Below are 115,343 nucleotides of genomic sequence, written 5' to 3'. Positions count from 1 at the left end.
GCAAAATCTGGAGCAACTTAATCTGGGACACACAGAGATTACGGATCGTGGCACCCAAGCACTGAAATCGCTGGTGAATTTGAAAGTGCTCTCTCTGAACGGCAATCAGATTACGAATGAGGGAACCCGCTTTTTGAATTCCCTCACTCGTCTCGAGTCATTACATCTCCATAAAACAAAAATTGGAGACGCCGCGTTAAATAACCTGAATCATTTAACAGAACTGAAGTGGCTCGACCTGAGTGAAACCAGGATTACCGGTACCGGGCTGATCCATCTCAAACAGCTCCCTCACCTGGCTCACCTTGATCTCTCTAAATCTAAAATCACCGACTCCGGTCTCTCCTCTCTGAGTCAATTAAAACATCTGACTTACCTGAATCTCAATCATACCGCAATCACTGATGCAAGCCTGAAACCAATTGGTGAACTGGTCAATCTCAAATTCCTGTATCTTGATTTTACCAATATTGATGGAACTGGTTTCCAATACCTCAGCCGTTTGAAGAACCTGATCTCACTCCATGTAATGCGTACTGAAGTCAAAGATGCCAGCTTAGAACATCTACTTTCACTCCCAAGGTTACTCTCGCTATCCCTCGCCGGAAGTCCGGTGACCGACGCTGGATTAAAGGTCATCGGTCAAATCGATTCCCTGCAGGGAATTTCGCTGGGATATACTGAAATCACCGATCAGGGCTTACAACATCTGAGTCAGCTACCGGATTTACGCAGACTCAGGTTAGATTATTCAGATTTAGAGGGAACAGGACTGGACGCACTCAAAGTCCATCGCAAACTGGAATTTCTGGGACTGTTAAAAACCAAAGTCCCCCAGTCCGCGGTCGATCGTTTCCGTGAGCAGCACCCCGATTGCAAAATTGTATATATCCCCCCTCGAGAATGACGACTTGATCCAGGACAGGAATCAAAGATGAGTGTGCTGCAGGTGTCCGTTGAATCGGTAATCTTGTGAGAGAAAGATGAATAGTTGTTATGCGTCATACAAGAAACTGCTGCAACAGTTTGTCGACGCCTTTGGACGTCTCGACGACCTTCTCGCCCCGGATGAAACACCAGCAGAAATGCTCGTCGAACAATCCTCAGAAACCTGGGACAGCTGTAGTGAACCCCGCACGTGGAAACCCATTGTGAGAGAGACGGACGCTTCTGCCCTGGTGCCACTCTATCAGAAACTGCCGGGGCGATTACCAGTGTTGTACGAACAGTTGGTGTTGCACTGGCGATGGCTGGAAGTTGATCTGGGAAGCCTGATCCTGTTTGCCAATCCACCAGGGCCGGGTCTGGCAGGCTTGGAAGCGACTCTGTTTCGAGATGCAGCTCTGACAGAGACATTGCTCCCGGCCGGCTATGTCCCTTTCGGGCGTTCCACCATCAATTACGATCCCATCTGTTTCGATTTGAATAGGACGAACGCGGACTCGGATTGTCCGATTCTGCAGTTCGAACACGAAGCCCTGCTCTGTCATGCGAAAATTGGTGACCATCAACAACGCTGGTCCTCTTTTCGAGAGTTAATGACAGACGTGATCCGGAGCGCGGGCGTCTGACAGTCCAGTAAACTCCGATTTTTTCCTGATCTTGGTTTGCAATCCCCCTCAGTCCGTCTATACTCGATCGCGTATACCCCTGTCACGTAGTGCCGTACATCCTGTCTCATTGGAGAATTTCATGCAGTGCTCACTGAGATCTCCGGGAAGCCGTTCCCGTTTGCTTTCTATAATTCTGTCTGTGGGAGCCCTGGTGTGCCTGTTGCTGACCGGTTCGGCGCAGTTGCAGGCGCAGGACAAGGTTCCCGAGAAGCGGGAACCATTTCGGTTGGATGTGGTGCCGGAAGAGGCGTTGGCGGTGATTGCGTTTCGCCCGGCTCAGTTATTGTCGGAACCAACCTTAAAGCCGATCCGTGAGTTGCTGCTTAAAGACATGGAACGAAGCCCTGACATGGCTTTTCTGGGATTGAAGCCCATGGATGTCAAATCGGTTACGGTAATCTATTTATTTCTGGAACCAGGGGAAACCGGTCGTGTTCCTTTCAAGACTGTGTTCCTGGTTGAGACGATAGACGAGCTGAAACAGGCACAGATGAAGCAGCTGTTCTCGAAATCCGAACTCGTGAAAGCCGATTTTCAGGGTAAGACTCTGCTGACGAAGGATTCGAAAAACAGAGATACACTGGTGTTTCTCGATCAGAACTCGTTCCTGATTTCAGACAAGACCAGCGGCGTGAAAACGATTTTAGACCAGTTACAGAATCGGGATAATCGGGTCTGGACCAAACGGCTGACAGGGGTCTCCACCACTTCAGTTGCAGCGGGCATTAACATGCAGGCCCTGCGGACCAGACTGGGAGAAGCCCTGATCCAACCCATGACGAACCGCATCCCGGCCTGGCCTTTGATCGCCCCGATCTGGGAAAACACAGAAATCGCGACTCTGGGGGTCACCCTCCAAAAAGACCTTTCCCTGAAGCTGATTTTCGATCAGAAAAACAACAGCGAACAGCTCAAACAGTCCCTGGATGCTCTGCTGCTGCTGGGAAAGAACATGATCCGTCAGTTTCAGGCAACGCGGGGAAATCTGGACCGTCCCCTGCGTCCGAATGAAGAGTCTTATCTCAAAAGGTTAGAGAATGCGTTCACAGAGGCTCAGGTAACGCAGAACGACTCACGCGTGACGTTTTCCAGCGTATTCAAGCAGGATCTGCTCAACCAGATGGTGGACCTGACAATTCCCGCAATTCACCATGCCCGTACTGCAGCCCGCCGCGCCCGCTCGAAGAACAACATCAAGCAGATCCTACTGGCACTGCACAACTACCACGAACGATACAATCACTTTCCTCCCGCGGTCGTACTGGGCCCCGATGGAAAGACACCTCACAGCTGGCGAGTGGAACTGCTGCCTTATCTCGATCAGCAGGCACTCTATGATCAATATCGCATGAACGAGCCGTGGGACAGTGAGCATAATCTCAAGATCGCTGAGACTGTCGTTCCTGTTTTCAGCCATCCAAGTTCCAGCAAGCCAGCCAATACCGGATACTTTGTAGTGGTGGGAGACGGCACCGCCTTTGGATCCAAAGAGGGTGTGTCTTTCAAAGAGATCACCGGGGGAACAACTCAGACGATCGCCATTGTGGAAGCCAAACGTGATATCCCATGGACCAAGCCGGAGGACATTGCTTATGACGGTAAGAAACTCCCGAAATTCGGAGGTTACTACCAAGGTGGTTCTCAGGTGGGAATGTGTGATGGATCTGTGAAATTCATCTCTGAATTCCTGGACGACGACACCTTGAAAACACTGCTGTCGATCAAGGAGAGTTTACCGGAACGTTGAGTCAGAGTTGCCACAGTGCAAGGCACTAAGATTTTACTCCACGAAAAGCACGAACAGTTACTTGATCGGCTGGCATCCTGGAAGAGCCAGACGCTTACCCTGGGAAGGCTGCAGTGACGGAGTCTTTTCTGGTAACGCGTTCCTGCTCGACATAAGACACGACTGATTCACCAATAAAGCATACTGATCTTCGCTTGGAGAGTTTCATGCAGCGCCTGTTTCATTTTATAGATAGCCGTCCCTGGCAGTTGGCTGTAATTCAGTCTGCAGTGTTCCTGGCATGTATTTTGCCGTGCAGCTTTTCATTTTCTGCAGAGGAAAACAAGACAGCGAAACCAGAACCGTTTCGGCTGGATCTGGTGCCGGAAGAGGCCGTGAGTGCTTCTGTAATCCGCGTTGCACGACTGCTGCAAGAACCAGCGGCTCAGCCACTGAAAGTATTCGCGTTCGATGATTATCACCCTCAGTTCGGCCTGCTGGGGTTAAATCTCACCGAGATTCAATCATTGACGCTCATTCACTTACAATTGCAGCCTGCTCAACGCAACCGCCTGCCCAGGACTGATGTGCTAATTGTCCAGGCCCGGCAGAAACTCGACCGAGCACAACTCCGGAAAAAGCTTTCTTCCGGGAAACTTGTTGAAACCAGTTTTCAGGGAACCTCATTTCTTACCGACTCAGCCCCCGATGGAGTCGCGTTGTTGTTTCTGGACGATCACACGTTCGTCCACGCCAGTAAAACGAGTTTCCTCAAACTGATTATTGATCAGAGTCAAAATCAACCGAACCGGATCTGGACAGATCGTTTACAGCCTGTCTCATCAGCAACAATTTTCAGCGGTGTCAATATGCAGGCGGCACGGACGCAAGAGGAAGCGGGCGCTAATTCCAAGCGAGACCGTACTCAATTTTTTAATCCTTCGCAATTCAGTGTCTGGAAATATCCTGATCTGATCTTACAGGGGACTTCAATCCAGGATCAATTAACCATGGAACTGATCTTTGAACAGCAGGATCACAGTCTCGAGGTCAAGCAGTCACTGTCAAAGTTCGTGGATATGATGCAGGAACTCATTGCACGCTCCCAGGCATCAAATCCGAGTCAACCAGCTCAGCCTGATAACAGACTCTTCGAAGAAGCCCTGAATAACGCTCTCGTTTCTCGATCCGGGAACCGAGTCAAATTAGCAACATCTCTGAGCAGTCAGTCCTGCAACGAGTTGATTAAGAATATCATCACTGCATACACACCTCCCCCTGCAGTGGCGCGCCGCCCAGACTCAAAGACTAACCTCAAGCGGATCATGCTGGCTCTGCTCAACTATGAAGCAACCTATAGGCATTTACCTCCGGCAGTCGTTATGGGTCCTGATGGGAAAACGCCTCACAGCTGGCGGGTGGAAATCCTACCTTATCTTGGTCATGCGGCACTTTACAGGCAGTACCGGATGAACGAACCGTGGGACAGCGAACATAACCTTAAGATTGCCCAGACAGTGGTTCCCGAATTCCGACATCCTGATTCAGAAATACCTGAAAACTCCTGTTATTTTGCTGTTATCGGAGAGGGTACCGCGTTTGGTAATCCAAAAGGGGTCGCGAGTAATGAAATCTCGGACAACCACTCAAAAGCAATCATCATCGTCGAAGCCAAACGGGAGATCCCCTGGACCAAGCCGGAAGATATTTCTTATGACGGTAAAAAGCAGCTTGAATTCGGCGGTTTTCAGGAAGACGGGTACCATGTGGGGATGTTTGATGGCAGCGCTCAGTTTATCTCAGGTATGATCGACAAGGAAATAATCAAATCAATGCTGATGATTGGAGATGGTCAACCGCAAGAGTGACTCTGATCCCTGAGTGGTTTGACGACGGCAGACACGTAGATTGACTACCACGAAAAACACGAAAAGATGATGATGGGCCGGGGTTCTGGTAAATTGTTTGTTTTTCTGCTTTGTTGATTTTTCTTAAGGCTTGATTGAAACGATGGCCGCTCCCGCATGGTCTCTTGAGACGCTGATCCATACGCTGTTTACGGGAGAGAAACTCCCGGGGGAAACCAGCGATGCTCCCCCCTGGCCTTTAGCCTGGGATGATGAATACCGGCGGAGTACGGTTATCAGTCATATCGATCAAGATTATGGGGAGCTGCCACAAGCCATTGATGCCCTGCGACGATTTGCTGAATCGGGGGATGTGCCTGAGGCCCGCATGCGTTGTGTGGAATTGCTGGGGGTCAAAAGTCAGGTCAAACCTCTGATTGAACAGCTGCTGGAAGATGAGGAGCCTGAGCTTCGCCTGTATGCCATCGAGTATCTGCTGGTAAATGAACCGGAACGATTTGCAGAACTGGACCAACGGTTCCGTGATGACGAAGACTTTCAAATCCAGGATGTGCTGGCAATCTTTAAAAGGGGTGAGCCGATCCCCCTGTATTGCTATGCCATGCCCGAGAAATAGTCTGCCTGTCATCGACCAGTCTTGCTTGTGAATCGTCTGAAACAGGATTATGATCGTGGGTCCTGTTAAACTTCTCTGCTTACTTACACCTGATCGGGAATGAGTGCCTGCCATGCTGATACTGCGCCGTTTTGCTCTGCTCTTTGTCTCCTGTTTTGTTCTCTGTTCTCAGCTGACGGATGTGCGGGCCGATGTCCGGCTGCCGCATATTTTTGGCGACCATATGGTGCTGCAGCGGGGGCAGGAGATTCCTGTCTGGGGCTGGGCGGATGCCGGCGAGCAGGTCACCGTTCAACTCAAAGCGGACAGCGTTGAGACAACTGCCGACGACCAGGGCAAGTGGATGGTCAAGCTGCCCGCCCAGGTGGTGGGCGATCCTGTCACGCTGACTGTGAAGGGGAAGAACACCGTCACATTCCAGGATGTGCTGCTGGGCGAAGTCTGGCTCTGCTCGGGTCAGTCGAACATGGAGTGGCCCGTTTCGCGGAGTAATGATTTTGAAAATGAACAGGCGGCTGCCAATTTTCCGCAGATCCGTCATATCAAGGTTCCCCGCGTTCCCAAAGGCTTTCCGCAGGACGATGTCGATGCCCAGTGGACCGTCTGTTCTCCCGAAACAGTAGGCGGCTACACGGCAGCGGGCTACTTCTTCGGACGCAAACTGCACCAGGAACTGAATGTGCCGATCGGGCTGGTGAATTCATCGTGGGGCGGAACCCGCATTGAACCGTGGACGCCTCCCGTCGGATTTGAAAAGGTGCCTGCCCTGGCGGCGATCTTCAAACAGGTGCAGTTGACCAATCCCGCGACCGGTGCCTACAAGTCGGTCCTGGAGCGCTACCTGCAGCAACTTGATGCCTGGTCAACCAAAGCAAAGGTCGCGCTCAACGCCGAAACCCCACTGCAGCCGGCTCCCGCTTATCCCGCGGCGATTCAACCGCTGACCAGTCACACTTCGCCGACAACACTCTACAACGGGATGATTCATCCGCTGGTTCCCTTTGCCATGCGTGGCGCGATCTGGTACCAGGGAGAATCCAATCATGTGGAAGGAATGATGTATTATGAAAAAATGAAAGCCCTGATCAACGGCTGGCGCGACGTCTGGAAGCAGGGTGAGTTCCCGTTCCTGTACGTGCAGATCGCCCCTTATCACTATGGCAGTGAATCGCCGAGCATTCTGCCCCTGTTGTGGGAAGCCCAGAACAAGGCCCTGGAGATTCCACATACCGGTCAGGTAGTCATTCACGATATCGGCGATCTGAAAGACATTCACCCCACCAACAAACAGGACGTCGGGAAGCGTCTAGCGTTGATCGCCCTGGCGAAAACGTACGGACAGAAGGATCTGGTTCATTCCGGACCGACTTTCAAATCACTGAAGAAAGAGGGGAACAAGCTGCGAGTCACGTTCGACAATGTGGGCAGCGGTCTGGTTGCGCGCGATGGTAAGCCGCTGAGCTGGTTTGAGATCATCGGCAAAGAGACCGACTTCGTCCCTGCGGATGCGGTGATCGAGGGAGACTCGGTGGTGCTCTCATCTCCCAAAGTCAAAGAGGCAGCAGCCATGCGGTTTGGCTGGCATAAACTGGCCGAGCCGAACCTCTCGAACAAGGAAGGCCTGCCCGCTGCTCCCTTCCGTGCCGGCAAGGTTCCCGAACGGGACTGGCTGTCACTGAAAGTCGACGAATCCAAAAACTATAAGCTGATCTATGACCTCGATCTGAAAAATCTGGGGAAGGAGATCAAGTACACGCGTGATCTAAGTGGAAGTTTCACGCAGCCCTTCAAGCGGATCGCCTATTTCCTGGAACTCCAGAAACCGGGTGAAGAAACCCAGTATGTATTTACATCGATGGACGCGTTTACGGACGACCTGAAGAAAATCGCGGTGCCGACACTGGGTAGCAAAGCGTACTTCCAGACGAAGGTGGGAAATCTGAATGTGGTTTCAAATGTCGCGGGCATCGCTACGGGGACCGGGCTGAAGGGGGGAAACATTGAGTTCTGGCCCGGAAACTATGGTCCCACGAACTCGGCGAATATCCCGAACGCAAGTACCAGCCTGTGGGACTTCGGCGATGAGCCGGCAGAACCTTCAGACGGTTACGGCAGTATGCAGGTGCATAACTTTGAGGCGAAGCAGACGATCTTCGCGATCAACCAGTGGAAAAGCGGTCCCAACGCAGACCTGGGTATCGGCAACAGCTCCGGCCGTACCCGCGACTGGACGTTCATGTCGAACGCGTCGCAGTACGATGTGAAACGGTTACGGGTTCTGGTGCTGCCTGAATAGGTGGGTCGTAATAACGTTGGTTTTTACGACCACGAAAAGCACGAAAGACACGAAATTTAAATGCCTTCCTGACGCTGTTGGGGAGGCATTTTTTGTTTGATGACCTGCGGATTTCATGATGCTGCTGAGGTAGATCGTGTGTCTTAATTCGTACGGTTCTTACCTGAGAAGCTATCAACCGGGGCTAATGCCCTGCTCCCTTTCTGGTCTTCATATCAATCTTTCCTATTGTGAATGTTTGTAAACTTTATATAATATTATATATTTATATTAACGTAACGTAACATTAATGATTCCGAATGCGAGTTAAGCACGTGCTCAATAACTTCTTTCATATCTTACCTTTGAGGAAATGATTTTATGTCGAGACAACTCCGATCCCGTAAAGGATTTACACTGATCGAACTGCTGGTCGTGATCGCCATTATTGCGATTCTGATTGCTTTGCTGTTACCTGCGGTTCAGCAGGCCCGTGAAGCGGCCCGCCGGTCGGACTGCCGAAACAAGCTGAAACAGCTGGGACTGGCACTGCATAACTATAACGAAACGCATACGGTCTTCCCTCCCAGTACTGTTGCCAAGGGGCTCTGTTCTTCCGGTACCGCTGCCGGCAATACGCTGAATGGTAATGGACTGGTTTTGCTGCTGCCGTTCCTTGATCAGAGTGCCTTGTATAATCAGCTGAACTTCTCGCTCGCGTTTGACGATTACAGCCCCGGTTCAGCGCCCCTGCCCGGCGGCGGTGCGACCACGAATGCTGACCTGGTGAATCGTAGAATGGCGATCTTCAACTGCCCGTCCGATCCGGGTCCCCAGGGTATTCCGGTCTCCAGCAGTTACATGCTGCCCGGCGGTTCGAACGAACATCGTACGAACTACGACTTCATCGTGTACCGTCTCTCCTATAACCATTGTAATAGCTGGACCAACCGTTCCCCCACCGTACGGACCATGTTCGAAGATGGCAGCAAGTGCCGTCCCCGCGATGTTACCGACGGGATGTCCAACACAGCCATGATGGCAGAGACCCGTCAGGCCTGTTGTGGTAACGGGGCGAACGCCAACTGGGGTGGTCGCGGTTATACACAGATCGGTCTGACCCTGGGCGACATGATCCCCAACCGCACCGTTCGCAACAGCTCCAGCTATCCGGGCGGATCCCGGGACTTCACTCCCTGGCTGGGTGACTGGGGAACGACTGGCAGTTCTCATGTAGGTGGTCTGCATGTGCTGCTGGGTGATGGTGCCGTCCGCTTCATGGGCGACAATACCGATCGTTCCATCCGACAAAACCTGGAACGGATCGCCGACGGTAATGTTCTCGGCGAATGGTAAGCCGGAACCGGATCGTCAGTGATCCACATCCCTCAGCGTCTGTGCGTTGAAAGTATTCAAATGGCGAACCACCTGGGTTCCGCTACCGCGGATTCCCCGGGTGGGTTTCACTATCTTCCTCCCTGCTTTTGATTATCCCTCCGTTCCTCATAGAAGGTGCTTCATGTTGACTCTCAATTTACGTCCTGTGCAGACAGGAATTCTGTTGGCTGCTGCCGCTCTGCTGCTCCCGGGTTGTGGTGCTTCCAGCGAACAACCCGATTTTGTCTCTGAACTGGTTCCCGTGACAGGAATGGTGACTTTAGATGGTGCCCCTCTGGAGGGTGTGATGGTCAACTTCATGCCGCAGGAGGGAAATGCGATTGCCTACGGTCTGACCGATGCCAGCGGAAAGTATTCACTGCAGCCGCAAATGTCAGGTCAGGCAGAGAAGGAATCCAGCGGTGCCCTGCCTGGCGAGTACCAGGTTTATATCAGCAAACTGGTTCTCCCCGATGGGTCCGCTGTGCCAGAAGGTCTCTCGGACGCGGAAGCCGAAGAAAAGGGAGCCAAACAGCTCCTGCCGCCGAAATACTCGAGCCCGGCCAACAGCAGTCTGAAAGCGACCGTGGAAAAAGGACAGACAACGGTTGATTTTGAATTGAAGAAGTAAGGTTGATTCAGTTTGGGCAATGCACCTCGAAAGTCATTTTTTTCGGGGTGACGTTGGCTGTGAGACTGTCACTTTCAATAAGTGCGAATGGCACAGATGCGTTGGCGAACAACGTGCTGTGCGGTTCGCACTTTTTTTGTTTGTTAACCACGAAAGGCACGAAAATTCACTGACTGATTTTCGGTTGCGCTGTGATCTGCGACTTTCTGTTTCCTATTATCACTGGTACCTGATATGCAGTGGAGATCTTCCTCTATTCCTGTTTGTGCCGTTCCGTATGATATCTGATTGCGTTTGACGCAACGTAATTTGTTCGGAGTGTTTCCGGGTTTCCCCTGGGGGATTCACTAAAACTTGATGGCCGCCAGACGGGAGGACACGCAGGTCCTCCCCTACTTTTCTGGAATCGAACTGTGTTGTTGGATTGGGCGTTCTCCCTGACAGTTTCCTGCTCGCTGCGCTCGGCCCGAATTTTATTCGGGCCCACCCGCTGATGTGAGCGGAATGGGTTTTGTTGTTTGTTTATTATTTCATCGTTTACCGTGGTTACCGGCGGCTAGCGCCTTGCCGCTCAGGAGATTGAGTCAGATGCACTTTCAATGGAGGATAAAGCTGATGCGTTTTGTTTTCTTGATGTTCGTTATCTTGTTGATGCGCTCGGGGAGGTCAAGCCAGAATTTTGTCCTGGTGTGTCGGGAATTTTGTCCCAATGCGTCCCGGATTTTGTCCTGGTCTGGCTGGTTTGTGTCCCCGTGTGCCCAGCTCAAACGGGGAACATCGTGCACGCGTTCGGAATGTTCCTGGTGGATACCTGGTGAAAATCGACGCGGATTCAGGTGCTGTTGTGACACCGGTTCTGCAAGATCAGTGCGGAGAGTACCCGCCTCGCGCGCGAGCCAGAAACAAACAACATACGATTCGGCAGGTGTGAATCAAGTGATTTTTATGCACTGTGTTTGATCCTTTGAGCACGTTCACACGTTCTATTTTTTACGATTGTGGGCCTATGAGAATTTTCGTTTTTCAGAAAAAAGAGAGTCCCCGTCTCGAAAGGTGGGGATGTTCAGCGGCGTCGGTTTGGTATAGAATGAACACCGGTGCCTCGCATTTAGTAACTTTTTTCCTGGTGGCCGACTGTGCTGTTTCGCCTGTTTCTGTTATTCACGCTGATTCCCCTGGCCGAGCTCTGGCTGTTGCTCTGGTTCAGTTCGCTGACCAGTCCGACCGTCACGTTTGGCCTGGTTGTTGTTACGGGAATACTGGGTGCCTGGCTGGCACGCAAACAGGGTGCGCAGGCCTGGAAGAAGATCCAAGTGAATCTGGTTCAGGGACAGCAGCCGACAGGCGTTGTGCTGGACGGTCTGATGATTCTGATCGCGGGGGCGTTTCTGATCACCCCTGGCATCATGACAGACATGCTCGGATTCGCATTACTGATTCCCCCTGTTCGCGAACTGCTCAAGGTGCATATCGGGGAATGGCTCCGCAAGAAAGCGATGCTGCAAGTCCAGAGTCATGCGAGCTTTCATTCGAGCCACGCCGGCTTTCAAGACTTCGGCAGTACACAGAGCACCGTGAAGGAAGAGGATATCATCGACGTCGAGTTCGTTCGTAAAGAATCCTCAGAAACAGATTGAAGCCGGTTTACAATTGCATCGGGTGTGCCGAGTTCTATAATCAGAATGAGGCAGGAAACAAGGCCTGCACGTTAACTTCCTTTAGTTATTATCCCCCGATATGGCGGCGTTTCGTCGTCCGATCGAATCTCGATCTCCTTCCCGATTTTCTACTTCGATACAGGATTCCGTAATGTCTGCGTCCCACTTACGATGTCTGTTTTCCGCTGCCTGCCTGCTGGCTCTGGTTCTAACTGCTCCGGCGCGTGTCTCGGCTGAGGAACCTTACTGGAACCAGTTCCGGGGCCCTCATGCGGATGGTACATCGGAAGCGACCGGACTCCCCACGACCTGGAGCGAGAAAGAGAATATCGTCTGGAAGACGCCGATTCACGGGCGGGCCTGGTCGTCTCCCGTGGTCTGGAAAGATCAGGTCTGGGTCACGACTTCAACCAAGGACGGAAAAGAGCTGGGAGTCGTCTGTGTCGATTTCAACACAGGTAAGATTCTGATCGATAAGAAAATCTTCGATGTGGAGAAGCCGCAGTATATTGATCCGAGTAATTCACACGCCTCGAGTACACCGATCATCGAAGAGGGACGGATCTATGTGCATTACGGTGCCTATGGAACCGCCTGCCTGGATACGAAGAACGGAAATATCCTCTGGGAACGCCGCGATTATCCCTGCAATCACTGGCGGGGTGCGGGGTCGTCACCCATCATTTACCAGAACCTGCTGATCCTGCAGTATGATGGTTACGATTACCAGTACATCGTCGCGCTGGATAAAGAGACCGGCAAAGAGGTGTGGAAAAAAGATCGCGACATTGAATATGGAACCAAGAATGGCGATTCCAAAAAAGCATTCGCCACGCCCCGGGTGATTGAATACGAGGGACGCGTGCAGCTGATCAGCCCGGCAGCGAAAGCAACTGTTTCCTATAACCCGCTGACGGGAGAAGAGTACTGGAAGTTCTACTATCCCCAGCACTCCGCTGCGAATCGCCCGCTGTACGATGGTGAGAAGATCTACGTCGGTACCGGTTTCCCGAAAGCGCACCTGTACGTGGTCAATCCGGGTGGTAAAGGGAACGTGACTGATTCGCACGTGAAATGGGTCGAGCAGAAGGGGATTCCTTCCAAGCCGTCACAACTGCTGATCAACGGCCTGATCTATATGATCGACGATAAGGGCATCGCGTCGTGCCTGGATGCCGAGGACTCTGGCAAGCTGGTCTGGAAAGAACGGATGGACCGCAGTTCGTTTTCGGCCTCTCCGATTTATGCAGATGGGAAGATCTATGCTCCGGACCGTGAAGGAGTCACGCGGGTGTTTGTACCCGGTAAAGAATACAAGGAACTGGCCGCGAACCAGCTGGAGGAAGGCTGTGTGGCATCGCTGGCAGTCGCTGGTAAGTCGTTGATCCTGCGCACCGAGCATTTCCTGTATCGGATTGAAGATCAGTCCGCGGAGAAATAAGCGACGCGTTGAGCGTTTCTTTTTAAGCCTCGGCTGCGGTCACAGCGAATTCGAGACGGACAGCGGTCTCTTTGCCGACCGAGAGCTTGCCGGTAAAGAACCAGGCACCGCCCATTTTTTCACTGAGAGTCACCTGGATATCAATCGTCTCCCCCGGCTTGACCATCCGGCGGAACTTGGTGTTGTTCAGCCGGGTAGCAACGGGTACTTTGTCGCTGGACGGGGCATCTGTCTTCGCGATGAAGACAGCGGCAGCCTGCATCGCGGCCTCACAGAGAATCACGCCAGGCAGAACCGGGTGATCGGGATAGTGTCCCTGAAAAAGGTCCAGGTCGGGTGAGACGAACTTGCGGGCGTGGATGCTGTTTTCTTCCAGCGCGACGACTTCATCGAGCCACAGAAAAGGTTCCCGGTGCGGAATACAGGCTTTGATTTCATCCAGATTCACGAGATCAATCCGTTTCTATTGTGTGAGCGGGTCTGTGCGAACAGGGGCGGCGGTTCAGATGCTGGCGGCAGCGGGTGTCAGGTATTTATCGACGTCGTTACTGACGATCACGCCGTAGTTCACAGCGCCGAGCCAGCCCGACATGATGATTCCGACCGAGCCGGCATGGTACAGGCCTTCGATTTGTTCGGGCAGTTCCTTACTGACCTTGAGACCTTCGAACTTGGTTCCGAACGAGGCTCCCTGCAGGTGCTGTGTGTAGCGTTGGAAGGTCCGCGGGGTGGAAGCTTCGAGATGGTCCACACGTTCGCGGATGTTGGGAACGTACTGTTCGAGGCAGTCGAGGGTCGTCTCGATGAGATGATTCTTATCGGCTTCGTACTGGTCGTCGGGAAGATTAGCCCAGTCGCTGAAATTCGCGTTGGTCGACGAGACGATCAGGGAGCGTTCGCTGCCAGGCCGGGTCTCGGGATAGTAGAACGAGAAGGTGCGGCTACTGACCTCCTTACTGAGCATGGCTTTGATGTCGAAGCCTTTGTGCTCGGAATGGAAGAGCAGGTCGCCACAGAAATCAAGTTCGTCGCCCGGCTTGAGAGCGATATAGACCTGGGTACTGCTGTTGTTGAGGCGGACGGCTTTGGTTTCCTCGACGTACTCGGGATCGAAATGTTCTTCGCCCACGAGGTTGAGGATGGTGCCTTTGATATTCGAGTTGGACATGATGGCCTTACAGCCGATGCGACGTCCGTTGACCACGACGCCGGTCACACGACGGTCGGGGGTGACTTCGATCTTCTCGACCTGTGTGCGGATACGGACATCGACACCGTTGCGTTCCATTTCGGCCTTGATGAGCTTGACCAGGTGATCGGTACCGCCGCGGAAGGTGTAGACGCCCTTCTGCATGAAGTTCGAGAAAACGATGCCGTAGGTGATCGCGGGATCTTCGAGAGTCGAACCGTTGGCGTAGGAGATCGGTTCCATGAGCAGGCGGACGACATCATCGCGGCCGGGGAAGAACTCTTCGAACAGTTCGCGGGTTGTTTTGCCCTGATCATCGAAGAAGTTCATCTTGCGGGCAGTGTCAAAGAAGTTCTTGACGGTTTCGGATTCGATGCCGAATTTTTCGATCAGCAGGCGGGTGAAGTCATCACGAGTGAAGGTGGTCTCCAGCGAGAACTGCGGATTTTCAAAGCGGACGCCTCGCAGGGGGACGATGTTATCTGCGATCTCCTGGGTCCAGTATTTCCGACAGCTCTTGAGCATGCCGTAGGGGAAGCCGTGGAGAGAGATATCAAAGATGTGCCCGTTCTGCCGTTTGAACCAGGTGGCCATGCCTCCCAGCTGGTAATGATGTTCCAGCAGCAGCACGGAGTACCCCTGCCGGGCCAGAATATTGGCGGAGGTCATGCCTGCCAGACCACTACCGATGACGATGACATCGTATTCGTCTTTTGCGTCTTTCAAAAAGTCTTTGGCCATAATAATTCAGCGTCGTATTTAAATCAGCAGAGAAGAAAAAACGGGACCATGAAGGGACTCATGCCCGGGCGTAAGATGACAACATTGCTTCTCCTGTTTATCGAAAATCAGGGGCTTTGTCTACTATACCAGAGTAAAAGAGAATACTGTGACAAAAGTGTGACAATTCGCAGGCGTAGAGTTATAGAAATAGCGGATTTATCGCACAGTGAAGCAGAGGTACAGCATGTCAGAAAACCGGGAATCGGCTCACTTCGCGTTCAGCAGGTGCAGGTTAGCAATGCTGATCCCGGAGAGCATCGAACCGATGATGCCGAGGAAGCCCTGATCGGTGCCACACAGAAAGAGGTTATCGAAGGGGGTGGTACCATCCAGGATTTTCTGTGGCGCCCCGTACACACAGCCGTTGATGTGCCCGGTAAACTTCTTAATGGTGCGGGGTGTGAACGTGTCCACATCGATAACATGCGGTCGGAAGTCGGGGATGTAACGCATCGAGGACTCGAGAATCTGATCGTACCAGTATTTCTTCTCGGCGACGTACTTATCCTCAGGGAGATTCATCCAGTAATCGGGATTCGCGAGAGCCGTAATGCGGATCGAGCCCTCTTCAAGTGGCTGATCGTACTCGAAATTATTAGGCGAGCAGATGATGCCGCTACGAACGTCGACGGGTTCTTTGGACTGCTCGTAGTAGAAGTCTTCCGATTCATTGTAGAAGACAATCGTCTCCTCGTGTCCGAATTCCGCAGGCTGTTGATCGAGCACGGAGATCGTTTCGACAAACGATATTTCCCCCGGCGTAAAACGTTCATCTGCAGTGACGTCAGCTCCACAGAGCTTGAGTGTTTCCGCGGATCCAGCCGAGGAAAGCACGTTTTTAGCCTGGAGGATCTGCCCGTCATCGAGCATGACGCCGTTCACATGCTGACCGTCGGTGAGCAGTTGCTGAACGCCGGCACGCAGCTTGAGTTCACCGCCGAGCTCTTTGAATTTGCGGACCAGGTTTTTAAGGATCAGCCGCACGCCTTTGTAGGGGCGGGCAAAGCCTTCCTGATAGATGCTGCGGAACATGATCACGAACTGGTTGAAGTCCATATCGTGCTCCGAGGGACTGCCGTAAAACATCAGCGGGCAGAGCAGCATGTTGATCAGCAGCGGATCGGAAATCTGTTCGGCCATGCGTTTGCGGGCCGAGATCCAGGTCTGTCCGAGATCGCCGATGTTGTGAGAGTCAATATCCGCGACGAGTCGCCGGAAGCCGTCGATCTGATTGGGGAACTGTTCGGCGATCTGGGCTTCGAAATAATCAAACTGATTATTAAATCGCAGAGTATGCCCGGGAAAAACGACCGAAGAGCCACACTGGGGGCTGAGGTCGAAGTCATCCCACTGAAAACGGAGTTGCCTGAGAATCTTATTCAGCGGGCCCCGTTTTCCGCCTGGGGGCGAATAGTTGGTGACGGCGTGCAGACCGACATCATGATTGCGACCGCGCAGGCGATAGAAGGAGTTCAATCCGCCAATGGTGGTGTGCCGTTCGAGAATGCACACCTGCTTCCCATAGTACGCCAGTCGGATTCCTGCAGCCAGCCCGGAAAGGCCGGCACCAATAATAATCGAATCGTAGGTCATGGCGTCGGGAAGGTTGGAGAATCAGACGGTGCTTTCAGCATCCTTCAGGAGGGGAGTCAGGTAGGTCACGGTGCTGTCCATGGTTACCAGTTCGCCGTAGTCTTCTTCCGGAATCTGCACGCGATAGAGCTTTCGCAGCTCCATGACGATATCCAGAAAGTCCATGCTGTCCAGTTCCATCTGATCCCGAAAAGGAACGCTATCATCTAGTTCCGAAAGATCTTCATCGGGAGCAATTCGAGCCAAGATATCCAAGATAACCGATCTGATTTGTTCCGGCGCCATGCAGAAACTCCAAACTTTCTAAAATCCTGTAACGTCGATTTCCAGCGGCGATATGTACAGATCCGCCGCGAAACCCTGAGAGGGGAAGCCACTTATAGCAAACCAACACCCTCCCCGCTAGAAGCCGGGAAACAAAAACCCGCCCCTCGGGGAAAATACTATAACTTGATTGAAACCGAGATTTAAACCGACTCAGGTCATAAGAACACAGAGTTTTTCAGAAAATCTGCACAGGAGCGGCTTAATTACGAAAGGAAGCTCAGTTTAGGCAGAGAATCAGACTGCGCAGAGTGGAAAAGCGGGGTATGTCTACCGTTCAGTTCAGGTAGCGTACTTTTTCACAATCAGAACCGAATTGATTCCCAGCATCCCGAAGGAGTTATTCAGAATGCACTCAACCTGTTCCATCTGTCGTGGCTCATTGGCTACGATCTGTGAGAGTTTACACTCCGGATCAAGGTCATCCAGATTCAAAGTCGCATGCGCGATACCATCATCAAAGGCGGGCAGATTCCCCAGCAGTTCGAGAGCCCCCGCAGCGCCCATCGCATGGCCGATAAAGCTCTTGGTGTTGTTAATCGCCAGATTGGGGCAATCCCCAAACACGGAAGCGAGTGCCTTGGCTTCCTCAATATCTCCCTGGTGGGTGGCGGTGGCATGACTGCTCAGGATATCAATATCGGAAGGTTCCAGCCCCGCCCGATCGAGGGCCAGCCGAATACATTCTGCCTGACGCGAGGAGTTGGGGAGCACGAAATCGCTGGCATCGGAATTCATGGCGTAGCCGACGATTTCACCGTAAATGGTGGCTCCACGTGCCAATGCGTCGGGAAGACGTTCCAAAGTGCAGACCGCGCCCCCTTCGGCGACGACGATCCCGTTCCGGTTCACGTCGAAGGGACGACAGGCTTTGGTCGGATCTTCATTGACGGCCAGAGCGCCCTGGCTCTGGAAGCTGGCGAAGATTCCAAACGTGTGAATACTCTCAGAAACACCACCACACAGGGCCATATCGACTTCATTCAGCCGCAGCATCTGCACGCCCTGAATAAATCCAGCATTCCCGGCAGCACAGGCAGCACCGAGTGTGAGGTGCGGACCGGTGATACCCAGATTCAACGTGACTTCCCCAGCCGGGTTATTCGCCACGGTACGGGGATTGTGGTGGTGCGACCAGACTTTTGTATCGTAGTCGAACTGCGAAATCTCGTAGACTTCGTTCTCGGTCTCGACGTTGCCGTGCTCTGTAATGCCCAGATAAACGCCGACGCGGTCGCGGGCGACATTTTCCCAGTCGAGGCCGGACTGATTGACGGCTTCGTTCGCACAGTAGACAGCGATGGAGCCCGCACGTGTACCCCGGCGGACTTCTTTACGTTTCTGATAACGCAGTTCATCGAAATCACAGACACCCGCGAGGACATGCCCCATGTAACGAATGTCGTAATCTACAACACCCGAACGTCCTGCCAGCAGACTTTGCCGAAATTCCTCCAGGTTATTGCCATTTGGAGCTGTCAGGCCAATTCCGGTAATGACAATCCGGCTTTGATCATCCATTAATTGATACCACTCTGATCGATGTATGTTGTCACGAAGATTACAGGCTGCCCGGCAGAGACCGCCGCGCAGGGTGAAATGTTAAATGATAACTCAAGGAGAGTACCCGTTCTACCGTAAACTCGCAAGTGGCGCGACCAGCGAGATTTGTGATTCGATCTAGAATGCGGGACAGTTCTGAAAACGTTCCGCGTCTAAAGAATCGTTTGTATTAAATCGAACCACCGCAAAGAAGCACAGCCTCAAAGGTCGCAACTGTTGAACAACTGTCTGTCAGTCATTCTGTCGCCGGAAGAATCAATTCTTCTGTATAACGCAGAAAGGACTGATATAATCAAGATTCTTATAAAGCAATATAAAAAAGGGACTTATACAACAGCAGAGACGTTGAATCCGTTCCCGTCGGGAAAAAATCCCTTTTTAGACCGTCCAATCTCCGAGCTTGTGTACGATTATCAGTATGGACTCAAACCGAGATACAACCGAAAAGCCTGAAATGACGGCAGGCGCCCTGCCCGATGAGCATTTCGTCTCTCAGCTGGCCCGGCATCACAGCCTGATCCGGGGCTTTATCGGTACGCTGCTGCCGCACCAGACCGACGCGGAAGATGTTTTCCAACAGACCTGCCTGGTCCTGTGGCGTAAATGCCAGACCTTCGATACCTCTCAGAGTTTTGCTGCCTGGGCCTGCGGGATCGCTTTCTATGAGGTGAAGAACTTCCAACGGGTTCAGAGCCGGGACCGTCATTATTTCTCCGATGAAGTCCTCTCGCTGATCGCAGCCCAGCAGAATAAGTCACTGCCGGAGTCAGAACAGCGGAAACAGGCTCTGCAGGACTGCATTCAGAAACTGGACAATGAGAACCGAAAACTGATTCTCGACTGTTACCATGGCCCACAGACGATTCAGGAAGTCGCTGATCAGCTGGGCCGCTCCCGAGATGCGATCTACAAAAAGCTCGCCCGTCTGCGTCTGAAACTCATGGACTGCATGCAGCAGTCACTACCATCCACGGAGGCAGGCTCATGAATTCACCCCCTTCTTCCGACAATCGAACCGTTCAGCTGATCGATGCCCTGCTCCAGGAAACCATCAGCGAATCTGAACAGATGGAGCTGGAGCAAATTCTCAAAAAGGACGCCGACCAGCGTCAGGTCTACATTGACTATCTGCAAGTGCACTCCGGTCTGGCCAGTTGGACCGCCGAGACACGAGACGCCGATCCGTGGGTTCCACAGCATGTTGAGACGCGAACGGACTCCCAGTGGAATGCCTCTCGGTTTGTCCTCTTGCTAATTTCCTCTGTCGTCGCAGCAACCCTCCTGCTGTCGCTCTCCTATTACGCTGGCTGGAGCATTGGATCCGGACAAGAGTCACAAATCGTTAATATTCCGGAAACGAAATCCTCTGAGAACTCTCCCGCCGCCAGTGAACCGCAAACCGATCACATCGCTCTGCTCACCCAGGCCGTGGGCGTTGAGTGGGAAACACCCCGCGATCTCCAGGCCGGTGCCGGTCTGTCGGCCGGCTGGTTGAAACTGAAAAGCGGTACGATTCAGGTCGAGATGATCAGCGGCGCCTCGGTGCTCATCGAAGGTCCCGCAGCGATCAAGCTGATCTCACCCCTTAAAGCATTCTGTGAATACGGAAAGGTGCGAGCCTCTGTTCCGGAGCAGGCTCAGGGATTTTCCGTCGCCACCTCCCGACTGAATGTGGTTGATCTGGGTACGGAATTTACCCTCTCCCTGGATGAAACCGGGAACGGACAGGTGCAGGTCATTGATGGCAAGGTCGAACTGCACGCTGCCAACCAGCAGCAAAGTGCTCCACCGCTGCAGAGCCTGACTACCGGAGAAGGAGTCAATTTCGATGCCCAGGGAACTCTGAACGAGTTACAGGAAGCGATCCGACCGCTGATCGACCTGGAAGAACTTTCTCAACTCGCGGCCCGTCAGCAAGAGCAACAGTTATCACACTGGCGTGAGCAGAACCAGCGCCTCAAGACAGATCCGAGCCTGCTCGCCTATTATGACTTTGAAGAGCCATCAAACTGGGTCCGGACACTGAAGAACAAAGCCCGACAGCCATTGTCCTCTGCGACGGATGGCGCGATTGTCGGCTGCCAGTGGACTTCAGGTCGCTGGCCCGATAAACAGGGACTCGAATTCAAACGAACCAGTGACCGTGTACGGCTGCAGATTCCGGGGGAATACCAGTCCCTCACATTTATGGCCTGGGTTCGTATCGAAGGCTTCGACCGCTGGTTGAGCTCTCTGATGCTGACCGATGGCTTCCAACCCGGTAATCCCCACTGGCAGTTAAGTGACAAAGGGGAGATCATTCTCGGCGTGAATACCGGCGAGGTGAAGAACTTTTTCTCCCCCGTCGTCCTGCAGCCTACCGACCTGGGCCGCTGGATTTTCCTGGTCACAGTTTACGATCATCAGAAACGCGAAGTCGTACATTACCTGGACGGCGTTCCCGTCAGTCATCATAAAATCGAAAAGCCGGTCCCGTTGATCATTGGCCCTGCGGAAATCGGAAACTGGCGTCCCCAGAATCACTCGGGCGCACACAGCATCCGCAGTCTGAATGGCCGCCTGGATGAGTTTGCCCTGTTTGGTCGGGCACTTTCCGCAGATGAGATTTCCAGACTGTACCAGGCCGGAAAACCAGGTTCTTAATTGATTTCCCGGCTCCACTATTGTGATATAGCTAAAGAGACCTGACATACCAGAACTTCATTCCCGCTGAAACTTCCAGACGAAGAGGCATTGATGCGAATTTTTACCATCGCGCTCATGTTGTTAATCGCCAGCCTGTCCAGCAGCGTACTGACCGCCGCGGAAAAGAAACCAGTGCTCCCGGCTGACCACGCGAAACGAATGCAGCAGGGACTGGAGGTGTTCAAGAAAGAAATCCGCCCCCTGCTGGCTGCGAAATGTCTGAAATGTCATGGGGGCCAGTCTGTCAAAGGAGACTTTGACCTCTCCACCCGTAAGAAGCTGCTCGACAGCGGTATGATTGAAAAGACCGGCAAAGAGAGCTACCTGATGGCTCTGGTCGAACACCGCGAAGAGCCCTACATGCCGCTCAAGGAGGAGAAGCTCAACGACAAAGAGATTGCCAGCCTCTCGAAATGGATCGATCTGGGCGCTCCCTACGACAAACCGCTGGCCACCGGCAACAAAGCAGAAGCCGGCCCACTCGCAGTAACAGACGAAGATCGAAAGTTCTGGTCGTTTCAGCCGCTGAGTCAACCTGCCGTCCCGACGGTGAAATCTAACGACCGGGCCCGCAATGAGATCGATCAGTTTATCATCGCTGCCCAGCAACCCAAAGGTTTAACCCCCAACGCAGAGGTCAGTAAACGCACCTATATCCGCCGCGCTTATTTCGACCTGATCGGCCTGCCCCCCACACCCGCGGAAATCGAAGAATTCCTGGCAGACCAGAGTCCCGACGCCTATGAAAAACTGATCGATCGGCTGCTCGACAGCCCCCGCTATGGAGAGCGTTGGGCACGGCACTGGCTCGACATCGCCCGTTTCGCAGAGAGCCACGGCTTCGAACACGACTACGACCGCAACTATGCCTATCACTATCGCGATTTTGTCATCAAGGCCCTCAACCAGGACATGCCTTACGATCAATTTGTCCGCTGGCAGTTGGCGGGGGATGAAATCGCTCCTGAAAATCCACTGGCACTGATGGCGACGGGCTTTCTGGGCGCAGGTGTTTTTCCAACCCAGATCACGGCCAATGAAGTAGAACGCACCCGCTATGACGCATTGGATGACATGCTCAACACCACCGGTCTGGCCATGCTGGGACTGAGCGTCGGCTGTGCCCGCTGCCACGATCATAAGTTTGACCCCATCCCCACCCGCGATTACTACCGGATGCTCTCGACATTCACCACGACCGTCCGCACCGAGATTGAAATCGATCTCGATCCCGAAAAATATCAGCGAGAGAAAGCCGCCTTTGACCAGGCACACGCGCCACTGGTCAAAGCGTTGCGCGACTATGAAGCGAATCAGCTCAACCCGCAGTTCAAACAGTGGCTCACGCAGGGTAAAGTCGACCGCAGTCAGCTGGATCAGTGGATTGTTCCCGAAGTCTCCAGTCATTCATCCAAGGGGAAAGCCCGCTTTGAAAAACTAGAAGATGGCTCGATCCTGGTCAGTGGCCCGAATATCAACCAGGATCACTACACATTCCGCCTGAAAACCAGCGTGAGTCCCCTGCGTTCCATTCGCCTGGAAACATTGACACATCGCAGCCTGCCCCACCAGGGCCCCGGTCGCGCGGTGAACGGCAACTTTTCGCTAACCGCATTTAAGGTCAAAGCCAAATCACTGAATGAGAAAGAGGCGAAGAGCCAGGACCTGAAGCTGACCAACGCCCGTGCGACGCACGAGCAGAACCAGACCACTCTCTCTGCAGCCAGCGCCATCGATGGGCAATACGGATCCGGCTGGGCGGTTGACCTGGGTGGAATCGGCAAGGACCAGGCGATTGTTTTCGATCTGAAAGAGCCGCTGGAGTTCACAGGCGAAACCGAGCTAACAATCACCATGTCATTCACCAACAATGTGAATCATAGCATTGGACACCCGCGGTTTTCGGTCAGCAGCGCGAGTGCCCCCCCTGTCAAAACAGGAACTGGCAGCCCTGAACAGCTGGCCCAGGCCCTGCAGTTTGTAGCGCAGGGAGACCTGAAGAAGCTGAATGCAGGACTGAAACAGATTCTCAAGCGATACTATCGCGAACAGGATTCCGAGTGGGTTGCGTTGTCCGGCAAGGTCGAACAGCATCTGAAAACAGAACCTCAGCCCGCGTTGACGAAAGTCATGATCTGCAGTGAAGGCCCCGAAATCAAACCGGTCCGGCACCACAGTCAGGGGAAAGACTTCTTCGACGTCACATACTACCTGACGCGGGGTGATACCGATCAAAAGGGGAAAGTCGCCGAACAGGGTTTCCTGCAGGTACTGATGAGAAACCCCGGGCAGGAACAGAAGTGGATTGAAGAACCTCCGCAGTCAGCGACCACCTCGTATCGACGCACTTCACTGGCCAACTGGATGACCGATACCAATCAGGGTGCCGGTGCCCTGCTGGCCCGGGTGTTGGTGAACCGACTCTGGCAGCATCACATGGGAGCCGGCATCGTCAGCACGCCGAACGACTTCGGTCTGCAGGGGGAACGCCCCACACATCCAGAGTTGCTCGACTTCCTGGCGAACCAGCTCATCAAACACCAGTGGCACCTCAAGCCGCTGCACAAAGAGATCATGCTCAGCGCTACGTATCGACAGTCAACCGACTTCGCTGCAGACAAAGCAAAGATAGATCCCGAAAACAAGCTGCACTGGCGTCGTACACCTCAGCGTCTGGAAGGGGAAGCCATTCGTGATTCGATTCTGTATGTCGGCGATCGGCTGGATACAACCATGTACGGTCCCGGTTCGCTGAAGACCGACAACCAGCGTCGCAGTATCTATTTCAAAATCAAACGGAGTCAGCTGATTCCAATGATGCAGCTCTTCGATGCCCCGGAAGCACTGGTCAGCATCGGTCAACGCTCGAGCACCACTATCGCCCCGCAGGCCCTGTTGTTCATGAATGCCGACTTTATCCGCGAGAGTGCGAAGTCCTTCGCCAAGCGTATCCAGCAGCAGCCAGACTCGCTGGAGCGGGCAGTCGCGGATGCCTATCAGATCGCATTGGGACGTCAGCCGACCGCCAGTGAAACGGCGATCTCAGTCGAATTTATCAAACAGCATGAGCAGTCCTATACCGCGGAGAAGAAGGCGGAACCGCGACTGCTGGCGTTAACCGACTTCACGCATGCGTTGCTCAGTACCAATGAATTCATCTATCCCAACTAATCGCGACTTTCTGTGAGACCAGTTTTTAATACACAGTTCAATCGAATAATACGGAGAAACAGGATGTCACAACCTATCACAGAACTGCCGACCATTTCACTCAATCAATTAATGGCCCGCCGACAGCTGCTCAAACGAGCCGGCAGCGGCATCGGTACGCTGGGCCTGCTCAGCCTGCTGCAACAGGAGGGACTCCTGGAAACCAGCCAGGCCGCTCCGGCTGTGCGCCCCAACAATCCGCTGGCACCGAAAGAACCCCATATGCCCGCGAAAGCAAAAGCGGTCATCTGGCTGTTTATCAATGGTGGACCGAGCCAGGTTGATACATGGGATTATAAACCCGAACTGGAAAAGCGGGATGGCGTGGCTCTGGAAGGGTTTGACAACAAGACCGGCTTCTTTCAAAACGCGGTCGGACCGCTGATGAAAAGCCCCTTCAAATTCAAACAGTATGGCGAATCAGGGAAATGGGTCTCGGATATTTTCCCGCAACTCTCCCAGCACGTCGATAAGATGGCCTTCATTCACTCGGGGCATACAGAATCAAACAATCACAGCCCCGCGCTGTTCATGATGAATTGCGGCGTCCCCAAAATGGGGCATCCCTGTGTCGGTTCCTGGGTCACTTACGGACTGGGTTCCGAAAGCGACAGCCTGCCGGCCTTCGTGGTGATGTCCGATCCCCTGGGACGCGGTCTACCCAAAGGACACAGCCTGAACTGGGGCGCCGGGTTTCTGCCCAGCGTTTACCAGGGAACGTATCTCAGACCAACCGGTGAGCCCATCGACAACCTGCAACCGCCGTCAGTATTAACCAACAAAGGACGCCAGCGCTCGCAGCTTGATCTCGTAAAAGCTCTCAACCGACAGCATCTGGAACAGAACGAAGGAGACCAGGAACTGGCGGCCCGCATCGAAAGTTTTGAGCTCGCGTATCGCATGCAGAGTGCGGCTCCCGAAGCATTAGACATTTCGAAGGAGCCGAAACACCTGCAGGATCAGTACGGCATTGGCAACAAGCAGTGTGAGCATTTCGCAAAACAATGCCTGATCGCGCGGCGGATGGTGGAACGGGGAACCCGCTTCGTACAGATCTACTCCGGCGGGATGGAGAATCAGCGGAGCTGGGACGGACACCAGGACATCAAAGGAAATCACAGTGGCTTCGCCGGCGAAACCGATCAGCCGATCGCCGCTCTCCTGGGAGACCTGGAGGCCCGCGGCCTGCTCGATGAAACGCTGGTGATCTGGGGCGGTGAATTCGGCCGCCTGCCGATCGCTCAAAAAGGGGCGAATCCAGGACGCGATCATAATCCGCACGCGTTTACCACCTGGCTGGCCGGCGGTGGCGTTAAAGCGGGAACGACATACGGAGCCACCGATGAAATCGGCTTCAAAGCAGCGGAGAACAAAGTGCATGTGAATGATCTACACGCCACGATCTTACGACTGCTGGGAATGGATCATGAAAAGCTGACCTACCTCTACAGCGGACGCCGATTCCGCCTGACCGATGTGGGTGGTCACGTGATTGATGAGCTGATTGCCTGATCAATGTGAATCAGGCAATCTCCGTCTCCTGCCGAAAACGTTTACGGTACTCGGAAGGAGAGAGCCCCATCAGGTTGACAAACTGTTTGGTAAAATAACTCTGATCATAAAAACCAGATTCGAGGGCGATTTCGGACACCCGTTTTTCGGTTCTCGTTAGCAGCTGACAGGCGGCATTGATGCGGACCCGCAGAATATATTTTTGAGGAGTAATCTGATACAGCTTTTTAAATTTCCGATCGAGCTGACTGACAGAAAGAAAGATCAGATCGGCCAGTTCGGAAATCTGGATGCGTTCCTGGTAATGTTCCAGGACGTAGGCGATCACCTGGTCGAGTTCCTGGTAAGACTGAAATTCGGAGCCGGCAACTTTGATGTCACGTAACACGCCGGCCACACCGATCACCTTGCCGCCATCGCCGAACAGGGGAATCTTACTGCAGAGATACCATTTCAGATTTCCCTGGCGATCGGGAATTAACCAGACCTGGTTGGGAAGTGGAGTACCAGATTCCATCACCCGCTGATCTTCAGCCACGTATTGTTCTGCGAGATCCTTGGGATGGATGTCAAAATCGGTCTTGCCGATGATGTCTTCCTCGCGGGGAATCGCTCGCACATCCATCCAGGCACGACTGATATTGATAAAACGTCCCTGTGCGTCCTTGGCAAAGAAATAAGCATCGGGAATGTAGTTGAAGAGTTCTTCCAGATGGAGTTTGTTGTCAAGGCGTTTCAGGAAATCGTCCCGGAAATTCTGAGGATCTTGCATGCGTAAATAATACAAATTTATGCGTCATTCCTACAAGACGATGTTGATCTTAGCGTCTACGATATGCGAAAATAAACGAATCAGGGTTTTCTTGCGCGAGTAGGAAATTCGCGCAGTGGTTCAGTTTCCGTCTGACTGATATTTATAGCCGGATCCCGCCGCTGACAGATCCTAATTCGTATTCCACACATTGAGGTTCATCATGCTGAAGTTCACTGGCAAAGGCACAGCGCATACCTGCAGCGGAGTCACCCGCAGAGACTTTCTGCAAGTCGGCACATTAGGCGCTATGGGGCTCTCACTGCCACAGTACCTCGAAGCTAAAGAACGCGGGATGGTCGACAAGAAGAACGACAACCGCGCGGCGATTATGATCTTCAATCTGGGTGCCCCGAGTCAGCTCGACACCTTCGACATGAAGCCGGAGGCACCATCCGAAATCCGGGGTCCCTTCAAGCCCGTTAATACGGCCTCCCCCGATATCAATATTTCCGAAATTTTCCCGCTGCATGCACGCGTCGCCGATAAATTCTCGCTGGTACGTTCCTGTTACCATACCGCGGCAGCGGTCCACGATGCCGGCTGGCAGATGATGCAGACCGGTCGGCTCTTCACGGGTGGAATCAATACTCCTCACATCGGCTCCGTGGTCGATTATCTGCGAGGCCGCAAAACCGACCTGCCCGCCAACGTGGTACTCCCCGAAACGATGGGACGCGGCGGTGGAAACTTGCCTAATGGTCAGGCGGGCGGCTTCCTGGGTAAAGCTCACGATCCTTTTGCCCTGATGGCCGATCCTTCCAAACCGAACTTTAAAGTTCCCGACATGCTGCCTCCCCAGGAGATCGGCTCGGCCCGTCTGGAACGGCGTCGTAAAATCCGCGATGTGGTTGACAGCACCATCGATCATTTTGAATCGACCGAGGACGCCAAACTGCTGAACGGCAATTTTCACTCGGCTTATCGCCTGATGACCAGTAAAGAGGCCCGCGAAGCCTTTGACCTCTCCAAAGAACCCATGAAGGTCCGTGAACGTTACGGTATGAACCGCTTCGGGCAATGCTGTCTGCTCTCCCGCCGTCTGGTGGAAGCCGGCGTGCGTTTCGTAACGATCAACACCTTCCTGACCGTGTTCAACGAAATCACCTGGGATATTCACGGCTCGAAACCTTTCACCTCCATTGAGGGTATGAAGAATATCGTCGCCCCTATGTACGATCAGGCTTACAGCGCCTTGATTGAAGATCTGTACGACCGGGGCATGCTGGACGAAACCCTGGTCTGCAATGTGGCGGAATTTGGCCGCACCCCGAAAGTCAATCCAGCCGGAGGCCGTGACCACTGGCCTCAATGTTTTACCTGTTACTTTGCCGGCGGAGGCGTCCAGGGTGGACGCGTGGTCGGCAGCAGCGATCCGATTGGTGGTGTGCCTGCAGATCGACCGGTTTCTCCCGGGGATCTGGCAGCAACCGTTTACCATAGCCTCGGCTTCGATCTACACACGGTGCTCCCCGGCCCCGCCGGTCGCCCCTTCCCGCTGGTGGATGTGGGTAAGCAGGAAATCCGTGAACTGTTTTAATGCGTAACCTCAGTTCAAACCTCAACTGAGACTCCTCAACTGAGACTAAAGAGACGTTGAGTCCCTCACCCTAACGAGGAACAGACTGCCCTTGTCGCTGCGCGGCCGTTACGTACTTTGATCAAACCACGACTGTTTTAATTATAACACGAAGAGAAGTGCTCAATGACTCCTCGAACATCTGTCTTATCCATCCTGCTCGTCGCCTGCCTTGCTGGCGTGCTCTGTCCTGCACACTCTCAGGCGGCAGCAGAAACAGACACAGCCATTAAGCTGTTCCCGCAATCCATCGATCTGCGTGGCAGTGAAGCCCGCCAGGGGCTTTCGGTGCAGACACTGACCAATGATGAAGTCACTGGACCGGTCACGACTCCATTCCAGCTGACATCCAGCAACCCGGATGTCGTCAAGATTGAAGATCAGACCGCGGTCCCGGTCGGGAATGGCACAGCCCAGATTACCGTCCAGTCCGGTTCGTCTAAATCAACCAGCCAGGTCACCGTCAGTGGTCTCGACCAGCCGCATCGCTGGAGTTTTCGCAACGATATTGAACCGGTCCTGACCAAGACAGGCTGTAATTCAGGCCCCTGTCACGGCGCCCTGGCAGGCAAAGGGGGCTTTCGTCTCTCACTCAAAGCGTACGATGTCCCCGGTGACTTCCACACCATTGTCAAACAGGCACGCGGACGACGCATCGAGCTGTCAGACCCGGCCCGCAGTCTGCTGTTGATCAAACCTACCGGAGCGGTTCCGCACAAAGGGGGCGTCCGCTTCGAAACCGATTCCCGGGAATACCGGATTCTCTCCGAATGGATCGCCCAGGGCGCAACACCGCCGGCTGAACAGGATCCCGTCATCGAAAGCCTGCAGGTCCTTCCCGGGCGTTCGATTCTCACCAAAGGACAATCACAGCGTCTGCTGGTCCAGGCCCGCTACTCGGACAACTCTATCCGCGATGTCACCCGCTGGACCGCGTTTTCCTCCGTGAATGAAAGCGTCGCCGAGGTGGATGATTCAGGAAATATTAAAGTCACCGGATACGGGGAAGGCGCGATCGTCTGTATCTTCTCCAGTAAAGTCGCGATCTCCAAAATCACGTCTCCCTATCCGCAGGACATCAATCCGGACGTCTATGCCAGATCACCGCAACACAATTTCATCGATGAGCTGGTCATCAAACAGCTCAAACGTTTGAACCTGCCCCCCTCGCCCCAGGCGACCGATGCCGAATTTGTCCGCCGGGTCTACATCGACACAATAGGTACCCTTCCCACACCGGCCGAAGTCAAAGCCTTTCTCGCTGATCAGAGCCCGGATAAACGCAACCAGTTGATTGAACAGCTGTTAAACCGCCCCGAGTTCGTGGATTACTGGACCTACAAATGGTCTGACCTGTTGCTGGTCAATGGCGAGTTGATTCGTCCCCAGGCAGTCAAAGCCTATCACGACTGGATCTATCAGCATGTGAAGCAGAACACTCCCTGGGACAAGCTGGTACACGAACTGATTACCGCCCAGGGAAGCAGCATCGAAAACGGTGCGACCAACTTTTACGCGATCCACCAGGATCCGGAATCCATGACCGAAAATGTGAGCCAGGCATTTCTGGGCCTGGCCATCGGCTGTGCGAAATGCCATAACCATCCACTCGAAAAATGGACCAACGGCCAATACTACGCGATGGCGAATTTCTTCGCCCGCGTACGGGCTAAGGGCTGGGGTGGCAGCCAGGGTTCGGGCGATGGTATTCGCACCCTGTTTGTAGCGACCAAAGGAGACCTGGCGCAACCGCTGACGGGGAAACCTCAGCCCCCCACTCCCCTGGATGGCGTGCCGATTGACATCAATGCTCCCGAAGACCGCCGCGTCTATCTGGCAGACTGGTTGACGGCGAAAGAGAACCCCTTCTTCAGTCGTTCCATTACAAACCGCGTCTGGGCCAACTTCTTCGGAGTCGGACTGGTCGAAGCGGTGGACGACATGCGGGAATCAAACCCCGCAAGTAACGAAGAGTTGCTGTCAGCTGCATCCGACTATCTGAAAGACCAGAACTTCGACCTGAAAGCACTGATGCGGGTCATCCTGCAGTCAGCTGCTTACCAGCGCAGCAGTCAACCTCTGCCTGAAAACAAAGACGAAAAACGATTCTATTCCCGCTACTATCCCCGGCGGATGATGGCCGAAGTCCTGCTGGATGCCATTTCGCAGGTCACGGAAGTGCCGGATGAATTCACAAAGTATTACGAACCCAATCCACAGAAAACGGACTTTTATCCCAAAGGGACCCGGGCAATTCAGTTATATGATTCGTCTGTGATCTCCTACTTCCTGAAAACCTTCGGACGCAACGAGCGGATGATCACCTGCGAATGCGAACGTTCCGAAGAACCAACGATGGTTCAGGTCCTGCACCTCTCGAACGGGGACACCATCAACAACAAACTCAAAGCCAAAGAGAGTCGGGTTACAAAACTGCTGAATGCGAAACAGTCAGACCAGGAACTGGTGGAGCAGATTTATCTGCTGTGCCTCTCGCGGAAACCCACTCCAGAGGAAAACACCCAGTTGCTCAATATTCTGAAAGAGACCCCGCAGGCAGAGAGACGCCAGGTCGTAGAAGACCTGTTCTGGGGCGTGCTCAGCAGCCGCGAGTTTCTGTTTAACCATTGATGAGATCGAACTCATAAACAAAATTCATACCATGATTTAAAGTCGCTCACTTGAGGCTATCCATGTTAAAACTTTCTGATAAATTCCTGCTGGTTACCGCCTGCCTGCTGCTGGTTCTCCCGCAGTCAGTTCCGGCTGCGGAAGCGCCCATTGATTATTCAAAGCAGGTTGCCCCCCTGCTCCGCAAATATTGTGAAGGCTGCCATTCAGCAGACGATGGGGAAGGAAAATTCTCGACAGAGACTTTCGCTGGTCTACTCAAAGGGGGAGAACATGGCCCTGCGGTCCTGCCGGGTGACAGTCAATCAAGTCGACTGATCCGCATGATCAAGGGCGAACTTAAACCTGTCATGCCTCCGAAAGACAGTGGCGAGAAACTGACGGCTGCTGAAATCGCGGTGCTGACAGAATGGGTCAATCAGGGCGCTAAAGGCCCCTCAGGCAAGGAACCGTTGCGGATGGAACTGACCGTTCCTGAGATCAAACCGGCACAGGGAATCTCCAAACCGATCGCATCGCTGGTCTGGTCTCCCGCAAGCGACCTGATTGCCATCGCCCGTTTCTCGGAGATTGACCTGCTATCAGGGAAATCGAACAAACTGGCACGCACCATCAAAGGTCTGCCCGGAAAAGTGAATTCGGTTCGCTTCAGTAACGACGGCAAGTGGTTGATCACTTCTTCGGGAACGACAGGGCTGTTCGGACAGGCGGACATCTGGGAAGTGACCACCGGGAAAAAGCTTCACGAATTTGTGGGCCATAAAGATGTTCTCTATGCGGCCCAGGTCAGCCCGGACCAGAAATGGCTGGCGACCGGAAGTTACGATAACAACATTATTCTCTGGGATATCGCAACCGGCAAAAAAGCCAGAACGTTAAGCGGGCACAACGGTGCGATATTTGATCTCGCATTCAGCCCGGACTCGAAGGCACTCGCGAGTGCCTCTGCAGATGCTACAGTCAAAGTCTGGCAGGTCGCCACGGGAGAACGGCTGGATACACTGAGTCAACCTCTCAAGGAACAGACATCAGTGAGCTTCAGCCCGGACGGAAACTACATCGTCGCCACGGGGGCCGATAACCGGATCCGCAAATGGCGTTTTGTTTCCCGGAAGTCGGCACGAATCAATCCCCTGGTGATTGCCCGCTTCGCGCATGAAAGCCCGGTGATTCAGATCACTTATTCCCCGGATGGGAAATGGCTGGCTTCCATTTCGGATGACCGTTCGCTGAAAATCTGGGATGCAGACCAGTTGCAGTTACTGCATGTGATTGAAAATCTGCCCGCAATCCCCACGTCGGTCGCTTTTGCACCAGATTCACAGACAGCCATCGTGGGCTTCAGTAACGGACAGCTGAAACGGTTTACCCTGCCTGCCAGCCTTCCTGCAGGCAGCACCGGACAGATTATTGCCCGACAGTCCCCTGAAACAGATGAATTCACACCAATGGCCTCTGCGACAGCAGTGCAAATTAAAGAACAGGAACCCAACAACCAGCCTGGTCAGGCCACGCCTCTCAAGGGAGTTTCTGTCGTCGCCAGCGGTCTGATCAACGAGTCTCAGCCCGGACAAACCGATGTCGACCTGTACCGGTTCCAATCCAAAGCGGGCCAGGAATGGTTGATTGAAACCAAAGCCGCCCGCAAGAAATCCAAACTCGATTCCAAAATTGAAGTTCTAGACGCAGAAGGTAACCAGATTCCCCGCGTCTTGCTGCGGGCAGTACGTGACTCGTATTTCACCTTCCGCGGCAAGGACTCCAACATCGTCAACGATTTCCGCATCCACAACTGGCGGGAGATGGAATTGAATGAGTACCTGTATTGCAACGGGGAAGTCGTCAAACTCTGGCTCTACCCCCGTGGCCCCGATTCGGGGTTCAACGTTTATCCGGGTCTCGGTCGGCGTTATACCTATTTTGGCACCTCGCCGATCACGCATGCGTTACACGAACCCTGCTATATCGTCGATCCCTATCCTGCGGGAACCGAACTACCTCCCAATGGACTGCCGGTGTTTACGATCTATTACGAGAACAACGACGATGGCAGACGCGAGCTGGGAGATGACTCGCGTCTGATCTTCAAAGCCCCCAAGGATGGCACCTACCTGGTGCGTGTCACGGACGTGCGAGGTTTTCAAGGGCAGGATTTTCATTATGATCTGACAGTTCGTCCCCGTCAGCCCGATTTCAAAGTGACACTGAATGGAGCCAATCCCAAGGTCAACGCTGGCAGTGGACAGGAAATTGAACTGGTCGCCCAGCGAATTGATGGTTTTGATGGCCCGATCCGCGTAGACATTTCTGATGTTCCCCCTGGCCTGCATGTTACCAGCCCCATCATCATTCAGGCTGGTCACGACCGGGCTTATGGGACAATTTACGCCGATCCCGTTGAGGAAACGAACGGCCCCCTGGTTGCTCCCCGTCCCTCAGATAGCCGTTACAAGAGTGTAAACGTCTCCGCCACCGCGACCATCGCGGGCAAAGAAGTCAGCCATGATGTCAATCCTCTCGGCGTGGTCCAGGTTCAGAAGAAGCCGCGTCTCATGATTCGGATGGTCGCCCTCGATTCAGACGGATTGAGTATCGCCGGAGATCAACTGGCTGAAATCCCAGACAAACCGCTGGAGTTGACGATCCATCCAGGTGAAACAATCGCAGCTAAGGTTGTGGTGCTGAGGGATGGTTACAAAGGTGTCGTCGGCTTTGGTCGTGAATATGCCGGCCGAAATCTGCCACATGGCGTGTTTGTCGACAACATCGGCCTGAACGGTTTATTGCTGCTGGATGATCAGAGCGAACGAACATTCTACCTGACCGCCGCGAAATGGGTGCCTGAAACAACCCGGCTGTTCCACCTGCGTGCTGATCAGGAAGGCAGACAGACTTCCATCCCCGTCCTACTGCACGTCAAACGGAAAGATAAGCTGGCCGACCGATCGAACTGAGCTGACTACAGTTTGAGAGTGACACTACCTGAATCGATGACCATCCATCTGTTTCAGTCAGGTAAAGGCAGTGACGGATTGGAGCTCAGATCTGGCAAGGGAGCGTGAGGATAATCAACAGGTTGATAACGAATCGCCAGTTCGGGCGTACTGAGTTTTTTACCACCCTGAAACCGTGAATTCAGAGTACGATCGAGGATCCCGCTGGTTAACAGCGTACGCTCGACGGGATAACTGGGTTGTCCCGTATGGTACATGCGTTCGATAGCTTTCAGCAGGTAGGCGAAATGCGGATGCGCGGGTTCGGTACGCTCTTCGAACTGGGTCGCCAGCGGTTGTGACTGACCTTTGAGCTTCAGGGCCACTGACGTTCGATTCACGGACTGCAGCATGAAGACGGCTCCCAAAAAGCCATCATTGTATTCAAACAGGAACAGCCCCGCATCAGGATCTTTGCGGACATCCCCTTCCCTCACTTTCGGCACTTCAGCGAGTGCCGCATCGAAGAGAGCCTGCGAGACAATCCCCTGATCGAGAACGGCCCACATGGCAGCCCCCTCCAGGTATTGAACCCATTTCACGCCTGTTTCCGCTCCCCGGCGGCGTTCCACCAGGCACTGAAAGCTCTCGAGGGCATGAATGCCATAGATGTCGAGCCCCGAGTAACCAATGCCGACCGCCGCTTCAATTTCAGAGCCAGGGGGGACTTTGATTTCCGGTTTCCGATATGTGAGGGGCAGAGAAGAACCGGCCATGAAAGGAATGTTCATCTCCCGAGCACGATCATACATCCATTTGGCATCATTCCAGACCGGTCCGGGATGCTTATCATTGAAGACAGGTACAACCCGCTCATACTTGCGGAAAGTATCGGTAATCTCTTTGAAAAAACGACGACGCGGATAGAGCTGCTGACCTTTTTCATTGAAGGGATAGTCACCGTGCTCCCCGATACTGATGACACCATCCACGGGTATCTGATCACCACCCACCGTGACTGTTTTTTCGATCGTATCGAAAACAGGTATGTTATATTTTTCAGCCATCCCGCGAGAGAGGTCCCGATCAGAAACCTGATCTACATATAAGGACGACAGCTTCAGTGCAGGTCCCGGTCCGCCATCCTGTTTCCAGCCCTCCAGGATTTTCCCAATCAGCACATCAGCGTGAGTCCCTGGCTCATAAATGGAGATCACCGCTGCGACCGACTTTGGCTTCACCTGATTTTTCAAAATCGCATAGCCACGTTGGGTAGAAACGCCACACGCGAGTGCAGCAGCACTGGCCAGCAAGTCCCGGCGTGTGATGTATTGTGAATCATTCATTATTCCGCCTCAGCCCTGCATTGATTCAGACAGTTGTCCCGAAAGAAAAGTAGACTCCTGATTCCGGGATGGAATTCAGGAGTCTACGTCATAGCAAGATAAGTTAATCAGCAGTTGCGAAGTACTTCAATGGGGAAACAAGGTACTTCGCGCTGATTCTAATCCTTCTTCTTAAACAGCTCATGTTTTGAATTCCCACCAGATCGCAGGTAGGCGAGCAGATCAAGGGCTTCTTCCTTCGTCAGCGTATCAACCAGCCCGGTCGGCATCATGGATGATTTGGAAGGCATCATCTCCTCAACGCTATCTCGGTTAATCGACGCCAGATCACTGGGATTGGTCATATCGGTCAGCACCATCAGGTTTTTACCACTCAGGTTAATGACCCGCCCGTTGACAACGCGACCATCATCCAGAATGAACATGGTGGAGGCGTACTGATCGGAAATAACCTTGGAAGGTTCGATAATCGATTCGAGCAGGTTCTGGGCATTGAAACGCCCACCGACGCCGGTCAGGTCGGGTCCAATGGTTCCCCCTTCACCGGCAAACCGATGACATTTGAAACAGGCTGCCACAGCAAACATTTCACGGCCCCGTTCAAAATTCCGCTGACCATCATCGTTATTGGCCGCGTGTAACAGTTCATCAACTGTCCATTTTTTCACAACTGGCCGCGGTGGTCCCTGGGGAACCGGCTCAGCTTTTTCCAGATTGATTTCCAGAACCGGTTTGAGAGCTTTCTCTTCCGCATCAGTCAGCGTTTTGATGGCTTCCGCACGGATGTTAACCAGGAACTTATCAAACGATCTTCCGCCTTTGTGAGCAGTCGACTTCAGATACCATTCGAAATAACGTTTCCGCAGGTCATTGTTCCAGCCACTGGCCAGACTGCTGAGCACTTTGGCATAGTGAATCTGCTCTTCCTGAGTCAGGGCTTTGTCCTGCAGTGCCAGAGTTCGCTCGATCACTTTCGGTGCGTTCAAATATACCAGCAGACGACTGAGTTCCCGGTTCATGAAAACATCACTGGCTGGATAAGACTTGTCGATTTGTGCCAGGACATCAATCCGTTCCCGCTCAGTTGGTTCACCGAGTCTGATGAAGACGAGCTGATAGAGACGCAGCAGATCCATTTTCTCGGTCTGAGACAACGTTGCCCAGTCGAGGCCGCTCAATTTTTCCAGCAGGGCGTGTTTCACTGCTGGTTTTCCATTCCGGGCCAGCGCGATCCCTGCATTGATCAACGTAGCGGGATCCTGTTCGATCAGCACACAGTTCTGCCACTGTTCGACAGGCTGATGTTCCAGGGCAATCCGGGCTGCATAACGAATGTGACGATCGGCATGTCCCAGGTAAGGCCAGACCTTGTAAACGACTTCTTCGTTCTGCTGTTCGTGATATTTTTCCAGATCACGACGCAGTGCCCGGTAACCGGCCAGTTCGGCTGGAGTCGCCGACACGGGAGCCGTCGATTCTTTACCGGTGTAGGTAATCCGGTACAGACCTGACTGAGTGCGACGTCCGCCAATTGTGAAATACAGTGCGCCATCTGCCGGATTGACAACCAGATCAGTAACAGGCAGCGGGGTCGCCGAAGCAAATTTTTCGTAGGTCGCGACGTAAGACGCCCCCTGGGGTTTCATATGCACGGCGTAAATGATGCCGTAGCTCCAGTCGGAGATAAACAGCGATTGCTGGTACTTCGCAGGGAATTTGGTTCCGGTTCCGAAAACAATCCCTGTGGGCGAGCCCTGACCGATATTTACCACAGCCGGCAGACTGTCGGGATAGTAAGCAGGCCATTTGCCCGTTCCGGAACGCCAGCCGAATTCGCTGCCGCTGGTCACGTGATTGACACGCGTCGGACGGTACCACGGAGATCCCACGTCCCATTCCATGTCGGCATCGTAAGTAAACAGTTCCCCTTCTGGATTGAAGGCGATGTCGTATTCATTACGGAAACCGCTACTGACTAATTCAAACTCCTTCCCTTCCGGATCGGTGCGACAGATCCAACCACCGGGTGCCAGCTTACCAGCCGCATGTCCGCGGGCATCCCACAGACGAGGCAGCAGCAGGTCTTCATCCCAGTTGCGGGGAACGAGTGATTTTTCAGGGTTGGGCAGATCGGTATGGTTGCCGGCAGCGATGTAGAGTGACTTTTTGTCAGGAGAGAGAATGATCGCATGCGGACCATGCTCTCCGGCACCTTTAATCTCACGCAGGAACTGCACATCGTCGAACTGATCATCTCCGTTGGTGTCTTTAAGACGATAGAGACCGGAAGGACGCGTATCCCCACCATTCACGACGGCGTACAGACTGTCGAAGGCATAGAGCAAACCATGCGCCATACCCATATCGACATTCAGTTTTTCAACCTGGGTATCGTTAGTTTTAGCACCGATCTTGGCCGGGGTGATGCGATAGAGAGCACCGTATTGATCAGAGGCGATCAGACGACCTTTTGGATCAATCGTCATACTGACCCACGACCCTTCGACATCGGTAGGTACCGAGTAAAGTAATTCGACTTTGTAACCTTCAAGCAACTTGATCTGATCGACCGGGGTGGCAGTCGCAGAACGCGGCGGTTCAGAATCTTCCAGCGAGATCGACTCGATTTCTACGAGTCCTTTTCGGCTGGAGGGATCGAAGCGGAGTCCTGTCAGAGGAGAGTCCGCGTAAAACACAAAGGTCAAGTCTTGCCAGTCTTTGTTATTTCCACGGGTATCGAACTTCTCGGATCGTTCATCCGCATACCCGTTTTTCTGTTCTGTTTTCCAGTAGAGTTCTCCACGCAGTCGATAGGGAGCCCGCAGACGGACTTTGACTTTCTTCCAACCCGCCGGGGATTTGAGTTCGCGGCCAAAATGGGGATCTTTACCAGTGCTGTTTACCTGCAGCAGATTGTCTTTGACATCCAGAGTACAGTCACGATAGGGAGTCCACCCGTGTTCTTTCTGTTTGAAGGTCCAGACTTGAGTCGAATCGGGTGCGCTGGAATCTTTGGCCGCGAGCATGGCCTGGGATACCAGCAGAACACTGGTAGCAATACACAATGTTTTAAGTGCTTGAATCACGTTGCTGCCCCTGTAATGCATTAAAAGTTAGATGAAGTATGAAGTTGAATGGGATTGTGCCTTTGAACGGTGAGACTGATAGTCTGTTCCAGCAGATCGTCTCAAGAGATCAATCACACGGGAAGGTAAGCCTGTAACGGAGGAGAGAGTGCCCCGGCTAGGCGATCTCTTATGATAACAGCCAATTGAAGCATTGAAAACCAGTCTGTATTCTTTTTTATTTATTGATTTGGCCCGGGTATACTCGATATTTCTACGAAATCATTGCATCATGTGACTGAGTCAATCATCATAATATCATCATTTCATTCGACCTGATCTTACGCACAATAAATACAAGGAGCCTCACTTGATGAACTGTCGCGAACTGATTCGGAGCTGCACCCTTTTAGCAACTATCTTAATTATTTCACTCCTGTTACCCGCCTGTAACCAGCAGAAAGACAACGGGAAGAAAACGGTTGCCTTCGTCACAAACGGAGTCGACCCGTTCTGGGTGATTGCCCAGAGAGGTGTTGAAAAAGCGGGTGAAGATCTGGATGTGAATGTCGAAGTGAGAATGCCTCCTCAAGGTGTGGCAGATCAGAAGCGAATGGTTCAGGAACTGCTGGCACAAAACGTCGATGGCATTGCCATCAGTCCGATTGATCCGGAAAATCAGAATGAGCTGTTAAAGGAAATCGCCGAGCGATCGATTCTGATCACTCAAGATTCCGACGCACCGGAAAGCCCCCGTCAGTGCTATATCGGCATGGATAACTACACCGCCGGTCGCATGTGCGGAGAACTGGTCAAAGAAGCCTTGCCGGATGGAGGCGAGGTCATGCTGTTTGTGGGACGGCTGGGGCAGGCCAATGCCCGTCAACGCAGACAGGGTGTGATTGACGAACTGATGGATCGCTCGCATGACAGTTCCCGCTACGATGAACCAGGTGAGGTCATCAAGAATGACAAATACGCTATTCTGGATACCCGTACGGACGACTTCGACCATCCGCAGGCCAAAGCGAATGCAGAAGACGCGATTGCCAAGTATCCCAATTTAAAATGCATGGTCGGTCTGTTTGCCTACAATCCCCCGCTCTGTCTGGAAGCGATTCGTGACGCCGGTAAACTGAAAGAAATCAAGGTTGTCTCATTTGACGAAAATGAAGCCAGCCTGCAGGGAATCATGGATGGCACGGTCGTAGGCACCGTCGTTCAAAATCCTTACCAGTACGGTTACGAATCGGTCCGCGTTTTAAAAGCACTCGCCAACGGTGACAAGTCGGTGATCCCGGAGAACGAAATTCTGCACATTCCGGCTCGCAAAATCCGTAAGGACAATGTAGAGGAGTTCTGGACTGAACTGAAATCCCTGCTCGGCGATTCTGCAAAAAAGGATCAGGGTCAGTCCGCAAGCGAGCCAACAAAATCTGCAAAGAAAATAGATCCGGGAGCAACACCAGACCTCCGTTACCCACAACAGCAGAAAGAACCGCAGAAGGATGAGTAGTCCTGCCACGGCTCATCCGGCACCACTTCTCGAAGTAGCTCAGATCTCCAAACAGTTTCCTGGCGTTAAGGCCTTGAGACAGGTCAGCCTGTCGTTGAACCATGGAGAAGTACTGGCCGTCATTGGTGAAAATGGTGCCGGTAAAAGTACGCTGATGAAAATCCTGGCGGGTGTCCAGCCTCCAGATTCGGGAAAACTGCTGATTGAAGGTGCAGAAGTTTCAATCTCCGACGTAGAGGCTGCGCTGGAGAACGGGATTGCCCTGATTCACCAGGAGTTGAACCTCTGTGAGAATCTGGACATTGCAGCCAATATTTTTCTGGGACGTGAACCCGCTTCCTGGAATGTGATTAATCAGCAGCAGACCTACCTTGAATCCGAAAAACTGCTCAAACAGGTGGGGCTGAATCTCCCCCCGCAAACCCTGGTGGGGGATCTGACCGTTGGACAGCAGCAGATGGTCGAAATTGCCAAGGCTCTTTCGATCAATGCCCGAATCCTGATTATGGATGAACCTACCTCGTCCCTTTCTCTGCATGAATCGGAGGCCCTGTTTGCCGTCATCCGCGAGCTGAAGGCGCGGGGGGTCAGTGTGATTTACATTTCCCATCGGCTGGGCGAGGTCAATGACCTGGCTGATCGGGTCGTCGTCTTACGCGATGGAGAAAACGCCGGGGATCTGGATCGCAACTCCATCTCTCACGAACGGATGGTGCAATTGATGGTGGGCAGAAATGTCTCCCAGTTTTTCCCGCATACACCCCATGAACCCGGTCCGGTCGTTCTGGAAGTCAAGCAGCTCCGCACGCCCGCTTATCCGTCTCTCTTCATCAATTTTTCGATCAGGCAGAATGAAATCGTTGGCATTTCAGGACTGGTTGGAGCAGGCCGCACAGAACTGATGCAGGTGCTGTTTGGCATCGACTCCCCTCTCAGCGGTTCCATCTCTGTGGCCGGACAGGTAGTGCAGATCAATTCTCCTAAAGATGCAATTCGTGCCGGTCTGGCACTCGTACCCGAAGACCGTAAACTGCAGGGGCTGGTTCTGGAGATGGCAGTCCGCGAAAACATGAGTCTGGCCAGCCTGACGCGCGATCGAAAGTCAATGGGTAGAATTAACTTCAATCAGGAACGCAATATCTCCGAAGAAATGATCGCGGCGATGAAGATCAAAACTCCCAGCGATCGTCAGATCGTGCAGTTTTTATCTGGCGGAAATCAACAGAAGGTCGTGCTGGGAAAATGGCTGGCCATGAATCCCCGCGTACTGCTGCTCGACGAGCCCACCCGCGGCGTTGACATTGGGGCAAAAGAAGAAATTTACACACTGATGAATCAACTGGCCTCTCAAGGCATGGCGGTCCTCTTCGTCAGTAGCGATCTGGAAGAAATCCGCGGTATCTCTGACCGTGTGCTGGTCATGCATGAGGGACAAATGACTGGCGAACTCTCCCGCGATGAATTGAGCGAGGAGGCCATCATGCAACTGGCGACCGGCCAGACACTCAGCCATAGTCAGACGCAATGATCATCTAAGCTGAAATCATACCTGAGAATCAGAATCATGAAAAAAATACTGGGAATCCTAATCTTACTGATAGTTGTCTGCGGCGTGACTGCCGTCTCGAATGAGAACTTTGTGTCTGCGTACAACATTCAGAATGTGACGCGACTCACATCCCTGTTTGGCATTATCAGTATTGGCGTTGCCTTTGTCATCATTTCCGGCGGCATTGATCTGTCAATCGGTTCGGTGATCTGCCTGATTGGAACCATGTTGCCATACCTGCTGGCCAAAGGGGTTCCCGTTCCGCTTGCCTTCCTGATCGTCGGCGCTCTCTCGATCTGTATCGGCCTCGCGCATGGTTTACTGATTACCAAATTGAAACTGCAACCCTTTATCGTGACTCTGTGTGGCCTGTTGATCTATCGGGGTGTCGCCCGGGGGATTACCGAGGATCAAACCCAGGGCTTCGGTACGGCTCATGCAGGACTCCGCTATCTGGCGACCGGTAAAATCGATCTCCCCTTCATCGAAGGATTCAAGCTACCTGTGCCGTTCTTAATCATGCTCGGCCTGGCTCTGCTGGCTGCTTTCCTGCTGAATAAAACGATTTTTGGCCGCTATCTGAAAGCCATCGGAAACAATGAAGCAGCCGCCCGGTATTCCGGCATCAAAACCGATAAAGTTGTGATTACGGCGTATGTGATCTGCTCGTTCCTGGCAGGTATCGGGGGCATCCTGTTTGGTCTGGATATCAACTCGGTCCAGCCCGAGGGGATTGGTAATTTCTATGAACTGTACGCGATTGCAGCAGCGGTACTGGGGGGATGCAGCATTCGCGGCGGTGAAGGGACGATTCTGGGAGTGGTAATCGGTGCCGCTCTGATGCGGGTTCTGCGTAATTCAATCACCATGCTGGGGATTCCCTCCCAGCTGGAATTTGCTATCATTGGTGCAGTAATTCTGGTCGGCGTCGTCTCGGACGAACTTGTGAAACGTTATGCACAGAAACGTCGGGCGATTCAGCAGGCCAGACAGACATCGGGATAGTCGTTTCGAAAGCTTAGGAATCATCAGTATGATCACCTACGAATATTTTTGTGAATCAAACAACGAAACAGTTGAAGTCAGCCATCGCATGAGCGAATCGCTCAAAACCTGGGGTGAAGTCTGCGAGAAAGCAGGAGTCCCCCTCAACGGCACTCCCGCGGCAGCTCCGGTCGAACGTCTGATCTCAGGCGGATTGCTTTTCAAAGGGGAAAGCAGCAATAAAAAATCGCAACTTCCCATGGCCGATCCCGGCTGTGGACGATCCAATTGCTGCCGCCACCATTAATCTTCACATTTCCGCGTCATTGCATTGTGCTGCTGCCTGATGTGACTGTCACGACAAAAGGTATCCCGTGTCTCTCTTCCGGATAAAAAATGGAACGGTCTACGATCCAGCCAATGGAGTCAATGGTGAGGTCCGCGACCTCTGGATTCAGGATGGTAAGATCATCGACCGTCCCCTGGATGCAGACTCGTTCACCGGTAAAACCCTGGATGCCAGCGGCTACACCGTGATGCCGGGTGGGATCGATATGCACTGTCATATTGCCGGTCCCAAAGTGAACGCAGGGCGCAAAATGACGCCCGAAATGAAGCGTCAGGCTGCCCCCGTCTTCCGCACAGAACAGACGCGTTCCGGCACAGGAGGCGTAGTGCCCAGCACCTTCGCCACCGGATACCTGTTTGCCAGTATCGGCTATACCACGGCCATGGACGCCGCCATTCCAGGATTGCACGCCCGCCACGCCCATGAGGAACTGCAGGACACACCGATTCTGGATAAAGGCTTCTACCTGCTGTTCGGCAACAATCATTTCGTAATGAAGCATCTGCGGAATCAGGATCAAAATGCACTGGACTCCTATTGCGCCTGGCTGCTGGAATCGGCCAAGGGTTACACGATCAAAATCGTGAACCCGGGGGGTGTGGAAGACTGGAAACAGATCAGTCGCAAATCGATGTGGGAACTGGATGCGCCCGTAGAAGGTTTTGGCGTGACACCTCGCCAGATTGTACGCGGACTGGCAGGTACCGCTGATCGCCTGGAACTCCCCCACTCAGTACATATCCACTGTAATAATCTGGGGATTCCCGGCAACTGGGAAACCACTCTGAACACGATGGAATCGCTTGAGGGGCATCGAGGCCATTTGGCACACGTCCAGTTTCACTCGTATGATGGCGATCCAAACGACCCGAGCAGCTTTTCCTCGGCTACCCAGAAACTGGTCGATTATGTCCAGTCACACGAAAACATCACAGTCGACGTGGGACACATCAATCCTGGTCTGACCCTCTCCATGACCGGGGACACGCCGTTCAGTCAGTTCCTGCATAGTATCAATCGCAATAAGTGGTACACGGCCGACTGTGAACTAGAAAGCAGCTGTGGTGTGATTCCGATTGAATACCGTCCGCAGCGGAGCCTGATTCATGCCGTCCAATGGGCGATCGCCCTGGAATGGTATCTGCTGATGGAAGACCCCTGGCGGGTTGTGATGACCAGCGATCACCCCAACGGCGGTGCCTTCTATCATTACCCCGAGATCATTTATCTGTTGATGGATAAAAGCTTCCGAGATGAATTCCTGTCACAGATGCCCGAAGCGATTCGCGAACGAAGCGTGCTGGCTGACCTGACGCGTGAGTATTCGCTCTACGAAATCGCCATTATTACCCGGGCTGCTCCCGCCCGTGTATTGGGTATGAAAGACAAAGGGCACCTGGGCACCGGCGCTCATGCTGACATCACAATTTACTCCCCGCAGCAAAACCGCCAGGAAATGTTTGAACGCCCCCGCTGGGTCTTTAAAGATGGAGAGATGGTTGTTGCCGATGGAGAAATTCAGGCGCACCATTTCGGACGTACGTTCTTCACGGCTCCTGAATTTGACCAGGAATTCCTGCCTCAGATCAAGGACTGGTTTAACGATAACTACTCGATCCGCTTTGGTAACTACCAGATCGATGAGGGTGAACTGCCGCTGGCTGAAAAAATAGCCTGCACACCCGAATAAAGACCACATCTCTATTTAAGAAACAAGGCAGAGCGGGCAGCAGGCTTCTCCAGTAACGTTAGATGGGGGAGATAGGTGGCATCGCTTTATCCAATGCCTTTTCGGATAAGACGTCTTCTTCCAGAGGCAGGAACTGACCCTCATCCGGATTAAAATTGAATACCTCACCAGTTTCGAATTTATAAACCCAGCCATGCAGCTTCAATTCTCCCCGGCTTACAGCTGCAGCTACCGAGGGGTGCGTTTTCAGGTTTTCAATCTGCACGAGTACATTTTCCTGAACGGTCAGAATCAGACGTTTTTCGGGCTCGGTAAGATGCCCGTAATTCTCATCCACGATCCGACGCGTACACTCGGCGTGTTCCAGATAACTTTTCACAGCAGGCATCTTCTCAATGAGCTCGGGATTGAGCAGACCGGACATGGCTCCACAATGAGAATGGCCACAGACGATGATGTCTTTCACTTTGAGTGCACTTACAGCATACTCGATTGTCGCTGCTTCACCACCGTGAACCGCTCCATAAGCTGGTACAATATTACCGGCAGTTCGCTGAATAAACAGTTCTCCAGGCTTGGTCTGAGTCATGTAATTCGGATTGATTCTGGAGTCCGAACAGGTGATGAACAAGGCGAGCGGATGCTGCCCCTCAACCAGAGTTTCAAACAGCTTCTGGTCCTGGCTGAAATAGTTTCTTTGAAACTTGTGAATTCCATCGACAAGTTTTTGCATCTCATTACTCCCAAGATATTTAAATGTAGTTCAATTACCGCGGTAATGTAGTCAAAGGGAAGGTTTGATAAAACACCTTTTCTCAGACATTCTAGTCAGTCTCTCAAACAATAAATTTTGATTTCAGTATACTAAAATCATTATGGAATAGGTGAGATAATTTGCGTATTCAATTACCACCTCAACCAAAATATACATTCATACACACCCTTGATCCCACCTCTTCCAAGGGTTCTACAGACTTGTCACCCCTGTTAAAAGTACGTATATTGTTATCCCCTATACCAGTTTTTGACCTATGCTATTAGCGGTTAAAATTCGTCCCTCTGACTGTTTTCAGCGGCGAAACTGAAACTGTTAATGCTGGAACCATTAATGAGACTCCTCGTTTTTTTAATTCTCTTCTGCGTACTGATCTTTGGATCTATGCCTTCGCAGGTTGCTGTCGGGGAAGGGCAATCCTCCCCCATCAATCAGCCTGTCGGTAAAGAAAGTAAATCCAAGGACGAGTTAAAAAAATGGGAACTCACCTTTCAGCTCCTGAGAATATCGAGCGACTACTTTAATCAGACAGATTATGTTGATCGCTCTATTCATGATGTTGCTGTCACCCCCACAAGAATCGCTTACAGCCCTGACTGCTCCCGGGCCCCACCAGTTTCTGCAGTCTGATTGCGCAAATTCAGTTTCAAAGATTTGCCTGCTGACTTCAACAACTCTGTCTTAATGCTGCGTGCTCGCGATATTTAAGCAATCCTCATTCTAATCACTGTCTGGTTAGGGAGCAGGCCCTCTGCATTCCTGAGACGGTTGGTGATCCCTCATACGGAAGTTATGCGCACACTCAACCGGGCGCAGCGATAGTTTGTGATTTATCATGAATAAACCTACTGAAAACGAACCAGGCGATCAGCCTGAGTTATCGACAGACTCTGAAGAACATGCTGAGCTGATCCAGGCCATAAAGCATGCCGCACATTATCTGCCAGCTCAGGGTCCGATTACGGTCTTCGTGCACCACAATACGCTGCATGCCTTTGAGAATCTTCCCTTTGAGAACGGTGTCTCCGCAGGCGGCAAGATTTTTGGCTGCCATCCATACCTGCTAGAAGAGCGCTATCGAAAAAAACTGGAAAACCAGCGAATCCGCGTCCAGGACCTGCAGGCCGTCTTACACGATGAACTTGCTGAACGGGCAGATCAACTGATTGGTACGTTTGGAACCCGGTACGCCCTCCGCCTGGCCATGTTAGAGTTCCCCCTCCATTCAGGCCCCGTAGCGGAATTACGCTGGTTCATTGCAGAAACTGATGCCTTACGACGCTTTCGACAGGAAGTGTCCCCCGCCACCCGTGCCCAGACGATTGCCAAAACACAAAACTGGATTATGCGGGACTTCCGCGAAGGCAAGCATCTGACTGATCAAAAGTCAGAAATGATCATGAGCAGCCTTTGTGGTCAGTTTAATACGAAATCCATGGATTCATGGAATGCGCAGAAGTGGGAATCATTTGCATTACACTTCCTGTGGGAAGTCTGTCACAACCGTGTCCAGTCCGCGAATATCAAGCCGCTGAGCACTACGCAAAAATCGGTCAGACACCGAGATCTATTAATGAGCGCAACCGGCGTCGATTCCGATCTGATCGTAAACGAAGTCTTGATTCGTTTCTGTGCAGCATTTCTCGATCAGGGATTTGGTGCATGGACGCTCCCCGAGCGTAATACAGGATTTTATCATGCGTTCCTGAATTTATATTCCGGATCAAAACTGAGTCCCTCTGTCGCACTCTCAGGACTCAACAGTGAAATCAATCGCCTGCTGGTGTCTAACCTCAGCCCTCTGGAATCAATCAGCGAATCACTCTCGCTGCTGGGAGTCCCTGCCGAAGAACGGGATGAGTATATTTCTCAAACTCTACTTGCGCTGCGGGGGTGGTCGGGAATAGTCTGGCAAATGGAATCCAATGCGGAATGGTCTCCCCACCCTGCTCCCGCTGGAACTCTGATCGAATTCCTGGCGGTCCGCCTGATCCTCGATCGGCTCGCTGTGACGGCCGTAATGCAGGAATCACTTCCTTTTGAGGGCTCCCTGGCAACTGTCCGCAATGAGATCCTGAAAAACACCCACCCCAGTATGAAAGACCATCAATATCAACTGGCGTTTACTTTATTCCAGCTTTCTCAAGTGCGTGGCTGGAACCCGGAAGACCTGATGTATCTTTCGGATGCACAGTGGAGACTGCTCATTCAGGAAATTGAACAATTATCGAGCCTGGAACGTCGACGCATATTCCACCTGGCCTATGAACGTAAATACCGAAACGACATACTCAACGCAGTTACAGCGCATACAATACGCTACCGGGAATTACAGGCTCAGGCTGAGCACCAGCAACCGATTCAGCCCGCATATCAGGTCGTCTGTTGCATTGATGAACGTGAAGAATCATTCCGCCGGCACCTGGAAGAAATCGCTCCTGATTGTGAAACGTTTGGAATCGCCGGTTTCTTTGGTGTCGCGATGTACTATCGTGGCGCCGCGGACGCACATTTTACTCCGCTATGCCCGGTTAACATCAAACCGATTCATTTTGTGCAGGAAGAGACGCTCTATTCGCTCGAACGTATCAGTCGTCGCCGCGCTGTCACACGTCGTCGTCTCGGTCGAGCTACTCATCAGACGCATGTAGGGACCCGGACTTTCCTCGGCGGTTTGTTAACTGGCCTGGTTGGTTCTCTGGCGGCGTTTCCACTGGTTGCCCGCACGCTCTTTCCACGTACAACAGCCCAGATCCGCGGGATGTTTCAGAGCATCGTGGCTCCTCCCACAACTCAACTAAGGCTGGAGCGAATCAGTGCCGAGCCAGGGAATCAAGGTGATCAACTGGGGTATTCGATTGCAGAAATGGCACAAATCGTTGAAGGCGGATTACGAGCCATGGGGCTGGCACGATCAGAACAGTTTTCTCCCCTGGTCATTATTTGTGGCCACGGATCTTCCAGCATGAATAACCCGCACGAAGCCGCGCACGATTGTGGCGCATGCGGTGGAGGTCGTGGAGGCCCCAATGCACGCGCGTTCGCTCAAATGGCAAACGATCCTCGAGTGCGACGTATCCTGTCTGAACACAACCTGGTTATCCCCGATGAGACTAATTTTTTAGGCTGCTATCACAACACCTGTAACGACAACGTCACCTGGTATGACCTCGACCGTCTTCCGGTTTCCCACCGGAAACTGTTTGAAACGGCAGATAAGCACATCTCCGCAGCCCGCGCTCATAATGCCCATGAACGTTGCCGCCGGTTTGAATCTGCCGATCTTGATCTCTCAGTTGATGAAGCACTGCGACATGTCGAAGGTCGTGCAGAGGACCTTTCACAGGTACGTCCCGAGTATGGCCACGCGACTAATTCGATCTGCTTTGTCGGTCGCAGAGAATGGAACCGTGGACTGTTTCTGGATCGTCGTGCATTTCTGACATCCTATAATCCCCTGCAGGATGATGAAGACAGCAAGATTCTGGAAAGGCTGCTACAGGCGGTCATACCCGTTTGTGCCGGCATCAATCTGGAATACTATTTTTCATACGTCGATTCAACGGGTTATGGCTGTGGCACAAAGCTGGCACATAATATTACATCTCTATTAGGTGTGATGGACGGTTCTGCCAGCGATCTTCGACCTGGACTTCCCTGGCAGATGGTCGAGATTCATGAACCCGTACGGTTACTCCTCGTCATCGAAACGACAAAAGAGGCCATGTCCCGGATTATCAATAACAATCCAGGAATTGCGAGACTGGTGAATGGTAACTGGATACAGTTAGCGATCCTTGATGTCGAAACCTCCCAGATCCACGAGTATCGAAATGGATTTTTCACACTATATCGGCCTGACTCAGAGCAACTCCCGCGTACAGACTCTTCCATAGACTGGTACCGTGGCAAGCGGGATCATCTTGGTTTTGCCTCCATTGAAAGTCCTGCCGTCTCCCCTTCGCTGAAACAGGTATCGGTTCCCTAATGAATTCTGAAATTGCATTCCATTTCCTCGGCGTATGTATTGTAGCAGGCCCGGCCCTGCTCCTGGCATTATTCGGTACTACGTCCCTGATTAACAAACCACTCGGAGAGCGACTGATTGCCCAGGCGACCCAGACGGTCGTCGTCATGGGACTGTTTGCCTCGATCGCTGTCCTGGTTCTGATGCTTACCCTGGGCAAACGATATGTTCCCGTCGAAATGGGTAACTGGGTCGTGCTCCCCGAGCAACATTTTCACTTCCATCTGAAGTTTATTTTCGATCGATTATCAATTCCCTTTTGTATTCTATCGTTTATCCTTTGTGGCACCGTTGGCGCATTCGCCAGTCGCTATCTGCATCGGGAATCCGGCTATAATCGTTTTTTCATCTGTTATGCCTTGTTTCTGCTGGGAATGATAGTTTCTTCGCTGGCAGGAACGATTGAGACACTCTTTTTCGGCTGGGAATTAGTCGGACTCTCTTCAGCACTGCTGGTGGCATTTTTTCACGAACGCCTCAACCCCGTTCGAAACGGGCTGCGGATCTGGTCGATCTACAGAATTGCTGATGCCGCATTTTTGGTGGCGGCAATCATGCTACACCATTTAACTGGCGCAGGTGACTTCGCTGAACTGATGGGAACAGGTTCATGGCCCGATGGTCAGGCTACGATTTCAGAGCAACACGCGTTGATTATCGGACTCCTGCTGTTATTCGCGGCAGCGGGAAAATCCGCCCTTGTACCATTTTCCGGATGGTTACCGCGCGCCATGGAAGGCCCCACCCCCTCGAGTGCTGTTTTTTACGGATCACTTTCCGTCCATCTGGGAGCCTATCTGCTGTTGCGTGTCAGTCCGATTCTCGAGCTATCCCCGCTACTCAGCCTGGCAGTCATTCTGCTGGGACTGGTCTCCGCGATCTATGGTACTCTTGTTGCCCGCGTGCAAACTGATATCAAAAGTGCACTCGCCTTTGCCTCACTGACTCAGGTGAGCATCATCGTCGTTGAAATCGGATGTGGCTTACGCTACATCGCGCTGATTCACATCATCGGGCACGCCTGTCTGAGAACATTACAGTTGCTGCGAGCGCCGTCATTATTTCACGATTACCATTCACTCGAAAATGCGATTGGGGCTCATCTGACACAAAAACCATCACTGTGGGTTCGAATTATGCCCGAACGGTATCGCGTATCACTGTATCGATTTGAACTGGAACGAGGCTATCTGGATATGCTTTGTAACCGATTCATCATCACACCCTTTGTTGGCCTGTTTCGTTATTGTGACAGTTTAGAATCGCGCTGGACGAATCTGATTTCCGGAGAAGATCAAAGAGAATCTGAATCCGTCTCCCCTGTCTCTGATTCTCTGGAGGAAAATTAATGTTGCCCGAACTCCATCTCCCCTGGATGGAAATATCCGTCCTGATCACTCTGCTGGGATCTATCTGGCTCAAATTCACTCCAGATCGGGATCGTGCTTACAAGCGCTGTATCCGCATCTGCACACTGACCTTTCTGGTCACGATCTGCGGATGGATCGACTTTGTTAGTCTGAAAACGTTTGCTGCCTCTGAACCGTTCTCCCTGTTTTATCGACTGTTCCATAAAAACCTCTTTGTGGTTGATGACTTGAGTGCCCCTTTGCTGCCGCTGGCAGCGCTGCTTTACCTCCTGACGGTGCTTTCCACACTGAAGACCAAGGGACATAGTTTTTCTTTCAGTAACACCTTAATCTCCGAAGCGATCTTGCTGTCGACGCTCAGCAGTAAAGAACCGTGGATCATCATTCTCTTACTTTCCGTGGCAACAATCCCTCCCTTACTGGAATTCCGGTCCAATAAACGCTCAAGCCGTGTCTATGTTCTACACATGGGGCTGTTTGTCCTGCTTCTGGTCGCTGGAGGCTTACTTTCCAGCTTCAAGGATCAAAGCGGCACACTCTCACTGATCGCTGGCGCGCTGCTGACTACCGCCGCCTTACTGCGTAACGGCATCATTCCACTTCACTGCTGGATGACAGATCTATTTGATAAAATCACTTTCGGAACCGCCTTACTGTTCGTCACTCCCATGACGGGCGCTTACGCCATTTTACGGCTGGTCTTCCCCATTGCCCCTGACTGGGCATTGCAGGGCATCGCGATTGTTTCCCTGATTACAGCCGTCTATGCAGCCGGCATGGCGCTGGTGCAACAGGAAGCCCGCCGTTTTTTCTGCTATCTGTTCTTGAGCCATTCTTCCCTGGTGCTGGTTGGTTTAGAAATGGCGACTCCTCTGGGACTGACAGGCGGATTATGTGTCTGGATTTCTGTTGGAATTTCGCTGGCCGGATTTGCATTAACCTTGCGTTCTGTCGAGGCCAGAACCGGTCGAATTTCCCTGAAAACCTATCATGGTCTTTACGAACACACTCCCACCCTGGCAGGGTTATTTCTGGTCACCGGGCTTGCTTCAATCGGCTTTCCCGGAACGCTGGGCTTTATCGGGACCGAACTTCTGATTGAAGGAGTAATTGAAATCTACCCACTGGTCGGAACTGCAGTTGTGATCGCGACCGCTTTGAACAGCATTGCCATCCTGCAGGTCTACTTTCGGGTCTTTACGGGAACACACCATTCGGCGTCTATCTCGCTTCGGGCACGGATTCCAGAACATGTCGCCATCCTGATCCTGGTCGCGCTTGTCATCGGCGGAGGCCTGTACCCACAACCGGGTGTGATCTCCCGAAATCATGCAGCTATTCAATTAATTCAACAGCGTGATGAGGCCTTTCAAGAAAACAAAGTTTCCGTTGATTACAGTATCAGCGAACATAAACATCGTCTAATGACGTCTCCCTGAATCAGCTGGCGATCAATACTGTTACAACGGAATAAGTAGGTTTAAAAGTCTGTTTAGCAAGCATTCTCTTTTTAAATTCAGTCCACGAATCGTTATAATCCAGCAGTCAGGTAGTAACGTGTTTGAGACCTGAGATACCTTATTGCTCTCTTTTCAGATCGATAATAAATGACAGCCAGAATAGGAATTGTGACCGTATCCGACCGCGCCAGTCGAGGTGAATATGAAGACCGGGGAGGCCCGGCGATCCACGAGTATCTGAAAGAAGTACTGACCAGCGACTGGACGCCTGAGGCACGTGTCATTCCGGATGAACTCTCCACAATCACAGAGACGCTGATTGAGCTCTGTGATCAAGAGCAGTGCTGCCTGGTGGTGACAACCGGCGGAACCGGTCCTGCCAGACGGGACATCACGCCGGAAGCGACACTCGCAGTCGCGGAAAAAGAGATGCCCGGCTTTGGAGAGCTGATGCGGAAGGTTTCACTCGAAAAAGTACCAACCGCCATTCTCTCCCGGCAGACCGCCGTGATCCGAGGCGGGACATTGATCATCAATCTGCCTGGTCAGCCCAAGGCGATTCAGGAATGCCTGGACGCTGTCTTTCCGGCTGTCCCGTATTGTATCGACCTGCTGGAAGGTCCCTTTCTGGAGACCGATGAGGAACGTCTGGTCGCTTTTCGCCCAAAGAAGAAATAGGCGTTATCCTGAGATCCGCGCAGCAAAACAGGAGTCGAGCATAAACCCGACTCCTGTTTTTTCGTTCCGAGATCTAGTCGTCTTAGACCATATCTGTAATTTCTTCTTCGATCGTTTCCAGCTGAATCGGCTTGATATCGAACTTGGGATTCTGTCCCAGGAAACGTGCCGGATTGTTGTGGAAGATTTCGATCGCATCCTGAACCGAGTAGCCGCGTGCCCGATACTGCACGACACACTGCTGCAGGGTAAAGGGATCACTGGGTCCCCAGTCGGCTGAGGAGTTTACCAGGATTCGTTCGTGACCATACATTTCGAGCATGTCACAGGCCCGTTTGGGCGAGCATTTGGTAATAGGATAGAGAGTGAAGCCGACCCAGTAGCCCGCTTCCAGTGGTTCGCGGATCGTATGTTCTTCGACATGGTCGATCCAGACCCGTTCCGGATTGACATTCATGTGCGCCAGGACTTCCAGGGTCCGCTTGGTTCCGCGGACTTTGTCCTGCAGGTGAGGCGTATGAATCAGAATCAGCTGATCATATTTGATCGCCTGCTCGACCTGGGCTTCGAAGATCTCTTCTTCATTCTTGGTCGTCTTATGGAAACCGATTTCTCCCACGCCCAGCACGTTCGGCTTTTCGTAGAATTCCGGCATGTGCTTGAGCACTTCGTGGCTCAATGTCGGGTTTTCAGCTTCCTTGGGATTCACGGCAACCCAGCAGTAATGCTTAATGCCATATTCAGCGGCACGGGTTGGTTCAAATTCACTGATCTGGCGGAAGTAATCCACAAAGGTTTCCGGATACAGACGGTCAAAGCCGGCCCAGAAAGCAGGCTCAGCTACGGCTACGACACCGGACATTGCCATCCGTTCATAGTCCTGGGCTGTTCGGGCGATTGCATGATAATGAGGTTGGATGATTTGCATATTCGTCTCGCTGAAAATTTAGATCATTAAATGGCGGGGAGGAAGAACGTAGGAGAATCAGTCCAGGTCGGAGAAAAGCAGCAGCAGACGCTCCGATCGATTGGGCAGGTGACTTTCTTCACTCAAGATCTTGATTGCCTGATTCAGTTGGTCCAGACGGGAATCCTGAAAATTGTTGGCCGCTTCTTCATGATCGTGAGCGCGATCAACGCGATCCAGGGCCGCGGCCAGTTCCAGCAGGGCACAGCGGGCTTCGAGGTATTCCCGGTCCAAAACCTGTAAAGCTGTTTGCATCATTAAAACCTTTCGGATTATCGTAACAGGTCGTGATCCATCATCTCAAAACAGTGATTTATCCACATTATATACCTTACATCGGTACTTCCTACTCCCTCAACTGAACTCAACCCGAAATCCAGCGAACCGGAAACAGAAATTCAGTATAAATGCAGCAGTCGTAGTAATTGCCCCAATCAAGTCCTGGTGGCTGATCCCGTCTGTTTTCGGGTTTACGAGTCCTGAGACCTCTGAGAAAGGCAGAATTCGTACAGTCTCAAAACATAGATATACCAATTACTTGGGGTTCTTCTCGTCGGCAGAGACCGACTGATTTGACTTCAGAAACTGTGCCAGTTCTGACAGCTGCTCCTGCATCACGGTGAGATAATCCCCCTTTGCCGGTTTTGTGGTCAGCGGGTTGAGGACGAATGAATTCAGGCCCTGCTCATCCAATTTCTCACGCAGGTTTTTAGCCGGAGACCGTTCCCAGAGGACACCTGAAATTTGATGTTCCTTCTGCAGCGTTTGCATCTGTTCCCACTCGCCTTCAGTGGGCTCTGCCCCTGGTTTCCAGTGCAGGTGAAACATTTCCCAGCCGCACCTCCGAGCCAGGTATTGATAGACAGGACGCCGGGAAAACCAGTTCCGTCCTGAATAATCAGCCTTCATCTGATCGAGCTGCTGATTGAGGGGTGTCAGCGCTTCCTTGAACTTGAGCAGTTGGGACTGCATCTGCTGCTCATCAGATGGGTTCAACTTGATCAGCCGTTGTGCAATGGCTTCCGCCTGTCGGTACATCAAATTGGGATCGAGCCAGAAAAATGCGACTGTACCGGCATGGGAATGTGCTCCTCCGGTGCCGTGGCTGTGAACTTCAAAATCAGGGACTGTCACCAGCGCATCTTTGAGTGACAACGATGTCCTTAGAACCTTCGATCGCGGGAGAGAAAGCTTTTTCACCCAGTCAGCAAAATCAGCCCCATTCGTGATAATCAGGTCTGCCCGTTGGATTGTTTCTGCTACTTCATCGTCGGGAATCCAGGTTTCGGGGTCTGCACCGGATGGAACGGGATTCAGAACTTTGACTTCCGAACCTGCCAGTGAGTCCACAATGAATTCCAGCGGGTAATCGACAACCACCACGACAGGAGGTGCGTCAGTTGCTGACTCCCCGGTTGGCGAATTCTCTTTTGACTCACAGGCAGACAACAATATCAGTGGGAACAGTACAAACCACAGGGCAGAATTTCGCATCATCAGACTCAATCAATAATCCATATTCGCAGCAGCTGTTCGGCATACACACGCACAACAGCTGTAATACATAATACCAGAACCAGACTGCTGATCAGAATCAAGAGCACTTCGGTCAGTTGCAGTTTCCAGATCACAGAACGACTGCAGCCCAGTTGAAACATCGTCTGCCGTTCGCGGCGACGGAGACGCAACGACAACGTAAACACCAGCACCAGTAGCAGCCCCACAGAGAACGAAACCAGGAAAGTATTCACGTCAAACAGCTGCTTGACTCGAAACACAACCTGTAACAGTTCATCTACAATTTCGACAGGCCGAATCATCTGCACATCGGCATCCTTAGAGTCATACATGCCCAGCAGCAGGACCTCTGATTTGGCACTATTGGGCACCACGATGATCGAAGACACCGGGAACGTACTGGTGTCCCCATGGAAGTGAAACGATGCCAGATTTTCATCGGTCACTTCATTGAATTGAGGTACCGCCGCATTAGCAACGGTCTGCTTGTCTTTCTGCCCGAGCACCAGATCTTTGCTGGTCTCTGCATTAATCGTCTGATGCCCATGACCGATTCCGGAAATGATCCATTCCGTTTTCAAATCCACAAACACAGCTTCATCATCCGGCGAATGGGCACGCTCGAGCACTCCCACCACTCGCATTTTCAACGGGTAATTCCCCGACAGATCGAACACATTCAATGGATCGGACATCAGGCTGTCGCCGGGTTTCAACTGCAGACGCTCCGCGACGCTTGCCCCCAGCACACAATCCCCGAGTCGTTTCAGGCTGGTTCCTTGAGCTAACTTCAGCTTTCGAAATTCGAAATAGTCGAGAGAAGTCCCCACAATTGGTGAGCCTTGCGCAGTAAACCGGACTGCCAGCGGAATCGGCATGGCGTAACCCGATTCCTGAATGGTTTCCACAGCCTGCATATCGGTCGGTTCCAGATCAGCCCGACTGAAATACATGCTCTGCAGTGCCAGGTCGAAGCGACTGCCTTTCACACCCGCCACTAGTGGTGTGGCTTTGGCGCGGGAGTGCAGATCCTGCTCGAACCAGCTGACAGCAAATTGCAGCAGGACCGGTAGCAGGACCGCTAGCGTCACACATAGAATCAGTGTGACTGTTTTGAGTTTGTTATACGCCAGGTAGCGTAATGTGAGACGCAGAATCCCATTCATGCCGTTTTCACCATTTCATGAAAACGCTCGATGTCGATCGTCCGGTCGAACTCATCCAGCAGACGATCATCATGAGTCACCATAATCAGAATGGCGTTGGTCCGGGTGGCATGCTCCAGCAGCAGATCCCGGATCAGGCGTTTGTTGGCCGGATCCAGATTCCCGGTCGGCTCATCGGCCAGCAGGATCTGTGGCTGAGTCAACAGCGCCCGGCAGATCGCAACCCGCTGACGTTCTCCCTGGGAAATCTGATCAATGCGTGAATCGAGATACTGCTCGATCTGCATCGAGGCAGCCAAATCACATGCCCGTGTCTGCACACTTTCATCCAGCTTGAGAGTCTGATTGATATAATAAGGCAGCAGGATATTTTCCCGGACATTCAGATAATCGATCAGCTCAAATTCCTGAAAGACAAAGCCGATTTGAGAAATGCGATAGGCTCGTCTCTGACTTTCATTAAGAGTGCGAAGATCGACATCGCCTGCAGTCAACTCACCCTGATTCGGGATCAGGATCCCGGAAATCAGATTCAACAGAGTCGTTTTGCCGCAGCCACTGGGACCAATGACGGCAACCTTTTCCGCATCCTGAATCTCCAGCTCAGGAATATTTAACCGGAAACTCGATTCCGGATAGCCAAACTTGAGCTGTCTGATCTGAATCATGAGGAACTCGAATCCGAGGATTTAGATTTAGTAGTTTTGCCTTTGGGGGACGTTTTTTTGACAGGTTCAGGATCCGGCTTTGTTTCTTCGATTTTGACTTCTCGCAAACCGGTTTCAAACCGCAGACGTTCCTGATCGAGCAGATTCATGCCCGTCAGTTTCCAGACACCTTCCACCGGCTGAAGATAGAAAACGGCCTGGTAACGATTGGTGCGGGTATGGATGTGCCCCCAGTGCTCCACAGTGCCCGAGACCGTCCAGGTCGACTGAACCGCGAAGCTACGCTCATCAGCTGGCGGGGTTGAATCAGTGGTGGAACCGGCCTGGGGTTCGATGGCCTTCCATTGCACGTCGGTTACCCGCGCTACGGCGCCCCCCTGCTCCTGCATTTTCAGGCTCTGGTTAATCTGCCGATAAAGTGTCTCCAGGAAAGAACCATCTGCACTCTTGGCGAGTGCATCGTAGATATCGCTCTCGGTGTGATAGTCGAAAGAGCGATAAATATTTTTGTGCAGGGTTTTGAAAACCGTTTCTGCTTTTTCTGCCGACACATGCGGAACTGGTTCCAGGGGACTGGCAAAAGTCACACGGGAGACCGACCAACAGAGCAGACTCGCCACCAGTAAAATAGCCAGCATGGTATAAGTCGATTTCCGTCTCTGACGTTGGCTGATCAAGCTTAATGCAAGCAGAAGGCAGAGAAATAATCCCCCTGCAGTCAGCATCGAGACCGACCACTGAGTCCGTGGCTGCAAAGCGACTTCTACCGGATTGACCTCCAGGCTGACTTTGCGTCCCGGATTGGTCCACACAAATTCGCTGTTCCGTTCCAGCTTGGAAAAGATCGGCTTGTAAGCTTTGTCGAATGCGAAGCAGACGGATTCCACGCTCCACACACTACGATTGAACATATCCCAGGTTACCTTGACTTTGTCGGGAGTCCCCTTGGTACTATATGTCAAGATGATACCCACGCGGGCATTCGCAACGCTGACCCGCTTCTTATCCGCCGGCTTCGCGAAATCCTTGAAATCCAGTCCATAAAAATCGAGGCGGCTGATCACCGGCTTCACGACAATTCCATCAATCTCGATCGGATTCGCTTTCGCAAAAAATTCCTCGATTTTGCCGCGCGACGCTTCCTGCTCCGCGACAGACAGAAAATCTTCATCCTTGCGCTCGAGTGTGAAGAATGACTCCAGAGTCGCCAGCGGAATCAGAATTTCGTGACGGATTTCAAAATCCTCGATGTAGAGAAACGAGTAAACAGTACCATAACTGGTAATCCCCAGCGTCTCTTCACGACGTTCTTTGAGCCACTTCTGCCAGTCTTCCTCCGAGGCATCCGGAGCCAGCGGCGGGTGATCCCAGTTAAAGCGAATTGTCTGGGGCTCGCGAGGTTTCATAGAGACGGAATAAGGGGTCTCCGATCCTTCCTGCTTCAGATTAAACTGAACCATGGCAGGAAAGCCTGCATTGGAATCGACGAGTTGCTGGCTGAAGGTCAAAAACTCTGGGGGCTCTTTGAGTGGATACTCCAGCTGGAAATCCAGCGTGAAGGCCATCAGGTCGCTCATGGCAACCCCTTTAGAGGAGACCGAAGAATCGTCGACTGAGACGACTTTTCCCTTGAGCCGCTCACCGTTGATGTCCCGCACCAGCAGGCGATCCAGCAGAAACTGTTTGTGCTTTTCGATCGCTTCCTTGATTTGTTTCTGGGAAACGATGTTCTCTTTATCCGGTTCCAGCTTTTGAAAGAAGTAGAGGTCCTCGACATAAATCTGCATCGAGATCACCACTTTTTCCCGTGTGACATAGACGTTTTCCTGGCTGACCGAAATGGGATGTGCTTCGGCTTTCTCTGAAAACCAGAACCCCGATAGCAGTGTCAGGCAGATCAGTCCGAGCAGTCGAGCAAACCGGAACGGTTTCCTGTCAATGGCAGAGAGAAACGGGGAGTGAGCAACGCGCGTGAACATATTTGATTTCGCAGCAGGTCGTATCGGGCTATTTCTGACAGGTGAGACGTCAACAGGCAGGATCGTTACAATTCTATATTTTTTGATCGTACCGAGACCCGGTATAGAATTGCAATCGTGGTCCGCTTATAAGACACTACGAGTAGAAGATTCACAATGATTGAGAAAAAGGGACTCCCATGGAAGAAAATCAGGAATCTGTTCAACCCGAACCCGAGACAGATCAAGATGTTACAGAAGAGCTGCCTCCCAAAGAGAGTTACCGACTACTCAAACGGACAGGACTCTGGTTCCTGGCATTTGTTCTGGCCGCTTCTGCGATGATTTACCAGCGTGCAACTGGTCCTACCTATCCCATGAAAGTTGCGGTGACGGGAGACATCGTCGCAAAATTGATCCGAACACACGAATCGACCAGCGACGCAATGGTGGAACTGCCGGTCGAGCAGAATCAGGAACAGCCCCCCTCAGGCACACTGTATTATAAACGCTTCCGGACCGACGACGAATTCACGGCTGTTCCGATGCAGGCCGCCGAAAAAGGTAAGCGTTATCAGCTGGAAGCCCCCCTGCCCAAACAGCCGGCAGCGGGTAAGCTCGAGTACTATATCGAGGCCAACCTGGAAGGCCAGGAACGCCGGTTTCCCCCGGAACAGGATTCGAACGTCGTCATCCGCTTTAAAGATCCCGTCCCTGACGGAGTGTTGATTCCGCATGTGACCCTGATGATTTTTTCGATTCTGCTTGGCATGCGTACCGGACTGGCTGCCCTGTTTGCCCCTTACAACATGCGACAACTGGCGTGGCTTACCTTGTGCGGTATGACCGTAGGTGGGATGATCCTGGGTCCCTTTGTGCAAAAATATGCCTTCGGTGAGTATTGGACCGGGTTCCCCCTCGGCGGTGACTGGACCGACAATAAAATGTTGTTCATGTTTCTGGCCTGGGTCTTTGCCTGCTCTGTGATCGGGTTGAATCCCCAGAAGAAAACGACCGCTCTGCATCGGGTCGTCGTGTTTACCGCTACTATCGTGATGACGGTCTGTTATCTCATCCCGCACAGTATGGGCGGCAGTGAACTCGACTACAGCCAGGTCGATAAAGGCGTCGATCCCAGCAAAGCGATTGAGACAGGTCGGAAATGAACGCAGCTCATCTTCATCTGATGACAGTCCATGTTCCTGTTGTCGGTTGCTGGGGGCTGTTCATCCTGTTCCTGTTATCAGCCCACTTTCGTGATGAACGACTGTTTAAAATCAGCTGCTGGCTGCTGCTCTCCGTGCTCCTGCTGGCGACCGTGGCTTACTTTTCAGGACCTCCCGCATATGAGCTGCTGGGAGAACAGTATCAGCTGGATCAGGAAACCGTCGAATTTCACGCGGTCCTGGCTCGGTCCTGTCTGCTGGCGATGGTCGTACTTTCGATGGTCGTCGGCAATGCGCTGATCCAGGGTTTTCAGAAAGAAGCAGTCCCACGCTGGCAACGCACGGTCATCATCGTCGGCACCCTGGCTCTCGCAGGCTTCTGGAGCGTGGCAGCACACTGGGGTGGCAGAATTCGCCATCCGGAAATCAAGTTCGAAGCAACCGCTCCGGTCGAAGCGGTCAAGCCAGTTCTGGAATCAGTGGATGGGTGAACCGAGAAGCTATTTAACGATTTCCGTTCCGATCCCTTTATCGGAATAGATTTCCAGCAGAATCGAATGGGGCAGCCGGGCGTCTACGATGTGCACTTTTCCCACACCGCTGGCCAGGGCTTCCAGGGCGGCGTCGACCTTGGGAACCATACCGGAATCAATCGTGCCATCTTTAATCAGAGCCCGGCAGCGTTCTGTTTCCAGATGGGAAACCAGTGTACCCGGATCGTGTCGATCCAGGAAAATTCCTGGTACATCACTGAGAAAGACCAGCTTTTCCGCTTTGAGAATCCGGGCCAGGGCTGCAGCAGCCGTGTCTGCATTCACATTCAGCTTCTGTCCGGACGCATCCAGGGCAACCGAGGGAATCACCGGAATCGCATCAGACTGACAGACTTCAGCCAGCAGTCCCTGATCAATATCATTCACGTAGCCCACATGTCCCAGGTCAATGGGGCTGCCATCCTCGTCCTGTAGTGTCAGTTGCTCGCCTCGCAGACAGTTACGGGTGCCAAAATGCAGGGGTTCCGCCTGGGCCCCCTGAGCGCGGATCTCCTGAGCCAGTGATTCACTGATCTGATTCGCCAGGACACTGGTCGCGATTTCCAGAGTTTTCTCATCAGTGTAGCGCCGTCCGTTCACAAAATGAGGTTCGATGCCGGCTTCATTCATCGCCTGGCTGATCGCTTTTCCGCCGCCATGCACCAGGATCGGATACATGCCCACGGTGCGCATGAAGATGACATCGGTCAAAAAACTTTTGACTGCAGCCTCTTCTTCGAGGGCACTGCCCCCCAGTTTGATGACCACGTAGCGTCCTCGAAATCTTCTAATCCAGCTTAACGCTTCAATCAGGACGACTGCTTTACGAACGGCATCTTCCACTGTGAACCTTATTCCTTCCGAACTCATCAACACTTATTGATTTAACTGCGAGCATACCAGCTGGTGGACTCTCTGCTCGCCCCGGCGGGTTTCATTTGAATCGATCCATTTTAGAAGACGGGGAGACAGTGTCAAACCACTGGCCCGGCTCACTGTAGCCAGAATCGGCTCCGGCGGCCTACCCTGTAATTTCGTTGTTTCCTGTTGAATTTTTTGATTTTGACTCAACTTCAGTAGCAAATGATGCAAATCACAAATTCAATGATTTTTTCTCCGGGCAATACGACATAATCGAACTTGAGCCGGACTCTGGGAAGGCAACACAATCGGACTGATCAGTACGGCCCCGGCAGATAGCGGGAATGGTGCGACAGTCCGCTTCGGCAATTTTGCGCCCACGCACACTCGAAGCATCTCATCTCCCCCGAAGAACAGAATTGTTGTGTGGTCTTTCTTGTGAATTCCCCGATACTTAACACTACAACCCCCAATTGCAACACCTGAGAGAGTGCATAATACTTCTTCCCCAGAGACCCCCAGAAGATTGAGACGGAGAAACAACGTTGGCCCATTCACACTTGCCGATTCAACACCTGATGAAACAGATGGAAAACTTCAATTCGGAATCAATGAATCTGAATTGTCGCCCCTTGTGGCTCAACAGCTTTGTCGACGAAGTTGCCGACATCTTTAATCCCTATGAAGAAGTCGGTCGCGTCGGTTTTGATTGTCAGTTCACCGAAGAATGCTGGGAAGTGGGCCTCTTCCTGGGCAGCACCGAAATTGTCGGCGGTGAACGGGACGGTCAATTTATCGCCGCCAGCTTTCAGTTCGACCTGCTGCAGCTGCTCGACCGGTTCGAATCTGTGAACCGATTCCATTTTAACTTCCTCGAACAGATTGAAGCCCAAAGCACATGCGATCCGGCTTCAGCCTATATCACCATCGAAGGACATCTGGCCGACCTGGAACTGGTCCGCCTGAATGTCTATGCGACTCCCCCGGAAGAAGCGGGACCGGGATTTCGCAAATCGCACGATGGGAAAATTGATACCGTCTGAGCCTCCCCGGCACAGAAATAGACTCAACCAATCGTAAGCAGCGTCAAATGTTTCGATTGCACCATTCAGCTGCGATCCTCTGGTATCGCAGCTGAATGTTTTTTATGATGCGTCTGTCGACAATGCTTCCGCCTGATGATCGTCGGCAAGCTTGCCATCACGCAGACGGAGAATGTGATCTGACTCCCTGATGTAGCGTTCGTCATGTGTCACAATCACGACCGTCGTTTTATATTGCTCACTCATCTGCCTGAGGCAACTGAATATCTCCGCGCCGGTCTGGGTATCCAGTTCGCCCGTCGGTTCGTCTGCCAGAATCAATAGAGGCCGCTTGAGCAAAGCCCGGGCAATCGCCACCCGCTGCTGTTCCCCGCCGGAAAGCTGATTCGGCCGATGTGTAATCCGCTGCTCCAGCCCCACTTGTTTCAAAAGCTCCCGCGCCCGCTCTTTCTGTTCGGCATTCACTCCCTGAGGCAGATAGGGAGCCAGCACGTTTTCCAGAGCATTCAGGTTCTTCAGCAGATTGAAATTCTGAAAGACAAAACCTACCTTCTCCCGACGGTACGTATCGCGCTCACTTTGGGAAAGGGCTGCCAGGGAACGGTTCTGAACGAAGATCTCGCCGCTGGTAGGTGAGTCGAGTGCCCCCATCAGATAGAGCAATGAGCTTTTGCCACTCCCTGAGGGCCCGAGGATGAACGAAAATGTGTGACCGGGGAACCGACAACTCACGCCGCGAAGTGCATGGACTTCGGTTTCACCACTCTGATGAACTTTCGTAACATCTCGCACTTCAATCATGATTTCGCTACTCACTCTCTGTTACAAGTCATTTCTCGGAGGTCAGCTTAACCGCGTCGAATCGCATCGATGGGCGTCATCCTGGTGGTCCACCAGGCGGGATACAGGCCGCCCAGAATTCCCAGGCTGGTACTGAAGAACACACCAAACAGCAACAATCCCGGGCTGGCATAGAGGTGAACCTGGTCTGCGAACTTCCAATTGACGATTGCAATCGCGATCAGCCCTAGAATTCCCCCCAAAACACCGCCAACGACGCCCAGTAACGAGCTCTCTGCGGTAATCAGCAGCATCACATCCCGATTGGACCAGCCATTGGCTTTCAGAATTCCAAAATCAACAATCCGCTCCATCACGCTCATCAACATCGTATTGATGATGCTCAGCATGGCAATCAACACACCGATGCCCGTCAGCAGCCCCAGAAAGATATCCAGGTCCGCGGTAAAGGTCTCCAGGCGATCTCCCCAGTCCGCAGCCGCCCGGACTTCGAGTGCACTGGGAGATTCTTGCTCTGTATTCTCAGCATTGGCTGCTGTCGATTTCGTCGATCGTCTTTTAACTGGCTCCTCAGCCTCGCTCGATTTCGATTCAGCAGGGGTATTGCCCTTCAGTCCCTGATCAAGGCTCTGCATGAGATCCTTGAGGAGATTGGAAGACGACCCACTGGCCAGTGCCAGTGAAGCGGGTTGCCAGGAAGCCAACTCACGATCCCGGAACTGATCTTTAATCGATTCAACGAGCGGATCGTTTTTCACCTCGCCGGTCTGCTCGATATAAAAACAGCTGACACTGTCCGGATCAAAACGGGTGATTTCACGAACCACATTAATATCCAGAATAATGGCGACATCCAGCAGGATTGAGTCTGTTTCATAGAGCCCGATGATCCGGAGGTTTTGACCATTGACCTCAATGGTGTCCCCCACCTGTTTCTCATGCTGCTCGGCGATCTGGCGACTGATGACCGCGTTTAACTGGCCCTGGTCGCTGAGATCGAGGAAGCGGCCTGCGTAAATAGAATCCCTGTAGATTCCATGTTTGAGCCGGGTGCGGGTCGGTAGATCGGTGCCAAACAGGAAGCGGGGAGGACTCACCACCGGTTTCCCATCGATGATATTGACCCGCGACCAGATTTCCGGATTCACAATGGCCACGCCGGGGATCGATTTGATCTCCTCTCCCCAGGCGCGGGGAACCCGTGAAAACAAGGGGATGGGTGCCCCGGGCTGCATGGCCACGATACCTGAAATCTTCCCAAACGTCTGGGCGACGGTTTTTTCCAGCCCCCCCGCGATGGAGAAGAGGCCTACCATGCCTGCAATGGCAATGGTTAACCCCATCAAGCATAGAAACGATCTCAGTGAGCGGCTCAGCAGGTTTCGAAAGGCAAATTTCAGCATGCAGGCAGTATTCCAGTCTCAAACAACATCCCTGACTTCAGACAGTACAGGCATTCTATGCAGATCGTTTCCAGCAATGAATGAATTTCATTCGTATTCTTTAAATAAAAGGACTGATTATAAGGAGTTATAGACGAAGCAAACTTGAAAACCAGCTAAAATCAAACGTAGAATGCTGCCAGACCTGAATCAGTTGAAGTGTGTGACTTCGGCCTTGATTCTCACTAAGAGCATTCGTTTAGTGTCAGTGTTTTCAGATACTCACCAGAGGCCAGGACTCAACCCTCCTAAATTCCTCTGGGAGCCAGTACGAATAAAAAATCCATGAGTAAACGCGATTATTACGAGATCCTGGGAGTTTCCCGCAGCGCTTCTGCAGATGAAATCAAGAAAGCGTACCGTAAACTGTCCCGCAAGTATCATCCCGACATGGCTCCGGACGATAAAACCGCTGATCAGAAATTCAAGGAGGTCCAGGAAGCCTACGAGGTCTTGCGCGACGAGAATAAACGCAAACAGTACGACCAGTTCGGCCACGCATTCCAGCATGCCGGCCAGGGCGGTGGCGGGGGAGGTTACTATCAGGCCGGAGGCGGAGGTGGTGGCCCCGTTGACTTCGAGGATCTGTTCGGCGGAGGAGGCATCGATCTGGGAGACTTGTTTGGCGGTGCGTTTCGTGGTGCCAAGCGTTCTCAGCCCCGTCCGCAGAAAGGGGAATCGAAACGTCTACAGATTGAGATTCCTTTCCACCTGGCAGCGGTTGGCGGACAACACGAAATCAGCGTGCAGCGGGGAAGTTCTACCGAACGACTGACAATCAAAATCCCGGCTGGCGTCGATAATGGCTCCGTCATCAGACTCAGTGGTCAGGGAGGCCCCGGGGTTCACGGTGGTCCCACCGGGGATTTACTGATCACACTTAAGGTCGGCAGTCACCCCAATTTTAAGCGCGATGGAAGCAATCTGCTGCTGGAAGTTCCCATCTCCCTGACCGAAGCGGCCCTCGGAGCGAAAGTTGATGTTCCAACTCTTTCCGAAGGGGAAGTTACGGTGACAATTCCCGCCGGCACATCCAGTGGTAGCAAATTGCGACTACGAGGCAAAGGAATCGCAAATCAGAAAACCAAACAACCGGGTGACCAGATCTGCTCGATCAAAATCGTGGCCCCCAAAGACCTGAGTGATCAGGAAAAAGAACTCTACGAACAGTTGAAGCAACTGAAACACGACAATCCCCGTTCGAAAGTATGGTGATCCCGATGAACGTCATCCCGAGGAAAACCGGGCATCCAGCCACTCACTCACTACTGATCATCTGCCTGACCATCACTTGCGTGCTGCTGACCTCAACAGCACTACCGGCACAGGCCCCGGAAGCGGGTTCGGCAACGGTCGAAGAAATGAAGCAGGCGGATGTCGATCTTCCCGAAGGTTCCACTTCAGAGGACGCGAACTCCGAAGAGGAGAAAAAAGACGAACGCCCCCGGGAACTGGGTGTCATGATTCTGGTGGTCTGGATTCTGGCAGGGGCAGGAATCGGAATTCTGATCTTCACATCCCTGTTCGGACACTCGGTGCGAACGATGATCAGAAGACCGTATCCGCCACAGTCGCACGCCAGACATCTTCCGCCGACAGAAGAGTCGGAAAGCGAAACGGAAGACGAATCTGCGACAGTTGAAAAAGATCCGCCTCAATCCTGATATATCAGCCGCGCGTCGGCAGGCAGAAATTCTCTTGAAACAATACGGCCACCCTCCTACAAACCGGATTCGCAGCCAGCAGGACTTTGCTGCGATCTACGAAGCGCGCCAGCGGGCCGGAGATCAGAATCTGCTGTTGTTTGCGATTCGCAACTCACTGGGGCACAGTCGACTGGGGGTCAGTGTTTCTAAAAAAAACGGGAATGCGATCCTGCGGGCCAGAAAGAAAAGACTGCTGCGGGAAGCATTTCGCCTGATCCGTCATCGGTTACCTGCAAACCTGGATCTGATCGCGATCCCGCGTCCTGATGTAGATGGGGACCTGAAAGCGTATCAGCAGTCCTTCCAACGTCTGACACGGAAACTGGACCAACGTCTGCCAGCAGTTGAACGCCCATGAAAGCCACGCTTGCCAGCATTGGCCGATTTCTCTATCAACTGCCGGCCATGATTCTCATCGGCCTGGTTCGCGTCTACCAGATGACCCTCAGCCACCTGATCGGAAAACAGTGTCGCTTCCACCCGACCTGCAGCGCCTATTTCATTGAAGCCGTAAAAAAATACGGAGCCATGAAAGGCTCCGTAAAAGGTATATTGCGTATCTGCCGTTGTCATCCCTTTCATCCGGGGGGCTATGATCCCCCTTAAGATCAGGACTCCAAAGTCAACGCGAGGTGCTCTGAACCTGCGTGAGATGAGCGACAGATCGGCTCTATTCGCTCCAGTTGATTTTCCGGACGGGAGCCGCTTCTTCCTGTGAGATCATGGAAGGTACGGTCAATTCCCGGGGGTGATTCAGTTCCGGTTGAGTTTCCAGAGTGCGTGGTGCGGAGACCGGGGTCGCAGTCTTGAAATCAAACTTTTTGCCCTGCTGCATCCGCTGTTGAGAATACGGCCACATTTCGATCTGGTCATCCAGTGTTGAATAATCTTTCACGGGCAACTGTTCCAGGGTTGCAGAGACCCGCCAGGATTCATCCCATTTTGTCGCTTCTCCCGGGGGGGGCAGTTGCGGAAGCTGCTGCGATTTCAGTTCAGGCTGAGGCTGCAGTTTCTGAGGTGGCTCAGTCAGGGAACGAGCCGGTGGTTGTGGTGCGGGATACGCTGGAGTAGGCTCCAGATCGATCGACTCTGATTCCATCAGTACCTCCTGTGGGAAAGGAGCCGATTCGATACAGGACATTCCTTCAGAGATGACTTCTGTTTCCGACACTTCCACGTAGCTGCCGGAAACCTTGCGCACCCAGTCTGGAGTTTTGACGTGTGATTTCATTTTCGAGTAGAAATCTTTCACTTTGCCATTCATCTGTTTCACCTTGCGGGAAACAGAACTGGATACTGTGGAATAATGGGGTACCAGTCCGAGGTGTTTCTCGGCTGGCTCAACCGGTTCCGAATCGAACATCGATTTGAAGTATTCCTGGTCTTCGACCTCTTCTTCCTGCGACGTTCTCAGGATGTACGAAACCCGTTCGTTGTCTGCCTTTTCCGGCTGAGGCGGGACCATACTGGGTGGCGCTGCCGGGGGAAACGAATCACCTACGGGAGCCGGAGCAGGTTCGCTCAGGTAACGACTTGGACTCTGGTAACGCGGCAGTGGTTCCTTTTCGGTGAACGTCTCAATGTCATAGTCAGCTCCGGAACGGGCCGCCTGCTGATAGACCTTCTCTTTTGCGTACTGACAGCCATATAACCCCGTCATGGTGGACAGACAGAGTGCTAATGAAATCGATTTCGAATATGGCAGTGACATGTTGAGTTCCTCGTTGCGCCCCGTGTGGCGGACAATTTGAAAAAACCACATTAGTCGTTTGACAAACAATCAGAATGTGGTACGGCACACGCAATCAAAATCGGTTTAACTGGTCACGATCTGCCAGCGGAAAGTGCTGAAACGATTAGAATCGCTGCAACCTCCCTCCGTTTATTCTTGGAAAAACGATTTCTCATAAATGCAAGTGTCGTGATTGATAAATCTATTTTTTGAGCTCTAACGGTCGTATAACCTGTAACTGATCTGTCCCTGCTGAATCTTATGGATCAAATCGGTTGTTCAGAATCAGACGAAAAAAACAGCTGGTCCGGTTGTAGCAGTTCTTCCCCATTTTTCAGGGCTACCGGTTTTGTCTATCTGATGGGATCTGATGAATTTCTGATAAGAGAGCCAGCCGGTATCGGCATTGCCCGGGGATATTGATTACAATAGGGGATGTAATCGTTCTGATCATGAAATGGAGCCACGAGGAGTAAACCGATGATCGATCTCAAAAAAATTCTTGTTCCCACTGACTTCAGTGAATTCGGGCAGCATGCTCTGCTCTATGGATGTGAATTAGCCAAACGTTTTGGAGCCGAGTTGCACCTGCTGAACGTAGTACAGGATGCGGTCGCCATGTTTCCGGAACCCAATATGATGGGGACCTCCATGAATGACCTGGTGGCTGACATGCAGAGTCTGGCAGAAAAGCAGCTGGAAGAAATGCCGGGACTTACTGGATCGGAAGATCTCAAAGTTGTCCGCAAGGTCTGCGTGGGACCAGCCTTTCTGGAGATCATCAGGTATGCCAAAGAGCAGGAAATTGACCTGATTGTGATCGGCACCCACGGGCGTACCGGCCTCAAACATATGCTGCTGGGAAGCGTCGCAGAAAAAGTGGTCCGCAAAGCCCCCTGTCCGGTGCTGACGGTTTCGCACCCGGAACACGAATTTGTAATGCCAACCTAGGAATTCTCCCCTGTTATCATCAAACAGAATGCATATAATTCGTAATATAGTCATCTGTTAACACGTATCAGTTCATGATGAATTTTAATTACCAACGTAAATTGAGGATCTAATGCCAAAGCTGACAGTAGAAAATGTAGGAGAATTCGATGTGGAACCAGGCAAGCGTCTGGTTTTAGCCCTGACGGACGATGCCCAGATCGATCAATTACATGCCTGCGGAGGCGCAGGACGCTGTACGACATGTCGGGTTGAGTTCGTCGAAGGTGAACCGGACAAAATGACGGTCGCTGAGAAAAACACCCTGGAAGCCCGCGAAGTTACCGGTTGTCGCCTGAGCTGTCAGATCCTCTGCGATCATGATATGACCGTCCGGGCCATCAGTCGTCTGGAAGGCAGCGGCCGTGCCGATGCCGGCAACCGCCCCCATGATGAGATTGAACCTCAGCCTGTTGAATGGGTTGAAAAATAATTACCCGAAGAATCTGCAGACTCTCCTGAGTCAGAACGTCTCGCTGACGACTCAGGAGCCTGCAGCGTTTTTTACCCGCTCAGATGAGGGGGTACCTTTTCCTCTGAACAGAGGGAGTTTTCAATGCACAAAACTCTGATCGGAATCCTTTTCTCAGTCTGGTTGACACTGTGTGGATCGGATTCCACCTTCGCCAAGAATCGCGATCCCAAGTACCAAAAGGCCGTTTCGAACGCACTGGAATACCTGGCTCGTGAACAACGACGACAGGGTTACTGGGAAGCCAATGGGGGCCAGTACCGAGTCGCGATGACGGCGCTCGCCGGCAATGCGCTGCTGGCCGAAGGCTCGACGACTACACGCGGGAAGTACGCCCGCAACATTCAGAATGCCGTCGATTACCTGCTGGAAATGAGTCAGCCGAACGGGCTGATCGGATACAAGAACGACTATCATTACACCTATGGCCACGGCTATTCGATGGTCTTTCTTTCCCAGGTCTATGGAGAGGAAGAGGATGCCCTGCGCCGGGAAGAACTCAAAAAAGTCCTGATAAAGGCAGTGGAGTTCTGTGCCGGCGCTCAAACCACCCGTGGAGGCTGGGGCTATGTCTCCGCCAAAGATGGGAACGATTTCGATGAAGGTTCGACCTGCATCACCCAGGTTCAAGGCTTACGAGCCTGCCGTAACGCGGGCATTCCGGTCGACAAAAAAATCATTGACCGGGCCAAAAAATACATCTCGGACTGTACTACCCAGGAGGGGGGGGTGCAGTACAGCATCCGTGGAGGCGGTGCCCGTCCCGCGATCACCGCCGCTGCCTGTGCCGCATTATTCAATGCCGGAGAATACGACTCCGATCACCTGAAAAACATGCTGGATTACTGTAAGAAAAATGTCTGGCCCGGTGGAAACGCCAACCGGTATTTTGGGCACTGGCATTACGCCCACTTTTACTATGCCCAGGTCATGTACCGTGGTGAAAACAAAGATTGGGACAAGTACATCAAGGATATTGGTCAGCAGATCCTGCGCAAGCAGTCGGCTTCCGGAGCCTGGATGGAAGGGCATGTAGGGCCCGTCTATACCACCGCTATCAATGCCACGATTCTACAACTCGACAATGGCTACCTGCCCATCTATCAGAAGTAGTCTGACTTCTGTCAGGCAGACTCCAACTCCTGCAGATGACAGACCACAGACTCTGCCAGTCGCTGGGGGTTGTAGCCTCCTTCCAGCAGACTGACGATACGGCCTTTACAATACTGGTTCGCCACGCCAGCCACGAGTCTGGTTAATCGGCCAAAGTCTTCCGTCTCCAGCCCCAAAGAGCCGATGGGATCCTCTTTATGGGCATCAAAGCCGGCACTGATCAGTACCAGTTCCGGCCGACATTTCTCAGCAGCCTGGAGCAGCATCCGTTCAAACTGTTTGAAGTAGTCTTCGCGAGAAATCCCAAAGGCCAGGGGCAGATTCCAGATCGTCCCCAGCCCTTTCCCTGTTCCCGTTTCATCCCCCAACCCGGTTCCAGGATAGAAAGGATGACGGTGCGCGGAAAAGAAATAGACCTGGTCTTCTTCGTAAAAGATATCCTGGGTGCCGTTACCATGATGTACATCCCAGTCCACAATCAGGACCCGATTCAACTTGTGCTGAGCGACTGCATGCTTCGCAGCTACAGCCACATTGTTGATCAGGCAGAACCCCATCGCCTGCTTTGAGAGTGCATGATGCCCCGGCGGCCGCACTGCACAGAAGATCCGTTTGGTTTTCCCCAGTAATACCTGATCCACCGCCTTAATAGCACAGCCGGCTGCATACTGGGCGACTTCGAAAGACCGGGGACAGACGACCGTATCGATCTCAATCCGCCCGCCACCATCCGCGCAAAACTGCTGCACTGATTTCAAATAGTCGGCTGAATGGACGCGTTCAATCTCCTGTCCGATTTTGACCGTCGGATCGTTCTCCACTGTCAGTCCGGCAATCTGTTTCGCTGCCACTTCGTCCATCACGGCCTGTAAGCGTTGAGGACTTTCGGGGTGAGATCCGGTTTCGTGTTGCAGAAAGGTTTTGCTCTGGTAAAAAACGGTCATTGATCATCCTTCCAACTGGATCTGTTCAATTCCTGAGTCCGCTTCAGGCTACCCTGCCACGCAGATTTTCAGCCCCCTGCCCGCAGAATCGACTCCTGCCACGCCAGGTTGCTTTGCAGGGAATATACCGGTTCCACGCATTACTACGAGAACTCTGTTTATAAATTTTGTGAGAAGACGCCAGCCTCTGTCAGATTCAGCCCCGAAATCGGAGCCAGAAAGGGGAAAAAACTTGACAGCTCGTAAGGTAAAGCGATAACGTAAGATAATACAACCATCGGTTTTAAAACAACCTGAAGTCGCGCTCCGGGAATTCTCTCGATATTTCAGACAGTTCAATTCATACGAGCCGGTGGTTAACCACTTCGATTGTTATTAAATACTAGATTTAATTGGTAACGGCACAGCATTTATCGTATTATTATACTAAGTCATCTCCTCATTCCGTTTCATTCGGAACCATTTAAGCGGTCGGTATTTTATCACAGGAATTCTTTTCGGCTGCCATAGAGTTTTTTGCCTTATTTGTGTAATATTTTCTTGAATGTCACGCTCCCAATTGTAGTCGAGAAGACCCCATAAGTTGTTCCGTGAAACAGGGGTTCGAGCAGAACGTTGAATGAAGGAACTTTCCGTGCGACAATCCAGATGCTCGTATGAGGCCTTTTCAGTAACTGAAGTGCCAGCCGCCAGAATTACTGGTTTCTTTCTGCTGGTTGCCGGATTATTCTTCACAGACAGCTCCCTGCTGTTCGGTCAGAACGAGGCTCCAGCCAATCCGCCTGAGGCAAAACAGCAGGACGATAAAGCGCTCTCTGAATACAAACCTCTGATGAAGCCGGAAGAGGCCGTCAATTTTCGCAAGACCAAATTACGCGATTTTGATGAGCTCCTGCGGGGAGGAAAAATCAGCAGTAGTGCAGACAAGAAGCTGATTGCAGATGGTGCCCGTTACCAGTTGTACCTGATGACGTTTAAAAACGACCCCAACAAACCCGAAAATGCCACCGACCTGAAAAAACTGCGTGCCAACATTCTGCGTGATATTCAGTTCTCAGGTCGCGTCTCGGGTAACTTTCAGGCGCGTGAACTGTATCTGGAAGAATTAACCAAACAGGCTCCCGATCTGTTCGACAATCATCGCCTGGTCCGTTTCAGTGCGGTCGTGCTGCTTTCCGAACTGGACCTGCGAGACGAAGATCGCCGCAAGAAGACCAAAAGGACGGCCTACACCCTGGCATACGCCCCGTTGCTGAAAGTAATCGAATCAAAAACACAACCGACTGAAATCAAAATCGTCGCCGCCAACGGTCTGGGACGCATTGGCGAAATGGGTGATCCCAGTAATGCTCTGCGTGTTAAAATTGTAGAAGCCCTGATTCCTCAGCTTAAGAACTCGATTCAGGATCATTCCTGGTATCAGCGGAGCCTGGTCGACGCACTGGGATCCCTGGGAATTACCGACAACCTGGCGCGTCAGCCTGTTGTTGTCGATGCTTTACTGGACGTCATGAAAAACCCCAAGCGAACCTGGGGAGTCCGTTCTGCAGCCGCTTATAATATTGGTAAGCTGCCTCTCAATGCCCGCTCCGACATTAAACTGATCACGTACTCCATTGTGGACCTGACCCGCAAAATGGTGGCAGAGTACAACAAAAACAACAATGCTCGCTTCTGGAAACGCTGTTTCTGGAATGTTTACCTGGCATTCAAACCGGCGAATCAGGGTTCTGAAGAGGGTTTGACACAGAAAAAGGTCAACCAGACCGTCGTCAATGATGCTTACAAGCAGATCATCAAACCGGTGGCAACCATCGTTCAGCCCGGCAATACTCCGAAGATCGCCGCGGATGTCACCAAGTCGATGGATGACTGGCTGAAAAAGAACCTGCCTAAAAACTTCCGGGTCGCTCCCGTTCAGGTCAAACCCAATAATCAGCAGGTCGCAGAAGGTAACTGACCGATTGCTGCTTAACTGCTACTGGGTTGAAACTCCGCGAAAATTCTCTTTCCCGCAGATCAAATCAGAAATCAGATCGCTGCATTTTGTATTGAGATCCGCTAGACTGTCTGTATGAAAATTACAGACGTTCGCGCAATACAACCCGTGGGAAAGAACTCTCCCCCCGACTGGCGTACCAGCCTGGGACAGATTCTGGTTGCCATCGATACCGACTGTGGTCTCACAGGATATGGAGTCGGCGGCGGCGGACTGGCAGGGATTCACGTCGTCAAAACCGTCTTGCGTGATCTGCTCCTCGGTCAAAGCCCCGAAGATAGCTCCCGTCTCTGGGATGAAATGTATCAGTCCACGCTGGCTTTCGGACGCAAAGGTCTGGCCATCATGGCCATCAGTGGCGTTGACCTGGCTTTATGGGACCTCAAGGGGAAAGCCGAGAAAGTACCCGTAGTTTCACTTCTGGGCGGCCAACCGGGTCAGCAGCTTCCCACTTATTGCACCGTCTGGAATACGCAAGATCTGGAGTCGATTGACTCCCACGCCGGCTATAAACTGCATCTGGGAAAAGTTTCCAATGCCGGTCAACAGGATGAAATGATCCAGGCTATTGAAACCGCCCGGACACTGATCGGCCCCGATCCCCTGCTGATGGTAGATGCCTGGATGAAATGGACGGTGGAATCAACCATTGCCATTTCCCGGGCGATCGAGCCTTTTCAAATCGACTGGATTGAAGAGCCGCTCTCTCCCGATGATCTGTCCGGTTATGCACAACTCAGCGAACAGTCGGCCGTCGCCATTGCAGGAGGCGAACATGAATTTACAGCAGCAGCGTTTACTCAACTGATAGACCAGAAACTGCACACCGTTTTGCAACCTGATGTCTGCTGGTGTGGCGGTATGACGGAATTGATCAAAATCTACAAGATGGCAAATCGTGCCGGCCTGCGTGTCTGCCCCCATCGCGGTGCGGAAATCTGGGCTCTGCATGCCATCGCAGCGCTGGATCCTGACCCGTTAGCTGAAACTGGCCGGCCTTGGATGACCTGGGTCGCTGGTCAACCTGAAATCGACGGGGGGCTGATCTCTGTTACAGATCGACCCGGCTGGGGACTGACATTTGACGAACAGTCTCTTGAACTGGTTTACTGATATTTTTAAAACGAATTAGATTCTTCTGCCTGCGAAAGCACGTTTCTATATGAACCTGTATCCTCACCTGACCACCGTAATTGTATTTTGTCTTGTCGCCTCTCCTCTGATCAGCATCGGCTGCTCAGAGGAGCAACCTGCCGAACCAGAAGCCCAGGTCACAAGGGAAGATCCTCCGATTCCCACCGCCCCACCTGCTCCCGTCGTATTGACTGAAGAAGACATTCATGAGCGACTGAAGAAAGACAACCCCAAGTATCAGAACACAGCTGAATTTGGTAAACGCCAGGGGAAAATCATTTCGGTGAATCTGTTCAATATGAACGTCGAAAACATTTCGGCGCTCAAAGGTCTCGAACTGGAATATCTGGACCTGACCAACTGCCCGGTAAGTGACTTGAGTCCCATCAAAGGCATGAAGCTGGAGCAACTCTTCCTGGAAGGAACCTATGTCACAGACCTGCGGCCCCTGCAGGGAATGCCGTTACAGGTTCTTCGCATGGAACACACGCCTGTCTCCGATATTGCACCTCTGGAAGGCATGCCGCTGAATCAGCTGAATCTGTTCGACACTAAAGTAAAAGACCTGAGTTTGATTAATACGCTCCCGTTGAGAACCCTCTGGATTCCCAAAACAGAGATCTCTGACATCAGCCCGCTGAAAGGGATGCTGCTGGAAAGCCTGGACTTTGAGAAAACCAAAGTTTACGATCTGACCCCATTGAGAGGAATGCAGATCCTGCGTTTGAATATGACGGGATCTGAAGTGACCGATTTAACTCCATTGAAAGGCATGCCTCTCCAGCGTCTGATTTTTACCCCGTCGAAAATCACAAAAGGGATCGAAGTCATCAGGGATAACCCTACTCTGCAGGGCATCGGCACAGACTTTGACAATGTGAAAGCAGCGGCTGAATTCTGGCAGGAGTACGATGCCGGCAAATTCAAAAAGCAGGAATAGCCACAACACTCAGTCGATGAGCTGAGGCTGTTTCTCTTTAAACAGTTCTGACTTCCAGATCCCGAGTCGGTGCAGCCAGTACTGCAGCATGACGTTGAGCGTCAACAGACCATACTGGGCGCTGCGTTTGAAGTTAATGCTGGAGGCTTCCTCAAAATACCGCACGGGAACCGGGATGTCGCTGATTTTAAATCCGAACCGAACCGACTGCGCCAGGAACTGGCTGTCGAACACAAAATCGTCCGAGTTTTTTTCAAAGGGGACTTTTTCCAGCACGGCGCGACTGTAAGCACGAAACCCGCTGTGAAAGTCGCCCAGGTTCTGTCCCAGGGCAATATTTTCGATGATCGTCAGAAACCGGTTCGCAATGTACTTGTAGAGAGGCATCCCCCCCTCCAGCGTCTCTGCGCGGGTTCTGATGCGTGAGCCCAGAATGACGTCGCAAATTCCCAGTCGGATTAATTCAACTGCAACCGGGATCACTCGACTGTCGTACTGATAATCCGGGTGAATCATGACTATGTAATCAGCGCCCGCTTCCAGTGCATAGCGATAACAGGTTTTCTGATTTCCGCCATAGCCGGTATTACGTTCATGCTGAATGACCGTCAGCCCCAGTTGCCTGGCGACTTCGACAGTGTTATCGCTACTGCAGTCATCCACGAGTACGATCTCATCAACAGAACCTTCGGGGATATCGGCTACAGTCCGTTCCAGCGTACTGGCTGCATTGTAGGCTGGCATGACAGCGATGACCCGACCTCTATCAGAACGGGAACCGGGTTGGTGGGAAATCGAATCAGACATCGGAATACAATACTTCGAATCAGAGACAGAGACAGTGCTTCAGACAATTGGTGCCAGATTATTGTTCATGACATCCACTGCTGAGACAAGCCTGAAAGCGGGAGATTTGAGGATTCGCTCAGACTGGTGCGGAAGTCAGGCTGCAAACTCGATTTCGACCATCCGATTTCGCCTGATACAGCGCTCCATCAGCGGCAGCGACCAGCGTCTGTACACTTTCCATGGCGTTTGAAGTATAGGTGGAGAGTCCCAGGCTGGCTGTCACCGGAATCCGTGTGGCGTTGAACTCAATGATGGCGGTTTCGATGGAATGCCGGATCACCTCTGCAATTCGTTCAGCCCCCGCCAGGCCGATCTCGGGCAGCAGGATTGCGAGTTCCTCACCGCCGTAGCGGGCTGCGATCACATTGTCCGACGAACGGATTTCTTTAATCCGATCCTGTAGAATCCGGGCCACCCGTCGTAGAACCTCATCCCCCGCCTGATGCCCGTAAGTATCGTTGATTGACTTGAAATGATCGAGGTCAATCAGGATCAGGGAACAGGCGGACTGAGCGGCCTGGGCCTGTCCGAATGCATTGTCGATCAGTTCATCGAACGAACGCCGGTTTACCAGGCCAGTCAATCCATCCTGACGGGCCTGCTTTTCAATATTGGCATGATTGAGAACTTTGAGCAGCGTATTGGAAAGAAACTGAGATGCCCACGATATCAGACGCAGCGCTCTTTCATCGAATGGCTGACATTCCTGATTCGTCAGACAGATCGCCCCGATCCGTTTCCGGTTTGTAATCAAGGGAGATACCAGTGCTGCCCCAATCAGCGACCGAACGCCATGATTCTCCAGCTGCTCACCTGACAGTGATGTATTCTCACCGGAGTTGAGTCCAAGCCGAACGAGAGTCAGTTCATGTTCTTTCCATCGGGTTTTGACTCCCGCCTGCAGAGTCATGCCACAATCCACAATAGACTTACAGTTTGAAAAATCGTGGGGTGTGGAAAGAAACAGACTTGCTCTGCTCGAATTCGTCAACTGCCGGAGTCGATCCAGAAATTCTTCCAGCATGATTACTGGAGTTTTAAACTGCTGATCGGCGAGTGCCCGTAATTCGAGTTGCTCGCGGGTGACTCGCAATTCAAAGCGATATGATTCGTAATCCTGATTTTTCACGATGTTCCGAGAAACGCAGACCAGCAGTCGCTTGGCCAGCTTAATCTGCTGCTGTTCATCCACTCCATCGGGGTAGAGGTTCGTCGTCAGGAACACACCAGAGATGGCATTTTTATCGTAAACTGCGAGCAGACATAATTTGTGAATCCGCGGCTTGTCCTGCTCATCAAAGCATTGGTAAATCTTCGAATTTCGTAATTCCTGCCCGCGCAGGATGATTACGTTCTGTGTCTTTAACTGTTTGAGCTGACGCTCGTCGAACTCGAATACGGCTTTGGAATTCCTGGTAATCCCCCGCGAGTCGCGTACTTTGAATTCGCCGTTCACTCGGTTCAGGTACAATCCCAGCCCTTCCCTGATGGACGGTACATAGCGTTTCAACAGCAGGTCAATGGTCTGATCAAATTCAGACTGTGCGACAAACTCACGCAGGATGTGGTTCTCAATCAAAGTCATCGCCCGGTCTGACTGGACATCATTGAGCTCTTCTTCCACATCGTGATAATGCTGCTGAAATTCCGCATTTTCCTTACGGACAGCAGACATTTTCATCGTGTAAACGACATATTGAAGCAGGCACACACTGGCAATCGCCAACACGCTGGCACTGGACGCACCCGATGCGACGTGGTTCGTGAACACTTCAATAATCGAGGCAATAAGAAAATACAACGGGGCCCTGCGCTTTCTGAGAATCTGACTGAATGAATAGAATTTTTCCATCCGTCTTGTGATAGCTTGCAATCAAACCTAGTTCAGAAACGGGAAAATGATGAACACATTTTTCATCGTGGACCGGGGAATCAGCAGCCTCTTATTCACTGTTCCCTGAATTCGTTATAATCCCGATAAACTGTATTTTTTCGCTTTCAGATCCACGCCTGTTGTTTTCTAATAGATGCTTATCTAACCCCCTGACAACTCACTTGTTATACAGTTTCGGAACATCCCATGTACAAATACTTCGCGACGTTCGTATCGAGTTCGAATGCTTCTAATTACAGTTTCCGTCTGCTCTTACTGAGTCTGATAGTAGCCGCTTCCACAAGCACTTTTGCTGCTGATAAGAAACAGGAAGCAGGCAGCAACAGACCGGCAGCCAAAGTCAATAAATCCAAAGAATGGATCTCCCTCTTTAACGGGAAAAACCTGGAAGGCTGGAAAAGTCCCCAATTCGGAGGGGAGGGTGAAGTCCACGTCGAAGACGGGAAAATGATCCTCGAAATGGGTGTCGATCTTACCGGCGCCACATTTACCGATGCCAAAAAGTTGCCTGAAACTAACTATGAACTCGAACTGGAAGCCATGCGTGTCGATGGCACCGATTTCTTCTGCGGGCTGACGTTTCCGGTCAAAAAAGATCCCTGCTCATTTATTCTCGGAGGCTGGGGGGGCGCACTGTGTGGTCTTTCCAGTATTGACGGCGACGATGCCTCACAGAACAGCACAACTACATTTCAGACCCTGAAAAAAGGGGAGTGGTATAAAGTGCGCCTGCAGGTCACCGATCATAAAATCCAGGTCTGGTTGAATGATAAGCAGATCGTGGATCAGAATCTGAAGGATCGCAAAATTTCAATCCGCCATGAGGTCGAACTTTCCCGCCCGTTCGGAATCACATCCTTCGCCACCACCGCCGCCTTGAAGAACATCCGCCTGAGGAAACTCTCTCCAGAAGAAGTCGCGAAAACGGCACCGAAAAAGTGAGTTCGTGTTGATTTTTGTCAACACACTGGTGGATTAGCTCAGCGCTGAACCTCGAACAAGAATTCAGAACTCTCTCATAAACTGCTATAAATAAAGCGTTTATGAGAGAGTTTTTTATTTAGAGAGGGAACTGGTATCAGTTTTGCGATGTATCAGGCACAGGGTGACAGAACTTTCCCTGGTATTCGCTCTCGCTCATTTATCTAATTCATCTCTCAGCTCGGAATGGTACTAAATTGAATTCTCAACTGACCGCTCAGGTGGCTGCATTGATCAGTTCTCAAAGTTTGTCTCTGGTGGAGGGTTCCGATCCTTTCGCACCAGAACACCTGTGTGATTTCTGGTCCCATGGACAAAAACATATCAAACATCGACGAGCGACACTGGATGCACTCACTCAGTCAGAATCGCGAATCGAAGCTGCAGAGAACGAACTGGAAATCATTTTTAGAGATTTCTTCGCCGAAGAGATGCTGATCAGAGTCGTCACAGCAATCTATACTGCCGCCGATCAACGACGTGGACAATGTCAGGCCGAACCGATTGCCCGCAGCCTGTTCCTTTCCTTTCTGGATGTGAAACGGATCATTTTAAAAATACTGGTGTCCGAACAGGGATTGAATACAGAGACTCTCAAACGCATCAATGCCACCCGTCGTTCAATCGAGCGCTGGACCGACATGCTGCTTGGCCCATACGTGCAGAGACTGGGCCTCGAAGAATTTGCCCACGACGTAGAACGCGCACGTGATTTTGGTGAGGATCAGTTGTCCGAACAGAATGCCATCCATGCTGCACAAACCTGGAACCTGATTAACGCCGGCCTTAGGGTTTCATTTCCCTCCGGTCTCACCAGTCAGACCACTGCGCACTGGGAGTCCATGCTGGGAGCCGTGCTGGCCTGCTTTCCGGCAGACTGTTTCAGTCAATCTGCGACGATCAAATCACTCCGCCAGATACGCTACGAACGCAGTGGATCCGATGCTGAATCATCACCAGACGGGTTGCCTGAGATTTTTCGCCGGCGAATGCTCGGTCTCTCAATCAGCAATGTCAGTCCTGGTAAAATGAGCAAACAAATCAGTCCCTCTGATTCCCAGAAGCCTGCGTTCCCTTCCCCTCAGTCGATCAGTTTCACCCAGATCAGAGACCGCAATCAGAAAGAGTCCTCCTGAGAGCAGAACCCGGTGCGGGAATCTTTCTGGAAAACCGGTTGACTTCAAACAGGACAGAGCGGTATGATCAAACTGTTCATATTTTTCTGAATCCGAAAATTCTCCGATTTGGAGTTTCTCTGTGACACATCGGTTTGGTACTTTTAGCTTTAATTTTGTGCGGCTGTCATTTTATTCAGCCTGGCACTTTTTTAGCTATTGGTTTACCGGAACAGGTTACCTGACCGATCGAAGCATACACCGTTCATAGTACTTGAACAGCCCCCGAAATTCGATTGGCCCTGTAACCTGCCTGGTTACAGGGCTTTTTTTATTCCCTGAAACTGAATTAGAAATGAGTCAAAGCCATGATTGTTGTAATGAAACCAGGCGCCACGGAAGAAATGGTTCAGGCCATGGTCAAACGGGTCGAGGAAATGGGCCTGAAGGCACACGTGATCGTTGGTGAAGAACGCACCGTCATCGCGGCTGCGGGCATCAAACGTGACAGCCATCAGGAAGAACTGGAATCCTGTGCAGAGGTCGAGAAAGTCGTCCCGATCGTAGCTGCCTACAAGGTTGCCAGTAAAGAGACGAAACCAGAGCCGACCGTCGTCAAAACCCGGGATCTGACTATCGGCGGTTCACACGTAGGTGTGATTGCCGGCCCCTGCTCGGTAGAAAGCGAAGAACAGATCCTGCAGGTCGCTCACCAGGTTAAGGCAGCTGGCGCGACGGGTCTTCGCGGGGGCGCATTCAAACCACGTACCAGCCCTTACTCTTTCCAGGGAATGAAAGAAGATGGCCTGAAGCTACTGGCCCTGGCTCGCGAAGAAACCGGACTGGCAGTCGTCACGGAAGTCATGACTCCACATCATGTCGACCTGCTCTGTCAATATGCTGACGTACTTCAAATCGGTGCCCGGAACATGCAGAATTACCACCTGCTGCAGGCCGTGGGTGAGACACGCCTCCCCGTGCTGTTAAAACGGGGTCCAGCCGCTTCCATCGAAGAGTTCCTGCTGGCTGCAGAATACATCCTCGATCAGGGAAATCAGCAGGTCATTCTCTGTGAACGCGGTATTCGTACTTTCGAAACCCACACCCGCTTCACGCTCCCTTTGGCAACAGTACCCTACCTGCATGAACGAACTCACTTGCCTGTCGTGATTGACCCGAGTCATGGAACCGGCGTTGCCAGCCTGGTGCCTCCCATGTGTGCCGCTGCTATCGCCGCGGGTTGCGATGGACTGATTCTGGAAGTTCACCCCGATCCATCACGGGCCATGAGCGATGGTGCCCAGTCCTTGACACCGCAGGCATTCGCCGAGACGATGGAAACCTGTCGTAAAGTCGCAGCTGCACTTGGAAAAGAGCTGGGATAATCGGGAACTCTGGATCATTTCAGAATGGGAATCACAACATGAAGTTCTGCCTGTTTTCGGTGAGTTATGCCGGTTTCTGGGGTCAGCAACAACTCAGCCTGACGGAATTTATCGCTCAGGCTGCGCAAACCGGCTACGACTCTGTCATGCTCATGGGAAAACGGCCTCATCTGTCACCGCTGGATGCCACGCCTGAGCAGTTGGAGTCCATCAAAGGTGCGCTTGCAGAACATCAGATTCAGTGTGCGATCATCGGTGGCTACACAGATTTCGCAGGCTCTTCAGCCACAGAGGTTCCTCTTCTGGAACTGCAGATCCAATACGTTCAGCAACTCTCCCAGATCGCCCGGGAACTGGGAGCAGGCACCGTGCGGATCTTTACCGCCTACGATACACCCCGGATGAGTCCCCACGCGTTGTGGGGACAGGTGGTCTCGGCTCTGCAGGAATGTTGTGATCGGGCAGCCGAGTATGACGTCACGCTGGCAGTCCAGAATCATCACGATGTAGGTGTCCATTCTGATGCCCTGCTTGAACTGCTGCACGACATTGACCGACCAAACTGCAAGCTCGGATTTGATGCCTGGTCTCCTGCCCTGCGGGGGGAGAACCTGTATGAAGCAGCCCGGAAAATGGCACCCCACACCGCGATTACCACAAACGCAGATTACATCAGGCTACCGCGATATTCTTATCAACCCGAGCTGATCAATTACCAGAAAGAGGAACCCGATCTGGTCCGGGCCGTCAAATTTGGTACCGGTTTCATCGACTACTCCGCCTTCTTCCATGGTCTGAAAGAGGGGGGCTTCAATGGAATCGCCACCTATGAAATGTGCTCTCCCATCCGGGGCGGAGGCAGCCTGGAAAATCTGAATGCCTATGCTGCCGAGTATTTGACCTGGATGAAAACTCATTTACTCTGAGCGTCCGGTATCGCCTGCAGCAGTTGATTCACGAGTTCCGTTTTTTCTTTCGCCAGATTTTGTACAGGATCTGGAGACTCGGAAACATCATATAGCTCGACACTGGATGGCCGACCTTTTTTAAAAGTGGCCGTCAGTCGATAGGACTGATCTCGCACGCTGACTTCAGAATTCCAGTAGCTGAATGCATAATCGCGAACCTTACTTTTCTGCCCCGTGAGAATCGGCTTGAGGCTGACGCCATCCAGTGGAAATTCGGTTTTCCGGAACGTCGGCTGACAAAGATCCACCAGGGTGGGATACAAATCAATGGTCTCGACCAGAGCGGCTGTTTTCAGTCCCGGTTGTGATACCCCCGGTGCCCGGATAATCAGAGTGCTGTTCAAGGCCCGCTCCAGTGGAGCATGCTTGGCCCAGAGTGCAGAATCCCCCAGAAACCAGCCATGGTCTCCCCAGACGACAACAATTGTATTTTCACTCAGGCCCAGTTCCTCAAGTGCAGTGAGAACCTTTCCCACCTGGCGATCGATATAGCGCACACAGGCCAGATAGCCACGTCTGGTCTGTAAACGGTTTTCCCGGGCCAGCGGTCGGGTTTTGGGAAACTCCATATTATAGCTGTAGAACTCCCCGCTTTTATGCCAGTAGCTCGATTCCGTTTTCTCAGGGTGAGGTGCATCAGGAATCTCGATCTGGGAAATCGCCTCCCAGTCCTGTCGTGGCGCGACAAAGGGTAAATGCGGCTTGAAGAACCCCAGTCCCAGGAAGAACGGTTGTGTTCCGGTCTTGAATGCTTTGAGTTTTGTGATTGCTTCCTGTGCCAGCAATCCATCGGGCAGATCCTCATCCTTTTCGACGGTGAACTGCATCAGATCCCGAATTCCGCTGCCGTCTTCCCTGCTCCGTCCATTTGCATAGGCAAAAAAGATTCCCCAACCCCGCTTCCAGGAACCGAAGGGCGTCGCCAGTTCATCCCATGCGTGCGGAACTTCGTCTCGACCATCACCACTGCCATTGTATTCAAATACGCGACCATCGGCCGTATGTGAGATTTTACCAATGCAGGTCGTCTGATAGCCGCTTCTGCGAAACAGTTCCGGCATGGTTTGCGCCCCGGCCGTCTTCTCTGCGGAAAGTGCAGATTTACCGCGATAGAAGGCCTGGTTGCTGCGGGTCACTCCCGAATTTCTCGGACTGCGTCCGGTCAACAGGGCATAACGAGAGGCGCCACAGGTGGGAACCTGTACGAAGTGATTTGTGAACAGGACCCCCTGCGCTGCCAGCCGATCCAGCGCGGGACTCTGCACGTGCGGATGACCATAACAGCCCAGTTCCGTACGGAGATCATCAATGGCGATGAATAATACATTGGGCGGCTTTTTCTCTTCAGCCCGAATGGAATCAGCCTGACTAAATTGTAAGAACGCAAAAGTGCAAATCATCACACAGGTAAAAACAAAGCGCATCGGAAGCCTCTAAATTAATCTGGTACTAAAGCAAAGTATCTCGTCGAACTTCCAGTATAACCAGAACCTTCCACTGCACGCATCCGCAGAGTCGGTCTAGAGAGATTCGCTCACAAAAGTAATTCAGAGGTCAGTCATCCATAACCAGTACGCCGGTACCGTTGATCTCATCGTTTTTGAGCAGGTTAAGCGCCTTGTTCGCTTCTTCCAGCGTAAATGTGGTGAGGTGTGGATGGATGGGAATCTGTGCGGCTTCCTGCAGGAGATGCTGACCGTCCTGACGTGTATTCGCGGTGACCGAACGCAGGTTGCGTTCGTAAAAGAGACTCTCCTCATAATTCAGTTGGGGAATGTCCGTCATGTAGATTCCTGCCAGTGCGAGTGTCCCCCCTTTTTCCAGGTACTTCAGAGCGGGAGGAACCAGCTCTCCCGCGGGAGCAAAGACAATTGCCGAATGTACTTTTTTCGGCATCTGCTCAGCATATTCCCCGACCCAGGTCGCCCCCATGGACCGAGCGAGTTGTCGATGCTTCTCTCCCCGGGTGACCACATAGACTTCACAGCCCCGATGTTGCGCAATTTGAATCACCACATGGGCACTCGAACCAAATCCATAAATCCCCAATCGCTGGCCGGGCTGCAGTTCGCTGCGTGACAGAGCGCGATAACCAATGATGCCGGCACACAGTAACGGTGTCGCCTCTGTATGACTGAAAACATCAGGAATCGCGTACGCATACTCCTCATGCACGATAGCCAGTTCAGCGAAGCCGCCGTCCGCGTGATAACCGGTAAACAGCGACTGCTCACAGAGATTCTCTCTGCCGGACTGACAGAACTGACACTGGCCACAGGTCTTGCGGAGCCAGGCGATTCCAACACGGTCTCCGATCTGGAAACGCTGACAATCGGCCCCAGTCTGAATAACACTCCCGACCACCTGATGTCCGGGAATCACCGGGGATTTCGCTGCGGGTAGATCCCCTTCAATCACGTGCAGATCGGTGCGACAGATCGCACAGCAGTGCACCTTGATCAGGATCTCATGTGGCCCCGGTTCAGGATCGGGAACATCCTGGCAGACCAGTGGTTCGGAACTGATCATCGCACGCTGTTTTAAGACCATGGCTTTCATGCGTCTGACGAACTCCTGTTGTCCCTGTCAGCAACATTTTTGAGTGCTGCCACTCACAGCCTTTAATCACCGGCTGATTTTTCGAAGGCTTCCTGAACGAGCCTGATTTCCCGGTTCTCATGTTCGCGAATGTCTGACATCAGACTATCAAACTCCCGCATGGCCTCGCTCCAGTTTTTAAAGGGAGGCTGAGACTGCTTGAGCCGATCAATAAAATCGTCAAAGCGTGACAGGGTCACTGCATGCTTCTTCTGAAAGTCGGGAACCATGATGCAGAAACCAGGCTCTTCATCCATCAAAGGTTTGAAGTAGCCTTCCTGCTCTTCGTCCTCAAAATGCTTCGCCAGTAAATCACGAAAACCGGCAACACGCGTTCCCATTTCACCAAATTTGGGTAAGCCATGCTCATCCAGTTCCGTCCACCAGCGATTCAGATCCTTCATGTGAGCCAGAAGCTGTTCATGCTCGTCGAGCAGATATTGCAGGTGTTCATGGGGATCTTTCTTTTTGGTGTTTCCTTCTTCAGACATCATTTTGCGTTTATTCATTGCCTGATCCTTTCTCTATGAAATCACTTTCACACAGTAACATCGCTCCTGGTCTGGGAAGCAGAACCCTGTGAATCCAGTTCTGCTTCGACTTCCACAATGCGGGAGACCGTTTTCATCACGGCATCGGGATTCAGTGAAATACTGTCAATCCCCTGCTTTACCAGGAACGCGGCGATCTCCGGATAATCACTGGGGGCCTGACCACAGATACCAATTTTTCTTCCGGACGCTTTTACCCGTTGAATCGCGGTCGCCAGCGAATCCATGACTGCCGGGTCCCGTTCATCAAAGATATGTGCCACTACTTCTGAGTCACGATCGACGCCGAGGGTTAATTGTGTCAAATCGTTGGAGCCGATCGAAAACCCGTCGAAGATTTCCGCAAACGCTTCTGCCTGAATGACGTTACTGGGAATTTCACACATGATGTAAATTTCCAGCCCGTCTTCGCCCCGCTTAAGTCCATGGTCCGCCATAACTTCCAGTACCTTGCGGCCCTCTTCCACAGTCCGGCAGAAGGGAATCATCAGCTTCATATTCTTGAGCCCCATCTCTTCGCGAACCTTACGCATCGCCTGGCATTCGAGGCCGAAAGCGTCGCGGTAACGCGGGTGGTAGTAGCGGGAAGCACCGCGGAAGCCGATCATCGGGTTCTCTTCTTCCGGCTCATATTTCTCGCCCCCGATCAAATTTGCATATTCGTTTGTTTTGAAGTCACTCATTCGCACGATGACATCACGAGGATAAAAGGCCCCTGCAATCATTCCGACTCCCTGGGCCAGAGTATCTACGAAGAAAGCGGGCTTATCGCTATAAGACGCCGTCAGACGATCGATCTCTGATTTGAGTATCGGATCATCCAGTTTGTCGTACTCCAGCAAAGCCATGGGGTGAATTCGAATGAAGGAGTTGATGATGAACTCCATCCGTGCCAGCCCCACCCCCTCGCTGGGCAGCATCGACAGGCGGAATGCTTCATTGGGATTTCCCACAATCATCATGACTTTGGTTTTCGGATGCTTGAGTTCGGACAGATCGACTTCCTGAACTTCGTAATCCAGTTGACCATCATAGACCTGCCCTGTATCTCCCTCGGCACAGGATACGGTGACCATTGATCCGGAGGGAATCGCTGTCGTCGCATTTTCGGCCCCGACGATCGCGGGAACGCCCAGTTCGCGACTGATAATCGCAGCATGGCAGGTCCGGCCTCCGCGATTGGTCACGATGGCGGACGCCTTCTTCATGATTGGTTCCCAGTCCGGATCGGTCCGGTCGGTCACCAGCACATCCCCTTCCTCAACCTGATCCAGGTTTTCAGCACTTTCCACGACCCGGGCAACCCCGTGTCCGATCCGCTCTCCCACGCTATGCCCGGTCGCCAGCACGTGGCCATGCTCTTTCAGATGAAATGTTTTGAGGACTTTGAGTTCCTTGCCTCCATGAATGGTTTCCGGTCGTGCCTGGACAATAAACAGTTCATCGGTCAGACCATCTTTGGCCCATTCGATGTCCATGGGACAGAAATGCCCGCGGACTTCTGAATAATGTTCCTCGATGAGACAGGCCCAGCGTGCCAGATTGAGAATATCTTCGTCGTCGATGGCGAACCGTTTCCGATCGACCGGATCCACGGGGACATTGCGAGTCATTTTCTCCCCGCCGGTATCGTAGATCAGCTTGAACTCTTTCGATCCCAGTGTTTTCTTAAGAATCGGCTTGAATCCCTCTTTCAGAGTCGGTTTAAACACATAAAACTCGTCTGGATTGACACTACCCTGGACGACATTTTCTCCTAAGCCATAAGCAGCGTTAATCAGAACTGCCTGCCGAAAACCGGTTTCTGTATCAATGGAGAACATCACTCCCGAAGCAGATTCATCAGAACGAACCATCCGCTGAATGCCGATCGAAAGGGCAATATCGAAGTGATCAAAGCCTTTTTCCGTCCGATAAGAAATGGCCCGGTCAGTAAACAACGAGGCAAAGCAGCGGCGGCAGGTATCCAGTAGACTGCTCTCCCCGTGCACGTTTAAATATGATTCCTGCTGTCCCGCAAAGCTCGCATCGGGCAGGTCCTCTGCAGTCGCACTACTGCGCACAGCGACATCCAGGCCGCCTTCAATGTCCGCGCTCAGCTTGCGATAGGCTTGAAATATTACCTTACGCAGTTCCTCGGGTATCTCAGTAGCCAGGATCGCCTGACGGACTTCCCTGCCGTGAGACTGCAGATTGGAAATATTCGCGGTATCCAGATCATCGAGTATCTCTCTGATTTTCTGATCCAGACCCGTCTCCGACATAAACAGGCGATAAGCGGCAGCAGTGGTCGCGAAGCCATTGGGAACCGCGATTCCCCGGGCACTCAGATTACAGTACATTTCCCCCAGCGAGGCATTCTTGCCTCCCACGGAAGAGACATCATCAATTCCGATCTGCTCAAACCACAATACCAATGGTTCCTGTGCCGCCATGCTTCCACTCCTTGTGCTAAATCAATTGATGCTTCACCACTGAAGGTTAGACTCTGAGGTGTGTGAACCGTAGTCTGAACTGTCAAAGTATACGGAATCCGATTATAAAAAACGGATCTTTGCACATCAAAGTTTTCTGCCTGATTCGCATATCAGAATCAGCGCGGAACTGTCCATACTCATCATTATCACGATTCTGAAGAGTTTCAATACAGATAAATCCCCGATTCTGCTATGGGGGAAACCATTACCCTGTCAGCAGCGGAAAAGCTTCGAGTACCAACATCTGGGAAATCGTGCTGATTTGATTTACCTTCACTTGAGTTCTTTCGAGAATTCAGTCATTTTGACGGATCTTAACCTGTAGTCAGTTCAAGCAGAATCTGCTAGGATGCGAGATACAGGACGACAGGACCTGTTTCCAGCAGGAAGGACTTCCCACCAGATGCAGCAGACAGTCTTGAAGCACGACCTGAACCTGGGTTCGATTCTCTCCATTAGAGGCAGCGTTATTGACGCTGTTTTCCCACACCGTCTGCCAGCAGTCCAAAGTGAGTTGCACGCCGGTCCGCACCAGGAAATCATCATCGAGGTGCTTACACAGCTTGACAGTCAGACCGTGCGTGGCATTGCCTTAACGTCCACTCGCGGTCTGGCACGGGGCTCTCAGATTCTTAATACGGGACATCCCCTAAAAGTCCCCGTGGGTCAACAGTTGTTAGGCCGCATGCTGAACGTCTTTGGCGAACCCATTGATCAGGGGGCAGCCATCGAAGAGGCCGACTGGCGTTCGATCCATCATCCTTCCCCGGCACTGGTGGAACGGCCACCACGTTCCGAAATCTTCAAAACCGGGATCAAAGCCATTGATTTGCTGGCCCCGCTCGAACGGGGCGGAAAGGCGGGGCTGTTCGGCGGCGCGGGTGTCGGGAAAACCGTGTTGATCACCGAACTGATTCATAACGTCGTCGGTGCTCATAAAGGGGTCAGTCTCTTTTGTGGTATCGGGGAACGCTGTCGTGAAGCGGAAGAACTCTACCGCGAAATGAAAGATGCAGGCGTGCTCGATAATACGGTCATGGTTTTCGGCCAGATGAATGAACCGCCGGGTGCCCGCTTCCGTGTGGGTCATGCTGCTTTGACGATGGCTGAGTATTTTCGGGATGAACAGCACCAGGATGTCCTGTTGCTCATCGACAATATTTTTCGCTTCATCCAGGCAGGGACCGAGGTCTCGGGTTTGATGGGCGAACTCCCGTCGCGCGTCGGTTATCAGCCCACGCTCGCTTCGGACCTGGCAGAACTCGAAGAACGAATTTGCACGACAACCAGCGGTTCGATTACTTCGGTACAGGCGGTTTATGTACCCGCGGATGACTTTACCGACCCTTCCGCGGTCCATACTTTTGCCCACTTGTCGACTTCGGTTGTGCTCTCCCGTAAACGTGCCTCAGAAGGACTCTATCCCGCAATCGACCTGCTGAACTCCAGCTCCAAAATGCTGATGCCACCGATTGTCGGCGATCATCATTACCAGGTTGCGCAATCCGTAAGAAGCACCCTCGCAAACTATGAAGATCTGAAAGATATCATCGCCATGCTGGGGCTGGAGGAACTCTCCCGTGAAGACCGACGGACTGTGAATCGCGCCCGTCGCCTGGAACGGTTTTTGACTCAACCCTTCTTCAGCACCGAACAGTTTACGGGCTATGAGGGTAAGTTTGTTTCACTGGACGATACCCTGGATGGCTGTGAACGCATTCTTAATGATGAGTTTCAGGATGTCTCCGAACGCACACTCTACATGATTGGTTCGATCGACGAGGTCGCCTCAAAACAAAAGGAGTCCAGGAAATGAACCTCAAAGTGCTCCTGCCAACGGAAATCCTGGTCGACCAGAGTGTCAGTAAAGTAATCGCCGAGGCGGAAAACGGTTCCTTTTGTCTCCTGCCCCGGCACGTTGACTTCCTGTCAGCGCTATTACCCGGCATTTTGACGTTTGTAGACGATCAGAACCTGGAGCATTACCTCGGCATTGGTGGAGGCATTCTCACTAAAACCGGATCCGAAGTCCGCGTCTCGACGATCTATGCCGTCCAGGGGGAAGACCTGGGTACGCTCCGCCAGCAGGTCACAGCACAGTTTGAGGCCATCAATGAACGGGAGCGAACCGTCCGCTCCGCTATCGCCCGCCTGGAAGCCGATATTCTCAGACACTTTGTCAAACAGGGAATCACTGCCGATGTCTGAACTGCCCCCGGAACAGGAAAACGGCTCTGAGATGCCCGGGAAGCAGGGGCATCCGCTGCACCTGCACAATCGCAGTCAGATCGAAAAACGGATTGCTTCACAGGAGGCGCGGAAACTGAAAGCCCGTGAAGAAAAACATCATACCATCTGGTTCGGTCTGGGCATGTTCGGTCTGATCGGCTGGTCGGTCGCGATTCCGGCTGTGATCGGTGCATTGGGGGGAATGTGGATCGACTCCCGCTGGCCCTCCCGCTATTCCTGGAGTCTGATGCTGTTGATTGGTGGAATTACCCTGGGCTGTTTCAATGCCTGGAAGTGGTTACATAAAGAAGGAAACGTGGACCGATGAATCTTCCCTTGAGTATGCAACTCCTCGTGAGCCTGCTCGCCGGGCTCCTGTTGGGTGCCATCTTTTTTGGTGGACTCTGGCTGACCGTGAAACAACTTCCCAAAGTCTCAGCCCCCTGGCTGCTGTTTCTGGGTAGTGCCCTGGGTAGAACCCTGATCATTCTCACGGGTTTCTGGTGCGTGGGGATCTGGTTGTCGGAATCATTTCGCTGGCAACGCACCGCAGTATGCCTGGCAGGATTCATCATCGCGCGGATGATGATTACCCGCTATACGCGTTCGTCAACTGTGCCCGCCACTGGAAAGTCTGCCTGAATGAATATTTCCCCCGACGTCCCACTCTGGCAGTGGGAATGGATCATCCTCAATCGCACCATTCTGTTTACCTGGCTCGTGATGGCGATCCTCGTCATCGGTTCCTGGTTCATCACCCGCCGACTGACCAGCGGCCCCAGGATTTCACGTGGACAGAATCTGCTGGAGGTCCTCGTGATGGGGCTGCGGAACCAGATCAGAGAAGTCAGCCAGCAGGAACCCGGTCCTTACATGCCGTTTGTGGGAACCCTGTTTCTGTTTATCGTCGTCTCGAACATCCTCTCGATCGTTCCCGGATACGATGCGCCAACCAGTTCGATTTCCACTACCGCTGCTCTGGCGACCTGTGTCTTCGTCGCAGTCCCCATTTATGGCATCGCACACCAGGGGCTGCCTGGTTATCTGAAACAATATATAAAGCCTTCGGTATTCATGCTCCCGTTTAATATCATTGGCGAATTTTCGCGAACACTGGCCCTCGCAGTTCGCCTGTATGGCAACATCATGAGTGGCTCGGTCATCGGGGCCATTCTACTCGGTTTCGTCCCCCTGTTCGTGCCGATCCTGATGCAGGCCTTTGGACTCTTAACCGGGATGATCCAGGCTTATATTTTTGCGGTACTGGCAATGGTCTACATCGCCTCCGCTACGCAGAACGGTCAGGGGCCCACGGAGCAACAGGACACTGAAAATACAGATTCAGATACAACTTCGACTCACACTACAACATCATAAATGAGGAACGTCTTCTATGGATTCAGATACCGTCATTGCAGCAGTTTCCATCTTTACCGCAGGCATCACGATTGCCATCGGTTCGGTTGGCCCCGCGCTCGGGGAAGGCCGCGCCCTGGCACAGGCCTTGAGCGCGATTGCCCAGCAGCCCGATGAAGCCAGTACAATTACCCGTACGCTGTTCGTCGGCCTGGCCATGGTGGAATCCACGGCGATTTACTGCTTCGTGATTTCCATGATTCTGATCTTCGCGAATCCGTTTTGGAATCACTTCCTGCAAGCCACCGGCAGTTAATTACTTTAGCAGTACACTCGGGATTAGATCATGTCCATTGATTGGTTTACCTTTACCGCTCAAATCCTCAACTTCCTGGTGCTCGTCTGGTTGTTGACGCACTTTCTGTATCAGCCAATTACAAAAGCGATGCAGGAACGGCAGCAGAAAATCGCTGACGAACATCAGAAATCTCTTGAAATACAACAACAGGCAGCCGCCAAAGTCACGGAATATGAGGAGAAGACCGCAGAACTGATACACGCCAAAGACGAACTGCTGGCCGAGGCCGGCAAAGAAATTCAAAGCTGGCGAGAAGAGCATCTGGCACGCGCCCGGAAGGAAGTGGATCAGGAAAAAGAGGACTGGTACCGAGCCCTGCATCGGGAACGGGAGTCGTTCCTCCGCGAAGCCCGCGTACGGATGGCCGGCCACATCCACCACATGAGCCAGTGCGTCCTCAAGGAACTTGCCAATGCCGACCTGCAGCAGCAGACGATTTCTGTGTTCCTGGAACGCATCAGCCGGATTGAAGAGCAGCAGAAGCTGAAATTCCGCGATCTGCTCAGAACGCCCGACAGCCGGGTCCTGGTGGAAAGTGCCCTCGAACTGGAACAATCAGATCGTGACCGCATCAGTAAGTTCATCTCTGAATTTCTCGATATACAGGTCGACGTCGAATATCGCGAACGTCCCGATCTGATCTGTGGGATCGACCTGCATATCTCCGGATATAAAGTTGCCTGGAACCTGCAGGAGCCACTCGAAGAACTGGAGGAAGAATTTGTCCGTTCCCTCAACGAAGTCATCACCCTGGAATCCGGCGTCGAAAGTACGCCTTCTGCCTCCTGAAACGATACGAGACCGACACAACCTGCGTGAAAGAGCTTTATGAGTATTCATCCTGATATCCAGATTCTGCTCGATAACACATTCGGTAAATTCGGTGGTGTTTTGGAGCAGCACGATTTCGATCCCCGGTTGATTGAAATCGGAAAAGTCACCTACGTCGGTCGCAGTCATGCCCGGGTCAGCGGGCTTCCCAACGTTCAATCAGAAGAACTGCTGCAGTTCCCCAATCATGTACTGGGACTGGCGTTGAATTTGGATCCGGACGAAATAGGCGTCGTCCTACTGGATCCCAGCGACCAGTTGACAGCCGGCGATGAAGTCCGCCGCACCCATCGACTGTTAGACGTTCCGGTCGGTGAATCGTTGATCGGACGTGTGATTGACCCGGTGGGGCGGCCCCTGGATGGTCACGGCCCTGTCTCTGCGGCCGAACGTCGTCCTTATGAACGGGATCCGGCATCGATTACGGATCGCTCCCCCGTCACGGTTCCACTACAGACCGGCCTGAAAGTGATTGATGCTCTGATCCCCATCGGTCGCGGCCAGCGGGAGCTAATCCTCGGAGACCGCCAGACCGGGAAGACCGCCATCGCCCTGGACACGATTCTTAACCAGAAAAACAAAGACGTGATCTGTATATACTGCGCCATTGGCCAGAGAAATACCGCAGTCGCGAAAGTCATAGACGATTTACGCAAACATGGTGCGCTGGATTACACCGCTGTCGTAGTCGCCGAGAGTGATGCCCCCCCGGGGCTGCAGTTCGTTGCCCCGTATGCGGCGACCACCCTCGGCGAGTATTTTATGGACCGTGGTCAGGATGTGCTGGTCATCTATGACGATTTGACTTCTCACGCCCGTTCCTATCGTGAACTTTCTCTGCTGCTCAGACGGCCTCCCGGTCGCGAAGCCTTTCCTGGGGACATCTTCTATCTGCACTCCCGGCTGCTGGAACGATCAACACACCTGCATGAACGACTGGGAGGCGGTTCGCTGACCGCCCTGCCCGTTGCAGAAACGGAAGCTCAGAATCTTTCTGCCTATATTCCGACGAACCTGATTTCGATCACCGATGGCCAGATTTATCTGTCTCCTCAATTATTCCAGAAAGGAATTCTGCCCGCTGTGGATGTGGGCCGTTCCGTTTCTCGAGTTGGTGGTAAGACACAGCTGCCTGCCTACCGGGCAGTCGCCGGCGACTTACGGCTCTCTTACAGTCAGTTTGAGGAACTGGAAACGTTCTCCCGCTTCAGCAGTCGTCTGGATGAGGAAACGCTGGCAACACTGGAACGGGGACGACGGGTGCGTGAGATCTTTAAACAGCCTCAGTACAAGACACTTTCCGTGCCGGAACAGATCTCGGTCCTGGTCGCGATGTCTGCAGGTGTCTTCGATGATATCGATTTAAAACACATCCGGACTTTGGAAGAACGCATCGCGCCACTGCTCGAGTCCGACTTCCCCAACTTGAGTGAAGCCATTCTGGAGGGGAAAAAACTGACCGACAGTGATCAACAGGCGATTGTAGAAGCAGCGCATAAAGAAGTCGCATTATTCACACAGGACCAGGCTTGAAGTGAAGCAGAAGCATGCAGGACTTTGAAACTTTAAAACGCAGTATCGATAGCACACGCGACCTGGAATCGGTGGTGCGGACGATGAAAACCCTGGCCGCGGTCAGCATCCGCCAATACGAACAGGCCGTCGATTCACTGGAAGATTTCGCGGAAACGGTCAATCGCGGATTGGCCATGGTGCTGAAAAACGTGCCTCCGCAGACCAGCCTGTCTGAACTGCAGGGAACCGGTTCGACGGGCATTATTGTCTTCGGCTCGGACCAGGGAATGTGTGGTCAGTTCAACGAGCAGATCGGTTCGTTCGCACTGGATTATTTTGCGGAAGATCCCCGGCCAGCGACAGAGCATGCCTGGATGGTCATCGGATCCCGTATCTCCGGGAAACTCCAGGACGCGGGGTGTCAGATCGACTACGAATTCAATCTGCCGGGAGCCGTTACCGGTATCTCCCCCCTGGTCGCTGACATCCTCACAGAAATTGATCGCTGGCGTTTCGAACGACACCTGGGAATCATCCATATCTTCTATAATCAACGGGTTTCCGCCTCATCCTACAAGCCACATGCCCAGCAGCTACTGCCCATTGATCCTGCTCAACTCGCAGAGAGTTATACACCCGCCTCAACATCCCGTTCACTGCCCCTGTTTACGATACTTCCCGGCATCTTACTTTCGCGGCTCATTCGACAATATCTGTTTGTTTCGCTATTCCGCGCCTGTGCAGAATCGCAAGCGGGTGAAAACGCAAGTCGGATTGCGTCCATGCAGGCAGCAGAACACAATATTAAAGAGCGGCTGATGAATCTTCAGGCCGAATTTAATCAACGTCGCCAGACCGCAATCACGGAAGAACTCCTCGATGTGGTCACCGGCTTTGAAGCTCTCAAAGAGGAGAAATAAAACACCGACTGTCTGAATATCTAATTTCAACACACTTAATATAACAGAAAGCGCAGTACCATGACCGATCAGCCCGCAACTCCCGTAGCCAGCGATTTCATGACCACCCACGTGGAAGTTGTCACTCCCGACATGCATTTGTCTGATGTGATCCATTTTCTGTTGAAGCATCATGTCTCAAATGCCCCCGTGGTCGAGCTTAAGGATGGCAAGAAGATCCTGCAGGGTTTTATCTCCGAACACGATTGCTTGTGTGCGCTCTCTGATGAAGTCTTCTTCGGATTCCCCAGTCCACCGCAGACAGCCCGTACCATCATGACCGCGCATCCGATCTGCATTACCCCCCACACAGATCTGTTCTCGATTGTCTCAGTCTTTAACAGCCACAAACTGCGACATCTGCCGGTTGTTGAAAATGGACACCTGCTGGGGATTGTCAGTCGGCACGATATCCTCAAAGAGATGGATGAATATTACAAAAAGAACCTGCATCACCAGGATCACGAACGCATGCTGCGTGATACATCGCAAACCTTCAACCTGCGATTCACCATTGATCGTGATCACGAGTAAACCAATCTTCAGAGTCAGCAAATCCGAGGCAGCGGACTCCCCAGGGGGTCCGCCAGTGGCTGTTCCGCTCCCAATGTGCGTTGCACTGTCACGGGAGCAACACCGCGTTCTCTGACAACACCGATCCGGCTGGCCCGCTCCATGCCCGGAATCGTCTGCAACTGCGCAACAGCCTCTGCCGCCACCCCCTGCTCCACAGCCAGCAGCATTGTCCCTTCGTTAGCGATATGCAGCGGATCGAGTCCGAGCAACTCACTGATTCCCCGCACTTCAGGCGTTACAGGCAGAGTTCGTTCCTCGATACTCAATGTCTTTCCACTGGCTTCTGCCCATTCGTGCAAAACCGCCGCAACGCCGCCTCGCGTCGCATCGCGCAAGCAGCGGATTCGTGACCCCAGAGTGAGTCGCAGTTGATCTACGGCAGGAAATAAGGAACCCGAATCACTTTGCGGCAGTGGCTCGATGCCCAGTTCTTCCCGCACCGCCATCACCGCCATTCCGTGCTGCCCCAGGGGACCACTGACGATCAGTTCGTCACCTGCCTGGAGCTGAGCCGGTCCAGCGGGAACCGGCTCCAGTAACTCGCCGACCCCTGCGGTGTTGATAAACAGTCCATCCACCGCCCCTCGTGGAACAACCTTGGTATCTCCGGCCACAACCTGCACTGCAGTCTCTCCCGCTGCTCGTGCGACACTTTCCAGAATTCGTTCCAGCACCGCCAGGGGAAGCCCTTCCTCGATTATCAGTGAGAGGGTCAGCCAGCGTGGTCTGGCGCCGCTGACCGCCAGATCGTTTACCGTACCGTAAACCGCCAGCGAACCGATGTCTCCTCCCGGGAAAAACAAAGGGGTGACGACAAAACTGTCCGTTGTCATGGCGAGTGGTTGCCCGCTATGGGGCAATCGCGCGGCGTCATCCAGAGACTGAGAAGAGACCGGCTGCAGGATTTTTAGAATCCGCTCCTGGATCAGTTTCCGCGACAGCCGTCCCCCTTCTCCGTGCGCCAGGGTCACGCATTCCGCATGATCGCGCACCGAGACCGGACAGTTCAGCTGCCAGCCGCCTGGAGATTTTCCTTCCCGTTCGGTCATCTTCCGTCACTTCCTGATAAATTCCGTTACTCAGTTCCGCATCAAGTTGTATTGTCCGCAGGCACACCATAACGATAATAGGCAGCACAGGCGCCTTCTGACGATACCATCGGTGCTCCCAAAGGAGAATCGGGGCTGCAGCGTTTACCGAATTCGGGACAATCCGTTGGCTTCAGTTGACCGGTCATGACGTCATAACTGCGACACGCATCATTCTCCAGAACCGGCAGCTCAGATTTTTCAAAACGCAGTCGCGCATCAAAGTGACTCCACTCAGGTCGTAGTTCCAGGCCTCCACGGTGAATCACACCGAATCCGCGCCACGCGCGATCGTTGATCTGGTAGATCTCCTGAACCAGGTCGCGTGCGGCCCGATTCCCTGCGGCCTGCACAGCCCGGGCATAACAGTTTTCCAACCGTGCCTGTCCCTGTTCGAGTTGTCGTACACAGGCCAGTATCCCTTCCAACAGATCCAGGGGCTCGAAGCCGGTAACGACCACGGGCAACTGATAGCGTTCCACAAATGATTCATACGATTCGTAGCCCATCACGGTACAGACATGACCTGCCGCCAGAAATGCCTGAACCCGATGATCGGGTGCTTCCACCAGGGACTCCATTGCCGGCTGCACACGCACATGCGAAACCAGCAGACTGAAATTCTGCACTCCATCCCGTTCCGCCTGTCTGACCGCCAGCGCTGTCGCGGGGGCCGTCGTTTCAAAACCGACTGCAAAGAAGACGATCTGTCGCTGGGGATTTTTCTGAGCCAGTCTGACCGCATCCAGAGGCGAATACACAACCTGCACCTGGCCACCCGCAGTGCGAACATCGAGCAGCGAACGCTCACTGCCCGGCACACGCAACATATCACCAAAGCTGGCCAGTATCATATCTTCTCGCTGTGCCAACTCGCAGGCGAAATCGATGTCTGCCTGACTGGTGACACAGACTGGACAACCGGGACCATGAATCAGTTCTACGATACCCTCCAGTTCTGCAGCAATCCCGTGTCGGAGCAAACTGTGGGTCTGCCCCCCGCAGACTTCCATTAACGTCCAACAGCGGGTAGAGGTCTTTCGGATTTCTTCCAGCAGGCGTTGTGCTGCGACCGGGTCTCGATATTCATCCAGATACTTCATGATTCGTCCCCCGAGTCCTCAGGCTCCGTTATCTGCCAGCCTTCGTCGTCTCCCATCGCAGCCAGCGTTTTGAAGATCTGTTCTGCTTCTTCGGGATCCACCCGACTGATGGCGATGCCGGCGTGGACTATGACATAATCTCCTTCCTCCGCTTCCGTGACACAGGCCATGTGCACCACACGACGTACGCCGTCGAATTCAACTTCCGCCTGTGCAAAGACACCTTCCCGCTCCAGCCAGCGTACAATTTTTCCCGGGATACCTAAGCACATTGGTTCGTGTCCTTCCTTTCCCGTCTGGCTAGCGCAATCGCCAGTTGCCCCGCCGCCAGGCCGCCATCGTTAGGGGGAATCCGTCCCGGTAGACCAAGCTCCTGATCACTCTGTCTGATCTCAGCTGCGACCAGTTCCACCAGGTAACGATTCTGAAACACGCCCCCTCCCAGGACAACCGGGAACTCCGCATACGAAGCACAAAACCGGGCGATTCCGCGTGCCAGCCCCCGATGAAAACGCATCGCCATCCGCCCGGATTCAACTCCCTGCAGACCATCCTCCCAGATCTGTCTGACCGCCGGTCGCCAGTCGAGTTTCCGTAGTTCGCCCTCCTGAATCGGAAAGTCATACGCGTCTGGTTCTGCTACATCACAAGCCGCTTCCAGCAACATAGCTGTCTGGCCCTCAAAGCCGCTATGTCTGCAACCCAGAATCAGTGAGGCCACTCCATCAAACAACCGCCCCGCGCTACTCGTCAGTGGGGAGAGACGTCGGGATTCCGCGATTTTGAGCAGTGCTGCCACCTGACCATGTTCGGTTTCCAATTGATATACCGCCTGGTCACCTACCGCTTCTGTAAGTAGCGTCACCGCAATTCGCCACGGTTCGCGAATCGCCTGTTCACCACCCGGCAACGCGAACGGCAACAGTCGCCCGACGCGTTCATATTCCCGGGTGGTCGCGAGTAAGAATTCGCCTCCCCAGATTGTCTGATCTTCGCCCCAACCGGTTCCGTCCAATGCGACTCCCAAGACACGTCGTTCCTGCCAGCCGTGCTCCAGCATCCCTGCTGCGATGTGCGCATGGTGATGCTGCACCTGTTCCAGTGGAATGTTTTCATGTTCCGCCCACTGAGTCGTGAAATAATCCGGGTGTTGGTCACAGACCACGCTCGCAGGCGAGACGTCGTAAAGTTGTTCAAGAGCCTCTAACTGGCCCAGATAACGTTCACAAGCGGTTACACTATCCAGCTCGCCGATGTGCGGCCCCAATATCGCCTGCTGTCCGTTAGACAGCGCAAAAGCAGACTTCTGCTGCCCTCCCGTGGCTATCAATGCTTCGTCACATTTCACAGGCAGGGAGAGCGGAGCCAGACCGCGGGCCAGCCGAACCGTCACACTTCGTCCCGCCATGACACGGACGACACTGTCGTCGATGGGGCGCTGAATCGGCCGGTCATGTTCCAGCCACACTTCGGCACCTTCGCGGATCTCGGCATCGATTGCCTTTGATTGACAGGGGATGGGCGTTCCTTCCCGGTTCGCACTGGTGACAACTAATGGAAATCGGCATTGATCCAGCAGCAGTGCATGCAGAGGTGTCGTGGGTAACATCACCCCAATCGTCTGTAATCCGGAATTCAACTCACGTGACAGACCAGACTCCTGCCTGGCACGCAGCAGTACGATTGGCGCTACGGCAGAACTGAGCTCCCCGGCTTCTATATCGTCGACAATCGCCAGCCGCTGTGCCTCTACAAGCGATCTGACCATGACAGCCAGGGGCTTGGATGGTCGGTGTTTCACGCGGCGTAATGCCTGAACCGCAGCATCAGAGCGGGCATCGACGAGTAACTGATAGCCTCCCAGGCCCCGCAGCCCCACAATCTGTCCACGTGCTAATGCCTGAGCTGCGCTTTCGATTGCGGTCTGACCTGAGGCAACGGTATTTCCTTGAGAATCTGTCCCCCAGACGCGAGGGCCACAGTCCGGACAGGCGATGGTTTGTGCATGAAACCGTCTGTCAGTCGCTGATTCATATTCGGCTGCACACGCATCACACATCGCATATTCTGCCATTCCAGTCTGCGGCCGTTCGTAAGGCATGGCATGAATCAGCGAATAGCGGGGACCACAGTTCGTGCAGCTGTTAAAGGGATAATGATAACGGTGGTCGGCGGGATCGAAGATTTCTTCAAGACACGCCTGACAGACGGCCTGGTCCGTGGGGACTGCGGTTCTCAGCACGCCGACCTCGTCACTCTCCTGAATCTGAAACGAACTCAAACCCTCATATTCAACAGGTTGACGCGCCCGTGTTTCCAGTACTGCATCAACTGGCAGATGGGCCTCCAGCCCCTCCTCGAATCGCTGTATCAGCGGAGCAGGTCCCTCTACGTGCAGCTTTACCCCCGCAGAGGTGTTACAGATTGAACCGGCCAGTCCCAGTTCGTGCGCCCAGCGTGCTACCGCGGGCCGCAGACCGACTCCCTGGACACGACCGTTACAAGTAATCTGTACGGCGATCTGTGTTACTTCCGGATTACCGATTGCCTGCCGGTTCATAGACGGACTCGATTTTTTTCTGATACTGCTGTTCCAGAAATTCACACCACTCCTGAATGCCACGATTATCGATTGCACACGACGTCAGGACATTCAGCGCGGGTTGAATTTTCAACGCATCTTCGGTCACTGCTTCGATAGAGAAAGGGACATGTGGCAGCAGATCCTGCTTGGTCACAACCATAGCCTGACTGGTGCGAAACATCTTGGGATACTTGCCCGGCTTATCGTCCCCCTCTGTCGTGCTGATCAGGACCACGCGGAGATGTTCTGCCAGATCGTGAGACGCCGGACAGACCAGGTTGCCCACGTTCTCGATAAACAGAAAGTCGACCGCCGGATCTCCCAGCGCCTGCAATCCCCGCTGCACGAGAGGCAGTTCCAGATGACAGGCGCCTCCCGTTGTCAGCTGGGCCACCGGAACTAAAGGCGCCAGGCGTTGTGCATCCCGGTCTGTTTCCAGATCACCAACCAGTACGGCCATGCTGCGGCGTCCAGCCCAATGCCGGGCCGTCGCTTCCAGCAGAGAGGTTTTGCCCGAACCTGGCGAAGAAAGCAGGTTGATTACCAGCGTCCCCCGCCGACCGAGCCGTTCCCGTTCCGCGGCTGCGTCTGCTTTCTGTTCTGCCTGGATGTCCCGTCTGACAGATATCACGCGGGTGTTCATGACTTCGCTCCTGACACTAAATTTTCAGAATCGACAGTAATACTCATCAGTTTCACCTGGTCTCCCTGAATCACCTCAACAGGGCCGGTTCCACAAGCGGGACAGAGAAACTCATAATCCTGCACTTCAAAACACTGACCACATAGGCGACATTCTGCTTTGACCGGCACGATATCCAGCACGAGGCGACAGTCCTGAGAGAAGCATTCTGTCGCCAGTTCTGTAAAAGCCGATTCAAACAAGATAGGTTCGACCCCCGACAGGTCGCCGACCTGCACCTGAATCTCTTTCACCACGCCCCCGCCATCGTCGGCAACGATCTGCTGGACCTGATTCAACAGCGTCTGTACCAGGGACCGCTCATGCATGATCGACCTCCAGAGAGCGTATGGCATCCCATTCTCGACAGATCGACTCGACTGCGCGTTCCACGCCGGCAGACACCTCTGACGAGATGACATCCCCCGGAACCGTCTCTGCGATTTCCAGGCCCCAGATGCTTACTTGAGCAGGAAGCTGCCCCAGTTCTTCCGCCAGCGATAACACCCCCGGCAGTGCAATCTGATGTGTCCCCGACCAGTTCACCTGATCCAGTTCAGCGGTTGGCCACTGCCAACGATGCACGCTCCCCACCGGGCCAGCGCCGCGACAGGCATCACAGATTACGAGAGGATACGCTGGATCGAGCCAGTTGAGCAGGTCATCCGGCGTTCGTGAGAAATGAACTATCGCCTGAGACAGGCCTCTTTTCTCCAGCGCGCGGACAATTTCCCAGCCAGCCTGATCATCGCCATGCGGACTACCAAGCCCTGTGATCTGTATCTGTCGGGAATCTGTCATAACTCAGGACCGTTCTATTGTGACATTCAGAAAATGCGTGGAACAACTGATGCACGGATCATAGGCCCGCACCAGGTTTTCACAGAGACGGGCTACCTGTGATTCTTCTTTCTCTATTACCTGACGCACCCATGCTTTCAGATCGACTTCGATCTGTGCCTGATTTTGAGAAGTCGGAGGAATAATGTCCGCCTCGACAATCTTACCTTCAGCGTCAATTTCATAGCGATGAAAGAGTGTTCCACGGGGCGCTTCCGTCGCCGACATGCCCACACCTGCTTGGTATTCATAAGTCATGCGGGGCTGCTTTGTGGAATGCTCGTCGCGAAGGATCTGCAGCGCCTCTTCATACGAGTGTACCAGTTCCAGCCCCCGGGCGATGATGGCCCGATGCGGATTCCTGCACTCGGGCTCAAACGCAATTTCATCAGCCAGCTGTCGCGCCGATGGAGAAAGCCGATCGCGATTCAGATTCACCCGTGACAGGGGGCCCAGTAGATAGGGACGGCCGGTCGTCTTGCGAATGGCGTGCAGGGCCGTCGAGTGTGGGACCTGCTGTTCCTGGAACTCTTCGCGGTAGTCGCTGATTTCGATCTGATCTCCGGAACTGGTCTGCATGACGCCTTCGTTCATGGGATATTCGTCGGGGTGCGAGAGCGAGACAAATTCACAATCCGATTCCAGTTCGGGATATTCGAAGCCCGCGACCCAGCGCGTGGTCTCAATGGCCGCGTTCAACCCCCATTCAAAATCGGGAACCAGTTTCTGAAACTCGTTGCGGCTCGGGATACGATAGAAACCCCCGACACAGACATTCACGGGGTGAATGGCCCGCCCCCCCAGCAGGTCGACCAACTGATTCCCGTGCTTCTTCAGTCTTAAGCCCCGGTTGACCTCGTCCGGGAACTGCTTGGCCATCGCCAGCCCGCTTTCAAATCCCAGAAAATCAGGGGCGTGTAACAGATGCATATGCAGGCCGTGACTTTCGATCCACTCCCCGCAGTACAGCAATCTGCGCAGTCGACGTATCTCGGGAGTGATCTCGACGCCCAACGCCATTTCCATCGCATGGACGCTGCTCATCTGGTACGCCACGGGACAGATGCCACAGATCCGGGCCGTGATATCCGGGGCATCTTCGAGTGGCCGTCCCCGCAGAATCGCTTCGAACAGCCGCGGCGGTTCATAGATTTCCAGACGAACTTCTTGTACCTGCTCCCCCTGCAGACGGACATAGAGCCCCCCTTCTCCTTCTACGCGGGTCAGCGTTTCGACTTTGATCTTTCGCTCGGTCATCCGCGCTGATCCCCCTCCAGTTGTACCAGACGCGTACTCTCTGTTCGAAACGCGGGTGCGTAGGCGTTGAAGTTTTTCAGCTTATGGGCAATTTCCGCTTTCGAGGCACCTTCCCGCTCCATCTGCGCGGAGAGACTCACCAGATTGGCCTGCAGCGCGGGTCCGAAACAGCCATAACAGCCCCGGTTGTAACTGGGACAGAGTGCATGACACCCCGACTGGGTGACCGGCCCCAGACAGGCCGTTCCCTGCGCAACTGTGACACAGACCGTCCCCCGCCGTTTGCAATCCAGGCAGACACTGTGCCGGGGAGTACGGGGCGTCTGACCTGCGAGCAGTGAGCGAATGACTTCGATCAGTTGATACTGGTTAATCGGGCAGCCCCGCAGTTCAAAATCGACCTGTACATGCTCGGCGATCGGCGTCGACGTCTCCAGTACCTGTATATAGTCTGGCGTCGCATACACGGCCTGCATGAATTCATCTTTATCGGCCCAGTTCCGCAGAGCCTGTATGCCCCCCGCGGTCGCACAGGCACCGATCGTCATCAGGTAGCGGGCATCTTTGCGTATCTGCTGAATCCGTTCTGCATCGTGTGGGGTGGTGATGGAGCCTTCCACCAGGGCGATGTCATACGGTCCCTCTTCCATGTGGCTGGTTGCTTCGGGGAAATAGACGATCTCTACCGCATCCGCGACTGCCAGCAGGTGATCTTCGGCATCCAGCAACGACAGCTGACAACCATCGCAGGAGGCGAACTTGAATACAGCCAGGCGTGGCTTGCACATATTTAAAGGCCCTCCACTTTCAACCAGGGAGAGATCTGATCGTAGCGAAAGACCGGCCCATCCTTACAGATGAATTCCGGTCCCAGTTGACAGTGACCACAGAGGCCCACTGCGCACTGCATGTTCCGCTCGGTCGAGACCCAGATCTGTTCCGTCGTCATGCCCCGCTGCAACGCAGCCCGCGCCGTGAAACGCATCATGATGTCCGGTCCACAAATCATCATGATCGTATTGGCTGGATCGAAAGTCCGCAGGCGTTCGAGTAACTGGGGAACTACGCCGACATTTCCCTGCCAGCCCGGTGCTGACCGATCCACGGTCTGGCGGACATCGAATCCCTGTGCCTGCCAGCGCTGATACTCGTTTGTGTACAGTCGCATCTCCGGTGTGCGGGCGCCGTAGAGCAAAGTCAATTGCCCATAATTTTCCCGGTCAGATAACATCCGATAAATCACCGGTCTGAGCGGTGGCAATCCAATGCCCCCCGCCACCAGAATCACATCTTTCCCCCTGCAGTGTTCCAAGGGCCAGCTGGTTCCAAAGGGGCCCCGCAGCCCCAGAGTGTCGCCGACCTGCATAGCTGCAATCCGCCCGGTCACGTTTCCCGCTTTGCGGATCGTATGCGCCAGTGTCTCTGTAGCATCTGGATCGCCGCTCATGGAAATCGCAGATTCTCCCGCTCCGGGAACATACAGCATATTGAACTGCCCCGGGGCGAATCGATACGTCTCGGCAGCGACAGAATCGATGAGTGCCAGCTGGTAAGTGGTCACACCACTCACCTCGGGTCTGATCTCGCGAATCACCGCGGTCTGTGGCACCCAAGCATTCGCCTGGAGAGTAAAGTGGCTGGCAGCAGCGGAAGCAGATTCATTCATGTTGAAGACTCCCGGATTGCAGTCACTTCAGCGGTTAAATCAATGCCCACCGGACACCAGGTAATGCAGCGGCCACAGCCGACACAGCCGGAAGTTCCGAACTGATCAATCCAGCTTGCCAGTTTATGTGTCAACCATTGTCGATAACGGCTGCGAACCCCATTCCGTACCAGGCCCCCGTTCATATAACTGAATTCAACGTTGAAACAGGAATCCCACACCCGCTGGCGTTCGACCTGTTCGCCGGCCAGATCGCTGACCTCTTCTACCGAACTGCAGAAACAGGTGGGACAGACCATCGTACAGTTTGTACACGAAAGACAGCGTTCCGCCACGTCGTCCCACTGGGGATGCTCCAGATTCGAGAGCAGCAGGTCCTTAATATCAGTCGTATCGAATTCGCGTTCGATCTGATCGACGGCCTGTTGCCGGGCAGCTGTGGCCTGTGACTCCTGATCAGCGGAGACTTCGACCGTCTCCAGTTCCTGCAGAATCTCCTCGCCCCGCTCGGATCCGACTTCTACCAGGAATCCGTCCGATAACTCGGTCAACGCCAGATCGAAGCCCTGCTGACAACGGGGGCCCGTGTTCATTGAAGTACAGAAACAGGTCGAAGCGGCCTGCGTGCAGTTCACCGCGATCACTAATGCAACTGCACGTCGACGCTGATACTGGGGATCGACATAGGGGCCTCCCACAAAGACCTTGTCCTGAACTCCGATGGCAGCCAGTTCACAAGCGCGCACGCCCAGAAACGCGTATTGGGGAGTCGGTTCTTCCGGTTCGCTGAAAGTCCAGACCTGCTCCGACTTTGTCGCTATGGAAAGCGTGCTGAACGGGGGAAACAGATTCTTTTTCCAGGACTGCGGTCCGACATTATATCCAAACAGCGCCTGATCATCGCGTTCTTCAAGTCGATACTTTCCCGGCTCCTGGATGTCGGTCCAGCCGCGGGGCAGATCGTCAATTGAATGGAGGCGATCGTAAACAATGGCTTCCTGATCAATCGTGGGGCCAATGATTTCATACCCCCGTGAGTGCAGCGCATCAAACAGTCTGGCAAACTGATCGAGTGCGAGAAAACAGGATCGCCGGTCGTTGGCCTGCGGGGCTTCCGTCATTCCACGGCCCCCTTCTCGCTCTGAAAAGTCTGACCGGGGTGTTCGCCGTACATATCCAGCACCTGCAGTCGACAGGCGACCAATCGTTGTGACAGGGCCCGTGCGATCCGCTGCATGATCTGATATCCGATATCATGATCTGCATCACACAACGCCCGTAACGCTTCGGCATTGATGGCAATGACTTCGGTTTCGTCGATCGCGGCGACAGTGGCCGTCATTTCTCCCTGCTGCAGTATTGTCGACCAGCCAACAAGGTCACCCGCTTCCAGGGTTAGCACTGGCAGGCAGCCACGGGCGGGAATCGTCATACAAATTTCGACTCGACCGCTGCAGATGACATACAGATCTTTGTGATCGCTGCCCTCTGTGAACAGAGTCTCCCCAGCTCTGAATTCCCGTTGTCGTGCTATCGCAGCCAGTTTGTGTTGATCTTCTTCTGACAGGCCTGCCGTGAACCGCAGTTTCATCAGAATTTCCAGAAGCGGATTTGCCTCCATCGCAGCCTCTGCTTTCTTTGAACTCACAAGGAAGTCAGTCTGGATCTCTGTATCGGATTTTATCCCACAGCATCGGTAGCGTCTATAGTGCCATCCGTGGAAGAGAAATGAAAAACAGATCCGCCGAGGTATCGGGAATCTCCCTATCAGTAAAGACATACTTTGTCCCATTCCCAATCAAAAAATACCTTTGGTAAAATGGTACGATTTGCTGATTTGACCTTCGATCCCCAGACAGGAACCATCCCAATTGGCATGTATCTTGCGTTTGAACATATCGGGCTCTGTCACCAGTCCACTGATAGAGAGCCTGATTTTTAAGAACCGGTACCTGCATTCTGATTTTATTCGCATCACTCATTTACTTTTGTACAATGGAAGTTACAGCATTGCCTGTCGCTGTTGCTGAACAGACAGTGCGGGTCAACTTGAGTTTGCGATCAGAAGCATCGGATTAATGTCTACCTGCATCTACGTTGTTTTTTAATACTCAAGGAGCGATCTATGAAGACTCTCGCGCATGACGAATTGAAGTCGCTGACGGAATGGGAACAAGGCCCCTGTATTTCAATCTATTTACCTCGACATCAGGCCTTAACCGACTACCGTGAAGATCCCATTCATCTACGAAACATGCTCGATCAGGCAGAGACAGCCTTACAGGATCGGGGGATGGGTACGGGGGAAATCAAAACGCTGCTCGAACCCGCTCGGAAAATTCAGAATGACGGTAATTTCTGGGGACGCGGCCCCGCCCAGGGGATCTGTATCCTGCTGGCTCCCGGCATGTTTCAGCAATACGACCTGTTTTACCAGTGCCCGCAGAGTCTGACCGTTGAAGACAGCTTCCACGTGAACCCTCTCTTCTACAAGGTCTACGAAAATGATCATTTTGACCTCCTCGCGGTCTGTCCCAAATCAGTCCGGTTGATCCGCCACCAGAATGGAGAACTCAAACAGCTGGAGCTTTCGGAAAATATCCCCGCAAATATTGAAGCCATCTCCTCGAAAACCCAGTTCGAGGAATCCCTGCAGCATCATACGACTTCCCATGTCGGCCCGGGGAGCGATAACGCCTCCATGCTGCACGGTCATGGTTTGACAAAAGAACTCAATGAGACCCTCTTGACCGATTATTTCCAGATTCTGGCAAAGCAGCTGGAGAAGTATCTGGACAACGATGGGCCTCCCATGATTCTGATTGCCTCCGAAAAACAACAGAGCATGTTCCGCAAACATTATCATGCGAAAAATCTTCTCGAACAGGGGATCTCTACCTCGCCCGATCATCTGAACGAACAGGAGTTGTACGAGGCGGCGCTACCCGTCATCGAGCAGATCACCGGCGAACCGCTGCGTAAAGCCCGTGAACAGTATCAGAAACATTTGGGAACGTCCCGGATTACTCACCAGTTGGAAGCGATTCTCCAGGCGGCAGATGAAGGTCGAATCGAAGCCCTCTTCGCACCGCTCGGCTCTGAACTCTGGGGGCAGCCCCCCGGCGACGGCGAACTGGTCAAAACCCATGATCAACCCGTGAATGGCGACATTGCGCTACTCAACAGGGCGATCCGCAACACCTACAAACATGGTGGTACCCCTTACGTAGTTGCGGAATCTGATATGCCCGAAGACAAACCAGTCGCCGCATATTTACGCTGGTAATGGTAGTTGGACTTTAAAGTAATAAAACTCATAACTGGATGATGTTCTCCATCACTCCCGCTGTAAAGAATGGTTCTGCTATCCGAATCCTCGATCAAAACCTGACTTCACGTGGGCCAGTGATGGAAGAACACTCCAGGGACGATTCCCATAGTCATTTCTGCCCCGCTTCATGATTGTTGACGATCACCCCCTCGTCCAGAAAGGCTACGTCCATCTCATCCAGCGACGAGATCATCTGCAGGTCTGCGCTCAAACAGACAGCAAAGTCGAAGCCATTCAAGAGATCAGGGAGACCGCTCCTCATCTGGTCATATGGTATACTGCAAAACGCCTGGGGATTTCCCCCATCACAACGATCGGTTTTCAGACTATCCAAAACCTGTTTACACATCGATAAGATTCGTTATGCTGGACTATAGAAGCGGTTTGCCGTTATAAGGCCACCGTTTCTTCATCGTTATTGTTTTCAATCAGAAACACGACATCACATTTTTGCAAAGGAGAAAGTCATGACTGCAGGTCGAATTTGCACAAGAGAAGTCGATTTGGTTGATCAAAACGAATCCGTTCAAGTCGCCGCTGAGCGAATGAACTCCCGCAACGTGGGCACGCTCATCGTCCTCGATGAAGAATCTCACCCGATCGGTATGCTCACCGATCGGGATCTGGCGCTCCGCGTAGTCGGCAAGGGGCGCGACGCCATCGAAACGACCGTCTGGGACATCATGACCCGTTTTCCCTGTAACATCTCTGAGGAGACGTCCATCGAAGCCGCCCTCACGAAAATGCGATCCGGCGGCTTCAGGCGGCTGCCGGTCGTCGATCAGGAGGGAAAACTGATTGGCGTGCTGACACTCGACGACATCCTCGAACTGCTTTGTGAAGAATTCACCGAGATCAGAAAGCTCATCCATAAAGAGAGTCCGGCCAGCCTGGCCCAACTCTGACCAGGCATCACCACTCCTCAAACGGAGCATTAACCGTCGAACATGACCAACTCCGATCAGCATTCCGAGACCGATATCTATGAGCATGCACGCGAGCGCATGCTGCGGGAGCATCTGCGGGAACGGGGAATTACCGATGCCCGCGTGCTCCACGCCATGCGCAGCGTTCCCCGGGAAGAGTTCGTCACGCCCGACAACAAACGCTATGCCTACAATGACTGTGCCCTCCCTATCGACTGTCAGCAGACCATCTCGCAACCCTATACCGTCGCGTTCATGTGTCAGGCCGCTCAATTGACCGGCAGTGAAAAAGTCCTCGAAATCGGCTGCGGATCCGGTTACGGTGCCGCGGTCCTTTCGCTCCTCGCTCGCGATGTCCACACCATTGAACGCATCCCCGAACTGGCGGAACAGGCCCGCGAAAAACTGGACCGTCTCGGTTACGACAATGTCCACGTCTACACCGACGATGGCACTCTCGGCGTCCCGGATGCCGCCCCCTTCGATGCCATTATCGTGACCGCAGGTGCCAAAGAACTTCCTCAACCCTACGTCGATCAACTACATGAAGGTGGTCGCATTATCATTCCCATTGGAGGCGAATACACCGGGCAGACCATGTGCCGCTTTACGCTCCGCCAGGGACACCTCGACGAAGAAAACCTAGGCGGCTTCGCCTTTGTCCCCCTCATCGGTGAATTCGGCTGGGACCGTTGAAGCGTCATCAGTAAACCGGGAATTCTCCGCTGGCCAGTCGTCTGACAAAATCTTCCATGTTTCTCAGTTGCCGATCAATAATCTTCTGAATCGACTCTTCTACCTCCTTGAGTTCGACTCCCTCGCTCAGCACAACCTCCGTGCTCACCATCCACGGCTCACTGATCTCGTGACCAATCTGGCTGCACATCCGCACAATCACTTCCTTCACCGGCTCCAGTTCCTCATGAATCTGGTGCGCCAGTTGATGACAGAGCACATTATAAATCTTCCCCACATGGCTCAAGGGATTCTTACCCGCCGCCGCTTCTGTACTCATCGGACGATTCAGCGTGATCAAACCGTTCACCCGGTTGCCACGCCCCACCTGGCCGCCATCAGCTCCTTCAGCTGAGGTTCCCAGCACGGTCAGATACATGCCGCCCATCCCCCGCTCCGGATTATCCAGGGTGTTGATCGCCAGATCCACGCCGTCCAGTGTTTTGAGTTGCGGTTCCAGAAATGCCGTCAACTCGTCCGCCAGTTCCTTTTTCCGATCGAAGTAATACTGCACTTCTTCGATATATCGGTCGACGATCGCTACCGCCAGGGTCAGTTGCAGATGTTTGTCTCTGCGTACCCCCATCACCTTCACATCCTGTCCCGTCTCCGGATACTTCAGCTTGAATTCCTCGGTATTGATGAACCGCTCCGATTCCAGTACCAGTTGCTCGGTCTCGGTGAGTGGCGCAAATCCGACCGCCGCCGAAGTGTCATTCGATAACAGCCGCGCCCGCGAAAAGATGTCTGTCAGCTCTGCAGAACCGGCGCGCAGCTCATTCTGAAACACCACATGTGTCTCGGTATTAACCAGAGGCAGGTGCGCTTTGATCCACTCCCGGGCACTTTCCAGCGCAATCTCTTCCACGGAAATCCGATGGCCTTCCCACTCAGAGGTCGCGCGATCTCCAATCACCAGACGCATCGGCGTATGGACGACTCCACCTCCCAGTTCGGGCTCTGTGTGTCCCGCTACCAGCAAGCCTTTGTCGATGTTGTGATGCAGTATCCGTCCCGCCCACTGCAGATAACTCTGCGACAGCGAGATCGATATCGCTTCCGCAATGCCATCACAGATCGTATCCGGATGACCGATCCCTTTCCGCTCGACGAATTCCACCGCTTTCTCTGCCGTCGTAAGTGGTCCCAGCGATTCCAGGTAAAAATGTTCCATCAGAAAATGGACTCCCTTTGACGTGCTTCCCTGCCTGAACAGGCTCAGCCACGATTTTTAAATAGATCCAGAAAACGGTCTTCATAGTCTGCAAAGACCTCCAGACGATCCAGTTCCTGTTTGAGCACATACGCTTTCGAACGGTTCTGCTTCGCTTCTTCAAACAGTTGCTCGATCCGCTGTTCCTCTCCCGGAGTCAGTCTCGGCTGCTCAGGCATTTCAGGCTGCAACGACTCCTCGAACGATTCCGGCTGTTCCGCCTTCTCCCCTATCGACTTTTCGACTTGAGAGAGCAATTCACCCAGCTTCTTCTCCATTGTCTCGGCCTGCTCGACCAGTTCACTGGTTTCAATCTCAATTCCTGAAATCAACCGAAACGCTTTCAATACAGCCAGCGACGCTTTCGGGAACGGTAACTGCGAAAATATATGCGGCATCTCTCCCAGCAGACACGTTCCGTTCAATCCCTTGTCCGCCGCGGCCCCCAGCAGAATCCCGTTCAGTCCGCTGATATTTCCTTCCTGCAGAATCTCCAGATTATTCACCCGCATCTCCTTTAGATCTTCCTGATCCGTCACGGCTGCAAACACACGCGACTCATGTTCCGGATGCATCCCGGTGGCCATCGCCGCGAACGTGAAGACCCGCTCGATCCCCAGGTCCTGTGCGTAAGAAATCATCTTCTTACAGTAAGAATATTTGCCGAACTGAGGTTGGGCCTCTCCGATCAGCACCACCAGGTCATGCTGTTCCTCGGGATCTTTCCAGAGAAAAAAGCGACTCCGCGGTCGTGCTCCTGTGTGAATCACTCCCCGTTCAACTTCGACATAATCGATGTCAAACAGCTCAGGCGGGGAATACTCGGAAAGCAGCTCCATTCCGAGTTTAGCCATCAGGTAGTATCCCGCGGTCAACCCGACGTTACCCATCCCGGGCCAGACTGCTATCATCCAGGGCGATTTCAAAGCCTGAACGCCATCAATCAAATTCATCTCTCGGTCCTCCTGCTCCAGGTTGTCTGATGCTCTACTTCTGAATTGATCGTAGGCGGGTCCTTACGAAAAACACCTGTTCCCACTCTCACTGGTTGCCAATTATCTGATTTTCACCGGCGGTTTCTGCCCCTTGGGAATCAACGTAATGTATTTCCGATCCCTCATTCGTTGATCAAAGTCCGCTTTGGCTTCTTTAACCAGTACCGGATTCTCCAACAGCGCCACCGTTGTCGCCGCCAGAGCTTCCGCTGCATACAGAATCCCCTTCTCGCCGATGGAGGAACCGATACAGGCCACGTTCTGCCAGCTGTGTCCCGGATTTCCCGCTGCAAAACAAGTCGTCCGCAGACCGCCCGTGGGAATGTGCCAGCTGATGTCCCCCACATCCGTTGAGCCCTTGGAAGATGTTTTCGATTCCAGCAGCGTATGCACCCTGTTGTCGATCGCTACGGGGAATGTCTGCCCGAACTCTTCAATCAACGGCTGTTGAATCCGGCGGGCAAACGCTTTCTCCTCTTCCGAAAACTCGGGAGGTCCAATCACCGTCAGCTTCTCATGAATCAACTCCGACAACGGCGTATTGGGAATCAGCTCATGATTGTCTGTATCCACCTGGATGGAAAGCTTGGTGCGCGTCATCAGTGCCGCCCCTTTGGCGATATCAACGACCCAGCGATAATACCGTTCCAGGTCTTCATGCGCGTTCGCACGCACGTAATACCAGACGGTCGCTTTCGCAGGCACCACGTTGGGCTGTCCACCGCCATCAATGATCACGTAATGCATCCGGGCGTCTTCTTTAACATGCTCCCGCATATAATTCACGCCCGTATTCATCAGCTCCACCGCATCCAGGGCACTCACGCCACTCTCCGGACTCACCGATGCATGCGAAGGCAAACCGGTAAACGTAAACTTGACCGAAACGAGCGCCTTGGAACTTCCGAGATGCACGTTGGTATTATTTCCGGGGTGCCAGTGCAGACAGATATCCAGATCCTCGAACTGACCATCCAGCAACATATAGACTTTTCCCAGCCCGGTCTCCTCGGCCGGCGTTCCGTAAAGTCGCACCGTCCCCTTCAGACCATGTTTGTCGACGGCTTCCTTGACGGCCAAAGCTGCCCCCAGTGCCGCGGTTCCCAGCCCACTGTGTCCGCAGGCATGACCGGCTCCCCCTTCAGACTGACTCTCACGATAGGGAACCGTTTTCTGAGACAGCCCCGGCAGCGCATCATACTCTGCCAGGATCCCGATGATCGGCTTTCCGCTCCCATAACTGGCGACAAACGCGGTCGGCATATCCGCCACTCCGCTTTTGACCTTGAAGCCTTCCGCTTCCAGCTTTTCAATCAGCAGTTGAGATGACTTCGTTTCCTGCAGGCCGACCTCCGCATAATTCCAGATCGACTGGTTCACCGCTTTCAGATCTTCCGACCGCTGCTGCACATCCTGCACCGCCGTCTGCTGGGCCTTACTCAATGTGGGCTGCGCTTTCTCAGCCGCTCTCAGCATCAGACCGCTGCTCGCCAGCAGCAAACCCACGATCGAACCAGTCCACCAGTTATTTTTTACATGCATGATCATTCTGTTCCTCTGAGAAGTGCAGCGCTACAGGTTTGTGTCTCAATTCAGACTAACACAGCCCGTCTCGAAAGTCATCTCATTTCCCCCTCCCTGACTGCGGGATTTTCACTGATGAAATACTGAATAAACAGGACTTGAACCGCTCCTCCCGATGCGTATGCTGGTTCCCTCTGGCTCGCGCGCGAGGCACGTTCACATCCACCAGAACAGTCGGCACCACTGACGGATCAGCACCTGAACTCACCCCGTTTTTCACTACGAATTCACCTGTCTCTTCCCAACCGGTTCGTCTTGTTCCCTTCCCTTGTTCAGGGCACTCCAGGACACATTCCGGCCAGACAAGGACAAAATTCGGGACAAAGGGTGACAAAAACCGGTCACATCGGGACAAAATTCTGTCTTGACGCCCCCACGCCCTTCCACAGAATTCAACATAGAAACAGAACAGCAATCCATTCATAACCAAGTTCCATTTGAAAAAGACCAACGCCCCCATGTATCCCCCAATCCAGCAGAAAAATAAACTGAGCGGCAAGACGCTAGCCGCCGGTAACCAGGATAGATGCGGAGTAAATTACCGCCACAAGACGCCATTTAACAAAGAATGATGCGGCACCCGATTAAAATTCGGCCCAAGCACAGCGAGCAGGAAACAGTAAGAGAAACCTCGCCAATGGTTCCTCTTAATCCCCACCTCCACGCATCGGTGCAGCACTGTTGGCAAGTCAGAAGACAGCAACAGCAACAAACAGA

At 52.9% G+C, this 115,343-nt stretch carries 99 protein-coding genes (1 of these 99 only partly in view); 57 read left to right on the top strand and 42 right to left on the bottom strand.

Going from position 1 to position 115,343, the window contains the following annotated elements; genetic code table 11:
* The 10 genes from RID21_RS29035 to RID21_RS28990 all read left to right on the top strand — a co-directional run.
* On the top strand, positions 1–907 hold the 3' portion of the coding sequence (locus RID21_RS29035; RefSeq protein WP_350195076.1) for a leucine-rich repeat domain-containing protein. It extends 377 nt beyond the left edge of the window; 907 of the gene's 1,284 nt are visible here — the last part of the coding sequence; its start codon lies off the left edge, out of view; its stop codon occupies positions 905–907.
* Positions 908–983: 76 nt separating this feature from the next.
* Entirely contained in the window at positions 984–1,571 is a 588-nt protein-coding gene (locus RID21_RS29030; protein WP_350195074.1) for a hypothetical protein, read from the top strand.
* A gap of 160 nt (positions 1,572–1,731) precedes the next feature.
* On the top strand, positions 1,732–3,360 hold the full coding sequence (locus tag RID21_RS29025; protein WP_350195072.1) for a DUF1559 family PulG-like putative transporter: 1,629 nt from the start codon (positions 1,732–1,734) through the stop codon (positions 3,358–3,360).
* Positions 3,361–3,734: 374 nt separating this feature from the next.
* The gene (locus RID21_RS29020; RefSeq protein ID WP_350195070.1) at positions 3,735–5,207 is read left to right on the top strand and encodes a DUF1559 family PulG-like putative transporter; all 1,473 of its coding nucleotides are present in this window, start codon (positions 3,735–3,737) and stop codon (positions 5,205–5,207) included.
* Between the two features lie 142 nt (positions 5,208–5,349).
* Positions 5,350–5,823, top strand: coding sequence for a HEAT repeat domain-containing protein (locus RID21_RS29015; protein WP_145187479.1), 474 nt, complete (start codon positions 5,350–5,352; stop codon positions 5,821–5,823).
* A 112-nt stretch (positions 5,824–5,935) separates the two neighbouring features.
* Positions 5,936–8,119 (top strand): sialate O-acetylesterase, encoded by a 2,184-nt coding sequence (locus tag RID21_RS29010; RefSeq protein ID WP_350195068.1) that lies wholly within the window; start codon positions 5,936–5,938, stop codon positions 8,117–8,119.
* Between the two features lie 360 nt (positions 8,120–8,479).
* Positions 8,480–9,454, top strand: a complete 975-nt coding sequence (locus RID21_RS29005; RefSeq protein WP_145041940.1) for a DUF1559 domain-containing protein — start codon at positions 8,480–8,482, stop codon at positions 9,452–9,454.
* 163 nt (positions 9,455–9,617) lie between these two features.
* The gene (locus RID21_RS29000) at positions 9,618–10,106 is read left to right on the top strand and encodes a carboxypeptidase-like regulatory domain-containing protein (RefSeq protein ID WP_350195066.1); all 489 of its coding nucleotides are present in this window, start codon (positions 9,618–9,620) and stop codon (positions 10,104–10,106) included.
* Between the two features lie 1,136 nt (positions 10,107–11,242).
* Positions 11,243–11,743 carry an FxsA family protein gene (locus RID21_RS28995; protein ID WP_145187501.1) on the top strand — a complete coding sequence of 167 codons (501 nt, stop codon included), beginning with the start codon at positions 11,243–11,245 and terminating at the stop codon, positions 11,741–11,743.
* Positions 11,744–11,915: 172 nt separating this feature from the next.
* On the top strand, positions 11,916–13,205 hold the full coding sequence (locus RID21_RS28990) for an outer membrane protein assembly factor BamB family protein (protein WP_350195064.1): 1,290 nt from the start codon (positions 11,916–11,918) through the stop codon (positions 13,203–13,205).
* A 22-nt stretch (positions 13,206–13,227) separates the two neighbouring features.
* On the opposite strand, the gene RID21_RS28985 is transcribed toward RID21_RS28990, so the two are convergent.
* The 5 genes from RID21_RS28985 to RID21_RS28965 form a co-directional block, all read right to left on the bottom strand.
* Positions 13,228–13,653 (bottom strand): 3-hydroxyacyl-ACP dehydratase FabZ family protein, encoded by a 426-nt coding sequence (locus RID21_RS28985; protein ID WP_145041946.1) that lies wholly within the window; start codon positions 13,651–13,653, stop codon positions 13,228–13,230.
* Positions 13,654–13,707: 54 nt separating this feature from the next.
* The gene (locus RID21_RS28980; RefSeq protein ID WP_145187510.1) at positions 13,708–15,135 is read right to left on the bottom strand and encodes a phytoene desaturase family protein; all 1,428 of its coding nucleotides are present in this window, start codon (positions 15,133–15,135) and stop codon (positions 13,708–13,710) included.
* A 249-nt stretch (positions 15,136–15,384) separates the two neighbouring features.
* Entirely contained in the window at positions 15,385–16,770 is a 1,386-nt protein-coding gene (locus RID21_RS28975; protein WP_350195062.1) for a phytoene desaturase family protein, read from the bottom strand.
* Between the two features lie 21 nt (positions 16,771–16,791).
* Positions 16,792–17,055 carry an acyl carrier protein gene (locus tag RID21_RS28970; protein WP_145041949.1) on the bottom strand — a complete coding sequence of 88 codons (264 nt, stop codon included), beginning with the start codon at positions 17,053–17,055 and terminating at the stop codon, positions 16,792–16,794.
* Between the two features lie 321 nt (positions 17,056–17,376).
* The gene (locus RID21_RS28965) at positions 17,377–18,615 is read right to left on the bottom strand and encodes a beta-ketoacyl-[acyl-carrier-protein] synthase family protein (RefSeq protein WP_350195060.1); all 1,239 of its coding nucleotides are present in this window, start codon (positions 18,613–18,615) and stop codon (positions 17,377–17,379) included.
* A gap of 460 nt (positions 18,616–19,075) precedes the next feature.
* On the opposite strand from RID21_RS28965, the gene RID21_RS28960 reads away from it, so the two are divergent.
* From RID21_RS28960 to RID21_RS28945, 4 genes are all read left to right on the top strand, one after another.
* Positions 19,076–19,645 (top strand): sigma-70 family RNA polymerase sigma factor, encoded by a 570-nt coding sequence (locus RID21_RS28960; RefSeq protein WP_350195058.1) that lies wholly within the window; start codon positions 19,076–19,078, stop codon positions 19,643–19,645.
* Positions 19,642–21,300 carry a LamG-like jellyroll fold domain-containing protein gene (locus tag RID21_RS28955; RefSeq protein ID WP_350195056.1) on the top strand — a complete coding sequence of 553 codons (1,659 nt, stop codon included), beginning with the start codon at positions 19,642–19,644 and terminating at the stop codon, positions 21,298–21,300. The genes RID21_RS28960 and RID21_RS28955 overlap by 4 nt, the downstream gene beginning before the upstream one ends.
* Before the next feature lie 93 nt (positions 21,301–21,393).
* Positions 21,394–24,513, top strand: a complete 3,120-nt coding sequence (locus RID21_RS28950; RefSeq protein WP_350195054.1) for a DUF1549 domain-containing protein — start codon at positions 21,394–21,396, stop codon at positions 24,511–24,513.
* A 63-nt stretch (positions 24,514–24,576) separates the two neighbouring features.
* Positions 24,577–26,064, top strand: a complete 1,488-nt coding sequence (locus RID21_RS28945; protein WP_350195052.1) for a DUF1501 domain-containing protein — start codon at positions 24,577–24,579, stop codon at positions 26,062–26,064.
* 10 nt (positions 26,065–26,074) lie between these two features.
* Here RID21_RS28945 and RID21_RS28940 read toward each other — a convergent pair whose 3' ends face one another.
* Complete coding sequence (locus RID21_RS28940; RefSeq protein ID WP_350195050.1) at positions 26,075–26,836, bottom strand: AraC family transcriptional regulator; 762 nt, start codon at positions 26,834–26,836, stop codon at positions 26,075–26,077.
* A 202-nt stretch (positions 26,837–27,038) separates the two neighbouring features.
* Here RID21_RS28940 and RID21_RS28935 point away from each other — a divergent pair, with 202 nt between their 5' ends.
* From RID21_RS28935 to RID21_RS28925, 3 genes are all read left to right on the top strand, one after another.
* Entirely contained in the window at positions 27,039–28,415 is a 1,377-nt protein-coding gene (locus tag RID21_RS28935; RefSeq protein WP_350195048.1) for a DUF1501 domain-containing protein, read from the top strand.
* Between the two features lie 165 nt (positions 28,416–28,580).
* Positions 28,581–31,085: a DUF1549 domain-containing protein gene (locus tag RID21_RS28930; protein ID WP_350195046.1), complete on the top strand. Its 2,505-nt coding sequence runs from the start codon at positions 28,581–28,583 to the stop codon at positions 31,083–31,085.
* Positions 31,086–31,147: 62 nt separating this feature from the next.
* A complete protein-coding gene (locus tag RID21_RS28925; RefSeq protein ID WP_350195044.1) occupies positions 31,148–34,039 on the top strand; it encodes a c-type cytochrome domain-containing protein in 2,892 nt (963 codons plus the stop codon).
* A gap of 53 nt (positions 34,040–34,092) precedes the next feature.
* On the opposite strand, the gene RID21_RS28920 is transcribed toward RID21_RS28925, so the two are convergent.
* Positions 34,093–35,364 carry a hypothetical protein gene (locus RID21_RS28920; protein WP_350195042.1) on the bottom strand — a complete coding sequence of 424 codons (1,272 nt, stop codon included), beginning with the start codon at positions 35,362–35,364 and terminating at the stop codon, positions 34,093–34,095.
* A 158-nt stretch (positions 35,365–35,522) separates the two neighbouring features.
* On the bottom strand, positions 35,523–38,450 hold the full coding sequence (locus RID21_RS28915; RefSeq protein WP_350195040.1) for a c-type cytochrome: 2,928 nt from the start codon (positions 38,448–38,450) through the stop codon (positions 35,523–35,525).
* Between the two features lie 352 nt (positions 38,451–38,802).
* Between RID21_RS28915 and RID21_RS28910 the strand changes: the two genes are divergently transcribed.
* From RID21_RS28910 to RID21_RS28890, 5 genes are all read left to right on the top strand, one after another.
* The gene (locus tag RID21_RS28910) at positions 38,803–39,945 is read left to right on the top strand and encodes a sugar-binding protein (RefSeq protein WP_350195038.1); all 1,143 of its coding nucleotides are present in this window, start codon (positions 38,803–38,805) and stop codon (positions 39,943–39,945) included.
* Positions 39,938–41,473, top strand: a complete 1,536-nt coding sequence (locus tag RID21_RS28905; protein WP_350195036.1) for a sugar ABC transporter ATP-binding protein — start codon at positions 39,938–39,940, stop codon at positions 41,471–41,473. Before RID21_RS28910 ends, RID21_RS28905 begins: the two co-directional genes overlap by 8 nt.
* A gap of 36 nt (positions 41,474–41,509) precedes the next feature.
* A complete protein-coding gene (locus tag RID21_RS28900; RefSeq protein WP_149337612.1) occupies positions 41,510–42,499 on the top strand; it encodes an ABC transporter permease in 990 nt (329 codons plus the stop codon).
* Positions 42,500–42,527: 28 nt separating this feature from the next.
* Positions 42,528–42,785: an FmdB family zinc ribbon protein gene (locus RID21_RS28895; protein ID WP_145187548.1), complete on the top strand. Its 258-nt coding sequence runs from the start codon at positions 42,528–42,530 to the stop codon at positions 42,783–42,785.
* Positions 42,786–42,852: 67 nt separating this feature from the next.
* The gene (locus tag RID21_RS28890; protein WP_350195032.1) at positions 42,853–44,517 is read left to right on the top strand and encodes a formylmethanofuran dehydrogenase subunit A; all 1,665 of its coding nucleotides are present in this window, start codon (positions 42,853–42,855) and stop codon (positions 44,515–44,517) included.
* Between the two features lie 58 nt (positions 44,518–44,575).
* Here the strand turns inward: RID21_RS28890 and RID21_RS28885 are convergent, their stop codons facing one another.
* Entirely contained in the window at positions 44,576–45,250 is a 675-nt protein-coding gene (locus RID21_RS28885; protein WP_145187554.1) for a carbonic anhydrase, read from the bottom strand.
* Positions 45,251–45,610: 360 nt separating this feature from the next.
* Here RID21_RS28885 and RID21_RS28880 point away from each other — a divergent pair, with 360 nt between their 5' ends.
* From RID21_RS28880 to mog, 5 genes are all read left to right on the top strand, one after another.
* Positions 45,611–45,922, top strand: a complete 312-nt coding sequence (locus RID21_RS28880; protein WP_350195030.1) for a hypothetical protein — start codon at positions 45,611–45,613, stop codon at positions 45,920–45,922.
* Positions 45,923–46,127: 205 nt separating this feature from the next.
* The gene (locus RID21_RS28875; protein WP_350195028.1) at positions 46,128–49,280 is read left to right on the top strand and encodes a DUF2309 domain-containing protein; all 3,153 of its coding nucleotides are present in this window, start codon (positions 46,128–46,130) and stop codon (positions 49,278–49,280) included.
* Positions 49,280–50,668, top strand: a complete 1,389-nt coding sequence (locus RID21_RS28870; protein ID WP_350195025.1) for a proton-conducting transporter transmembrane domain-containing protein — start codon at positions 49,280–49,282, stop codon at positions 50,666–50,668. Before RID21_RS28875 ends, RID21_RS28870 begins: the two co-directional genes overlap by 1 nt.
* Positions 50,668–52,128, top strand: coding sequence for a proton-conducting transporter transmembrane domain-containing protein (locus RID21_RS28865; protein ID WP_350195023.1), 1,461 nt, complete (start codon positions 50,668–50,670; stop codon positions 52,126–52,128). The genes RID21_RS28870 and RID21_RS28865 overlap by 1 nt, the downstream gene beginning before the upstream one ends.
* A gap of 168 nt (positions 52,129–52,296) precedes the next feature.
* Complete coding sequence (mog, locus tag RID21_RS28860) at positions 52,297–52,827, top strand: molybdopterin adenylyltransferase (protein ID WP_149337592.1); 531 nt, start codon at positions 52,297–52,299, stop codon at positions 52,825–52,827.
* An 82-nt stretch (positions 52,828–52,909) separates the two neighbouring features.
* Here mog and RID21_RS28855 read toward each other — a convergent pair whose 3' ends face one another.
* From RID21_RS28855 to RID21_RS28830, 6 genes are all read right to left on the bottom strand, one after another.
* Positions 52,910–53,755, bottom strand: coding sequence for a TatD family hydrolase (locus RID21_RS28855; protein WP_145187571.1), 846 nt, complete (start codon positions 53,753–53,755; stop codon positions 52,910–52,912).
* A gap of 57 nt (positions 53,756–53,812) precedes the next feature.
* Positions 53,813–54,049, bottom strand: coding sequence for a hypothetical protein (locus RID21_RS28850; protein WP_198422175.1), 237 nt, complete (start codon positions 54,047–54,049; stop codon positions 53,813–53,815).
* 279 nt (positions 54,050–54,328) lie between these two features.
* A complete protein-coding gene (locus RID21_RS28845; RefSeq protein ID WP_350195021.1) occupies positions 54,329–55,288 on the bottom strand; it encodes a metal ABC transporter substrate-binding protein in 960 nt (319 codons plus the stop codon).
* An 8-nt stretch (positions 55,289–55,296) separates the two neighbouring features.
* Complete coding sequence (locus RID21_RS28840) at positions 55,297–56,478, bottom strand: ABC transporter permease (RefSeq protein ID WP_350195019.1); 1,182 nt, start codon at positions 56,476–56,478, stop codon at positions 55,297–55,299.
* The gene (locus RID21_RS28835) at positions 56,475–57,146 is read right to left on the bottom strand and encodes an ABC transporter ATP-binding protein (RefSeq protein ID WP_350195017.1); all 672 of its coding nucleotides are present in this window, start codon (positions 57,144–57,146) and stop codon (positions 56,475–56,477) included. Before RID21_RS28835 ends, RID21_RS28840 begins: the two co-directional genes overlap by 4 nt.
* Entirely contained in the window at positions 57,143–59,125 is a 1,983-nt protein-coding gene (locus RID21_RS28830; RefSeq protein WP_350195015.1) for a hypothetical protein, read from the bottom strand. Before RID21_RS28830 ends, RID21_RS28835 begins: the two co-directional genes overlap by 4 nt.
* Positions 59,126–59,304: 179 nt before the next feature.
* Between RID21_RS28830 and RID21_RS28825 the strand changes: the two genes are divergently transcribed.
* Both RID21_RS28825 and RID21_RS28820 read left to right on the top strand, forming a co-directional pair.
* Positions 59,305–60,270, top strand: a complete 966-nt coding sequence (locus RID21_RS28825) for a hypothetical protein (RefSeq protein WP_350195013.1) — start codon at positions 59,305–59,307, stop codon at positions 60,268–60,270.
* Positions 60,267–60,761: a DUF2231 domain-containing protein gene (locus RID21_RS28820; protein ID WP_350195011.1), complete on the top strand. Its 495-nt coding sequence runs from the start codon at positions 60,267–60,269 to the stop codon at positions 60,759–60,761. Before RID21_RS28825 ends, RID21_RS28820 begins: the two co-directional genes overlap by 4 nt.
* Positions 60,762–60,770: 9 nt before the next feature.
* Here the strand turns inward: RID21_RS28820 and argB are convergent, their stop codons facing one another.
* The gene (argB, locus tag RID21_RS28815) at positions 60,771–61,646 is read right to left on the bottom strand and encodes an acetylglutamate kinase (protein ID WP_350195009.1); all 876 of its coding nucleotides are present in this window, start codon (positions 61,644–61,646) and stop codon (positions 60,771–60,773) included.
* A 563-nt stretch (positions 61,647–62,209) separates the two neighbouring features.
* Here argB and RID21_RS28810 point away from each other — a divergent pair.
* A complete protein-coding gene (locus RID21_RS28810; protein ID WP_145187598.1) occupies positions 62,210–62,707 on the top strand; it encodes a hypothetical protein in 498 nt (165 codons plus the stop codon).
* A 102-nt stretch (positions 62,708–62,809) separates the two neighbouring features.
* Here the strand turns inward: RID21_RS28810 and RID21_RS28805 are convergent, their stop codons facing one another.
* Positions 62,810–63,508 carry an ABC transporter ATP-binding protein gene (locus tag RID21_RS28805; protein WP_350195007.1) on the bottom strand — a complete coding sequence of 233 codons (699 nt, stop codon included), beginning with the start codon at positions 63,506–63,508 and terminating at the stop codon, positions 62,810–62,812.
* 47 nt (positions 63,509–63,555) lie between these two features.
* Positions 63,556–64,911, bottom strand: a complete 1,356-nt coding sequence (locus tag RID21_RS28800; RefSeq protein ID WP_350195005.1) for an ABC transporter permease — start codon at positions 64,909–64,911, stop codon at positions 63,556–63,558.
* Between the two features lie 324 nt (positions 64,912–65,235).
* Between RID21_RS28800 and RID21_RS28795 the strand changes: the two genes are divergently transcribed.
* Genes RID21_RS28795 through yidD form a run of 4 tightly spaced genes read left to right on the top strand, consistent with a single transcriptional unit; the run spans position 65,236 to position 67,262 of the window.
* Positions 65,236–66,165 (top strand): DnaJ C-terminal domain-containing protein, encoded by a 930-nt coding sequence (locus RID21_RS28795; RefSeq protein WP_350195003.1) that lies wholly within the window; start codon positions 65,236–65,238, stop codon positions 66,163–66,165.
* Between the two features lie 5 nt (positions 66,166–66,170).
* Positions 66,171–66,614, top strand: a complete 444-nt coding sequence (locus tag RID21_RS28790; RefSeq protein WP_350195001.1) for a hypothetical protein — start codon at positions 66,171–66,173, stop codon at positions 66,612–66,614.
* A gap of 34 nt (positions 66,615–66,648) precedes the next feature.
* Positions 66,649–67,014 carry a ribonuclease P protein component gene (rnpA, locus tag RID21_RS28785; RefSeq protein WP_350194999.1) on the top strand — a complete coding sequence of 122 codons (366 nt, stop codon included), beginning with the start codon at positions 66,649–66,651 and terminating at the stop codon, positions 67,012–67,014.
* On the top strand, positions 67,011–67,262 hold the full coding sequence (gene yidD / locus RID21_RS28780; protein ID WP_145187613.1) for a membrane protein insertion efficiency factor YidD: 252 nt from the start codon (positions 67,011–67,013) through the stop codon (positions 67,260–67,262). Before rnpA ends, yidD begins: the two co-directional genes overlap by 4 nt.
* 64 nt (positions 67,263–67,326) lie before the next feature.
* Here yidD and RID21_RS28775 read toward each other — a convergent pair whose 3' ends face one another.
* Positions 67,327–68,367 carry a hypothetical protein gene (locus RID21_RS28775; protein ID WP_350194997.1) on the bottom strand — a complete coding sequence of 347 codons (1,041 nt, stop codon included), beginning with the start codon at positions 68,365–68,367 and terminating at the stop codon, positions 67,327–67,329.
* Positions 68,368–68,868: 501 nt separating this feature from the next.
* Here RID21_RS28775 and RID21_RS28770 point away from each other — a divergent pair.
* The 3 genes from RID21_RS28770 (at position 68,869) to RID21_RS28760 (ending at position 70,963) form a co-directional block, all read left to right on the top strand.
* Positions 68,869–69,339: a universal stress protein gene (locus RID21_RS28770; RefSeq protein WP_350194995.1), complete on the top strand. Its 471-nt coding sequence runs from the start codon at positions 68,869–68,871 to the stop codon at positions 69,337–69,339.
* 112 nt (positions 69,340–69,451) lie between these two features.
* On the top strand, positions 69,452–69,811 hold the full coding sequence (locus RID21_RS28765) for a 2Fe-2S iron-sulfur cluster-binding protein (protein WP_350194993.1): 360 nt from the start codon (positions 69,452–69,454) through the stop codon (positions 69,809–69,811).
* Between the two features lie 123 nt (positions 69,812–69,934).
* Positions 69,935–70,963: a prenyltransferase/squalene oxidase repeat-containing protein gene (locus RID21_RS28760; protein ID WP_350194991.1), complete on the top strand. Its 1,029-nt coding sequence runs from the start codon at positions 69,935–69,937 to the stop codon at positions 70,961–70,963.
* A gap of 11 nt (positions 70,964–70,974) precedes the next feature.
* Here the strand turns inward: RID21_RS28760 and RID21_RS28755 are convergent, their stop codons facing one another.
* Positions 70,975–71,907 (bottom strand): histone deacetylase family protein, encoded by a 933-nt coding sequence (locus RID21_RS28755; protein WP_350194989.1) that lies wholly within the window; start codon positions 71,905–71,907, stop codon positions 70,975–70,977.
* A 634-nt stretch (positions 71,908–72,541) separates the two neighbouring features.
* Between RID21_RS28755 and RID21_RS28750 the strand changes: the two genes are divergently transcribed.
* The 3 genes from RID21_RS28750 to RID21_RS28740 all read left to right on the top strand — a co-directional run bounded on the left by RID21_RS28750 (position 72,542) and on the right by RID21_RS28740 (position 75,980).
* A complete protein-coding gene (locus RID21_RS28750; protein WP_350194987.1) occupies positions 72,542–73,867 on the top strand; it encodes a HEAT repeat domain-containing protein in 1,326 nt (441 codons plus the stop codon).
* Between the two features lie 114 nt (positions 73,868–73,981).
* Positions 73,982–75,019, top strand: a complete 1,038-nt coding sequence (locus RID21_RS28745) for a mandelate racemase/muconate lactonizing enzyme family protein (protein WP_350194985.1) — start codon at positions 73,982–73,984, stop codon at positions 75,017–75,019.
* 49 nt (positions 75,020–75,068) lie between these two features.
* Entirely contained in the window at positions 75,069–75,980 is a 912-nt protein-coding gene (locus tag RID21_RS28740; RefSeq protein WP_350194983.1) for a leucine-rich repeat domain-containing protein, read from the top strand.
* A 9-nt stretch (positions 75,981–75,989) separates the two neighbouring features.
* Here the strand turns inward: RID21_RS28740 and RID21_RS28735 are convergent, their stop codons facing one another.
* On the bottom strand, positions 75,990–76,724 hold the full coding sequence (locus RID21_RS28735) for a glycosyltransferase family 2 protein (protein ID WP_502892633.1): 735 nt from the start codon (positions 76,722–76,724) through the stop codon (positions 75,990–75,992).
* 181 nt (positions 76,725–76,905) lie between these two features.
* On the bottom strand, positions 76,906–78,630 hold the full coding sequence (locus tag RID21_RS28730) for a sensor domain-containing diguanylate cyclase (protein ID WP_350194979.1): 1,725 nt from the start codon (positions 78,628–78,630) through the stop codon (positions 76,906–76,908).
* Between the two features lie 279 nt (positions 78,631–78,909).
* On the opposite strand from RID21_RS28730, the gene RID21_RS28725 reads away from it, so the two are divergent.
* The 4 genes from RID21_RS28725 (at position 78,910) to RID21_RS28710 (ending at position 83,130) form a co-directional block, all read left to right on the top strand.
* Positions 78,910–79,665, top strand: a complete 756-nt coding sequence (locus RID21_RS28725; RefSeq protein WP_350194977.1) for a 3-keto-disaccharide hydrolase — start codon at positions 78,910–78,912, stop codon at positions 79,663–79,665.
* A 236-nt stretch (positions 79,666–79,901) separates the two neighbouring features.
* Positions 79,902–80,840 carry a hypothetical protein gene (locus tag RID21_RS28720; RefSeq protein WP_350194975.1) on the top strand — a complete coding sequence of 313 codons (939 nt, stop codon included), beginning with the start codon at positions 79,902–79,904 and terminating at the stop codon, positions 80,838–80,840.
* Positions 80,841–81,187: 347 nt separating this feature from the next.
* The gene (aroF, locus tag RID21_RS28715) at positions 81,188–82,204 is read left to right on the top strand and encodes a 3-deoxy-7-phosphoheptulonate synthase (protein WP_145041994.1); all 1,017 of its coding nucleotides are present in this window, start codon (positions 81,188–81,190) and stop codon (positions 82,202–82,204) included.
* A 38-nt stretch (positions 82,205–82,242) separates the two neighbouring features.
* Positions 82,243–83,130: a sugar phosphate isomerase/epimerase family protein gene (locus RID21_RS28710; protein ID WP_350194973.1), complete on the top strand. Its 888-nt coding sequence runs from the start codon at positions 82,243–82,245 to the stop codon at positions 83,128–83,130.
* On the opposite strand, the gene RID21_RS28705 is transcribed toward RID21_RS28710, so the two are convergent.
* From RID21_RS28705 to ppsA, 4 genes are all read right to left on the bottom strand, one after another.
* Complete coding sequence (locus RID21_RS28705) at positions 83,118–84,596, bottom strand: sulfatase (protein ID WP_350194971.1); 1,479 nt, start codon at positions 84,594–84,596, stop codon at positions 83,118–83,120. The genes RID21_RS28710 and RID21_RS28705 overlap by 13 nt on opposite strands.
* A 130-nt stretch (positions 84,597–84,726) precedes the next feature.
* Entirely contained in the window at positions 84,727–85,731 is a 1,005-nt protein-coding gene (locus tag RID21_RS28700) for a zinc-dependent alcohol dehydrogenase family protein (protein WP_350194969.1), read from the bottom strand.
* 62 nt (positions 85,732–85,793) lie between these two features.
* Complete coding sequence (locus tag RID21_RS28695; RefSeq protein WP_350194967.1) at positions 85,794–86,279, bottom strand: hemerythrin domain-containing protein; 486 nt, start codon at positions 86,277–86,279, stop codon at positions 85,794–85,796.
* A 29-nt stretch (positions 86,280–86,308) separates the two neighbouring features.
* Positions 86,309–88,756 carry a phosphoenolpyruvate synthase gene (ppsA, locus tag RID21_RS28690; protein WP_350194965.1) on the bottom strand — a complete coding sequence of 816 codons (2,448 nt, stop codon included), beginning with the start codon at positions 88,754–88,756 and terminating at the stop codon, positions 86,309–86,311.
* A gap of 445 nt (positions 88,757–89,201) precedes the next feature.
* On the opposite strand from ppsA, the gene atpD reads away from it, so the two are divergent.
* The 10 genes from atpD (at position 89,202) to RID21_RS28640 (ending at position 96,580) form a co-directional block, all read left to right on the top strand.
* Complete coding sequence (atpD, locus tag RID21_RS28685) at positions 89,202–90,614, top strand: F0F1 ATP synthase subunit beta (protein ID WP_350194963.1); 1,413 nt, start codon at positions 89,202–89,204, stop codon at positions 90,612–90,614.
* A complete protein-coding gene (locus tag RID21_RS28680) occupies positions 90,611–91,006 on the top strand; it encodes a F0F1 ATP synthase subunit epsilon (protein WP_350194961.1) in 396 nt (131 codons plus the stop codon). Before atpD ends, RID21_RS28680 begins: the two co-directional genes overlap by 4 nt.
* Before the next feature lie 61 nt (positions 91,007–91,067).
* Complete coding sequence (locus RID21_RS28675; protein WP_502892634.1) at positions 91,068–91,355, top strand: AtpZ/AtpI family protein; 288 nt, start codon at positions 91,068–91,070, stop codon at positions 91,353–91,355.
* Entirely contained in the window at positions 91,352–91,669 is a 318-nt protein-coding gene (locus tag RID21_RS28670) for an N-ATPase subunit AtpR (protein ID WP_350194957.1), read from the top strand. The genes RID21_RS28675 and RID21_RS28670 overlap by 4 nt, the downstream gene beginning before the upstream one ends.
* Positions 91,670–92,404, top strand: a complete 735-nt coding sequence (locus RID21_RS28665) for a F0F1 ATP synthase subunit A (RefSeq protein WP_350194955.1) — start codon at positions 91,670–91,672, stop codon at positions 92,402–92,404. It begins immediately after the preceding gene.
* Between the two features lie 16 nt (positions 92,405–92,420).
* Positions 92,421–92,699 carry a F0F1 ATP synthase subunit C gene (locus RID21_RS28660; RefSeq protein WP_350194953.1) on the top strand — a complete coding sequence of 93 codons (279 nt, stop codon included), beginning with the start codon at positions 92,421–92,423 and terminating at the stop codon, positions 92,697–92,699.
* A 30-nt stretch (positions 92,700–92,729) separates the two neighbouring features.
* The gene (locus tag RID21_RS28655) at positions 92,730–93,530 is read left to right on the top strand and encodes a F0F1 ATP synthase subunit B family protein (RefSeq protein WP_145187673.1); all 801 of its coding nucleotides are present in this window, start codon (positions 92,730–92,732) and stop codon (positions 93,528–93,530) included.
* A gap of 39 nt (positions 93,531–93,569) precedes the next feature.
* On the top strand, positions 93,570–95,105 hold the full coding sequence (locus RID21_RS28650; RefSeq protein ID WP_350194951.1) for an alternate F1F0 ATPase, F1 subunit alpha: 1,536 nt from the start codon (positions 93,570–93,572) through the stop codon (positions 95,103–95,105).
* Between the two features lie 14 nt (positions 95,106–95,119).
* A complete protein-coding gene (locus RID21_RS28645; RefSeq protein ID WP_350194949.1) occupies positions 95,120–96,007 on the top strand; it encodes a F0F1 ATP synthase subunit gamma in 888 nt (295 codons plus the stop codon).
* A 60-nt stretch (positions 96,008–96,067) separates the two neighbouring features.
* Positions 96,068–96,580, top strand: a complete 513-nt coding sequence (locus tag RID21_RS28640) for a CBS domain-containing protein (RefSeq protein ID WP_350194947.1) — start codon at positions 96,068–96,070, stop codon at positions 96,578–96,580.
* A gap of 14 nt (positions 96,581–96,594) precedes the next feature.
* On the opposite strand, the gene hypE is transcribed toward RID21_RS28640, so the two are convergent.
* Genes hypE through RID21_RS28580 form a run of 12 tightly spaced genes read right to left on the bottom strand, consistent with a single transcriptional unit; the run spans position 96,595 to position 107,433 of the window.
* Positions 96,595–97,671, bottom strand: a complete 1,077-nt coding sequence (gene hypE / locus RID21_RS28635; protein WP_350194945.1) for a hydrogenase expression/formation protein HypE — start codon at positions 97,669–97,671, stop codon at positions 96,595–96,597.
* Positions 97,672–97,712: 41 nt separating this feature from the next.
* Positions 97,713–98,813: a hydrogenase formation protein HypD gene (gene hypD / locus RID21_RS28630; RefSeq protein WP_350194943.1), complete on the bottom strand. Its 1,101-nt coding sequence runs from the start codon at positions 98,811–98,813 to the stop codon at positions 97,713–97,715.
* Positions 98,810–99,085 carry a HypC/HybG/HupF family hydrogenase formation chaperone gene (locus tag RID21_RS28625; protein WP_350194941.1) on the bottom strand — a complete coding sequence of 92 codons (276 nt, stop codon included), beginning with the start codon at positions 99,083–99,085 and terminating at the stop codon, positions 98,810–98,812. Before RID21_RS28625 ends, hypD begins: the two co-directional genes overlap by 4 nt.
* Entirely contained in the window at positions 99,076–101,373 is a 2,298-nt protein-coding gene (hypF, locus tag RID21_RS28620; protein WP_350194939.1) for a carbamoyltransferase HypF, read from the bottom strand. Before hypF ends, RID21_RS28625 begins: the two co-directional genes overlap by 10 nt.
* Positions 101,351–102,040: a hydrogenase nickel incorporation protein HypB gene (hypB, locus tag RID21_RS28615; RefSeq protein WP_350194937.1), complete on the bottom strand. Its 690-nt coding sequence runs from the start codon at positions 102,038–102,040 to the stop codon at positions 101,351–101,353. The genes hypF and hypB overlap by 23 nt, the downstream gene beginning before the upstream one ends.
* Positions 102,037–102,408: a hydrogenase maturation nickel metallochaperone HypA/HybF gene (locus RID21_RS28610; RefSeq protein ID WP_350194935.1), complete on the bottom strand. Its 372-nt coding sequence runs from the start codon at positions 102,406–102,408 to the stop codon at positions 102,037–102,039. Before RID21_RS28610 ends, hypB begins: the two co-directional genes overlap by 4 nt.
* Positions 102,401–102,880, bottom strand: a complete 480-nt coding sequence (locus tag RID21_RS28605) for a hydrogenase maturation protease (RefSeq protein WP_350194933.1) — start codon at positions 102,878–102,880, stop codon at positions 102,401–102,403. Before RID21_RS28605 ends, RID21_RS28610 begins: the two co-directional genes overlap by 8 nt.
* Before the next feature lie 3 nt (positions 102,881–102,883).
* Positions 102,884–104,176, bottom strand: a complete 1,293-nt coding sequence (locus RID21_RS28600) for a Ni/Fe hydrogenase subunit alpha (protein WP_350194931.1) — start codon at positions 104,174–104,176, stop codon at positions 102,884–102,886.
* Positions 104,173–104,964 (bottom strand): NADH-quinone oxidoreductase subunit B family protein, encoded by a 792-nt coding sequence (locus RID21_RS28595; protein WP_350194929.1) that lies wholly within the window; start codon positions 104,962–104,964, stop codon positions 104,173–104,175. The genes RID21_RS28600 and RID21_RS28595 overlap by 4 nt, the downstream gene beginning before the upstream one ends.
* 2 nt (positions 104,965–104,966) lie before the next feature.
* Positions 104,967–105,842 (bottom strand): FAD/NAD(P)-binding protein, encoded by an 876-nt coding sequence (locus RID21_RS28590; RefSeq protein WP_350194927.1) that lies wholly within the window; start codon positions 105,840–105,842, stop codon positions 104,967–104,969.
* Positions 105,839–106,963, bottom strand: coding sequence for a 4Fe-4S dicluster domain-containing protein (locus tag RID21_RS28585; RefSeq protein WP_350194925.1), 1,125 nt, complete (start codon positions 106,961–106,963; stop codon positions 105,839–105,841). The genes RID21_RS28590 and RID21_RS28585 overlap by 4 nt, the downstream gene beginning before the upstream one ends.
* Entirely contained in the window at positions 106,960–107,433 is a 474-nt protein-coding gene (locus RID21_RS28580; RefSeq protein ID WP_350194923.1) for a Crp/Fnr family transcriptional regulator, read from the bottom strand. The genes RID21_RS28585 and RID21_RS28580 overlap by 4 nt, the downstream gene beginning before the upstream one ends.
* Positions 107,434–107,967: 534 nt before the next feature.
* Here RID21_RS28580 and RID21_RS28575 point away from each other — a divergent pair.
* Positions 107,968–109,128, top strand: a complete 1,161-nt coding sequence (locus tag RID21_RS28575; protein ID WP_350194921.1) for a baeRF3 domain-containing protein — start codon at positions 107,968–107,970, stop codon at positions 109,126–109,128.
* Positions 109,129–109,282: 154 nt separating this feature from the next.
* Here the strand turns inward: RID21_RS28575 and RID21_RS28570 are convergent, their stop codons facing one another.
* Positions 109,283–109,435 (bottom strand): hypothetical protein, encoded by a 153-nt coding sequence (locus RID21_RS28570; protein ID WP_350194919.1) that lies wholly within the window; start codon positions 109,433–109,435, stop codon positions 109,283–109,285.
* Positions 109,436–109,640: 205 nt separating this feature from the next.
* Here RID21_RS28570 and RID21_RS28565 point away from each other — a divergent pair, with 205 nt between their 5' ends.
* Complete coding sequence (locus RID21_RS28565; protein ID WP_350194917.1) at positions 109,641–110,078, top strand: CBS domain-containing protein; 438 nt, start codon at positions 109,641–109,643, stop codon at positions 110,076–110,078.
* A 42-nt stretch (positions 110,079–110,120) separates the two neighbouring features.
* Entirely contained in the window at positions 110,121–110,795 is a 675-nt protein-coding gene (locus RID21_RS28560) for a protein-L-isoaspartate(D-aspartate) O-methyltransferase (RefSeq protein WP_350194915.1), read from the top strand.
* A 7-nt stretch (positions 110,796–110,802) separates the two neighbouring features.
* Here the strand turns inward: RID21_RS28560 and RID21_RS28555 are convergent, their stop codons facing one another.
* The 3 genes from RID21_RS28555 to RID21_RS28545 all read right to left on the bottom strand — a co-directional run bounded on the left by RID21_RS28555 (position 110,803) and on the right by RID21_RS28545 (position 114,584).
* A complete protein-coding gene (locus RID21_RS28555) occupies positions 110,803–112,008 on the bottom strand; it encodes a methionine adenosyltransferase (protein ID WP_350194913.1) in 1,206 nt (401 codons plus the stop codon).
* 44 nt (positions 112,009–112,052) lie between these two features.
* Positions 112,053–113,000: a PAC2 family protein gene (locus tag RID21_RS28550; RefSeq protein WP_350194911.1), complete on the bottom strand. Its 948-nt coding sequence runs from the start codon at positions 112,998–113,000 to the stop codon at positions 112,053–112,055.
* Between the two features lie 102 nt (positions 113,001–113,102).
* Positions 113,103–114,584 (bottom strand): amidohydrolase, encoded by a 1,482-nt coding sequence (locus RID21_RS28545; protein WP_350194909.1) that lies wholly within the window; start codon positions 114,582–114,584, stop codon positions 113,103–113,105.
* Positions 114,585–115,343 lie beyond the last annotated feature (759 nt).

The sequence above is a fragment of the Gimesia sp. genome, from assembly GCF_040219335.1.
Classification (GTDB): Bacteria; Planctomycetota; Planctomycetia; order Planctomycetales; family Planctomycetaceae; genus Gimesia.
The sequence above is the reverse complement of the archived record's forward strand: the minus strand, read 5'-3'. Positions and strand labels throughout refer to the sequence as shown.

Coding starts and splice junctions, on each gene's coding strand:
- RID21_RS29030 (WP_350195074.1), top strand. CDS start 984: ATGAATAGTTGTTATGCGTCATACAAGAAACTGCTGCAACAGTTTGTC.
- RID21_RS29015 (WP_145187479.1), top strand. CDS start 5,350: ATGGCCGCTCCCGCATGGTCTCTTGAGACGCTGATCCATACGCTGTTT.
- RID21_RS29010 (WP_350195068.1), top strand. CDS start 5,936: ATGCTGATACTGCGCCGTTTTGCTCTGCTCTTTGTCTCCTGTTTTGTT.
- RID21_RS29005 (WP_145041940.1), top strand. CDS start 8,480: ATGTCGAGACAACTCCGATCCCGTAAAGGATTTACACTGATCGAACTG.
- RID21_RS29000 (WP_350195066.1), top strand. CDS start 9,618: ATGTTGACTCTCAATTTACGTCCTGTGCAGACAGGAATTCTGTTGGCT.
- RID21_RS28990 (WP_350195064.1), top strand. CDS start 11,916: ATGTCTGCGTCCCACTTACGATGTCTGTTTTCCGCTGCCTGCCTGCTG.
- RID21_RS28980 (WP_145187510.1), bottom strand. CDS start 15,135: ATGGCCAAAGACTTTTTGAAAGACGCAAAAGACGAATACGATGTCATC.
- RID21_RS28975 (WP_350195062.1), bottom strand. CDS start 16,770: ATGACCTACGATTCGATTATTATTGGTGCCGGCCTTTCCGGGCTGGCT.
- RID21_RS28970 (WP_145041949.1), bottom strand. CDS start 17,055: ATGGCGCCGGAACAAATCAGATCGGTTATCTTGGATATCTTGGCTCGA.
- RID21_RS28965 (WP_350195060.1), bottom strand. CDS start 18,615: ATGGATGATCAAAGCCGGATTGTCATTACCGGAATTGGCCTGACAGCT.
- RID21_RS28960 (WP_350195058.1), top strand. CDS start 19,076: ATGGACTCAAACCGAGATACAACCGAAAAGCCTGAAATGACGGCAGGC.
- RID21_RS28955 (WP_350195056.1), top strand. CDS start 19,642: ATGAATTCACCCCCTTCTTCCGACAATCGAACCGTTCAGCTGATCGAT.
- RID21_RS28950 (WP_350195054.1), top strand. CDS start 21,394: ATGCGAATTTTTACCATCGCGCTCATGTTGTTAATCGCCAGCCTGTCC.
- RID21_RS28945 (WP_350195052.1), top strand. CDS start 24,577: ATGTCACAACCTATCACAGAACTGCCGACCATTTCACTCAATCAATTA.
- RID21_RS28940 (WP_350195050.1), bottom strand. CDS start 26,836: ATGCAAGATCCTCAGAATTTCCGGGACGATTTCCTGAAACGCCTTGAC.
- RID21_RS28935 (WP_350195048.1), top strand. CDS start 27,039: ATGCTGAAGTTCACTGGCAAAGGCACAGCGCATACCTGCAGCGGAGTC.
- RID21_RS28930 (WP_350195046.1), top strand. CDS start 28,581: ATGACTCCTCGAACATCTGTCTTATCCATCCTGCTCGTCGCCTGCCTT.
- RID21_RS28925 (WP_350195044.1), top strand. CDS start 31,148: ATGTTAAAACTTTCTGATAAATTCCTGCTGGTTACCGCCTGCCTGCTG.
- RID21_RS28920 (WP_350195042.1), bottom strand. CDS start 35,364: ATGAATGATTCACAATACATCACACGCCGGGACTTGCTGGCCAGTGCT.
- RID21_RS28910 (WP_350195038.1), top strand. CDS start 38,803: ATGAACTGTCGCGAACTGATTCGGAGCTGCACCCTTTTAGCAACTATC.
- RID21_RS28905 (WP_350195036.1), top strand. CDS start 39,938: ATGAGTAGTCCTGCCACGGCTCATCCGGCACCACTTCTCGAAGTAGCT.
- RID21_RS28900 (WP_149337612.1), top strand. CDS start 41,510: ATGAAAAAAATACTGGGAATCCTAATCTTACTGATAGTTGTCTGCGGC.
- RID21_RS28895 (WP_145187548.1), top strand. CDS start 42,528: ATGATCACCTACGAATATTTTTGTGAATCAAACAACGAAACAGTTGAA.
- RID21_RS28885 (WP_145187554.1), bottom strand. CDS start 45,250: ATGCAAAAACTTGTCGATGGAATTCACAAGTTTCAAAGAAACTATTTC.
- RID21_RS28880 (WP_350195030.1), top strand. CDS start 45,611: ATGCTGGAACCATTAATGAGACTCCTCGTTTTTTTAATTCTCTTCTGC.
- RID21_RS28875 (WP_350195028.1), top strand. CDS start 46,128: ATGAATAAACCTACTGAAAACGAACCAGGCGATCAGCCTGAGTTATCG.
- RID21_RS28870 (WP_350195025.1), top strand. CDS start 49,280: ATGAATTCTGAAATTGCATTCCATTTCCTCGGCGTATGTATTGTAGCA.
- RID21_RS28865 (WP_350195023.1), top strand. CDS start 50,668: ATGTTGCCCGAACTCCATCTCCCCTGGATGGAAATATCCGTCCTGATC.
- mog (WP_149337592.1), top strand. CDS start 52,297: ATGACAGCCAGAATAGGAATTGTGACCGTATCCGACCGCGCCAGTCGA.
- RID21_RS28855 (WP_145187571.1), bottom strand. CDS start 53,755: ATGCAAATCATCCAACCTCATTATCATGCAATCGCCCGAACAGCCCAG.
- RID21_RS28850 (WP_198422175.1), bottom strand. CDS start 54,049: ATGCAAACAGCTTTACAGGTTTTGGACCGGGAATACCTCGAAGCCCGC.
- RID21_RS28845 (WP_350195021.1), bottom strand. CDS start 55,288: ATGCGAAATTCTGCCCTGTGGTTTGTACTGTTCCCACTGATATTGTTG.
- RID21_RS28840 (WP_350195019.1), bottom strand. CDS start 56,478: ATGAATGGGATTCTGCGTCTCACATTACGCTACCTGGCGTATAACAAA.
- RID21_RS28835 (WP_350195017.1), bottom strand. CDS start 57,146: ATGATTCAGATCAGACAGCTCAAGTTTGGCTATCCGGAATCGAGTTTC.
- RID21_RS28830 (WP_350195015.1), bottom strand. CDS start 59,125: ATGTTCACGCGCGTTGCTCACTCCCCGTTTCTCTCTGCCATTGACAGG.
- RID21_RS28825 (WP_350195013.1), top strand. CDS start 59,305: ATGGAAGAAAATCAGGAATCTGTTCAACCCGAACCCGAGACAGATCAA.
- RID21_RS28820 (WP_350195011.1), top strand. CDS start 60,267: ATGAACGCAGCTCATCTTCATCTGATGACAGTCCATGTTCCTGTTGTC.
- RID21_RS28805 (WP_350195007.1), bottom strand. CDS start 63,508: ATGATTGAAGTGCGAGATGTTACGAAAGTTCATCAGAGTGGTGAAACC.
- RID21_RS28800 (WP_350195005.1), bottom strand. CDS start 64,911: ATGCTGAAATTTGCCTTTCGAAACCTGCTGAGCCGCTCACTGAGATCG.
- RID21_RS28795 (WP_350195003.1), top strand. CDS start 65,236: ATGAGTAAACGCGATTATTACGAGATCCTGGGAGTTTCCCGCAGCGCT.
- RID21_RS28790 (WP_350195001.1), top strand. CDS start 66,171: ATGAACGTCATCCCGAGGAAAACCGGGCATCCAGCCACTCACTCACTA.
- yidD (WP_145187613.1), top strand. CDS start 67,011: ATGAAAGCCACGCTTGCCAGCATTGGCCGATTTCTCTATCAACTGCCG.
- RID21_RS28775 (WP_350194997.1), bottom strand. CDS start 68,367: ATGTCACTGCCATATTCGAAATCGATTTCATTAGCACTCTGTCTGTCC.
- RID21_RS28770 (WP_350194995.1), top strand. CDS start 68,869: ATGATCGATCTCAAAAAAATTCTTGTTCCCACTGACTTCAGTGAATTC.
- RID21_RS28765 (WP_350194993.1), top strand. CDS start 69,452: ATGCCAAAGCTGACAGTAGAAAATGTAGGAGAATTCGATGTGGAACCA.
- RID21_RS28760 (WP_350194991.1), top strand. CDS start 69,935: ATGCACAAAACTCTGATCGGAATCCTTTTCTCAGTCTGGTTGACACTG.
- RID21_RS28755 (WP_350194989.1), bottom strand. CDS start 71,907: ATGACCGTTTTTTACCAGAGCAAAACCTTTCTGCAACACGAAACCGGA.
- RID21_RS28745 (WP_350194985.1), top strand. CDS start 73,982: ATGAAAATTACAGACGTTCGCGCAATACAACCCGTGGGAAAGAACTCT.
- RID21_RS28740 (WP_350194983.1), top strand. CDS start 75,069: ATGAACCTGTATCCTCACCTGACCACCGTAATTGTATTTTGTCTTGTC.
- RID21_RS28735 (WP_502892633.1), bottom strand. CDS start 76,724: ATGCCAGCCTACAATGCAGCCAGTACGCTGGAACGGACTGTAGCCGAT.
- RID21_RS28725 (WP_350194977.1), top strand. CDS start 78,910: ATGTACAAATACTTCGCGACGTTCGTATCGAGTTCGAATGCTTCTAAT.
- aroF (WP_145041994.1), top strand. CDS start 81,188: ATGATTGTTGTAATGAAACCAGGCGCCACGGAAGAAATGGTTCAGGCC.
- RID21_RS28710 (WP_350194973.1), top strand. CDS start 82,243: ATGAAGTTCTGCCTGTTTTCGGTGAGTTATGCCGGTTTCTGGGGTCAG.
- RID21_RS28705 (WP_350194971.1), bottom strand. CDS start 84,596: ATGCGCTTTGTTTTTACCTGTGTGATGATTTGCACTTTTGCGTTCTTA.
- RID21_RS28700 (WP_350194969.1), bottom strand. CDS start 85,731: ATGAAAGCCATGGTCTTAAAACAGCGTGCGATGATCAGTTCCGAACCA.
- RID21_RS28695 (WP_350194967.1), bottom strand. CDS start 86,279: ATGAATAAACGCAAAATGATGTCTGAAGAAGGAAACACCAAAAAGAAA.
- ppsA (WP_350194965.1), bottom strand. CDS start 88,756: ATGGCGGCACAGGAACCATTGGTATTGTGGTTTGAGCAGATCGGAATT.
- atpD (WP_350194963.1), top strand. CDS start 89,202: ATGCAGCAGACAGTCTTGAAGCACGACCTGAACCTGGGTTCGATTCTC.
- RID21_RS28680 (WP_350194961.1), top strand. CDS start 90,611: ATGAACCTCAAAGTGCTCCTGCCAACGGAAATCCTGGTCGACCAGAGT.
- RID21_RS28670 (WP_350194957.1), top strand. CDS start 91,352: ATGAATCTTCCCTTGAGTATGCAACTCCTCGTGAGCCTGCTCGCCGGG.
- RID21_RS28665 (WP_350194955.1), top strand. CDS start 91,670: ATGAATATTTCCCCCGACGTCCCACTCTGGCAGTGGGAATGGATCATC.
- RID21_RS28660 (WP_350194953.1), top strand. CDS start 92,421: ATGGATTCAGATACCGTCATTGCAGCAGTTTCCATCTTTACCGCAGGC.
- RID21_RS28655 (WP_145187673.1), top strand. CDS start 92,730: ATGTCCATTGATTGGTTTACCTTTACCGCTCAAATCCTCAACTTCCTG.
- RID21_RS28650 (WP_350194951.1), top strand. CDS start 93,570: ATGAGTATTCATCCTGATATCCAGATTCTGCTCGATAACACATTCGGT.
- RID21_RS28645 (WP_350194949.1), top strand. CDS start 95,120: ATGCAGGACTTTGAAACTTTAAAACGCAGTATCGATAGCACACGCGAC.
- RID21_RS28640 (WP_350194947.1), top strand. CDS start 96,068: ATGACCGATCAGCCCGCAACTCCCGTAGCCAGCGATTTCATGACCACC.
- hypE (WP_350194945.1), bottom strand. CDS start 97,671: ATGACCGAACGGGAAGGAAAATCTCCAGGCGGCTGGCAGCTGAACTGT.
- hypD (WP_350194943.1), bottom strand. CDS start 98,813: ATGAAGTATCTGGATGAATATCGAGACCCGGTCGCAGCACAACGCCTG.
- RID21_RS28625 (WP_350194941.1), bottom strand. CDS start 99,085: ATGTGCTTAGGTATCCCGGGAAAAATTGTACGCTGGCTGGAGCGGGAA.
- hypF (WP_350194939.1), bottom strand. CDS start 101,373: ATGAACCGGCAGGCAATCGGTAATCCGGAAGTAACACAGATCGCCGTA.
- hypB (WP_350194937.1), bottom strand. CDS start 102,040: ATGAACACCCGCGTGATATCTGTCAGACGGGACATCCAGGCAGAACAG.
- RID21_RS28610 (WP_350194935.1), bottom strand. CDS start 102,408: ATGCATGAGCGGTCCCTGGTACAGACGCTGTTGAATCAGGTCCAGCAG.
- RID21_RS28605 (WP_350194933.1), bottom strand. CDS start 102,880: ATGACAGATTCCCGACAGATACAGATCACAGGGCTTGGTAGTCCGCAT.
- RID21_RS28600 (WP_350194931.1), bottom strand. CDS start 104,176: ATGACCGAGCGAAAGATCAAAGTCGAAACGCTGACCCGCGTAGAAGGA.
- RID21_RS28595 (WP_350194929.1), bottom strand. CDS start 104,964: ATGTGCAAGCCACGCCTGGCTGTATTCAAGTTCGCCTCCTGCGATGGT.
- RID21_RS28590 (WP_350194927.1), bottom strand. CDS start 105,842: ATGAATGAATCTGCTTCCGCTGCTGCCAGCCACTTTACTCTCCAGGCG.
- RID21_RS28585 (WP_350194925.1), bottom strand. CDS start 106,963: ATGACGGAAGCCCCGCAGGCCAACGACCGGCGATCCTGTTTTCTCGCA.
- RID21_RS28580 (WP_350194923.1), bottom strand. CDS start 107,433: ATGAAACTGCGGTTCACGGCAGGCCTGTCAGAAGAAGATCAACACAAA.
- RID21_RS28575 (WP_350194921.1), top strand. CDS start 107,968: ATGAAGACTCTCGCGCATGACGAATTGAAGTCGCTGACGGAATGGGAA.
- RID21_RS28570 (WP_350194919.1), bottom strand. CDS start 109,435: ATGAGGAGCGGTCTCCCTGATCTCTTGAATGGCTTCGACTTTGCTGTC.
- RID21_RS28565 (WP_350194917.1), top strand. CDS start 109,641: ATGACTGCAGGTCGAATTTGCACAAGAGAAGTCGATTTGGTTGATCAA.
- RID21_RS28560 (WP_350194915.1), top strand. CDS start 110,121: ATGACCAACTCCGATCAGCATTCCGAGACCGATATCTATGAGCATGCA.
- RID21_RS28555 (WP_350194913.1), bottom strand. CDS start 112,008: ATGGAACATTTTTACCTGGAATCGCTGGGACCACTTACGACGGCAGAG.
- RID21_RS28550 (WP_350194911.1), bottom strand. CDS start 113,000: ATGAATTTGATTGATGGCGTTCAGGCTTTGAAATCGCCCTGGATGATA.
- RID21_RS28545 (WP_350194909.1), bottom strand. CDS start 114,584: ATGCATGTAAAAAATAACTGGTGGACTGGTTCGATCGTGGGTTTGCTG.